General features: G+C 48.0%; 108 protein-coding genes, 1 tRNA gene and 1 other RNA gene (2 of these 110 cut by a window edge). 79 read left to right on the forward strand and 31 right to left on the reverse strand.

Annotation, left to right across the window (positions count from 1 at the left end; translation table 11 throughout):
• The 14 genes from tpiA to LHUE1_RS10180 all read left to right on the forward strand — a co-directional run.
• Positions 1 to 660, forward strand: partial view of a triose-phosphate isomerase gene (gene tpiA, locus LHUE1_RS10115; protein ID WP_010489338.1) — the 3' portion only. The gene continues 96 nt to the left of window position 1, outside the view; only the last 660 of its 756 coding nucleotides appear in the window; its start codon lies beyond the left edge, outside the window; the stop codon is at positions 658 to 660.
• A gap of 48 nt (positions 661 to 708) precedes the next feature.
• Positions 709 to 2,013 (forward strand): phosphopyruvate hydratase, encoded by a 1,305-nt coding sequence (gene eno, locus LHUE1_RS10120; protein WP_049171467.1) that lies wholly within the window; start codon positions 709 to 711, stop codon positions 2,011 to 2,013.
• Positions 2,014 to 2,137: 124 nt separating this feature from the next.
• On the forward strand, positions 2,138 to 3,733 hold the full coding sequence (locus LHUE1_RS10125; RefSeq protein WP_390882698.1) for a ClC family H(+)/Cl(-) exchange transporter: 1,596 nt from the start codon (positions 2,138 to 2,140) through the stop codon (positions 3,731 to 3,733).
• A gap of 105 nt (positions 3,734 to 3,838) precedes the next feature.
• Positions 3,839 to 4,207, forward strand: a complete 369-nt coding sequence (locus LHUE1_RS10130) for a hypothetical protein (RefSeq protein ID WP_049171462.1) — start codon at positions 3,839 to 3,841, stop codon at positions 4,205 to 4,207.
• A gap of 164 nt (positions 4,208 to 4,371) precedes the next feature.
• Positions 4,372 to 4,608 carry a preprotein translocase subunit SecG gene (gene secG, locus LHUE1_RS10135; protein ID WP_010489332.1) on the forward strand — a complete coding sequence of 79 codons (237 nt, stop codon included), beginning with the start codon at positions 4,372 to 4,374 and terminating at the stop codon, positions 4,606 to 4,608.
• Between the two features lie 245 nt (positions 4,609 to 4,853).
• Positions 4,854 to 5,588 carry an alpha/beta hydrolase gene (locus LHUE1_RS10140; RefSeq protein WP_010489330.1) on the forward strand — a complete coding sequence of 245 codons (735 nt, stop codon included), beginning with the start codon at positions 4,854 to 4,856 and terminating at the stop codon, positions 5,586 to 5,588.
• 1 nt (position 5,589) lies between these two features.
• Entirely contained in the window at positions 5,590 to 7,959 is a 2,370-nt protein-coding gene (rnr, locus tag LHUE1_RS10145; RefSeq protein WP_049171460.1) for a ribonuclease R, read from the forward strand.
• Positions 7,960 to 8,113: 154 nt separating this feature from the next.
• Positions 8,114 to 8,587 (forward strand): SsrA-binding protein SmpB, encoded by a 474-nt coding sequence (gene smpB / locus LHUE1_RS10150; protein ID WP_047105815.1) that lies wholly within the window; start codon positions 8,114 to 8,116, stop codon positions 8,585 to 8,587.
• A gap of 401 nt (positions 8,588 to 8,988) precedes the next feature.
• Positions 8,989 to 10,236 carry an IS110 family RNA-guided transposase gene (locus LHUE1_RS10155; RefSeq protein WP_049170424.1) on the forward strand — a complete coding sequence of 416 codons (1,248 nt, stop codon included), beginning with the start codon at positions 8,989 to 8,991 and terminating at the stop codon, positions 10,234 to 10,236.
• A gap of 484 nt (positions 10,237 to 10,720) precedes the next feature.
• Positions 10,721 to 12,466, forward strand: coding sequence for a glycoside hydrolase family 13 protein (locus LHUE1_RS10160; protein WP_049172322.1), 1,746 nt, complete (start codon positions 10,721 to 10,723; stop codon positions 12,464 to 12,466).
• Positions 12,467 to 12,514: 48 nt separating this feature from the next.
• Positions 12,515 to 14,776 carry a glycoside hydrolase family 65 protein gene (locus tag LHUE1_RS10165; protein WP_049172324.1) on the forward strand — a complete coding sequence of 754 codons (2,262 nt, stop codon included), beginning with the start codon at positions 12,515 to 12,517 and terminating at the stop codon, positions 14,774 to 14,776.
• Positions 14,769 to 15,431: a beta-phosphoglucomutase gene (gene pgmB, locus LHUE1_RS10170; RefSeq protein ID WP_049172326.1), complete on the forward strand. Its 663-nt coding sequence runs from the start codon at positions 14,769 to 14,771 to the stop codon at positions 15,429 to 15,431. The genes LHUE1_RS10165 and pgmB overlap by 8 nt, the downstream gene beginning before the upstream one ends.
• Before the next feature lie 195 nt (positions 15,432 to 15,626).
• Positions 15,627 to 15,929: a hypothetical protein gene (locus LHUE1_RS10175; protein WP_049172328.1), complete on the forward strand. Its 303-nt coding sequence runs from the start codon at positions 15,627 to 15,629 to the stop codon at positions 15,927 to 15,929.
• Positions 15,919 to 16,107 carry a helix-turn-helix transcriptional regulator gene (locus LHUE1_RS10180; RefSeq protein WP_049172330.1) on the forward strand — a complete coding sequence of 63 codons (189 nt, stop codon included), beginning with the start codon at positions 15,919 to 15,921 and terminating at the stop codon, positions 16,105 to 16,107. The genes LHUE1_RS10175 and LHUE1_RS10180 overlap by 11 nt, the downstream gene beginning before the upstream one ends.
• 46 nt (positions 16,108 to 16,153) lie before the next feature.
• Here LHUE1_RS10180 and LHUE1_RS10185 read toward each other — a convergent pair whose 3' ends face one another.
• The 5 genes from LHUE1_RS10185 to LHUE1_RS10205 all read right to left on the reverse strand — a co-directional run bounded on the left by LHUE1_RS10185 (position 16,154) and on the right by LHUE1_RS10205 (position 21,726).
• The gene (locus tag LHUE1_RS10185) at positions 16,154 to 17,395 is read right to left on the reverse strand and encodes an MBL fold metallo-hydrolase (RefSeq protein WP_217774585.1); all 1,242 of its coding nucleotides are present in this window, start codon (positions 17,393 to 17,395) and stop codon (positions 16,154 to 16,156) included.
• Between the two features lie 223 nt (positions 17,396 to 17,618).
• Positions 17,619 to 18,935 carry an ABC transporter substrate-binding protein gene (locus tag LHUE1_RS10190; protein ID WP_049172334.1) on the reverse strand — a complete coding sequence of 439 codons (1,317 nt, stop codon included), beginning with the start codon at positions 18,933 to 18,935 and terminating at the stop codon, positions 17,619 to 17,621.
• Positions 18,936 to 18,944: 9 nt separating this feature from the next.
• Positions 18,945 to 19,766, reverse strand: a complete 822-nt coding sequence (locus LHUE1_RS10195) for a carbohydrate ABC transporter permease (protein ID WP_039638850.1) — start codon at positions 19,764 to 19,766, stop codon at positions 18,945 to 18,947.
• A 15-nt stretch (positions 19,767 to 19,781) separates the two neighbouring features.
• Positions 19,782 to 20,675: a carbohydrate ABC transporter permease gene (locus tag LHUE1_RS10200; protein ID WP_049172338.1), complete on the reverse strand. Its 894-nt coding sequence runs from the start codon at positions 20,673 to 20,675 to the stop codon at positions 19,782 to 19,784.
• Positions 20,665 to 21,726 (reverse strand): ABC transporter ATP-binding protein, encoded by a 1,062-nt coding sequence (locus LHUE1_RS10205; protein WP_010489303.1) that lies wholly within the window; start codon positions 21,724 to 21,726, stop codon positions 20,665 to 20,667. Before LHUE1_RS10205 ends, LHUE1_RS10200 begins: the two co-directional genes overlap by 11 nt.
• Positions 21,727 to 22,025: 299 nt before the next feature.
• Here LHUE1_RS10205 and LHUE1_RS10210 point away from each other — a divergent pair, with 299 nt between their 5' ends.
• Positions 22,026 to 22,598, forward strand: coding sequence for a GNAT family N-acetyltransferase (locus LHUE1_RS10210; protein WP_277848323.1), 573 nt, complete (start codon positions 22,026 to 22,028; stop codon positions 22,596 to 22,598).
• A gap of 108 nt (positions 22,599 to 22,706) precedes the next feature.
• Here the strand turns inward: LHUE1_RS10210 and LHUE1_RS10215 are convergent, their stop codons facing one another.
• A complete protein-coding gene (locus tag LHUE1_RS10215) occupies positions 22,707 to 23,213 on the reverse strand; it encodes an LURP-one-related/scramblase family protein (protein WP_010489299.1) in 507 nt (168 codons plus the stop codon).
• 48 nt (positions 23,214 to 23,261) lie between these two features.
• Positions 23,262 to 24,155, reverse strand: a complete 894-nt coding sequence (locus LHUE1_RS10220; protein WP_049172341.1) for a Cof-type HAD-IIB family hydrolase — start codon at positions 24,153 to 24,155, stop codon at positions 23,262 to 23,264.
• Positions 24,156 to 24,273: 118 nt separating this feature from the next.
• On the opposite strand from LHUE1_RS10220, the gene LHUE1_RS10225 reads away from it, so the two are divergent.
• The 5 genes from LHUE1_RS10225 to LHUE1_RS10245 all read left to right on the forward strand — a co-directional run bounded on the left by LHUE1_RS10225 (position 24,274) and on the right by LHUE1_RS10245 (position 28,846).
• A complete protein-coding gene (locus tag LHUE1_RS10225) occupies positions 24,274 to 24,963 on the forward strand; it encodes a uracil-DNA glycosylase (RefSeq protein WP_010489295.1) in 690 nt (229 codons plus the stop codon).
• Positions 24,964 to 25,064: 101 nt separating this feature from the next.
• On the forward strand, positions 25,065 to 26,042 hold the full coding sequence (pta, locus tag LHUE1_RS10230; protein ID WP_010489293.1) for a phosphate acetyltransferase: 978 nt from the start codon (positions 25,065 to 25,067) through the stop codon (positions 26,040 to 26,042).
• Positions 26,039 to 26,503 carry a tRNA (adenosine(37)-N6)-threonylcarbamoyltransferase complex ATPase subunit type 1 TsaE gene (tsaE, locus tag LHUE1_RS10235; RefSeq protein ID WP_047105826.1) on the forward strand — a complete coding sequence of 155 codons (465 nt, stop codon included), beginning with the start codon at positions 26,039 to 26,041 and terminating at the stop codon, positions 26,501 to 26,503. Before pta ends, tsaE begins: the two co-directional genes overlap by 4 nt.
• Before the next feature lie 194 nt (positions 26,504 to 26,697).
• Positions 26,698 to 27,594, forward strand: coding sequence for an ABC transporter ATP-binding protein (locus LHUE1_RS10240; protein ID WP_049172345.1), 897 nt, complete (start codon positions 26,698 to 26,700; stop codon positions 27,592 to 27,594).
• Positions 27,587 to 28,846 (forward strand): ABC transporter permease, encoded by a 1,260-nt coding sequence (locus LHUE1_RS10245; RefSeq protein WP_049172348.1) that lies wholly within the window; start codon positions 27,587 to 27,589, stop codon positions 28,844 to 28,846. Before LHUE1_RS10240 ends, LHUE1_RS10245 begins: the two co-directional genes overlap by 8 nt.
• A gap of 357 nt (positions 28,847 to 29,203) precedes the next feature.
• On the opposite strand, the gene LHUE1_RS10250 is transcribed toward LHUE1_RS10245, so the two are convergent.
• Both LHUE1_RS10250 and LHUE1_RS10255 read right to left on the reverse strand, forming a co-directional pair.
• Positions 29,204 to 29,746 (reverse strand): 3'-5' exonuclease, encoded by a 543-nt coding sequence (locus LHUE1_RS10250; protein WP_049169921.1) that lies wholly within the window; start codon positions 29,744 to 29,746, stop codon positions 29,204 to 29,206.
• Between the two features lie 12 nt (positions 29,747 to 29,758).
• The gene (locus LHUE1_RS10255; RefSeq protein WP_049169924.1) at positions 29,759 to 30,517 is read right to left on the reverse strand and encodes an exodeoxyribonuclease III; all 759 of its coding nucleotides are present in this window, start codon (positions 30,515 to 30,517) and stop codon (positions 29,759 to 29,761) included.
• Positions 30,518 to 30,651: 134 nt separating this feature from the next.
• Between LHUE1_RS10255 and murB the strand changes: the two genes are divergently transcribed.
• From murB to LHUE1_RS14385, 8 genes are all read left to right on the forward strand, one after another.
• Positions 30,652 to 31,554 (forward strand): UDP-N-acetylmuramate dehydrogenase, encoded by a 903-nt coding sequence (murB, locus tag LHUE1_RS10260; RefSeq protein WP_191978407.1) that lies wholly within the window; start codon positions 30,652 to 30,654, stop codon positions 31,552 to 31,554.
• Between the two features lie 33 nt (positions 31,555 to 31,587).
• Entirely contained in the window at positions 31,588 to 33,699 is a 2,112-nt protein-coding gene (locus LHUE1_RS10265; protein ID WP_049169927.1) for a cation:proton antiporter, read from the forward strand.
• Between the two features lie 273 nt (positions 33,700 to 33,972).
• A complete protein-coding gene (locus LHUE1_RS10270; protein WP_010489279.1) occupies positions 33,973 to 34,512 on the forward strand; it encodes a helix-turn-helix domain-containing protein in 540 nt (179 codons plus the stop codon).
• A gap of 13 nt (positions 34,513 to 34,525) precedes the next feature.
• A complete protein-coding gene (locus tag LHUE1_RS10275; protein ID WP_010489277.1) occupies positions 34,526 to 35,614 on the forward strand; it encodes an ABC transporter ATP-binding protein in 1,089 nt (362 codons plus the stop codon).
• 97 nt (positions 35,615 to 35,711) lie between these two features.
• On the forward strand, positions 35,712 to 36,536 hold the full coding sequence (locus LHUE1_RS10280; protein WP_080978109.1) for an ABC transporter permease: 825 nt from the start codon (positions 35,712 to 35,714) through the stop codon (positions 36,534 to 36,536).
• Positions 36,526 to 37,359, forward strand: a complete 834-nt coding sequence (locus LHUE1_RS10285) for an ABC transporter permease (protein ID WP_010489273.1) — start codon at positions 36,526 to 36,528, stop codon at positions 37,357 to 37,359. Before LHUE1_RS10280 ends, LHUE1_RS10285 begins: the two co-directional genes overlap by 11 nt.
• The gene (locus LHUE1_RS10290; protein WP_049169930.1) at positions 37,343 to 38,416 is read left to right on the forward strand and encodes an ABC transporter substrate-binding protein; all 1,074 of its coding nucleotides are present in this window, start codon (positions 37,343 to 37,345) and stop codon (positions 38,414 to 38,416) included. Before LHUE1_RS10285 ends, LHUE1_RS10290 begins: the two co-directional genes overlap by 17 nt.
• A 222-nt stretch (positions 38,417 to 38,638) precedes the next feature.
• Positions 38,639 to 38,830, forward strand: a complete 192-nt coding sequence (locus LHUE1_RS14385) for a hypothetical protein (RefSeq protein ID WP_010489269.1) — start codon at positions 38,639 to 38,641, stop codon at positions 38,828 to 38,830.
• A gap of 160 nt (positions 38,831 to 38,990) precedes the next feature.
• On the opposite strand, the gene LHUE1_RS10295 is transcribed toward LHUE1_RS14385, so the two are convergent.
• The 4 genes from LHUE1_RS10295 to LHUE1_RS10310 all read right to left on the reverse strand — a co-directional run bounded on the left by LHUE1_RS10295 (position 38,991) and on the right by LHUE1_RS10310 (position 44,480).
• Positions 38,991 to 41,804, reverse strand: coding sequence for a cation-translocating P-type ATPase (locus LHUE1_RS10295; RefSeq protein WP_049169932.1), 2,814 nt, complete (start codon positions 41,802 to 41,804; stop codon positions 38,991 to 38,993).
• A gap of 129 nt (positions 41,805 to 41,933) precedes the next feature.
• Positions 41,934 to 42,584 carry a TetR/AcrR family transcriptional regulator gene (locus LHUE1_RS10300; protein WP_152902737.1) on the reverse strand — a complete coding sequence of 217 codons (651 nt, stop codon included), beginning with the start codon at positions 42,582 to 42,584 and terminating at the stop codon, positions 41,934 to 41,936.
• A gap of 26 nt (positions 42,585 to 42,610) precedes the next feature.
• Positions 42,611 to 43,753 carry an ABC transporter permease gene (locus LHUE1_RS10305; RefSeq protein WP_049169933.1) on the reverse strand — a complete coding sequence of 381 codons (1,143 nt, stop codon included), beginning with the start codon at positions 43,751 to 43,753 and terminating at the stop codon, positions 42,611 to 42,613.
• On the reverse strand, positions 43,743 to 44,480 hold the full coding sequence (locus LHUE1_RS10310) for an ABC transporter ATP-binding protein (RefSeq protein WP_049169935.1): 738 nt from the start codon (positions 44,478 to 44,480) through the stop codon (positions 43,743 to 43,745). Before LHUE1_RS10310 ends, LHUE1_RS10305 begins: the two co-directional genes overlap by 11 nt.
• A 196-nt stretch (positions 44,481 to 44,676) precedes the next feature.
• Between LHUE1_RS10310 and cdaA the strand changes: the two genes are divergently transcribed.
• The 4 genes from cdaA to glmS all read left to right on the forward strand — a co-directional run bounded on the left by cdaA (position 44,677) and on the right by glmS (position 50,132).
• Positions 44,677 to 45,534, forward strand: a complete 858-nt coding sequence (gene cdaA, locus LHUE1_RS10315) for a diadenylate cyclase CdaA (protein ID WP_010489262.1) — start codon at positions 44,677 to 44,679, stop codon at positions 45,532 to 45,534.
• Complete coding sequence (locus LHUE1_RS10320; protein WP_025013546.1) at positions 45,531 to 46,634, forward strand: CdaR family protein; 1,104 nt, start codon at positions 45,531 to 45,533, stop codon at positions 46,632 to 46,634. Before cdaA ends, LHUE1_RS10320 begins: the two co-directional genes overlap by 4 nt.
• A gap of 28 nt (positions 46,635 to 46,662) precedes the next feature.
• The gene (gene glmM / locus LHUE1_RS10325; RefSeq protein WP_049169938.1) at positions 46,663 to 48,027 is read left to right on the forward strand and encodes a phosphoglucosamine mutase; all 1,365 of its coding nucleotides are present in this window, start codon (positions 46,663 to 46,665) and stop codon (positions 48,025 to 48,027) included.
• Between the two features lie 293 nt (positions 48,028 to 48,320).
• Entirely contained in the window at positions 48,321 to 50,132 is a 1,812-nt protein-coding gene (gene glmS, locus LHUE1_RS10330) for a glutamine--fructose-6-phosphate transaminase (isomerizing) (protein ID WP_277848324.1), read from the forward strand.
• Positions 50,133 to 50,268: 136 nt separating this feature from the next.
• On the opposite strand, the gene LHUE1_RS10335 is transcribed toward glmS, so the two are convergent.
• Entirely contained in the window at positions 50,269 to 52,074 is a 1,806-nt protein-coding gene (locus tag LHUE1_RS10335) for a M3 family oligoendopeptidase (RefSeq protein WP_277848325.1), read from the reverse strand.
• Between the two features lie 73 nt (positions 52,075 to 52,147).
• Here LHUE1_RS10335 and LHUE1_RS10340 point away from each other — a divergent pair, with 73 nt between their 5' ends.
• The 17 genes from LHUE1_RS10340 (at position 52,148) to LHUE1_RS10415 (ending at position 66,855) form a co-directional block, all read left to right on the forward strand.
• Positions 52,148 to 52,642 carry a VanZ family protein gene (locus LHUE1_RS10340; protein ID WP_049169944.1) on the forward strand — a complete coding sequence of 165 codons (495 nt, stop codon included), beginning with the start codon at positions 52,148 to 52,150 and terminating at the stop codon, positions 52,640 to 52,642.
• 70 nt (positions 52,643 to 52,712) lie between these two features.
• Positions 52,713 to 53,444: a YebC/PmpR family DNA-binding transcriptional regulator gene (locus tag LHUE1_RS10345; RefSeq protein ID WP_049169945.1), complete on the forward strand. Its 732-nt coding sequence runs from the start codon at positions 52,713 to 52,715 to the stop codon at positions 53,442 to 53,444.
• A 127-nt stretch (positions 53,445 to 53,571) separates the two neighbouring features.
• Positions 53,572 to 54,441, forward strand: coding sequence for an ATPase, T2SS/T4P/T4SS family (locus LHUE1_RS10350; RefSeq protein WP_049169946.1), 870 nt, complete (start codon positions 53,572 to 53,574; stop codon positions 54,439 to 54,441).
• Positions 54,438 to 55,394 (forward strand): type II secretion system F family protein, encoded by a 957-nt coding sequence (locus LHUE1_RS10355; RefSeq protein WP_277848326.1) that lies wholly within the window; start codon positions 54,438 to 54,440, stop codon positions 55,392 to 55,394. Before LHUE1_RS10350 ends, LHUE1_RS10355 begins: the two co-directional genes overlap by 4 nt.
• A gap of 2 nt (positions 55,395 to 55,396) precedes the next feature.
• Positions 55,397 to 55,717, forward strand: a complete 321-nt coding sequence (locus tag LHUE1_RS10360) for a type II secretion system protein (protein ID WP_049169949.1) — start codon at positions 55,397 to 55,399, stop codon at positions 55,715 to 55,717.
• Positions 55,718 to 55,737: 20 nt separating this feature from the next.
• Positions 55,738 to 56,139: a type II secretion system protein gene (locus LHUE1_RS10365; RefSeq protein WP_241484811.1), complete on the forward strand. Its 402-nt coding sequence runs from the start codon at positions 55,738 to 55,740 to the stop codon at positions 56,137 to 56,139.
• Positions 56,140 to 56,177: 38 nt separating this feature from the next.
• Entirely contained in the window at positions 56,178 to 56,420 is a 243-nt protein-coding gene (locus tag LHUE1_RS14335) for a hypothetical protein (RefSeq protein ID WP_368659753.1), read from the forward strand.
• Positions 56,380 to 56,850, forward strand: a complete 471-nt coding sequence (locus LHUE1_RS10370) for a ComGF family competence protein (RefSeq protein WP_049169951.1) — start codon at positions 56,380 to 56,382, stop codon at positions 56,848 to 56,850. The genes LHUE1_RS14335 and LHUE1_RS10370 overlap by 41 nt, the downstream gene beginning before the upstream one ends.
• On the forward strand, positions 56,847 to 57,161 hold the full coding sequence (locus LHUE1_RS10375; RefSeq protein ID WP_049169952.1) for a hypothetical protein: 315 nt from the start codon (positions 56,847 to 56,849) through the stop codon (positions 57,159 to 57,161). The genes LHUE1_RS10370 and LHUE1_RS10375 overlap by 4 nt, the downstream gene beginning before the upstream one ends.
• A gap of 105 nt (positions 57,162 to 57,266) precedes the next feature.
• Positions 57,267 to 58,280 (forward strand): class I SAM-dependent methyltransferase, encoded by a 1,014-nt coding sequence (locus LHUE1_RS10380; protein WP_049169954.1) that lies wholly within the window; start codon positions 57,267 to 57,269, stop codon positions 58,278 to 58,280.
• A 219-nt stretch (positions 58,281 to 58,499) separates the two neighbouring features.
• The gene (locus LHUE1_RS10385; protein WP_049169955.1) at positions 58,500 to 58,958 is read left to right on the forward strand and encodes a hypothetical protein; all 459 of its coding nucleotides are present in this window, start codon (positions 58,500 to 58,502) and stop codon (positions 58,956 to 58,958) included.
• Between the two features lie 286 nt (positions 58,959 to 59,244).
• On the forward strand, positions 59,245 to 60,606 hold the full coding sequence (locus LHUE1_RS10390; protein WP_025013835.1) for an amino acid permease: 1,362 nt from the start codon (positions 59,245 to 59,247) through the stop codon (positions 60,604 to 60,606).
• A 291-nt stretch (positions 60,607 to 60,897) separates the two neighbouring features.
• Positions 60,898 to 61,662, forward strand: coding sequence for a 1-acyl-sn-glycerol-3-phosphate acyltransferase (locus LHUE1_RS10395; protein WP_049169957.1), 765 nt, complete (start codon positions 60,898 to 60,900; stop codon positions 61,660 to 61,662).
• Positions 61,659 to 62,498: a glycosyltransferase gene (locus LHUE1_RS10400; RefSeq protein ID WP_080978111.1), complete on the forward strand. Its 840-nt coding sequence runs from the start codon at positions 61,659 to 61,661 to the stop codon at positions 62,496 to 62,498. Before LHUE1_RS10395 ends, LHUE1_RS10400 begins: the two co-directional genes overlap by 4 nt.
• Positions 62,499 to 63,455, forward strand: a complete 957-nt coding sequence (locus LHUE1_RS10405) for a glycosyltransferase family 8 protein (protein WP_217774583.1) — start codon at positions 62,499 to 62,501, stop codon at positions 63,453 to 63,455.
• The gene (locus tag LHUE1_RS10410; protein ID WP_049169962.1) at positions 63,452 to 64,324 is read left to right on the forward strand and encodes a lysophospholipid acyltransferase family protein; all 873 of its coding nucleotides are present in this window, start codon (positions 63,452 to 63,454) and stop codon (positions 64,322 to 64,324) included. Before LHUE1_RS10405 ends, LHUE1_RS10410 begins: the two co-directional genes overlap by 4 nt.
• Positions 64,325 to 64,560: 236 nt before the next feature.
• Complete coding sequence (locus LHUE1_RS10415) at positions 64,561 to 66,855, forward strand: alpha-galactosidase (protein ID WP_049169964.1); 2,295 nt, start codon at positions 64,561 to 64,563, stop codon at positions 66,853 to 66,855.
• Positions 66,856 to 66,975: 120 nt separating this feature from the next.
• On the opposite strand, the gene LHUE1_RS10420 is transcribed toward LHUE1_RS10415, so the two are convergent.
• From LHUE1_RS10420 to ssrA, 3 genes are all read right to left on the reverse strand, one after another.
• Complete coding sequence (locus tag LHUE1_RS10420) at positions 66,976 to 67,101, reverse strand: hypothetical protein (protein ID WP_263853161.1); 126 nt, start codon at positions 67,099 to 67,101, stop codon at positions 66,976 to 66,978.
• 13 nt (positions 67,102 to 67,114) lie between these two features.
• Entirely contained in the window at positions 67,115 to 67,423 is a 309-nt protein-coding gene (locus LHUE1_RS10425; protein WP_049169966.1) for a hypothetical protein, read from the reverse strand.
• 681 nt (positions 67,424 to 68,104) lie between these two features.
• Positions 68,105 to 68,468: a transfer-messenger RNA gene (gene ssrA, locus LHUE1_RS10430) on the reverse strand.
• Between the two features lie 114 nt (positions 68,469 to 68,582).
• Here ssrA and LHUE1_RS10435 point away from each other — a divergent pair.
• The 4 genes from LHUE1_RS10435 (at position 68,583) to LHUE1_RS10450 (ending at position 71,899) form a co-directional block, all read left to right on the forward strand.
• The gene (locus tag LHUE1_RS10435; RefSeq protein WP_025012932.1) at positions 68,583 to 68,978 is read left to right on the forward strand and encodes an SdpI family protein; all 396 of its coding nucleotides are present in this window, start codon (positions 68,583 to 68,585) and stop codon (positions 68,976 to 68,978) included.
• Positions 68,979 to 68,994: 16 nt separating this feature from the next.
• Complete coding sequence (locus tag LHUE1_RS10440; protein ID WP_087911891.1) at positions 68,995 to 69,726, forward strand: response regulator transcription factor; 732 nt, start codon at positions 68,995 to 68,997, stop codon at positions 69,724 to 69,726.
• Entirely contained in the window at positions 69,723 to 71,270 is a 1,548-nt protein-coding gene (locus LHUE1_RS10445) for a sensor histidine kinase (protein WP_277848328.1), read from the forward strand. Before LHUE1_RS10440 ends, LHUE1_RS10445 begins: the two co-directional genes overlap by 4 nt.
• 95 nt (positions 71,271 to 71,365) lie before the next feature.
• Positions 71,366 to 71,899: a GNAT family N-acetyltransferase gene (locus LHUE1_RS10450; protein WP_049169974.1), complete on the forward strand. Its 534-nt coding sequence runs from the start codon at positions 71,366 to 71,368 to the stop codon at positions 71,897 to 71,899.
• Between the two features lie 64 nt (positions 71,900 to 71,963).
• Here LHUE1_RS10450 and LHUE1_RS10455 read toward each other — a convergent pair whose 3' ends face one another.
• On the reverse strand, positions 71,964 to 72,170 hold the full coding sequence (locus tag LHUE1_RS10455) for a hypothetical protein (protein WP_039638878.1): 207 nt from the start codon (positions 72,168 to 72,170) through the stop codon (positions 71,964 to 71,966).
• A 314-nt stretch (positions 72,171 to 72,484) separates the two neighbouring features.
• Here LHUE1_RS10455 and LHUE1_RS10460 point away from each other — a divergent pair, with 314 nt between their 5' ends.
• Positions 72,485 to 72,919 carry an ACT domain-containing protein gene (locus tag LHUE1_RS10460; RefSeq protein WP_025012936.1) on the forward strand — a complete coding sequence of 145 codons (435 nt, stop codon included), beginning with the start codon at positions 72,485 to 72,487 and terminating at the stop codon, positions 72,917 to 72,919.
• Between the two features lie 22 nt (positions 72,920 to 72,941).
• Positions 72,942 to 73,445 carry a hypothetical protein gene (locus LHUE1_RS10465; RefSeq protein ID WP_010489165.1) on the forward strand — a complete coding sequence of 168 codons (504 nt, stop codon included), beginning with the start codon at positions 72,942 to 72,944 and terminating at the stop codon, positions 73,443 to 73,445.
• 148 nt (positions 73,446 to 73,593) lie between these two features.
• Here the strand turns inward: LHUE1_RS10465 and LHUE1_RS10470 are convergent, their stop codons facing one another.
• The 5 genes from LHUE1_RS10470 to LHUE1_RS10490 all read right to left on the reverse strand — a co-directional run bounded on the left by LHUE1_RS10470 (position 73,594) and on the right by LHUE1_RS10490 (position 77,660).
• Positions 73,594 to 73,929 carry a hypothetical protein gene (locus LHUE1_RS10470; protein ID WP_049169976.1) on the reverse strand — a complete coding sequence of 112 codons (336 nt, stop codon included), beginning with the start codon at positions 73,927 to 73,929 and terminating at the stop codon, positions 73,594 to 73,596.
• On the reverse strand, positions 73,907 to 75,214 hold the full coding sequence (locus LHUE1_RS10475) for a Y-family DNA polymerase (RefSeq protein ID WP_049169977.1): 1,308 nt from the start codon (positions 75,212 to 75,214) through the stop codon (positions 73,907 to 73,909). Before LHUE1_RS10475 ends, LHUE1_RS10470 begins: the two co-directional genes overlap by 23 nt.
• A 187-nt stretch (positions 75,215 to 75,401) precedes the next feature.
• Positions 75,402 to 75,572: a hypothetical protein gene (locus LHUE1_RS10480; protein ID WP_049169979.1), complete on the reverse strand. Its 171-nt coding sequence runs from the start codon at positions 75,570 to 75,572 to the stop codon at positions 75,402 to 75,404.
• A gap of 84 nt (positions 75,573 to 75,656) precedes the next feature.
• Positions 75,657 to 76,868, reverse strand: coding sequence for a DUF3619 family protein (locus LHUE1_RS10485; protein ID WP_217774581.1), 1,212 nt, complete (start codon positions 76,866 to 76,868; stop codon positions 75,657 to 75,659).
• 3 nt (positions 76,869 to 76,871) lie between these two features.
• Entirely contained in the window at positions 76,872 to 77,660 is a 789-nt protein-coding gene (locus tag LHUE1_RS10490; protein ID WP_049169982.1) for an SGNH/GDSL hydrolase family protein, read from the reverse strand.
• Positions 77,661 to 77,914: 254 nt separating this feature from the next.
• On the opposite strand from LHUE1_RS10490, the gene pcrA reads away from it, so the two are divergent.
• From pcrA to LHUE1_RS10550, 12 genes are all read left to right on the forward strand, one after another.
• On the forward strand, positions 77,915 to 80,167 hold the full coding sequence (gene pcrA, locus LHUE1_RS10495) for a DNA helicase PcrA (protein WP_049169984.1): 2,253 nt from the start codon (positions 77,915 to 77,917) through the stop codon (positions 80,165 to 80,167).
• A 45-nt stretch (positions 80,168 to 80,212) separates the two neighbouring features.
• Positions 80,213 to 82,237 (forward strand): NAD-dependent DNA ligase LigA, encoded by a 2,025-nt coding sequence (gene ligA, locus LHUE1_RS10500; protein ID WP_277848329.1) that lies wholly within the window; start codon positions 80,213 to 80,215, stop codon positions 82,235 to 82,237.
• A 12-nt stretch (positions 82,238 to 82,249) separates the two neighbouring features.
• Positions 82,250 to 83,401, forward strand: coding sequence for a CamS family sex pheromone protein (locus LHUE1_RS10505; RefSeq protein WP_025012942.1), 1,152 nt, complete (start codon positions 82,250 to 82,252; stop codon positions 83,399 to 83,401).
• A 52-nt stretch (positions 83,402 to 83,453) separates the two neighbouring features.
• Positions 83,454 to 83,750, forward strand: a complete 297-nt coding sequence (gatC, locus tag LHUE1_RS10510) for an Asp-tRNA(Asn)/Glu-tRNA(Gln) amidotransferase subunit GatC (RefSeq protein WP_049169987.1) — start codon at positions 83,454 to 83,456, stop codon at positions 83,748 to 83,750.
• Between the two features lie 3 nt (positions 83,751 to 83,753).
• On the forward strand, positions 83,754 to 85,208 hold the full coding sequence (gene gatA, locus LHUE1_RS10515; protein WP_049169989.1) for an Asp-tRNA(Asn)/Glu-tRNA(Gln) amidotransferase subunit GatA: 1,455 nt from the start codon (positions 83,754 to 83,756) through the stop codon (positions 85,206 to 85,208).
• A gap of 1 nt (position 85,209) precedes the next feature.
• The gene (gene gatB, locus LHUE1_RS10520; protein WP_217774580.1) at positions 85,210 to 86,640 is read left to right on the forward strand and encodes an Asp-tRNA(Asn)/Glu-tRNA(Gln) amidotransferase subunit GatB; all 1,431 of its coding nucleotides are present in this window, start codon (positions 85,210 to 85,212) and stop codon (positions 86,638 to 86,640) included.
• Between the two features lie 218 nt (positions 86,641 to 86,858).
• Positions 86,859 to 87,884 (forward strand): diacylglycerol kinase, encoded by a 1,026-nt coding sequence (locus LHUE1_RS10525; protein ID WP_049169994.1) that lies wholly within the window; start codon positions 86,859 to 86,861, stop codon positions 87,882 to 87,884.
• 1 nt (position 87,885) lies between these two features.
• Positions 87,886 to 89,256: a 23S rRNA (uracil(1939)-C(5))-methyltransferase RlmD gene (rlmD, locus tag LHUE1_RS10530; protein WP_303246129.1), complete on the forward strand. Its 1,371-nt coding sequence runs from the start codon at positions 87,886 to 87,888 to the stop codon at positions 89,254 to 89,256.
• A 451-nt stretch (positions 89,257 to 89,707) separates the two neighbouring features.
• Positions 89,708 to 91,759: a glycoside hydrolase family 3 N-terminal domain-containing protein gene (locus LHUE1_RS10535; RefSeq protein ID WP_065425666.1), complete on the forward strand. Its 2,052-nt coding sequence runs from the start codon at positions 89,708 to 89,710 to the stop codon at positions 91,757 to 91,759.
• A gap of 454 nt (positions 91,760 to 92,213) precedes the next feature.
• A complete protein-coding gene (locus tag LHUE1_RS10540; protein ID WP_213291551.1) occupies positions 92,214 to 93,461 on the forward strand; it encodes an IS110 family RNA-guided transposase in 1,248 nt (415 codons plus the stop codon).
• A gap of 426 nt (positions 93,462 to 93,887) precedes the next feature.
• Positions 93,888 to 95,111 (forward strand): MDR family MFS transporter, encoded by a 1,224-nt coding sequence (locus LHUE1_RS10545; protein WP_241484837.1) that lies wholly within the window; start codon positions 93,888 to 93,890, stop codon positions 95,109 to 95,111.
• A 104-nt stretch (positions 95,112 to 95,215) separates the two neighbouring features.
• A complete protein-coding gene (locus LHUE1_RS10550) occupies positions 95,216 to 96,028 on the forward strand; it encodes a Cof-type HAD-IIB family hydrolase (protein WP_049173005.1) in 813 nt (270 codons plus the stop codon).
• A gap of 71 nt (positions 96,029 to 96,099) precedes the next feature.
• On the opposite strand, the gene LHUE1_RS10555 is transcribed toward LHUE1_RS10550, so the two are convergent.
• Positions 96,100 to 96,975, reverse strand: coding sequence for a PPK2 family polyphosphate kinase (locus tag LHUE1_RS10555; RefSeq protein WP_049173007.1), 876 nt, complete (start codon positions 96,973 to 96,975; stop codon positions 96,100 to 96,102).
• Positions 96,976 to 97,097: 122 nt separating this feature from the next.
• Here LHUE1_RS10555 and LHUE1_RS10560 point away from each other — a divergent pair, with 122 nt between their 5' ends.
• Positions 97,098 to 99,002 carry a M13-type metalloendopeptidase gene (locus LHUE1_RS10560; RefSeq protein WP_049173009.1) on the forward strand — a complete coding sequence of 635 codons (1,905 nt, stop codon included), beginning with the start codon at positions 97,098 to 97,100 and terminating at the stop codon, positions 99,000 to 99,002.
• An 84-nt stretch (positions 99,003 to 99,086) separates the two neighbouring features.
• Here LHUE1_RS10560 and LHUE1_RS10565 read toward each other — a convergent pair whose 3' ends face one another.
• From LHUE1_RS10565 to LHUE1_RS10580, 4 genes are all read right to left on the reverse strand, one after another.
• Positions 99,087 to 99,542, reverse strand: coding sequence for a GNAT family N-acetyltransferase (locus tag LHUE1_RS10565; RefSeq protein ID WP_049173011.1), 456 nt, complete (start codon positions 99,540 to 99,542; stop codon positions 99,087 to 99,089).
• A 119-nt stretch (positions 99,543 to 99,661) separates the two neighbouring features.
• Complete coding sequence (locus LHUE1_RS10570) at positions 99,662 to 100,534, reverse strand: DegV family protein (protein WP_049173012.1); 873 nt, start codon at positions 100,532 to 100,534, stop codon at positions 99,662 to 99,664.
• Positions 100,535 to 100,734: 200 nt separating this feature from the next.
• Positions 100,735 to 101,667, reverse strand: coding sequence for an SPFH domain-containing protein (locus tag LHUE1_RS10575; RefSeq protein ID WP_049173014.1), 933 nt, complete (start codon positions 101,665 to 101,667; stop codon positions 100,735 to 100,737).
• 37 nt (positions 101,668 to 101,704) lie between these two features.
• Positions 101,705 to 101,899, reverse strand: coding sequence for a hypothetical protein (locus LHUE1_RS10580; RefSeq protein ID WP_025012952.1), 195 nt, complete (start codon positions 101,897 to 101,899; stop codon positions 101,705 to 101,707).
• A gap of 347 nt (positions 101,900 to 102,246) precedes the next feature.
• On the opposite strand from LHUE1_RS10580, the gene LHUE1_RS10585 reads away from it, so the two are divergent.
• Both LHUE1_RS10585 and LHUE1_RS10590 read left to right on the forward strand, forming a co-directional pair.
• Complete coding sequence (locus tag LHUE1_RS10585; RefSeq protein ID WP_049173015.1) at positions 102,247 to 102,972, forward strand: GH25 family lysozyme; 726 nt, start codon at positions 102,247 to 102,249, stop codon at positions 102,970 to 102,972.
• A 129-nt stretch (positions 102,973 to 103,101) separates the two neighbouring features.
• Positions 103,102 to 103,458, forward strand: coding sequence for a YxeA family protein (locus tag LHUE1_RS10590; RefSeq protein WP_049173017.1), 357 nt, complete (start codon positions 103,102 to 103,104; stop codon positions 103,456 to 103,458).
• Between the two features lie 103 nt (positions 103,459 to 103,561).
• Here LHUE1_RS10590 and LHUE1_RS10595 read toward each other — a convergent pair whose 3' ends face one another.
• A complete protein-coding gene (locus LHUE1_RS10595) occupies positions 103,562 to 103,918 on the reverse strand; it encodes a DUF4828 domain-containing protein (protein WP_010489127.1) in 357 nt (118 codons plus the stop codon).
• A 208-nt stretch (positions 103,919 to 104,126) separates the two neighbouring features.
• Here LHUE1_RS10595 and LHUE1_RS10600 point away from each other — a divergent pair, with 208 nt between their 5' ends.
• From LHUE1_RS10600 to LHUE1_RS10620, 5 genes are all read left to right on the forward strand, one after another.
• Positions 104,127 to 105,080, forward strand: a complete 954-nt coding sequence (locus LHUE1_RS10600; RefSeq protein ID WP_049173054.1) for a Gfo/Idh/MocA family protein — start codon at positions 104,127 to 104,129, stop codon at positions 105,078 to 105,080.
• Between the two features lie 14 nt (positions 105,081 to 105,094).
• Positions 105,095 to 106,399: a DEAD/DEAH box helicase gene (locus LHUE1_RS10605; protein WP_049173019.1), complete on the forward strand. Its 1,305-nt coding sequence runs from the start codon at positions 105,095 to 105,097 to the stop codon at positions 106,397 to 106,399.
• 37 nt (positions 106,400 to 106,436) lie between these two features.
• Entirely contained in the window at positions 106,437 to 106,766 is a 330-nt protein-coding gene (locus tag LHUE1_RS10610; protein ID WP_049173021.1) for a PTS lactose/cellobiose transporter subunit IIA, read from the forward strand.
• 183 nt (positions 106,767 to 106,949) lie between these two features.
• On the forward strand, positions 106,950 to 107,372 hold the full coding sequence (locus tag LHUE1_RS10615) for a DUF3284 domain-containing protein (protein WP_049173024.1): 423 nt from the start codon (positions 106,950 to 106,952) through the stop codon (positions 107,370 to 107,372).
• 239 nt (positions 107,373 to 107,611) lie between these two features.
• Positions 107,612 to 108,928 (forward strand): Fic family protein, encoded by a 1,317-nt coding sequence (locus tag LHUE1_RS10620; RefSeq protein ID WP_049173026.1) that lies wholly within the window; start codon positions 107,612 to 107,614, stop codon positions 108,926 to 108,928.
• A 148-nt stretch (positions 108,929 to 109,076) separates the two neighbouring features.
• Here LHUE1_RS10620 and LHUE1_RS10625 read toward each other — a convergent pair.
• Positions 109,077 to 109,150, reverse strand: a tRNA-Arg gene (locus LHUE1_RS10625).
• 392 nt (positions 109,151 to 109,542) lie between these two features.
• On the opposite strand from LHUE1_RS10625, the gene LHUE1_RS10630 reads away from it, so the two are divergent.
• Positions 109,543 to 110,265 (forward strand): hypothetical protein, encoded by a 723-nt coding sequence (locus tag LHUE1_RS10630; RefSeq protein WP_049173028.1) that lies wholly within the window; start codon positions 109,543 to 109,545, stop codon positions 110,263 to 110,265.
• A 123-nt stretch (positions 110,266 to 110,388) separates the two neighbouring features.
• Positions 110,389 to 112,176: a DNA helicase RecQ gene (gene recQ / locus LHUE1_RS10635; protein ID WP_049173030.1), complete on the forward strand. Its 1,788-nt coding sequence runs from the start codon at positions 110,389 to 110,391 to the stop codon at positions 112,174 to 112,176.
• A 97-nt stretch (positions 112,177 to 112,273) separates the two neighbouring features.
• On the opposite strand, the gene LHUE1_RS10640 is transcribed toward recQ, so the two are convergent.
• Entirely contained in the window at positions 112,274 to 113,509 is a 1,236-nt protein-coding gene (locus LHUE1_RS10640) for an aminopeptidase (RefSeq protein ID WP_049173032.1), read from the reverse strand.
• 275 nt (positions 113,510 to 113,784) lie between these two features.
• Here LHUE1_RS10640 and LHUE1_RS10645 point away from each other — a divergent pair, with 275 nt between their 5' ends.
• The gene (locus tag LHUE1_RS10645; protein ID WP_010489114.1) at positions 113,785 to 114,393 is read left to right on the forward strand and encodes a TetR/AcrR family transcriptional regulator; all 609 of its coding nucleotides are present in this window, start codon (positions 113,785 to 113,787) and stop codon (positions 114,391 to 114,393) included.
• A 230-nt stretch (positions 114,394 to 114,623) separates the two neighbouring features.
• Positions 114,624 to 115,343: the 5' portion of a DUF2252 domain-containing protein gene (locus LHUE1_RS10650; protein ID WP_049173034.1), read on the forward strand. 657 nt of this gene lie beyond the right edge of the window; 720 of the gene's 1,377 nt are visible here — the first part of the coding sequence; the start codon lies at positions 114,624 to 114,626; its stop codon lies beyond the right edge, outside the window.

Below are 115,343 nucleotides of genomic sequence, written 5' to 3' on the forward strand. Positions count from 1 at the left end.
GCAAGCAAAGTTGAAACGGTTATTGGCGCACCTGCCATTGATCTGACGACTTTGGTTGCCGGAGCAGAAGGCACACCTTTAAAGACAGCGGCAGAAAACTGCTACTTTGAAGATGAAGGTGCTTATACCGGCGAAACCAGCCCGAAAGCATTAAAGGAAATGGGCGTTGATTATGTCATCATCGGCCATAGCGAACGTCGTGGTTACTTCCACGAAACCGACGAAGATATCAATAAGAAAGCTAAGGCTATCTTTAAGAACAATCTTCTGCCGATTATCTGCTGTGGCGAAAGTTTGACCCAGCGTGAAGCCGGTCAAACCGAAGACTGGGTTGCTTCGCAAATCGAAGCTGCTTTGGCTGGCTTAACGGCCGATCAAGTCAAAGTTTCTGTTTTGGCCTACGAACCAATCTGGGCTATCGGAACCGGTAAAACTGCGACCGCCGATCAGGCACAAGAAGTTGTTGCCCACATTCGTGCGACCGTTGAGAAGTTGTATAATAAAGATACGGCAGACGCTGTTCGGATTCTTTACGGCGGCTCCGTTAAACCAGCGAACGTTAAAGAATTGATGGCTAAGCCTGATATCGATGGCGGCTTAGTCGGTGGCGCTTCGATGGATCCTGAAAGTTTCATCGCCTTGGCTAACTACCAAGATTAATCTGGTTTCTAATATTAAACAGCCTTCTGGCAAAAAGGAGAAGAATATATGTCTATCATTACTGATGTATTGGCACGCGAAGTTTTGGATTCACGTGGCAACCCTACTGTTGAAGTTGAATTGTATACCGAAGATGGCGGTTTTGGCCGCGCATTAGTTCCATCAGGTGCTTCAACCGGTGAACACGAAGCCGTTGAGCTGCGTGATGGTGACAAGGATCGTTTTGGCGGCAAGGGTGTTTTGAAGGCCGTTGGTCACGTCAACAATGAAATTGCCAAGGCAGTGATTGGCCTTGACGTTACCGAACAACGCCTGATCGACCAAACCATGATCGATCTTGATGGCACACCAAACAAAGGCAAGCTGGGTGCCAACGCCATCTTGGGTGTTTCCTTGGCTGCTGCCCGTGCTGCTGCTGATGAAGTCGGCCTGCCATTGTATCAATATCTTGGCGGCCCGAACGCTCATGTTCTGCCAACACCGATGATGAACGTTCTTAATGGTGGCGCACATTCAACCAACACCGTTGATTTCCAGGAATTCATGATCATGCCTGTTGGTGCCAAGAGTGTTCGTGAAGCCGTTCGCATGGGTTCAGAAACCTTCCATGCACTGCAGGCTTTGCTGAAGAGCAAAGGCGACATTACCGCTGTTGGTGATGAAGGTGGCTTCGCTCCTAACTTGAAGGACAACGAAGAAGCCTTTGAACTGCTTGTTGAAGCGATCAAGAAGGCTGGCTACAAGCCAGGCGACGACATTGCTTTGGCCTTTGATGTTGCGGCTTCAGAAATGTATGATGCCGACACCAAGACCTACACAACCAAGTGGTCAAACCCTGACAAGAAGTACACCACCGAAGAATGGACCAACATGATCGATGGTTACATCAACAAGTATCCGATCGTTTCTGTTGAAGATCCTATCGACGAAAACGATTGGGAAGGTTGGCAGTCATTCACCAAGAAGATGGGCGACAAAGTCCAAATCGTTGGTGATGACCTGTTTGTTACCAACACCGACTACTTGAAGAAGGGGATTGACATGGGTGTTGCTAACTCAATCCTGATCAAGCTGAACCAAATCGGTACTTTGACCGAAACCTTCGAAGCAATTGAGATGGCTAAAGAAGCCGGCTACACCGCCGTTGTTTCACATCGTTCCGGTGAAACCGAAGACACCACGATTGCTGACTTGGTTGTTGCAACCAACGCCGGTCAAATCAAGACTGGTTCCATGAGCCGGACCGATCGGATTGCCAAGTACAACCAGTTGATGCGCATCGAAGATCAATTAGGTGCACAATCACAATACAAGGGTCGCAAGTCCTTCTACAACGTTAAAGCAATCGACTAATTAATTGTCATTGCTGTCGTTACGAGCACGTCACTTATGATAAGTGGCGTGTTTTTTTCCTAATATTTGAAAAAATGGGATTTTTCTCGTTTCCTCTAAAGGTTTATACTGAATGAATGTTGGCATGGAGGGAAATGTTGTGGCACGAATCATTAAGGAAAAAGAAAAATTCGATATCACCCGCCTGCGGTTTGTCTTGCTGGGATTATTAGTCGGCTTGATGACCGGTACGGTGGTCAGTGCTTTTCGCTACTGTATTGAAGTCGGGTTGCGCGCCAGTCATCAGGTATACGGATACTTACATATGGGGCCGTTTGTCTGGTGGCACTGGGTTTTATTGATTGCCTTTAATCTGGTGCTGGCGGCGCTTGTGGCCCTAATGTTAAAACAAGAACCTTATATTTCCGGGTCAGGCATCCCTCAAGTCGAAGGGCAGCTTGCCGGCGAACTGGAAATGCATTGGTGGGCCATTCTTTGGCGTAAGTTCGTTGGTGGCGTGCTGGCACTTGCTCCCGGTTTGTTTCTGGGTCGTGAAGGGCCTTCGATTCAGTTAGGCGCAGCCGTGGGTCAAGGCTTGGCTGGTGGATTCAAATTGCGCGGAACCGATCGACGGCTCCTAATTGCTTCCGGATCGGCGGCCGGACTCGCAGCTGCCTTCAATGCACCGATTGCCGGGACGCTGTTCGTGCTGGAAGAGGTTTATCATAATTTCTCGCCGCTGGTTTGGCTGACTGCACTGGCCGGTGCCATTGGATCGGATTTCATCTCGCTGTATGTGTTTGGACTGGTTCCCGTGCTACATTTGAGTTATTCGCGAAGTTTGCCGGTCACCAGTTACTGGCATTTGATTCTGCTAGGCATTCTTCTAGGGCTGCTAGGCTATTTATACCAGCGGGTGCTTTTATCCATGCCGCGGTGGTATCAACGCTTGACCCACTTACCACGGGTCGTGCAAGGCGTCGTGCCGTTCATCTTGTTGATTGCGGTCGGTTACTTTACCCCTAATCTGCTTGGCGGCGGCAATAGCTTGATTGTCGGATTTGGCCAGTATGTACCGCCACTTTTGACATTACTTGGTATTTTCGTGATTCGCTTTGTTTTTTCCATGATTTCTTATGGCTCAGGGTTACCAGGGGGGATTTTTCTACCGATTTTATCGTTAGGGGCGATTATCGGGGCCATTTATGGGGTGGTCATGTATCAGTTAGGACTGCTGCCGCATGTCTACATCATGAATCTGATTATCTTCTCGATGGCCGGATATTTTGCTGGAATCGGAAAAGCGCCGTTTACCGCGATTTTATTGGTGACCGAAATGGTGGGCAATCTGACCCATCTCATGCCGCTGGCCGTGTTGTCGTTGACGGCTTATCTTGTGGTTGACCTGCTTGGCGGTGCGCCGATTTATGAAGCCTTGCTTGAACAAATGACATTCCCCAAGACCGTTGAGCAGCTGCACCAGCCTGATCGACTGGAAATCCCGGTTTTTGTGGGCAGTTCGCTCAATGGTAAGTTGGTGCGCGATATGCCATGGCCAAAAGAGTCGTTGCTGATTGGTATTCGCCGGGGTGAGCGGGAAGTGATTCCCCATGGTGATACATTGATTCGAGAAGGCGATACATTGGTATTGCTGACAGATGCGGCTGAGCGTGTGCGGGTGAAAAAGCGAATCGATGCCTTATCTGCTGCCCTAGCAACGGAGCACAAAACGCGAACGTGATGCCATGTCTGTGAGTCGCATCTTTTAGATGGCGCCTAATCGGTATGCATGTATAATGAACTTGTCAAAGTGATGGCTATCGTCAACAGAAGGGACTTGATCACCATGAGAACATTTCGCATCGTGTACGCTGTTGCAAGCATCCTACTTGGTTTATTTTATTCGGTTGGTGGCGAACTAGGATTGCTCACATCTTCCGGTGACGGTTTTGCCAGCTTTATTGTGCCATTCTTACTGGGATTTGTAGCGAACTGGGGCATGGTTGCACTTGTCATTGTTGGCGTTATTATCGATAAGCAGATGCGCTGGTGGTATTTAGGTTATCCGGTACTGATGGGTTTGAACATTGGCTTGAATCAAATGTTGCCGGTTAGCGTGGCAGATCAGGTAAGCTATTTGATGCCTTTCCTGGTGGCCGTGATCGGTGGCTACATGCTGTATCAGACTTTCAGAAAAAAGCCTCATATTGCGTGATCGCTTAACGGCCATGATATTGCGGAGAGTCGCCTACTGGTCTTTGAAATTGGCTAATTTTAGATCAATGATGAAAAAGATGACTGAAATCAGCAAAGATTCGCCTTTGCCTTGCTTTTATGCTAAACTACTAAAGTGAGATTTTTCGCAAGGGAGGCAACAACTTGCAAAGTTTATTGACCACATTACTTGTGATCGATTCGATTTTTATCGTGATCGCAACTTTAATGCAACCAAGCAAACAACAGGATGCGTTAAGCGCATTGTCCGGTGGGGCAACCGATTTATTCGGGAAGACCAAATCCCGCGGTTTTGAAGCTTTCATGGAGAAAGTCACCGTTGTATTGGGTGTCATTTTCTTCGGCCTCGCCATCGCGTTGGTCTATCTGGAAGCCCATTAACCAAAGTCTCCTGGAACATTCAGGGGGCTTTTTTTGCAGAAGCATGATCCAACCTACGTAGAGCTGGCGTTTAAACATACAGATTCTTGTGCGGTGCATCGGCGGTCTGCAACTATGGCTTTTGTATCAAGTTTTTGCTGTGCTTACCAGTCTGACATCAGTTTCGCCAGCTAAACATGCACAGTTTCCAAAAATCGGCATTCATGCGTCGCATATCATTGACAGCCACAAAGGACGATTTCACCATGATTTTTCGCAAACCGCAACCTTTTGAATACGAAGGCACCGACACAGGCGTTGTTTTACTTCATGCGTACACTGGCAGCCCCAATGACATGAATTTTATGGCCCGAGCCTTACAACGTGCCGGTTATGGGGTGTATGTGCCGCTTTTTGCCGGGCATGGAACGATCGAGCCTATGGACATTTTGACGAAGGGCAATCCAGACATCTGGTGGGCAGAAGCCAGTGCTGCCGTTGCCCATATGACCGCAAAGTATACCCGCGTGTTTGTGTTCGGCCTGTCGTTAGGTGGCATTTTTGCGGTAAAAGCTTTAGAGAAGTTACCTGGCATCACGGCTGGCGGCGTTTTTTCATCGCCGATTCTGCCAGGCAAGCATCATTTGATTCCGGGATTTTTAAAATATGCCCAGTATATGAATCGATTGGCCAATAAACCGGATGAAAGTACCCAGATTCTGGCTTACCTACCGGGGCAACTGGCTGCAATTGATCAGTTTGCCACGGGGGTTGCGGCCGATTTGGATCTAGTCAAGCAACCGACTTTCATTGGTCAGGCCGGTGAGGACGAATTAGTGGATGGCCGATTGGCGTATCAGCTACGCGATGCTTTGATCAACGCGGCCCGCGTGGATTTTCACTGGTACGACGGGGCCAAGCACGTGATTACCGTTAATTCAGCTCACCATGCACTAGAACAAGACGTTATTGAATTTATGCAACAAGAAAACGAGGGATAGCATGACCACAGTTGGCCATATTCGTAATGAATTATTAGCAACATTTCGCAGGAATCCGAAGATTGATTATTCGGTTCAGACACTTAGTCGCGCGTTGAAATTAAATGAAGGCGCGGATTTTAAAGTGCTGGTACAGGCACTAAATGGTATGGAAAATGACAATCTGATCCACGCCAATCATGAAGGCCGTTATGCATTGGGTGGCGCGCCTAAAGTTTTGACTGGCGTCTTCCATGGTAATGAAAAAGGTTTTGGTTTCGTTGCCGTTGAAGGCTTGGATGATGATGTTTATGTGCCATCGACCAGCACGGATTTTGCCTTGGATGGCGATACGGTTGAGGTTCGCATTGTTCGCGAAGCGCGGCCAAACGATTCGCGCGGAGCAGAAGGCGAAATTACCAAGGTTGTTCAACGCAGCTTAACGACCCTGGTTGGCGAGTTCAAACCTTTTTCCGATAAAGATCGGGCTAAGTCCGGTTTTATCGGCATGGTTGTCAGCCATGAAAAGAAGCTGAAGAATTATCCGGTTTATGTCAAGGATACCGGAACCATTCCGCAACTTGGCGATATGACAGTGACGGAGATTACTGAATTTCCGACTGAATACCATCCAAAATTAATGTACGGCATGGTGGTGGAAACACTAGGGAATAAGAATGATCCCGGCGTGGACATCATGTCATTGGTCCTGCAAAATCACATTAAAACCGAATTCCCGGATGAAGTGATGGATCAGACCAATGCCATTCCGGATCACGTGACGCCGGAAGAACGCGTTGGCCGCAAAGATATCACCGATCAGGCAGTTGTCACGATTGATGGTGATGACAGTAAAGACTTTGATGATGCGGTGGTCGTTTGGAAACTGCCAAATGGCAACTTCCATCTTGGCGTCCACATTGCCGATGTTTCGCATTATGTCACGGAAGGGTCCGCCTTGGATCAGGAAGCATTTGACCGCGGCACCAGTACGTATTTGGTCGATCGCGTGATTCCAATGTTGCCATTTCGGTTGTCCAATGGTATTTGTTCGTTGAATCCGGGTGTTGATCGTCTGGCGATGTCTTGTGATATGGAAATCGACCACGAAGGCCATGTGGTGAGTCACGAGATCTATCAAAGTGTCATCAAGAGCCATGCCCGCATGACCTACAACAATGTGAACAAAATTGTGACCGACCACGATCCGGAAGTGATGGCCGAGTATCAAGAACTTGTGCCGATGTTTGAAGACATGGTCGAATTACACCAGATTCTGTATAAAATGCGGCATGCCCGCGGCGCGATTGACTTTGAAGAAAATGAAGCCAAGATCATTGTGGATGATATGGGCCACCCGACAGACATTGTGTTGCGCGAACGTGGGGTCTCCGAGCGTATGATCGAGTCCTTCATGCTTGCGGCCAATGAAACCGTGGCAGAACACTACAACAAGCAGCACCTGCCATTCCTTTACCGGGTTCACGAAACGCCGGACGCTGATCGGGTTAAAGAATTCATGGAATTCATTGCCAGCTTCGGCATCACCGTTCCTATGAAAAAAGGTAAGGAAATCACGCCAAAACAGCTTCAGGAAGTTGTGACGGATGTGACTGGAACACCGGAAGAAGCCATGGTCAATGTGAAACTGTTGCGGAGTCTCAAACAGGCGCGGTATTCACCGGATCCGCTTGGACATTTTGGCTTGGCAGCGAAGTATTACTGTCATTTCACGAGTCCAATTCGGCGGTATCCTGACCTCGTTGTGCATCGCCTGATTCGCGACTATGCAACGGAAGGCGTCGGTGATGACGTTCAAGCTTCGTGGAATAAGAAGCTGCCTGACATTGCGACGCAAGCGTCTATGGCCGAACGGCGGAGTATTGACGCTGAACGTGCTGTTGACGACCTGAAGAAAGCCGAATACATGGCGGACAAGGTCGGCGAAGAGTTCGACGCTGTTGTCAGTGGGGTGACAAGCTTCGGTATGTTTGTGGCCTTGCCTAACACAGTCGAAGGCTTGGTTCATATCACACGGATGAGCGACGATTATTATTCCTTTGTCGAAAGTCAGATGGCCTTGGTCGGTGAACGCACCAAGCGAACTTATCGTGTCGGCCAATCTTTGCGGGTCAAACTGGATAACGTCGATATTGATCAGCGGCAGGTGGACTTTTCACTTATCCCGGATGACAAGACGCCGACGAGTGATTTAGGCAAGCTGGTCAAAAAAGATGACCGGCGCGATCGCCGCTCGAACGGCAATCGGCCAAGTTTTGGCAATGGTAACCGAGGCGGCAATCGCAATCAGCATAATAATCAGCGCCCACGTAAACCGGCTGGGGCACCGCATCAAGGGAAGCATTATAATGCTAAGCGTGGCGCTAAGTAGGGCTGGTATGCGATAACGCGCTCCCCGGCGCAGGGATCTGCGTGTAAGGACCTTGGTCGCAATGGCCTAAGTTCGGGCCATTGCGACCAAGGCCGCTTACACTCCGAGCCCTAAGCGCGCCAGCTCGCGCTCACACAAAAGGAAGGGTGGTTTAATGGCTAAGAAACATCGACAAAAACCTGATAACCTGCTCGCCCAGAATAAAAAAGCCGGACATGATTACAACATTCTTGATACCTATGAAGCTGGTATCGCACTGACGGGGACCGAGATTAAGTCTGTGCGGGATGGTAAGATCAATTTGCGGGATGGTTTTGCCCGTATTCGTAATAATGAAGCATGGCTTGAAAATGTGCATATCAGCCCTTACAAGGAAGGCAACTTGTTTAATGTTGATCCGATGCGCAATCGCAAGCTGCTGCTGCACAAGAAAGAGATTCGCAAGCTTGGCCAGTTGACAGCGCGCCAAGGCGTGACGCTTGTGCCCTTGCGGATGTATCTGAAACATGGCTATGCGAAAGTACTGATAGGCGTCGCTGAAGGGAAACACAACTATGACAAACGTGAAACTCTGAAGCGTAAAGATCAAGAACGTGAAGTCCAACGCGCCTTGAAAGCTCGCTATTAATTGAATGCATGCACTAAAAAATAGAGGCTGGTTCATAATTCACAGCCACAATAAAGAAGTGAACATACTCGGCAATGAGTGTGTTCACTCTTTTTATTTTCCTGAGTTATTCAAGATATGAGTGCCAAAGCGGAGCAATCGTAGGCCAGAGGGGGGCTCAGCTGTGAAATAGACTAACTTAGTTGATAGATATTGATCAGGCCAGATCAATATCTATCACTTTTTTTGTTAGAGTGAGCGTGAAGCCAACGCCGTAGATTACAACTTGGCATTTAATGCCGTGGGTGAAATTGGCGGGCTTCATTGATCCTGAGAGTCTGGTCGCAGTCTAATGGGCGCTTTGACGCCGTGTATTGAAAAGTAGATGACCAGGATCCAAAAATTTGAAGGGTGGTAATTACATGCGTATTGCAATTGGTCTGGATGTGAGTTCTAAACAGACTTCTGTTTCGGTTGTGGCGGAACCACAACGAGAAGTCGATTCTTGCACCATTACTAATGATTTACTGGGTTTTGACAAGTTGCTTAAGTTAATCCATCAATACTCAGATCAGGATACTGAACAGATCCCTGAAGTGGTCTTTGAAGCGACCGGTGTCTACTCGCGGCGACTCAAGCATTTTCTGGAGATACATGCAGTTCCCTACATGCAGCTTAATCCGCTTCAAGCCAAGCATGATTTATCAATGATCAAGGGACTTCACGGGAGAAAGACTGATCGCATGGATGCACTCGGCCTCTCACAAAGTCAGTTGATCTTGAATCGTAGTAAATCGTTTGTCGAGGATCCAGTGTACATGGCCTTGAAAGACTTAGATCGCACTTATCAAGAGGCAGTTCAGGATTTAGTGACGAACAAAAATCGCCTACATCGATACCTGCAGTTAACTTTTCCCGAGTTGGAACACGTTACAGGAACGACTGATGGTATTTTCTATTGGCGGCTTGTCCAAACATTCCCACATCCACAGATATTGTTAAAGTCTCGTCAGAACTTCGATGCTTTTGTGGAAACACTGCGGCATCTAACGCCGTACCCGACATCCGAACAACGGGCGAAATCAATTGCGGACAAGCTTGGCAAAGTAGCACTGACGGCCGCTCCAGCCGTCTCGGCAGTACCAGTTGAGTTAGAACAGGTTCAATACATTGCGGGTGAGCTAATCAGGCTCTCAGCACGGCGTAAACATTTGATTAAGGAAATGTGCTCTCTAGCTATTCCGCTACCCGAGCTAAAAATCTTTGAATCCTTACCTGGCATTGGGGTAACCTCCGCCGTAACTTTGTTAGCAGAACTTGGCGATTTAACCCGTTTCAAGAAAAGCAATCAGGTTAATGCTTACGTAGGCATTGATCTTCGTCATTATGAATCAGGTGACTATACGGCAAGCGATCATATCTCAAAGCGCGGTAATCCATACGCTCGTAAGATTCTCTATCGCGTGATCAATTGCATGGTTTCCTCTGCGGCCAGATCCAACAAACCCAACCATATCGTTGATTATTACAAAAAGAAAAAGCAATCTTCTTCGGCGGTCGGAACCAAGAAGATTGCCATTGCATCTGTTTCACGTCTCATCAGGACACTCTACAGTTTAGTTATTAACAATCAGACCTATGTCTATCGCATCGCAACTAAAGGCCGATAGGCAACATCTGATTCAACACTTATTCTAACAACCTCCGTCAAAAAATGAAATACCGAAGGCTTAGTTTAGTGTACTCAAATTTTTAGATCATGGCGTTATCGATACGCCACAAGAAAACCGCAAGAACACTGAAAAACCTAATGAATGAGACTTGACTTCTGGTAGAAAATTGTACTAGCCGGGTGCTCTTCCCGGCGTAGTACAAGGCCGAGCTTTGAGACTCAGCGGGCTTTGCTGAGGCTCAAAGTCGTGCCCACAGCGTTCCAGCCCCCTCTGGCCGGAGATTGCAGAGTTTGGCACGACTCGGGACTCATTGCCTAAGCTTTTTGTGATGATCGGGGACAGCAAAAGGTAAAACAGCATGCGGATTGATTGAGTGTGCTGCGTGAAGGCTGTATGATCGCCGTATAGATATCAAATCGTATGGCTCAAACCAATGCGGTGAATTTTTAACACAGGAGTCAGTTCAAGGAGGGGTTGCGTCATGAATTTGGCGGCTTTAGCGCATCGACCGGAAAGTGAAGATAGCTTTTTATACACGGATAAGACGCTTCATCTGCGTTTTCATACTGCCCGCCAGGATGTCGCAAAGGTGACGGTTCTGTATGGTGATCCGTATTGGCGCATTCCCGATGCCCATGGCGCTGATCAGCTCGTCTATCAGCGCGAAACAATGACGCTTTTAGGCACCGGGCAAGTGTTGGACCATTGGGTCGTGACGCTGGAGGCGCCTTATCGTCGACTGCAATACTTGTTTGAAGTGACTGGCCAAGATGGCACGGTATGGCTGTACGGCGATCGTGGCCTGCGCAAAGATAGCGCGGACGCACGGCATGAGGCTGAAAACTATTTTCGGATGCCTTATTTTCAGGCGATTGACCGCGTCAAAACGCCTGACTGGGTGAAAACGACGGTGTGGTATCAGATTTTTCCGGAGCGGTTTGCCAATGGTGATCCTAATAACGATCCAGATGGTACCAAACCATGGCACCCGACGGATCATCCTGGACGAGAGGATTTTTATGGCGGTGATTTGCAAGGGGTGCTGGATCACCTTGATGATTTACAGGCCCTGGGGATCAATGGATTGTACTTTTGCCCGATTTTTACTGCTACTTCGAATCACAAATATGACACGATCGACTACCTAAACGTGGATCCTGCGTTTGGCGATAAGGCGTTGTTGGCTAAATTGATTCACGCGGCGCATCAACGCGGCATGCGGGTGATGTTGGATGCGGTGTTTAATCACATGGGTTATGGCAGCCTGCAATGGCAAGACGTGTTGCGCAATGGTGAAAAGTCCCGCTTTGCATCATGGTTTCATTTGCATCAAACCCCGGTGACGCCTTTTCATAATCCGCTTAAGGGTGAAGGTCAACCGCAATATGATACGTTCGCCTTTGAAGAAAAAATGCCCAAATTGAACACTGCCAACCCGGAAGTGCAGGACTATTTGTTGATGGTGGCGACGTACTGGATCAAAACGTTTGATATCGACGCTTGGCGCTTGGATGTTGCCAATGAAGTGGATCATCATTTTTGGAAAAAGTTCTATCACGCGGTCACAGCAATCAAACCGGACTTTTATGTGCTGGGTGAGGTGTGGCATCGCAGTCAGGCGTGGTTAAATGGTGACGAATTTTCAGGGACGATGAATTATCCTTTCACGCAACAGATTGAAGATCACTTTTTCAAGCGGCGGCGGACGGCAGCGGAACTGGTTGCCTTGTTGACGGATCAATTGATGTTGTATCGAGATCAAACCAATCAGGTGATGCTGAACATGTTGGATTCGCATGATACGCCGCGGATTCTGACGTTGGCGCATGGGGATGAGGACTTGGCGTTGCAGGCGTTGGCATTCACGTGGATGCAAACCGGCAGCCCCTGCCTTTATTATGGAACCGAAATGAGCATGTCCGGTGGTGCCGATCCGGATAACCGGAAGCCGATGGATTGGGCTAAACTGGGTCAGCCGATTTGGAAAAGGGTAGCCGCACTGGTTCATTTTCGCCGTCAGCATGCAACCACGCTTGGAACCGGTACGACAAGGCTAAGTGTGACTGATACCGGCTTGATTAAAGTGGTTCGGCAGGGAAACGAGATGCTGACAGGCTATTTTAATACCACGGAGCAGCCAGTTGCCGTCAATAGGGAGGCTGTTTTCGCGCAAGGATTTGTGAATGGTCAGTTGGCGCCTAAAGGATTCATGGTTGTCGCGGGTTGATGACAAATTGACAGTTGCACGTTCAATTTGCATAGAGAGGGCAAAAATTTGAAACGATTATTTGAAATTGATCCTTGGCTGGTTGCCACGCATCATTTAGATAAGATTGATCGGCGGTTGCAGGAAAGTATCACGGCCGTTGGTAATGGCTATATGGGCCTCCGGGGTAACTTTGAGGAGGGCTATAGTGGCGATTCACTTCAAGGCACTTACTTAGGCGGTGTCTGGTTTCCGGATAAAACCCGGGTCGGTTGGTGGAAAATCGGCTATCCTGAATATTTTGGCAAGGTGATTAATGCACCGAGTTTTCTGGGGATCGGAATTACGGTCAATGGCGAGCAGGTGGATCTAGCAACGAGTCGGTACCGGGATTTTTATCTTGCGCTGGATTTGCATCAGGGCTTGCTGACACGGCGTTTTGTCTATATTGGCGATGGTGTGGAAGTGCAGTTTGAGTTTGCCCGCTTTCTAAGCCAAACCATTAAAGAAGCGGCATTTGTGAGCGTCAAGGCCACGGTGCTGCGTGGTCATGCCGCGATGACGTTTGATGCATCTTTGGATGGTCAGGTCACCAACGAAGACAGTAATTATGATGAGCGCTTTTGGGTGCCATTGCATGAAGATGCGGCAGCCAAAAGTATTCAGCTGCAAACTAAACCTAATCCTTATGGGGTACCGCAGTTTACTGTTTTGCTCAAGCAACAGTTGCGCGTGAATGATCAGCCAGTGAATGGTCAGGTCGCCACAACAAGCGGTCAATTACATGAGCAGGTGACGGTGCAGTTAGCGGAAGGCCAGAGCTATCAACTGGAAAAAGACGCGATTGTGGTTACCAGCCGTGATGTTGCACCGGCGGCCCAAGCAACGGCGGCGGCTCAGCTGATGAAGCAAGTAACCGCCCAAAGCTTTGCAGCGCATTTGGCCGCGCACACTGCCCGCTGGGACCAGCGCTGGGCTAAAAGTGATGTCGTGATCGAAGGCGATCCAGCCGCCCAACAAGGCATACGGTTTAATATTGCCCAGCTGTTTATGACTTATTACGGCGAAGACAAGCGGCTTAATATCGGGCCAAAGGGATTTACTGGCGAGAAATACGGTGGGGCGACGTATTGGGACACGGAGGCATTTATCGTGCCAATGTATTTGGCTGTGACCCCGTCGGAAGTGACGCGGGCATTGTTGCAATATCGGCATGATCAGTTGCCGGGGGCTTTTCACAATGCTCGGCAACAAGGCTTAGCTGGCGTACTCTATCCAATGGTCACGTTTAACGGCATTGAATGTCATAACGAATGGGAAATTACGTTTGAAGAGATTCACCGCAACGCTGCCATTGCATTTGCCATTTATCAATACACGGCTTATACCGGCGATGAGAGTTATGTGAAGCATGACGGCCTGGAAGTATTGGTGGGGATTGCACGCTTTTGGGCGGATCGAGTTCATTTTAGCCAGCGCACCCAGCAATACATGATCCATGGCGTGACCGGTCCCAACGAGTATGAAAATAACGTGAATAACAACTGGTACACCAATACCATGGCCGTGTGGGAGTTGCAGTATACCCTAGAACGATTGGCAAAAGGCGATGCCGATATTGTGGCTGCACTTGCCGTGACTGATCAGGAAAAGCAGCATTGGCAGGCGATTATCGACCATATGTATTATCCGACCGATGACCAATTGGGTATTTTTGTGCAACAGGATGACTTTCTGGATAAGGATTTGCGGCCTGCCAGCACGATTCCGGCAGATCAGCGGCCGATTAACCAGCATTGGTCATGGGATCGCATTTTGCGCTCACCGTTCATCAAACAGGCCGATGTGTTACAAGGCTTGTATTTCCTGAATGATCGTTTTACCAAGGCGGAAAAAGAACGCAACTTTGACTTTTACGAGCCGCTCACGGTTCACGAAAGTTCGCTGAGTCCTTCCATTCATGCAGTGTTGGCAGCTGAACTCGGCAAAATCGATAAGGCAACTGAACTTTACGCCCGCACTGCTCGCTTGGATCTGGATGATTACAATCACGATACGCAAGACGGCCTGCACATCACGTCCATGAGCGGCAGCTGGCTGGCGATCGTGCAGGGCTTCGCGGGCATGCGCTACGATCATGATCAGTTGCGGTTCCACCCCCAGTTGCCGAAAAATTGGCGCCGATATCAGTTCAAACTCAACTATCGCGGGCGCTTATTAGCCGTTGATGTCGGGCAAAAGGTCACTGTCTCACTACTGGCCGGACCGTCATTGGATATTACTATTGATGGCAAAACGGTGCACTTGGAAGTGGAGGATGGCCATGCTTAAAGGCTTTATTTTTGATTTGGACGGTGTTTTAACCGACACGGCAAAGTACCACTTAGCGGCGTGGCATGAGTTGGCTGAGCGGCTGGGCATTCACTTGCCGCCTGAAGCCGATGCGGCGTTACGCGGCCGCGCGCGCATGGACTCGCTTGAACTGATTTTGCGGTACGGCCATCAGGAACGGAATTATGATGAGGCGCAAAAGGTGGCGTTGGCGGAGGAGAAAAACCTGCGCTACCGGGCATTAGTTGCGTCCATTACGTCCGCGGATATCCTACCGGGGATCCCGTTGTTACTGGAAAAGGCCAAGCAACACCGCTTGAAAATGGCAATTGCTTCGGCATCTAAAAACGCCCCAATGATTTTGCAGCGACTGGGCTTAGCTTCACAGTTCGATGCCATTGTTGACCCGAGCAGCCTTCACCGTGGCAAACCCGACCCGGAAATTTATATCAAAGCCCAGCAGTTGTTGCAGTTGCAAGCCGCTGAGGTCATCAGTTTTGAAGACGCGCCGATCGGCATTGCAGCGATCAAAGCGGCTGGCCAATTTGCGGTGGGCATTGGGGATGCGGACAAGTTAGCCGCGGCCGACTATCGCGTGTCAACGACGGATCAGCTGGATTATGATCGCATTGTGGCGGCGTTTGAACGGCGGTAATGAGCGTAATAAGAGCTTTATTGAAAGGATCGGTCAGTGACTGGTTCTTTTTTAATTTGGCATTAGTGGGTTACTGGTTTAAATGCTGCGGGGATCATTAAATGGTTTATGTTTGAAGTCAAAAACTTTTGACATCTATTTTGAGTGGTATATAATCGTAATGTAAAAAGTATTTGACATTAAGGGGTGGCTTCCTTGAGAAAAATGGATGAAATGGAGCGCAAGTTTGCTGATCGCTCGATTAGAATTGCTTACCTAATGATGTTTTTAATGCTGTGGTCTAGTGGAACCTATGAACTAATTCGAACCGGACAGACGAACTTTGATTTCTTTGTGGTCAATGTTGCTATGGTTGTTCAAATTGCCAGTTATGAATGGTTCAAGCATCATGCTGATCAAACAGATAAAGAACCAGGCCGGGTTTTTTATCTGACAATTGCACTAGTGGCGATCATCCTCACGCTTGGATTGCTCTCTTTGATGTTCCATGGAAAATAAAATCCGCACCCTCCGAACCCGGCAAAATCTGACTCAGCAGGAACTGGCCGATGCTGTTAACGTCACACGCCAAACCATTAACGCTATTGAAAACAATAAGTATGACCCGACACTTTCCTTAGCCTTTGCTTTAGCCAAGCAGCTACAGACGACAGTGGATGAACTGTTCCGGCATTAAAAAAGCAGGTTGCAAAGTGTTTGCTTTGCAGCCTGTTTTTTGCTAACTATTCTTCTTCAGTTAAAGGATCGAAATCGTAATACAAATCTTTTTCTGGCAATAGAACATCGGCATTTGTCTGGGCATCAATCGCGTCAGCCTCGCGTTCGGGATGGAAGCTATGCCACGGCACGACGACACGCGGGTTGACTTCTTTGACTAGTTCAATCAAATCTTCCCGAGCGGCGTGGCCTGAGGCATTCATGAACACTAATGGAATCTGGTGATCAGCCAACCAATCTTTTAACTGAGCGAAACGCGGATCATAGTCGCCCAGCGGTTCACCGTTGCTGTGAACGTACGCGCTGATCGGTAAGTTTGCTAGTGAGGCCAGATTTGCAAAGCTGTTTTGAAGAACGTAGCGTTGCGGTTGCTGGGCAATGTCAGTCAGCTGGATCGTTTGGCCGAGAATGGCATCGGGCTGCGTACCGGTCATAGATGTCAAAATAGCCGCTTCATTAGGCTCCCAAACCATTTGCCGACCATTGACATGAGCCGAAACTTGAAATGCCTCTAAGCGCTCGTAATTGCGATTGTAAGGGTTGATGACCACGAGCTGTGAGCTATCCGCCAATAATTGCTGAAACTTGGTCTGCAGGCTCATTTCCGTCAATGGCACACTGGGATGATCCTGATCTTCAACGGGAATCGGGGTGTCAAACGAAAAACTAGTGCCTTCCAGCATCAAAAGACTCACTTTTTCTTCCTTAAACCGTTTGGCCCATGCGTGAACCCGATCAGCATGCGGGCCGTTGAGCCGGACATCGCCTGAGTGCGCAAAACGGCGCGAACCGTCATCGACCAGCAACGCCATGACACCCGGCTCGTCGTGATCACTGTGAAACCCAGTGACCGTCAGATCGCCAACGGCAAGCGGGGTTTCAAAAGCGAGAGGATGTAGGTTAGCGACCGGTTTTTCGATACCCAACTGAATGAGCAGTCGATAGAGGCGGTAGGACGGTTCCGAAAGATAAATCGGGATATCCTTTTGCAAGTACTGCAAAGCGCCCATGTGGTCAATATGCAGATGGGAGATAAAAATTGCTTCGTCGGAAAAATGATCAGGTTGATTGAAAAAGAGTTCCGGCACATGCGGCAGTTTTCCCTGCTCGAGGGCCGAAGCTACAGTTTCCTGGCTTAAATCAGCCGCAACCCCAAAGTCCATGATGACCCGGCTGGTTTTAGTGGCAAACTCGACAATATTTCCGCCAATGGTATTTAACCCATTTAAAAAGCGAATTGTAGTCACGTGATTTCCTCCAATGTCTCGTCAATATTTTTGAGAACATTAAATCGTACTCCGCGGATGTTTGAAAAGCAAATAAAGAATTTCATTTGAGCAATCATAGCGGCCAGGTATCGCTTGAAACAAATCGACCCCAGAGACGCGGTGCATCTCTGGGGTCGATCATGTCTGGCGCTATTTAAAACAATGCTTAGCTTCAATCATCTACGCGAATGATTGAGCTGCTTTACTTGTTTGTCTTGATAATGGTTTCAGCTTGGCCTTGCAAGGTCTTTAATGCCTGTTCCGGTTTTTCGTGTTTCGTCAGCATAGCATCGACCGCGTTCAGAAGATCGTTACGATATTCCGAGAAGCCGATAAATGCCGTGGACTGGAAACCAAAGCCGAGGGAATCAACGGCAGCCTTACTGGTTTCGTTTTCATTCAGATATTTCTTGAAGTCAGCTGATTGAACCGCGGACTTACGCAGTGGAACATAACCGGTCAGCTGGGCCCACTTGGAAGTTTCCTTTTCAGATAGCAGGAACTTCATGAATGCCCATGCGCCTTTTTGCTGGTCGGTTGAAGCGGACTTGAAGAGGACAATATCGTTACCGGCGAGTTCGGTCGCTTTCTTGCCTTTGTAACTTGGCAGCGGCATGGTGCCCCACTTGAAGTCTTTAGGTGCATTTTGCTTCATGTTCGTGATCCCGGCACTTGAACCGGCATAGAAGAGGGTCTTGCCGGAAGTGAAGTTCTTGTCGCCGTAAATATCTTCACCGGCAGTTTTGGCTTCACCATTGTTGACCATGTCCATGATGAAGTTGGCTGCGGTGATGGTCTTCTTGCTGTCCAAGTTGGCTTTCAATGGCTTGGCTGAAATGAGCGGATTGCCGGCTTGACGGGCTAAGCCTTCAAATTCCATATCGAAACTCTTGTCAAAACCAATCGCGGCAACGCCATCAGCCTTCAGCTTGTCGGCATCTTTCTTGATGTCTTCCCAACTCTTAGGCTTGTCGATGTTGTACTTCTTCATCAGGGCTTCATTATAGAAAAGGATTCGGGTTGATTTGGAGAAAGGTACACTGTAGTACTTGCCTTGATACTTCGAGCTTGACAGGAAGGCTGGATAAATATCCTTCAAGTCGCTGGCACTCATCTTGTTGTCACCCTTCAGCATGTACTGATCGAGTGGGGTGATAAAACCGTTTTTAACGTAATCAGGAACGGTGGTGTAGGTGGTCTGCGCAATGGTTGGCAGGTTGCGTGACTTAGCCGCAGCCATAATCTTTTGCTGCAGGGCCGTGTAGTTACCTTGGGCGGTTCCGACTACCTTGTATTGCTTTTGACTCTTGTTGAAATCGGTAATGATTTGGTTGATGGCTTTTTGGTAAGGGCCGTTCATGCCATGCCAGAAGGTGATGGTGACACGTTTGCCTGAATCGCTCTTAGTTGTGGAACTGGATTTGCTGCTGCTGTTGCTACCACACGCGGTTAAGACAGCAACCAGTGTGATCGTCAGCATTGCAAGTAAGACTCGTTTTACCCAATTTTGCTTTTTCATTTTGATAGATTATCCTTTCAATCCAGCTTTAGAAATCCCAGCAATAATGTACTTCTGCAAGAAGATATACAAAATGACCATTGGAATGATGACGAAAGTAGAAGCCGCCATCAAAAGTTGATATTGTGTGCCGGCATCGGTCGTAAAGGCCTGCAAGCCGACTGGCAGGGTTCGCATCTTATCGGAGTTGGTGACGATCAACGGCCACATGAAGGCGTTCCATGAACCGATGACTTGAAGGACGGTCACCGCCGTGATGGTGGACTTGCTCATTGGTACGAGCACCTGCCATAGATATTTCCAGTCCGAGGCGCCGTCGATTTTGGCAGCGTAATAAATCTGATCCGGGGTGGACTGGAATGTTTGACGTAAGGTGAAAACCGTAAAGAAACTGGCCAACCATGGTAGAATCAACGCGCCGTAGTGGTCGATTTGCCCTAAATGCGACAAGGTCACAAAGTTAGGGATGATCAGCATTTCCCCAGGAATCATCATCGTTCCCAAAAAGATGATGAATAAAATGTTTTTGCCGTAAAACTTCAGCCGTGCGAAGGCAAATGCGGCAAGAATACTGGTGAAAAGCTGGCCGACCGTGGTGACGACCGTGACAATAATACTGTTAATAAAGTACTGACCAAACGGTGCTTCATTCCATGCCTTGACGTAATTGCCCCACTGGAGGGACTTGGGAATCCAGATCGGTGGTACCGCAATGGTTTCTGGTGCTGTTTTCAATGACGTCGAGATCATCCATAGGAAGGGAATCAGCATGGTGATGGCCCCTAAAATAACGATCAGATAGAGTAAAACCTTACTGAGCTTTTTAGCCATTTTTTGCTTCCCCCCTTAATAGTGAACGTGCTTGCGCGAATACCACAACTGCACGAGTGTCACGAGCAAGATGAGGAAGAAAAGCACAACGCCTGATGCCGCGGCGATCGGATACTTATACTCGGTGTAAAACTTCTGGTACAAGTAATACACAATCGTCAAATCGGCCTTACCCGGTCCCGGTGTTCCTTGGAACAAGGCAAAGATTTCATCGAAGACTTTAAAGCTACCGATAATCCCATTGACCGAAACCAGGAAGGTAATCGGCGAAAGCATCGGAATGGTGATGTTCCAGAATCGTTGACGAGCATTCGCACCGTCGATTTCCGCCGCTTCATAGTAGCCATGATCAATGTTGTTCAAGCCAACCAGGAAGAGAATGATGTTAAAACCAAGACTTTTCCAAATACTCATAATGATCAGCGCCAGCAAGGCATAGTGCGGGTCGGTCAGCCAGTTAATCGGATGAACACCAAACCAACTCAAGAAGTAATTGACCAGGCCGTAATTGCCATGAAACATCCAGTTCCAGACCATGGCAATGGCGACGGTACTGGTCACGAACGGCAAGAAGTAGACAGTTCGGAAAAAGCCGGAAATGATCTTGACCTGATTCAGCAGCAACGCAATGATCAGGGATAGAATCACCGTTATCGGCACCACGCCGACCACAAAGACCAACGTATTCCGCACGGCAAGGTGAAAGTCAGGATCATTCCAGAGATAGACGAAATTGTCGAATCCCCAGCCGCTCACCTTATCCGTGTAAAAGTCATACTTGGTGTAAAGGCTCATTAAAAAAGAATTGATGATCGGCCAGATGTTAAAGGTAATGGTAATGACGAGCATCGGCAGCAAATACAACGCTGCCTTTGCTGTCGATTTTAAGCTGGCTTTTTCATTTAGCATGACTTTCACCACCAAAAATCAAGGCGCCAGACTGATCAAAGAGAAAGAATCCTGATTTGGTGAGATAAAAATCCAACTCCGGTTGACTACCGGAAACACCGGCCATTTCGGTCGACAAGAGATGTTCACCGTTGTAAGTAATATTGGCGGTGGCTTCCCGGCCATATTTAGAACTTTGGGTAATCTTGCCATGGAGTTTGGCCAACACATTCTCACCGGCATCGTAAGGGATGAGTGCTTCACTGCGAATGCCGGCGGTTTCGGCTTGCTTCAAAATATCTTCCGGAACGGCTCCTGCAAGATCGGCAGCTAAGGCCTGTGCCGGAATGGTGTTAATGACAGGTTCGCCGATAAACTTAGCTACAAACAGGTTATTAGGCTGATCGTAGAGTGTCTGCGGTGAACTGAACTGCTGAATCGACCCATTGGCCAGAACCATGATATTGTCGGAAATATGCAAGGCTTCATCCTGGTCATGGGTGACGAAGATGGTCGTAACGCCGGTTTCGCGCTGAATTCGGCGAATCTCTTCCCGCATCTCGATTCGCAGCCGCGCATCAAGATTGGAGAGCGGTTCATCCAGCAACAATAGGCTTGGTGATTTGGCCAGCGCCCGCGCAATAGCGACACGCTGCTGTTGGCCGCCAGACAAGGCACCCGGTTTCTTGTCAAGCTGGTCTTCGACATGGACCAACTTGGCAAGATCCTTAGCTTTAGCGTGGCGCTCGGCCTTGCTGACTTTAGCCATTTTCAGCGGAAAGGCGATATTGTCTAACACTGACAAGTGCGGATACAGACTGTAGTTCTGAAATACCATGCCGACTTTACGGGCTAAGGCATCTTTTTTGGTCACATCGGTGTCACCAAAAAAGATTTGCCCAGCAGTAGGGGACAACAACCCTGAAATCAAATTCAACGTTGTGGTTTTACCGCCGCCGGAAGGACCCAGCAGGGAAACCAGCGTGCCGTCGGGAATGGTAAAATTCAGATCCTTCAGGGTATCTGTCTTGCCATCGTAGGACATCGTGACGTCCTTGAAAGTAACTTTCAACCCAGTACGCTCCTTCAAATAGTTTTCTGCTCCTCACCTCCGTTCGTCGGTCCCGCATGGTTTGCCAAACAGGGTCGCGCCAAAAAGAAAATTTGGAACAAGATATTGCGTCGTAGCTATACCACTTGACTACATCTAGTAGGCAGCAACTCAACACAACTCTTCACATATTTTAACCCAGAACGGCGGAAAATTGGACTTATTCGCTTAAAAACATTCGATTAATGATCCGGAAGCGGTAACACGCGAACGTTCGCTTTTTTTGCTATAATAAACAACAAGAAAAAGGAGCGATTTTTGTGATCATACGTCCAAGTAAACCTGCGGATGCCGCTCAGGTGGCACCGCTGATTGATATTGTTTTTACCGAAATGGAAATTCCGCAACTGATGCGCGTGCCGAAGAAGACGCTTTATGCAGTATTGCAACAGGCATTTCTTCTGCCGACTTATCGCTACGGCTATCCCCAGATGCTCGTGGCCGATCAAAATGGCAAAATTGAAGGCATCGCAGTCGGATATCTGCACGAACAGGAGGCACACATTGATGACGCCTTGCAACCGTTATTGCCAAAGCTGGGCTTAACGCCACAATCCTTGCTGTTTACGGATACCGAAACTTACCCGGGAGAATGGTATCTGGACACACTGGCAGTGGCGCCAAGTGCTCAAGGCCATGGCATCGGCACAAAATTGCTGCAAGCCGTTGACCCGGTTGCCCGCTCACGCAAAGCAGATGTTGTTAGTTTGAATGTCGACCAGCAAAATCCGCGCGCCAAGAAACTTTATGAACGCAATGGCTTTGTTAAAAACGGTGAACTCATGATCGGCAGTCACCGTTATGATCATATGGTTCGGCCAGTGGGTGAGTAGCGGCTGAGATTTGCGGCAGAGACACAATGCACTAAACAAATAGACATCAGAGATGCATTTTCTTCTCTCTGATGCCTATTTGTTTGAGAAACTTTTCTAAACCAGACGCTAATCCGGAAAGTCTAGGCCATACTCGTAACGTTTGAGCGGATCGGCCACGCCGACGTGGCGGAAGCGATCGAGGATGGCGGCTAGCAAAATGGCGGCTGGAATGTCACGATTGTTAGGAATGGTTAGCTTGACGATCGCCGGGGCAACTTCTTCAGCACTGAAAATCGTTTTAACGCCGTGGAAGACCTGGTAATGGTTATTTAAGAGATTCCCCATAGCCACCCAGTTGAGTTTTGAAATAAAAATAAATTGATGCCAGACGCCGAACATTTTTTTGACGCTGGCAACATTCCGGTTGGCGATGTACAGATCATATCGCGGGAAAACACTAACCGTTTTCTGCCGGATCGAACCTAACGGGTTGCCACTGAGCGTATTCAAATCGAAACCACCGTTAATGAGACCGTGACGGGCGGTCAGAATGTAGGCAGGCTTACCATTGTCGGTTTTGACCACACTAAGACTGCCGGTACTCAATGCATTGATGTCAAGATATAACGCCATTTGCTAACCTCCCTTGAAGGTTTGCATGATGTGGTTCAGTTGTCAATCCTAGAAACGCGCGTTAGTTGCTTCCGCTTTATTGATCCGAATGGCTTTGCGAATCGCCTCGGCAACGCCATTTTCGCCATTGGTGCCGGTTGTACCCCAGGCTAAGTCGGTGATTTCAGGGATCGCGTTGCCCATGGCGATGCCGTATTTGGCCATTTTGATCATGCTGGCATCATTCAGATTATCACCGATGGCCATGACCTCATCCATTGTGATGCCTTTTTGTTTGGCATAAGCTTCAACCGCATAACCTTTCTGCGCCTTAATATTGTTGACTTCAATATTGTTAACGGAACTGGATGTGACACTTAATTTGCCGGTCGCTTTAAATACTTTAGCCGGAGCCTTTAAAATGTCAGGAGTTTCGCCGGTGTAAGCGATGATTTTCATAATCTTAATCGTCGGATCGTCCAGTAATTTTTGATAGTCATCCACATAATTAATATTCATGATTTCCAACCGGGCAGCCGCCAAAGCAACGGCGAGCTTGTAAGTGGTATCAGGGTTGAGATCGACTAGCAAGTCTGCCACGTTCTGAATGCGCTTAACCCGACTGTCGGAAAAGACGCCTTTGTTAGTTGTGATTTCAAAGTAGATGTCGGCTGCTTGTAAAGTATCGATAACGTACTGGCTTAAATCATCGGCGATAGGGATGGTGACAACCGGTTTGCCGGCCTCGTCAAAAACCATGGCGCCGTTTAACGTGATGAACGCGGGCTTTAGCTGCTGTGCCGCCAATAATGGCTTGGCTTCGGTAACACCGCGCCCGGTGGCAACCATGAACTCGATACCAGCGGCTTGCGCTTCACGAATGGCCTTGGCATTTTCGTCTGAGACTTCCATTTTGTCATTCAAAAGCGTGCCATCCATGTCTGATGCAATAAGTTTGATCATATTACTGTCCCCTCCGGTTTGTCATGGTGCGATTACGTCCTTAATTTTAGCATGAAAAGCGGTTACCCGGTAGCAAACGCGCAGGGATTCTTGTACACTATTTGCGGAGGTGCAGCTTTTGAAAACATTAATACATAATGATTGGCAGACGGTGCTGGAACCGATTTTTGAAAGTCCCGAGTATGCCCGGCTGCATGAGTTCTTAAAGGAAGAATACACGACCAAAACGATTTATCCGGAAATGCATCACATTTTTCAGGCATTTGAATGGACGCCGTTTCATGACGTCAAAGTGGTCATTTTGGGACAGGATCCGTACCATAATCCGCATCAGGCGGTGGGGGCGAGTTTTGCCGTGGCGCCTGGTGTGGCATTGCCGCCGTCGTTGCAAAATATTTATAAAGAATTACAAAGCGATTTAGGCTATCCGCCGGTACATCACGGGTATCTGAAGGCATGGGCCGATCAAGGGGTCTTGTTGCTGAATGCGGTCTTGACCGTGCAGGCAGGCCGGGCTTATTCCCACCAGAATCATGGTTGGGAGGAGCTGACCGATGCAGCAATTGCGGCTTTATCTGCGCGTGGCGGGGTTGTGTTTATTTTGTGGGGCAATGCTGCCAAGAAGAAAGCTGCGTTGATTGATACCAGCAAAAATGCGATCATTGCCTCTGCCCATCCCAGTCCGTTGTCGGCATCTCGCGGCTTTTTCGGCAGCCGACCATTTTCCCGTACCAATGAAGCATTGAAGAAAATGGGCGAAACGCCGATTAATTGGCAACTGCCAGAAACCGTGACTGCGGCGAGTTAATCAAGTCACGTAAAGTGTTTTTCCATTGTCTTCCGCTGGTCACGACCCGATAAAAACGGTATGATGTTAAGGAATAAAGCGCTTTTATGGAGGGATAAGATTTGGATTTATTTGAAAGCTTAAAAGACAAGATTAACGACAAGCATTTGCGCATTGTATTTCCGGAAGGCGAGGATCCGCGTGTTCTAGGAGCCGCGGTACGACTGACCGCCGATGGATTGGTGCAGGCGATTGTACTGGGTAACCCTGAGAAAATTCATAACCTGGCAACCGAAAAAAGCTGGGATTTAAGCAAGTTGACGGTTCGCGATCCTGAGCATGATGATCTTCACGCCAAGATGGTGACCGCGTTCGTTGAGCGGCGTAAAGGCAAAGCAACTCCGGAACAGGCGGAAAAGATTGTTCAGGATGCCAATTATTTTGGCACCATGCTCGTTTACATGAAAGAAGCAGACGGCATGGTTTCCGGTGCGGTGCATTCAACGGCTGATACCGTGCGGCCGGCCTTGCAAATCATCAAGACCCGTCCCGGCGTTCATCTTGTTAGCGGCGCGTTTATCATGCAGCGTGGCCGGGATGAACGGTACTTATTTGCGGACAATGCGATTAATATCGATCCGGATGCCGATCAACTGGCAGAAATTGCGGTTGAATCAGCGAAAACCGCTGCTTTGTTCGACATTGATCCGCCACGCGTTGCCTTGCTGTCATTTTCCACTAAGGGAAGTGCCAAAGGGCCACAAGTGGACAAAGTGGTGGCCGCAACCCAGAAAGCTCACGAGCTGGCACCGGATTTGGCATTGGATGGTGAGTTGCAGTTTGACGCGGCGTTTGTCCCGACCGTTGCTAAGCAAAAGGCGCCGGAGTCCAAAGTTGCCGGTGAAGCCAATGTCTTTATTTTCCCGGAATTGCAATCCGGCAACATTGGCTACAAAATTGCCCAGCGGTTTGGCGGCTTTGAAGCCATCGGCCCGATTCTGCAAGGCTTGAATCAGCCGGTTTCCGACCTCAGTCGTGGCGCTAACGAAGAAGACGTCTACAAGTTGGCCATTATTACAGCGGCCCAGACCTTGCTATGACAAGCTTGAAAAAAGATTTTACCAGCGAAGCCGAACTACAGGCATTCGCCGCTTCGCTAGGTCCGCATTTACAGGCAGGGGATGTCCTTCTCTTAGATGGTGATCTTGGTGCTGGCAAAACCAGCTTTACCAAAGGCTTGGCTAAGGGACTGGGTATTACGGATTATGTCAAAAGCCCGACGTTTACGATTATTCGCGAATATCGTCACGGTCGGCTGCCACTGTATCACATGGATCTTTATCGCTTGGAAGACGGTGGTGCCGAGGACCTCGGACTTGAAGAATACTTTGAAGGCGACGGTGTCTCGGTCGTTGAATGGCCGGATTTTCTAGGCGCAAGCGAACCCGAAGCCGATTTGCTGGTGCACTTTCAAAAAGATGAGCAGTCGGATACAACCCGTCATCTTGAATTTGTTCCCCAGGGTAAGCGTTATGAAACATTACTTCAAAGCTTAAAATAAGTTCGGCGACATCGATTTTTATTTCAATTTCAACTAAAATAGCACTGAGACCGGTGGTGGCTCCAGTGCTATTTTTAGTGTGATAGGTTAATCATTGCCCGTGATAGTTAAAAATTATATTTTGATAAGCAAAGTATACATGCTACACTGTTAGCAATGTGGCGTGTGACATGGATTAAGAAAGTAGGTGTGCCATGTTAGCAGTTAAAGATCTCGTCAAGACTTTTGGCACCATGACGGCGGTTGATGATGTGAGTTTTACCGTCAAGCCTGGCGAAATTATGGGACTGATTGGCCAAAACGGGGCCGGTAAAACAACGACGTTCCGAATGATTTTGAATTTTTTGACCCCAGACGCCGGAACGATTACCTGGAATGACCATCCGTTAACGGCCAAGGATTATGACATCATCGGCTATTTGCCTGAAGAACGCGGTTTATACCCGAAGATGCGCGTGCAGGATCAGATTATTTATTTTGCCCGATTGCGCGGGATGAAGACGGCGGATGTGAAAGCCCGGATTCCCGAATGGCTGGAACGTTTTCAGGTGAAAGGCAAGGCAACCGATAAAATCAAGGACCTGAGCAAAGGTAACCAGCAAAAAGTGCAAGTGATTGCGACCATGATTCATATGCCTAAACTGGTGATCCTCGATGAGCCTTTCTCTGGGCTCGATCCGGTCAATGCAGGCTTGCTAATGGTTGGGATTGAGATGTTAAAAGACAATGGTGCGGCGATTATTTATTCCAGCCACGATATGGCCAATGTCGAAGCCATCTCGGATCATTTGGTGATGTTGAAACAAGGAAAGATGGTCTTAAACGGCGCTGTTGGTGACATCCGCGAAAGCTTTGGCCGGACGAAGCTCTTCATTGAATCCGGTTTAACCCGAGATGATTTGCAAGCCTTTGACGGCGTGACGAACATTCGTCAACATGGTCAGGAATTTGAATTGACGCTGGCAGATCCGGCAGTGGGCCGCCAGATTTTTGAAAAAGCGGTCGCCAATGGGTACATACCGGAATTTCGGCAACAACCACCAACGCTTGATGAGATTTTCCGCTTGAAAGTGGGTGAAACACATGCATAAATTCTGGGTCGTCATGAGTCAGGTTTACAAAAAGAATGCCAAAAGCGGTTCGTGGATCTTTTTGGTCTTATCGCCATTGCTTTTTCTGGCGATTGGATTCGGCATTGCTTTTTACATTGCCAAAACGCAGGCACCCGCCCAAGTGGCAGTCGTCAGCGATGTCAGCGCGGTCAGTCAGGCATTAAGCAAGCAAAACAACGATGATTTGCATTTTAAAGTGTACTCATCGAGTAAAAAGGCTGATGCGGCGCTGAACGATGAGAAAGTTGACGGCATTTTAACCGTCAATGCCAAAGATCAATTCCGTTCGCGCTATGTTTCGCGGGATAACGGCCAAGAGGTTGATAAAACCACTTTGGTTACGGCCCTCAGCGGCTTAAAACTTAGCAGCACCGCAGCAAGTATGCATCTCACGGCAGCGCAAGTCAGTGCACTGACGCAACCGCCAATGGTCAGCACTAAAACGGTGGCCATCGAAAACGGCAAACAGGTGACCAAGTCAAACTCAACGCAATTGATGAATCACGGGGTTGCGGTTGTGGCCATGATTTTGATCCTGATGGTGACCATGGTTTATGGCTCGATTCTTGCTCAGGAAATTGCCACGGAAAAAGGCTCGCGCATCATGGAGATTCTTTTGTCCTCGGTGAGCGCGACCACCCAATTCTTCGGTAAACTGGCCGGAATCTTCGCGTTGTTACTGACACAGCTGGCAATTTATGTGGTTGCCGGGGTGATTAGTTGGCAATTCGTCAAAAATCAGTCGTTTGTGTCCGGTGTTTTGAAACAGTTTGACTTCTCGATTCTGGTGTCTGGCACCACAGCAATGATTGTCGTCTTCTTCATCATCGGCACCTTGACCTACTCAGTACTGGCTGCACTGACCGGTTCGCTGGTTTCCAATCAGGAACAGGTCCAACAGGCGGCCATGCCGATTAGTATGCTGGGGTTGATTGGGTATTTCATTACGATTGCGGCTCAATCAAGCGATTCGGCTTTGGCACAGATTACGAGCTATGTCCCATTCCTGAATGTTTTCGTGATGCCCACCCAGATGTCACTAGGCCGCGCAAGCATGGGTGAGGCGTGGATCAGCGTCGCCATCAGCCTCGTCTTCCTCGTGCTGTTTACCATGTTTACGGTAAAAGTCTACCGGAACAATGTATTGGTTTACTCCGGTTCAGGCTTGTGGCAGTCGATGAAAACGTCCTTTAGCATCTGGAAGTCAGAGCATAGTGTTGCTAAAAAGTGATATAGCAGGATAAAGCTATCTTCTAAATCAGTTTAGTCTGGGTCATAATTCATAGCTATAATAAAAGGGTGAACATACTAGCGATAAGAGTATGTTCACCTTTTGTTTCCCCAAGGTAATTTGTTGGGTTATTTAAGATATGAGTGCCAAAGCGGAGCAATCGTAGGCCAGATGGGGCTCAGTGGTGCAATTGTACTTGCCGGGCGATCTTCCCGGCGTAGTACAAGGCCGAGCTTAGAGACTCTGCCGGTTTTGCAGAGGCTCTAAGTCGTGCCCACCACGTTCCAGCCCCGGCTGGCCGGAGATTGCGGAGTTTGGCATGGCATGAAGACCGATTGCCTAAGCTTTGCTTGGTCATCAACCAGCCTTAGCCAGTTTCATCATAACTTTCGTTCGGGCTTCGCCAAAATGTTCGTTCTCGGCAATGAGAATTCGTGCGCAGGCATAACTATCTGCCAACGCGTTGTGGTGATGTTCCAGCGGAATTTTTAACGCAGCACTGACCGTATCCAACCGATGATTCGGCAGCTTCGGTAAAAATTGCCGTGAAGTCCGAACAGTGTCGATCACCTGATAGCGCGGCGCAGCGATGCCATACCGGTCAAGTGTCAGGCGCAACACCGACACATCAAACGGGGCATTGTGAGCCGTGACGATGCGACCCGGAGTATAAAACATCTGGATATGTGGCCAAACCTGATCAAACGTCGGCTGGTTCTGAACCATATCCGGTGTGATCCCGTGAATGCGAATATTTTGCGGATCAAAGCGCATCTGCGGGTTGATGAGCGTGTAGAAACTATCAACAACCCGATTTTGCTGCACGACCACTAAGGCAAGCGAACAGGCCGAGGCCCGTTTGCGATTGGCGGTTTCAAAATCCATGGCAATAAAGTCCATTGTTTAAGGCTCCTATAGTAAATCTTGCGTGGTGAGTTCAACCGGACAGTGGTCACTGCCCATGATATCGGTAAGAATTTTGGCATCTTTGACATATGGCTGAAAGTTTGAACTGGCGACAAAGTAGTCAATGCGCCACCCGGCATTATTGGCGCGCGCGTGGAACCGATAACTCCACCAAGAATAAGTGACCGTGTCGGGATAGAGATGGCGGAAAGTGTCGATAAAGCCGCTCTTAAGCTGCTTGGTAAAATCAGCACGTTCCTCATCGGTGAACCCAGCGTTGTGGTGATTGGTCTTATCATTCTTAAGGTCGATCGGTTCATGGGCAACGTTTAAGTCCCCGCAGTAAACAAGGGGCTTTTTGGCTGCCAACTGGTTAGTATAGTCGCGAAAATCCTTATCCCACTGTTGACGATAATCGAGTCGCTTGAGCTCGCCGCCAGAGTTGGGAGTGTAAACCGTCATCAAGTAAAACTTGGGATATTCAAGCGTAATGATGCGGCCTTCCTTATCATGCTCGGGAATGCCCATCCCATAAGTCACATTGAGCGGTTTGTGTTTCGTAAAAATCGCGGTACCTGAATAACCTTTGCGTTCCGCGTAATTAAAATACTGATAGTAACCAGGAAGGTCAAGCGTCACTTGGCCTTCCTGCATTTTGGTTTCTTGAAGACAAAACCAATCAGCATCCAGTTCATTAAAAATGGTCATAAAGTCTTTTTTTAAGACGGCCCGCAAGCCATTCACGTTCCATGAAATTAATTTCAAAACGTTCACTCCTATCGCTACATTGCTCTTTTATTCTACTAGACTTTTCTAACAAACGCACGGAGAGGTCAGTGTTCACAAGCGTCAAATTCTGCTAAAATATATAAGTAGTCATTTTGAAAGGACCTGATGTTGTGGTAGATGCACCACGGATGCTTGAAGGGATCACCATCATGCATGATGAACCGTTAAGCCATTATACGTTTACAAAAACCGGTGGGCCAGCCGATTTACTGGCTTTTCCTAAAAACGTTGCCGAGGTCCGGACTCTGGTTGAATCGGTGCGGGAACAGCATTTGCCTTTAACGGTCATTGGAAACGCAAGTAATTTAATTGTGCGCGATGGCGGTATCCGTGGACTGGTCTTGATTTTGACGGCCATGAACGAGATTACGGTGACAGATAACACCGTAACGGCTCAGGCTGGCGCACGCCTCATTGACACGACCGAAGCTGCGTATCGCGCCGGATTGACCGGTCTTGAGTTCGCGGCCGGGATTCCAGGTAGTGTCGGCGGCGCACTTTTCATGAATGCTGGGGCATACGGCGGTGAAGTCTGCAATGTCATCAGCAGCGCCCATGTGTTGACGCGCGCAGGTGAATTCAAAACCTATAACCATCGCGAATTGAAGTTCTGGTATCGCCATAGTATTGTTCAGGATACCGGCGATGTTGTCTTAAGCGTTACTTTTTCCCTGAAACCCGGCGATAAACCGGCAATTCGCGCCAAAATGGACGAACTGAATGCAAGACGGGCGGCTAAACAGCCATTGGAATATCCGTCTTGCGGTTCAGTCTTTAAGCGGCCGCCGCATCATTTTGTTGGTCCGATGATTCAAAAGGCCGGACTGCAAGGCCACATTATTGGTGGTGCGCAGGTTTCAATGAAGCATGCGGGCTTTATCATCAACTTAGGCGACGCAACTGCCACTGACTATCTGGATATGATCCACCTGATTCAGAAAACGGTTAAAGCCAAATTTGGTGTCGATTTGGAAACTGAAGTCCGCATCATTGGCGAACCCTTGCAGTCATAGCCTACATTCAAAATAAAAGAAAGGGGCCCCACAATGCATTTAGTCGAAGCCGTCTTGTTTTTGATGGCGCTGGTCATCGTGTCAAACGTGCTCAGCCACTACATTGTCGCTGTCCCGGTATCTTTGATTCAAGTCGCGCTGGGACTCGGCGCGGCTTTGTTTTTTCATTTAACGATAAACTTAGCGACTGACTGGTTCATGCTCTTGTTCATTGCGCCGCTATTGTATTACGATGGTCGCCATTTCCCGCGGCGAGAGTTGTGGGAATTGCGCGGCCCGATCATCGGCAATGCGATTTTTCTGGTTTTTGCCACAATGCTGGTTGGCGGGTATTTGATTCATTTTCTGATTCCGCCGTTGCCATTACCGGCGAGTTTTGCCTTAGCGGCGATTCTTAGTCCGACTGATCCGATTGCGGTTCAGAGCCTGGCCAAGCGGACTCATCTGCCGAGTGGGGTCTTACACTTGGTCAGCGGTGAAAGCCTGATCAATGATGCCAGTGGCTTGATCGGCTTCAAATATGGCATTGCCGCAACGCTGACCGGGACATTTGCTTTTGGACACGCGGTTCAGGATTTCTTCTATGTGGCGTTAGTTGGCGCAATGGCTGGGCTTGTTTTAATTGGGATCATCAACCTGAGTCGTAACTGGTTATTGCAACAAGGGATCAATGATGTGATTCTGCATACGATTTTGCAGGTGTTAACGCCATTTTTTATTTATTTGATTGTTGACGAATTCATGCACGCTTCCGGCGTAATTGCTGTGGTTGTGGCGGGGTTACTGAGCAATACGCAGCACAATCGGTATGTGGCGGCGTTACCGGAGTTAAGAATCGTCTCGGAGCGAACTTGGGATTTAATTGTGTACACGCTTAACGGGATTATTTTCCTGATCCTGGGCATTGAGCTTCCGGTGGCGATGCGCGATACGATTGCTGATCATGAAGTCAGCACGTTACAGGCACTCGGCTTTGTCGTGTTGGTCTATCTAGGCATTCTGATTCTACGAACCTTATGGATTTATGGCTACATGTTGCTGACAGTGCGGTCAAAAGGCAACCAGCCTTCATGGCGCGCAGCCTTGTTGAGTGGCATTTCAGGAGTTCGCGGTGCCATCACCTTGGTCGGGGTGTTTGCTGTACCGGCTGCACTGGCCAATGGCGATCCGTTCCCTGAGCGCAGCCTGATGTTATTTATTGCGGCAGGCGTTGTGGTGCTGAGTCTGATTGTTGCGATCATAGCCTTGCCGATCGTAACCCGATCTGTCGCACCTTTGCAAACGCGTGGTTCCACCATCGCGGCGACCGATGATGAGACTGAAGCTGATGAGGATCACGCCAATGATGTGCGGATTATTTCGTTGAGTCAGGCACAGATGTTTGTGTACCAAATGGCCGTGCGCCGCGTTGAATCAGAGCGCCGGGAAAATAATCAAAAAGCGGCATTGGATCTCATCGCGGAATATCAAAATCTGATTCGGCGACTGGAACTGGCTGAAGACACCGGTGCCGCGATTCCGCCGCTGGTCCAAGATGAACTTGACCTGCGCAAAGTCGGGGTTCAAGGCGAATTATATGCGTTGGATGATTTGTGGCGCGAAAATAAAATCATGTCAAAAAGTTACGCCAAAGCGCGCAAGCAATTAAAGCACCGAATGGATGATTTGGACTCGATGGCTAAACGCTCAGGACGGCCGACGCTGCGCATGCTTTTTGACCGTTCCGCGTTGCGACTATCACACTTCTGGTACACCGTGGCCAGTGAGCAAAACCGCTCGCATCGCTTCTTTAACGAGAAATTGTTCATTGAAAAAGAAACGGCAAAAGGCGGGTTGAAGTACTTGTCGAAATTTCTCCGGCAAAAAGAAAACAAGGCCCACCATTACAATCGCCAGGTGATTTATTCATTGATTGTCCAGTACCGCAATCGCATCGCCTCGGTCAAGGCGTTGAATACGCATAAATCCACCCAGTACGAACATGAGCTAAGTCGATTGCGTGCCATTGCGTTTGCTGCAGAACGAACAGCTATCCATGATTTGATGGAAAAAGGCTACATCACCATGACGATGGCCCAGCGGCTGAATCAAAATGTCAACTTTACCGAAAATGCGGCGACTCTGACGTCTTTAGAAGAAGTTTGATTCTAGAAGACTGACAAGATTGGTGTGATTCTTGGTTAAGAAACGAATGGCGACATCATGTTTTCTCAAAGGAAAATGTGATGCTGCCATTTTTTTGTGCTGCTAACGATTTGTGGCGGTATTTATTAAATTTTCAGACACGTAGTCTTGCATGAAAAAATATTTCTGCCCATCTCAGTTATAAAAGCTTGCGTTGGTGCATGACATTTGTATAATAGGCAGAGTCAGTAAACTTGAAGTTTAGTTTAACGAAACCTAAAAAGGCGGTGTGCCATGGATATTGGCAGTAAAATTCGTGATCTGCGCATTCGAAAAAACCTGACGCAGGAAGAACTTGGCGAACGGACAGATTTATCGAAAGGGTATATTTCGCAGGTTGAACATGACCAGAGTTCACCGTCACTCGAGACCTTCTTTGATATTCTGAGCGTTTTAGGCGAGTCTCCGGCAGACTTTTTCCGGGAAGAGCCGGTTGATTCGCTGGTTTACCACGAAGAAGATCAGGTCACTTATCTTGATGAAGATAAAGGCTATCAACTGAAATGGCTGGTGCCGGAAAGTAATGAAAATGAGATGGAGCCGGTGATGATCGATTTTGCGCCGGATGGCATTTTCAAAACGTTTGAACCATCCCCGGCCGAGACTTTTGTTTACGTTGTCAGCGGTAAAGTAAAACTGCTGCTGGGCGATCAGGCTTATGTTGCCAAAAAAGGCGAAACCATTTATTTTCATGCGACGAAACAACATCAACTTGTCAACGCAGCAACGGGTCGCAGCAAGTGCCTGCTGGTTGCGACAGCATCTTATCTATAAGGAGTTGGGGTCATTGAGCAACATTATTGTGGAACTGAAGCATGTCGGCAAGCGTTATGGCGACACGCAAGTATTAAAAGATGTCAATATCGAAATCGAACAAGGAAAATTCTATACGCTGCTTGGCCCGTCCGGCTCCGGTAAAACAACGATTCTGCGCGCCATTGCGGGATTTTTGGATGTCTCGGAAGGTGAAGTTCTTTTTGATGGCAAAAAAATAAACGATGTCCCGGCAAATCAACGCAAAGTGAATACCGTTTTTCAGGATTATGCATTGTTTCCGCACCTTAACGTTTTTGACAATGTTGCGTTCGGATTGCGGTTGCATCGCATGAGCAAAGAAACGATTCAGACTAAAGTGACGGATGCGCTTAAAATGGTTCGGCTGCAAGGTTATGCCGACCGGGAGATTTCTGAGCTATCGGGTGGCCAACAGCAACGCGTCGCCATTGCCCGGGCGATTGTCCTTGAGCCGCAAGTGTTGCTTTTGGACGAACCATTGTCAGCACTTGATGCCAAGCTGCGTAAGGATATGCAGTACGAACTGCGCGAATTGCAGGAACGGCTGGGGATCACCTTCTTATTTGTGACCCATGATCAAGAAGAAGCGCTGGCACTGTCGGATGAAATTTTTGTCATGAATGATGGCCAGGTCCAGCAAAGTGGCACGCCGGTCGATATTTACGATGAACCGGTCAATCACTTTGTTGCGGACTTTATTGGCGAAAGTAATATCATCCCAGGCCATATGATTAAGGACTTCCTGGTTGAATTCAATGGTAAGCAGTTTGAATGCGCCGACGCCGGCATGCGGCCAAATGAACCGGTTGAAGTTGTCCTGCGTCCAGAAGATTTGGACATCACGGCAGCCGATGCCGGTAAAGTGAATGTCGAAGTTGATACCCAACTGTTTCGCGGCGATTATTACGAAATTGTCGCGTACGATCAACTGAAAAACGAATGGTTGATTCACTCGACAAATCCGGCAAAAGACGGGGAAACAGTCGGATTAACCTTTGATCCTGAAGATATTCACGTCATGCGGTTGAACGAATCCGAAGAAGAATTCGACGCACGGCTGGAAACCTATGAAGGCGACTGATCCGTGGTAGGGGGATCGGTGTTCTGTCGGCGTTTGTAGTCTGGAAAAACCAACACTTGGCAGGCACCATTAGATTTTGAATCTGAGGAGGGTCATCGTGAAAAAATCCACCACGAATGTTGCATTTTACACGCCTTATGTGATGTGGCTTGCACTGTTTGTCATCGCGCCAATGGTGTTGATCGTCTATCAAAGCTTTTTTGATATCAGCGGCCATTTTACCTTGGCGAATTACCAAACTTATTTTCAATCCGGCACTTATATTATGATGACGATTAATTCGGTTTGGTATGCTTTTTTGATCACCTTTGCCACGTTGCTGATCAGTTATCCGACTGCTTATCTGCTGCATTATGCCAAGCATAAGCAATTGTGGCTATTGCTGATCATTTTACCGACGTGGATCAACTTGTTGCTAAAAGCATATGCGTTCATCGGCATCTTCAGCCAGGACGGCGGGGTTAACAGTTTCTTAGGAATGTTTGGGATTGCGCCGCAACAATTTCTCTTTACTGATTTCAGCTTTATTTTCGTTGCTGCCTACATCGAGATTCCGTTCATGATTCTGCCGATCTTCAATGCGATTGAAGAACTACCGGAAAACCTGGTGAATGCTTCGCAAGATCTAGGGGCAAAAGGCTGGCAGACCTTTACTAAAGTGATTTGGCCGTTGACGATTTCAGGGGTCAAGTCAGGGGTCCAGGCAGTTTTCATTCCCAGTTTAAGCCTGTTCATGTTAACCCGGTTAATTGGCGGGAATCGGGTCATCACCCTTGGTACCGCCATTGAAGAGCATTTTTTGACGACAATGAACTGGGGCATGGGCTCAACGATCGGCGTTGTTTTGATTGTCGCCATGTTTATCATCATGTTCCTGACCGGTGAGCGAAAGAAGAAGGGGGTGCGCCGGCATGAAGCGTAAGTTTAAATGGTCCAACCTTTATCTGATTTTCGTGTTCATCTGTCTGTACGTGCCGATTTTTTATCTTGTGATCTATTCATTTTCGACTGGGGATCGGATGAGCAACTTCTCCGGCTTCACCTGGAAACATTACGCTGAGTTATTTGCGGATACGCGGATGATTCAGATTGTTTTGGATACGTTGCTGGTGGCGTTGCTGTCGAGTTTAATTGCGACGATTATCGGTGCATTGGGCGCGCTGGCCATTGATCGAACCAGCCGTCCCGTGATGAAAAATACGGTCTTGTCACTCAACAACATTCTGATGGTAAGTCCGGATGTTATTATCGGTGCCAGTTTCCTGATTTTTTACACGGCGCTAAAGGTTCCGCTGGGATTCTGGTCAGTGCTGATGAGCCATATCGCCTTTTCTATCCCGATTGTGGTGCTGATGATCCTGCCGCGTCTGCAGGAAATGAGTCACTCCTTGCTGGACGCCGCTCGTGACTTGGGTGCTTCCAACTATCAGGTGCTGACACGCGTGATCGTGCCGTACATCACGCCTGGTATTTTCTCGGGATTCTTTATGGCCTTTACGTACTCGCTGGATGATTTTGCCGTGACCTTCTTCGTCACCGGCAATGGTTTTGAAACGTTGGCTGTCGAGATTTACGCTCGCGCCCGCCAAGGTATCAGCTTGGAAATCAATGCGTTATCCGGGGTCATGTTCGTCTTTGCCTTACTGCTGGTTGTCGGTTACTACTTCCTCCAACGGGCGGGTCAAAGCCGGCGGGCCAAGCACAAGCGAGAAAGCGAGGCGTTGATCAATGAAACGACTCATTAGTATTGCGGTCGCCATCCTGGCCGTCTGCCTGGGATTAGCCGTTTGGAGTCAGGACCTGCAAAAATCCCAAGGCAATACCGGCGACAACACGCTGAATCTTTTCAACTGGGGCGATTATATCGATCCTGCATTAATCAGTAAATTTGAAAAGCAAACCGGCTATCACGTGAATCAGGAAACATTCGATTCCAATGAGGCCATGTTTACCAAAATCCAGCAAGGCGGCACCAGCTACGATTTGACCGTCCCATCGGATTATATGATTGAGAAAATGAAAAAGGCTAATCTGCTATTGCCGCTTGATAAAAGTAAACTGAACGGGATGCAGAATATGGATCCGCGCTTGATTAACAAAGAATTCGATCCGGGCAATAAGTACAGCATTCCCTATTTCTGGGGGACACTGGGGATCATCTATAATGACAAGTTCGTCAAAGCCAGTGAAGTTCAACACTGGAATCAATTATGGAATCCTAAGTTCAAAGATTCGATCATGCTCATCGACTCAGCGCGTGATGTTTTCGCGCCGGCTTTGATCTCAATGGGCCAGTCAGTTAACGAAACCAATCCGCAGACGCTGGCAGTGGCCAAAGCCAAACTCGATCAATTGTCGCCCAACGTCAAGGCAGTTGTCGCCGATGAAATCAAAATGTATATGGCTGAAAACGAAGCTAAAATCGCTGTCGACTGGTCAGGTGAAGCCAGTGAAATGCTGGCCAACAATAAACACCTGCACTATGTCGTTCCGCGAGAAGGCAGCAATCTCTGGTTCGACAACCTGGTCATTCCCAAAACCGCCAAACATTTCAAAGCCATTTACGCCTTTCTAAACTTCATGATGGAGCCCAAAAACGCCGCTCAAAATGCTGAATATGTCGGCTATGCGACGCCAAACGCCGCAGCCAAAAAACTGCTACCAAAAAGGGTCCAAAATGATCGGCAATTCTATCCTGATGACGAGACCATGAAGCACCTTGAGATTTACTCAGACCTTCCGCCGGCGAAAGTTGGGCTCTACAATGATTTATTCTTAGAATTTAAGATGTACCGCCGGTGAGAAACCACATCTAAAACCATCCGCATCAGTTGGGGGAAAGTCCCTGATTGATGCGGATTTTTTGTTTTGAATTTGTGATGGTTTTTATAGTATCAAACAAGCCGCAACCATTAAGCCTCCAAAATGGTGTCAAGTCATCTTAACCAGACAGATTGAAAGAAAGCATACAGTAGTCCCAGGCAGCTCAATCAGGTATGATAGGTTGTATATGAGGTGACCCAAATGAGAAAACATAGTCGGCACAACGAAGGTTTGTGGCTCGATATCATTTGTTGTCTGAGTCTGTGGTTGGCAGTGGTTTGTCTGCTATTAGCAGCTTTGGCAATTAAAGTGAACCGACCTTATATCATCATCATGCTGGCCTTTGGACTTTGCGCACTAGGTGAGACGGTCACGGTTTTTAAAAAGTGGTGATACTGCAGCTGGTCTGTTCCGTTAATCCGGTTGGTGAGGCAATGAGAACACATAGAGTCATTAAAGGCTTACAAACAATGACCAACTAGAAAAGGTCCAAAAGGCATATGTAACACATGTCTTCTGGACCTTTTTTAATTGATTTACAACACACGGGTCGTTAACGAGTAGCGCTTGACGCACGCGCGGTAGCCGTGACTTTTTCACGCGATAAACGCCGGCGATTAAGCCATTTGCGGCCTTCTTCGATTAGGAAGAGGGGAATTGGAATGATTGCCAGGAAAAGCCAGTCGGTCAGTGCTAGCGGTCCGGTGTGGAAGAGATTCTGTAAGAATGGCGTGTAGCTAAGCAATGCTAACAAAAAGATTTCAAAGCCAATACCGAACCAGACCAAATGATTAGTGAACAAACCGACTTTGAAGACCGAAGCATTTTCGGTGCGGCAGTTCATGGCGGCGGCAATCTGGCAGAAGATGATCGCGGCAAGGGTCATGGTCGTGGCCATGACGTAGGTTGAGCCGCTGGTTGCCAGGCCGCGTAACGGCCAGCCGTTTAGATGGTTGACGAAGAAGTAAGCGCCGCTGGAAATGATGGATGCAATTAAGCCATACCAGGCAAACGCCTTCCATAAAACAGTGCGGTTCATAAGGTGAGCATCACGTGCGCGTGGCGGTTTATCCATAATGCCAGGCTCGGCTTTTTCCGATCCTAATCCCAGTGCCGGCATCATGTCTGTTCCGAGGTCGACTGTCAGGATTTGCATGACAGTCAACGGTAACGGGATGGCACCGCGCGAGAAGAGGAAGAGCGCAGATGGTACCGCTTCTGGCAGGTTGGAGTTCAAAATGTAAACCAAGAACTTTTGAATGTTGCTGTAAACGGTACGACCTTCTTCGATGGCGGCAACAATAGAGGCAAAGTTGTCGTCGGTAAGAATCATGTCGGCAGCATCTTTGGCCACATCCGTTCCGGTGACGCCCATGGCAACGCCAATGTCTGCTTTTTTCAACGCAGGCGCATCGTTCACGCCGTCACCGGTGGATGCAACGATTTCGCCCATCGTTTGCAGAGTGGAAACGATCTTATATTTTTGTTCAGGCGCCACTCGGGCAAAAATAATTTCGCCTGCCAGTGCCTGCTTGAGCTCGTCTTGGCTCATGGCATCGAGTTCACTGCCGGTGACGACACGCGCTTTGTCGGACGTCAAACCAATTTTAACGGCAATAGACTTCGCAGTTAACGAGGAGTCACCGGTCACCATGATGATTTTGATGCTGGCCCGATGGCATTTCTCGATGGCATCGTAAATTTCCGGACGCGGTGGATCGGACATGATGGCCAAGCCGACAAAGGTAAGCTTGGTTTCGGCCGTCTCAATCGTGAGGTTGTCGAGCTGACTTTGTTTATCGGCTTCTTGAGGAACTTCACGATAAGCAGTCGCAATTGAGCGAAGGCCTAGAGAAGCATACTTGCGGTTGGCAGCATCGATCGCGTCCTTGTCTGCTGCGGTTAAAGGCCGGACTTTGCCGTTTTCCTGAATGGTATCGCAGTGCGGCAGTAAATCGCTGAGAGAGCCTTTGGTACAGATGGACAGCGTGTGATCATCGTGCTGGTGGATGGTGGTCATCCGTTTACGATCGGAGTCGAAGGGGAGCTCTTTAAGCCGCGGGTATTTTTTGGTATAAGCATTCACGTCAATTCCGGATTTTTGCGCCAGGATTACAAGTGAAGCTTCCGTTGGCGTCCCCAGAATCTTCGGTCGCGCTTGGCCTTTTGCCGGTTCGACTTCGGTGTCGTTGTTGAATGCAACCAGACGAATGAGCAGATCCAAGTCAGGATCGCTGCCGTATTGAACTGGTTTGCCGTCTAACTCAATATGGCCATTATTGACATAGCCTTGGCCACTCACGGTATAAGTATGTGACCGGGTCCAAATATGATCGACTGTCATCTGGTTTTGGGTCAGCGTACCGGTTTTATCCGAGCAGATCACCGTTGTTTCACCCAACGTTTCAACACTGTTCAAGTCTTTGAGTAAGGCGTGTTTCTTGGCCATGCGCTGCACGCCTTGGGCTAGCGAAAGCGTCACCGTTGGCAGTAGGCCCTCGGGGATGAACGCGACAATCATGCCTAACGCGAAAATAAAGCTTTGAGCGACTGGATAATGAACGAAGAAGATGGCAGCCACAAAGAAAAGAACGCCTAAGCTGATGGCAATGAGCGAAATCTGTTTTGTGAGACGATTAAGCTCTAACTGCAGCGGGCTTAGGCTGCGTTTTTGTTGTTGAGTCAACGCGGCGATTCGCCCGAACTCGGTTTTCATGCCAGTCGCAAAAGCAATGGCAGTTGCGGTCCCGGCGCCAACCGTGGTGCCGGCATAGACAAGATTGGATTCAGCGAATTCGCCTTGGCCAGCATTATAGTCAACCTTTTTGGATTCGGGGACGGATTCACCGGTGAGGGCACTTTGATCGACTTGGACGGAAGTGGCCTTAATCAGGCGGGCATCAACCGGTACGGCATTGCCGGCTTGCAGGTTGAAGACGTCGCCTGGCACGATTTGGGTAGCGTTGACTTGTTGCAGTTTGCCATCCCGGTAGACTTGCGTATAAGTCGGCAACATTTTCATGAGTGAGTCCGTTGCCTTTTGGGCTTCATGTTCCTGCCAGTAACTGAAAATACCATTAATAACATTGACCAGCCAGATGGCAATACCTAGCTCAAGGGTGCCGGATAGGATTGCAACAAACCCGCTCACCCAGAGTAGAATCGCCATGACACTGGTAAAGTTCTTAAGAAAGACTAGTAACTGGGATTTTTGCTTTTCACGGGTAATCGTGTTTTCACCATATTTGGCAAGACGCGCAGCCGCTTCTTTTTGACTTAATCCAGTTGACGTTGTGTGCAAGTCGTTCAGTAAATCCGCAACCGATTCAGTTGCAAACTTGCGCCGCGTCTCCTTTTCACTTTTCATGACTCAAGCACGGCTCCTTTTTTAAAACGTTTAAATACATTCTAACGTTCTGTGGGTTGTAAAACACCCAAAACTATTGAATTTGGGTGATTAAAATTTAGCGATTTATAGCTGGTATATCTGGTTTTATCAGGCATGTAACCCGCGTTCCAGAAATGCGACGGCCTCGGAAACCGCAGTCTCAAGGTCAAAATCAGATTGCATCTCCAAGATAACTGGCAGCAGGTAACTTAAAATGGTACCGAAAAGATAGCGAAGGATGCGAGTCAGCGGCCAGTTAACAAGTGCACCTTCCTGCTGATAGAAGGCGAGCAGTTGGACGGCCTTGTCTATGAATTGCTTTTGAAACTTTTCCGCCAGTGCCTGGCTTAGCGCCGCATCTTGCAAAAGAGTGGCGGCCAGTATCCGAAGTTGCGCCTGATTCTCAATGGCAAAGGCCATGCGATTATGCACGATGAAGGTTAGAAACGTATGCAGATCAGGTAGTTGTTGCTCGCCGATTTCATGAATGAACTCAGTGAATGCGTTCGGGATAACTTGTTGGATCATGGGCGCGAGTAACGCTTGGCGGATGCCTTCTTTGGTTTTGAACTGCTTATAAACCGTTCCTTCGCTAACGCCTGCCAGGTGGGCGATATCTTTTGTGCTGGTACGATCGAATCCTTTTTCCGAAAAAAGGCTCAGACTCGCTTTCAAAACTGCTTGTTGCTTGGCTGACAACTGGCTTTCAGCAAGCGATGAGGAGAATAGATCCGTCAGATTATGCGGCTGCACGATCATTCACTTCCTTCTTTAGTCAGATTTGTTTAAACCTGTCGATAATGCCGCATGGTGACAAGATTCAGGCTTAAAAATAGTAAGAAGAAGCCTAGGAGGGCAATGACGTCCGGATACAACACACTTAATGACTGGCCTTTTGCAATAATGCCGGTTAACGCATCGGCACCGTAATAAAGCGGCATTAAGCGGGCAATCGGTTGCAACCAGCCAAGCATTTGATTCACAGGAATCAGCCCGGTAAAGAAAATTTGCGGGACGACAACCAATGGGATGAACTGTAACATTTGAAATTCCGTATTGGCAAACGTTGAAATCAGTAAACCAAGCGAAAGCGCCGTGATTGCCAGTAATAAGTTGATTAGAAAAATTGCGGCAATGCTTCCGAGAATTTGGATTTTAAAGACGAACAAAGCATAGCCGACAATCAAGATTGTTTGAATCACAGCAAAAATACCATAGCCCAATAAATAGCCACTAATAATTTCTCCTCGCCGCACAGGAGTTGCCAGTAATCGGTCAAGCGTTCCGGTTGTGCGTTCACGTAATAGCGCGATGCCGGAAATCAAGAAAACAAAGAAGAAAACGATGAAGCCAATCAGAATCGGCAGTAAGGTGTCAAAGTAAGTCGAATTAGCCGATCCGTAACGATAATGAGTTGCGATTCGGTAGTGAGTAGCAGTTGACGCCGGTTGGGACCCTGCTACCTGTGCAGTTCCACGCGTGGAATGTTGTAACGCTGATGCCAGTTTTTGTAAAGCGGTTGCTTGATTTTTAATCGTAGTAGCAGCTGCCTGCATTTTAAGCTTGATGGTTGCCGCCTGTAAGCCCTGTTTCAAGAGGGCACTTTTCCCTTGATCGGCATTGGCGAGTAATAGTGTCAGTTTGTCGCCTTTCTGAGTCAGGATGCCAGCATAATCGTGATCTTTGATAAGCATGGTCAGATCTTCATTGCCGACATGGTGGAGCCGGATTCGATCCGTATCCAAGGCCTGAACCACAGATGTATCTACACCGTGTATCCCTAAGTCGGCTTTTGTATTTGTGTTGGATTGGAAAAGGAAAAAGATTAACGTCATGATAAACAATGGCGCAATGAACATCAGTGCCAGTGTCCGTTTATCGCGAATCATTTCTTTGAAAATACGACTGATCAATGCATTAACGCGCATCTTGCTGCCTCCCTGCGGCCAAAAAGACCGCTTCGATCGAATCTGTGTGATAGGTTGCTTTGAGTTGGTCAGGGGTGCCTTGGGCGATGGCTTTTCCGTTGCGGATCATCATGAGCAGATCGGCTTCTTCAGCATCGGCCATGACATGGGTCGTTAAAATAATCGTGACGCCTTGATCGCTAGCTAATCTGTGTAATTCCTGCCAGATTTTGCGCCGTAATTCAGGATCAATGCCAATGGTCGGTTCGTCCAGAATCAGAAGCGGCGGTTTGCTAATTAACGCGATGGCAAGCGATAAACGCCGCTTCATGCCGCCAGAATAAGTTTTGACGCTTTGATCAAGCGCTGATTGCAAGTTAACGACATGCGCAGCGTAGCGTAATTGTTCAGCCATTTGCGTCTGCTTGACGCCTTGCATTTTGGCAAAAAAAGTGAGATTTTCTGCGCCGGTCAGGCTTTCGTAAAGGGCGTCAGTCTGAGCCATGAATCCGATCCGCGCTAGCAGCAAGCGATTGGGGACAGGCCGGTTAAAAACCAGTACCTGACCGGATCGGGGACGTATCATACCCATAATAGTTCGGATCAAGGTCGTTTTGCCCGCACCGCTTGGGCCGATTAAAGCCAGGATCTGACCAGGGTTTAAGGTGAGATCAATGTCACTAAGGACGATTTTTTGACCGTAACCTTGCTGCAGGGCGATCACTTGGACAACGGGTTCTCTTGACATATTTTAGCCGCTTTCTTTTTAAATGTAGTGAGTACTCACTCACTTGCTATTATCACGACTTTTGCCAAAAAAGCAAGCTTATTTTTTTGCGATCAACGCCGCAGCACCGCTTCATTCGGTTCAGCGCCCGCCGTTTAGGCATCTCGTGGTATAATTATTCAGAAGTTTGATTTCAAACCACAATGGAGGAACGCGGATGCGCACCTATCTCGCAAATTTATTAACTTGGTCCACTCTTATCAATCTGGTTGACATCCTCGTCGTCTGGTACGTCATTTATCGGTTGATCATGCTGGTTCGCGGCACCAAAGCCGTGCAGCTGCTTAAAGGTGTTTTTGTCATTGCGGCCATCAAGATCATTTCCTGGTTTTTGCAACTCAAAACGGTTGGCTACCTGACAGATTTGGTCATTACCTGGAGTGTGCCGGCGCTGGTCATTATTTTTCAACCGGAAATTCGCCGCGGCCTAGAGCATCTTGGACGTGGATCGTTGATTTTCCGCTCAAACAATAACCAACATGAAGCCGAAACGCGTATGGTCAAAGAGCTGGATAAGGCGATTCAGTACATGAGCAAACGCCGCATCGGTGCTCTGATTACCATTCAAAAAAATACCGGCCTTGAGGATTACATCGAGACTGGTATTCCACTGGATGCGGATATTAGTGGCGAGTTGTTGATCAACATTTTTATTCCTAACACGCCGTTGCATGACGGGGCGGTCATCATTCGCAACAATCGAATTGCGGTGGCCGCGGCTTATTTGCCGTTGTCGGACAGTAACCTGATTCCCAAGGAACTGGGTACCCGTCATCGGGCAGCTGTCGGGATCAGTGAAGTGACCGATGCCTTGACGATTGTTGTGTCTGAGGAAACCGGTGAAGTCACGATTACGAACAATAATAATTTGATTCGTAACCTGACGCGTGAGGATTACATGAAGTTCTTGACGGCTCAGTTAGTACCAAAAGAAGAGGCACCCAATCCAAATCCGGTTGTCAGTTTCTTTTCGCGGCTTTTTAGTCAACGCAAAAAGAAGGAGGGCAAGCAATGAATCGCTTATGGGATAAGCCATGGGTTAATCGGTTGTTAGCCTTGCTTCTCGCGATCGGGTTGTTCGCTTATGTCAACGTTGAGAGTATCAACAATACGCGGCAGAATGCCAACGATGATACAACCTTGGTAGCGAACAAGACTCAGACCGTGAAAGTACCGTTGCAGGTTAACGCCAATACTGACAAGTATTTCATCACTGGGTACCCATCAAAAGTATCGGTTGCACTGACAGGAACGGCTTCTTTAGTGACCATGACCGCCAATACCCAGAATTTTCGGGTGGTTGCTGATTTAACCAATTTAGGGGTTGGCAAGCATCGCGTTCATTTGAAGGCGGAAGGTTTGAACAAAGATTTGAGCTACTCGATTTCGCCTAAATCAGTGACTGTCGACATCCAGGTGCGGGACAATAAGACCATGCCGATTCAGGTTCGCTATAATAAGGCCAGCATCGCTTCCGGTTATGCAGCAGGTGATCCTAAGCTTTCGGCGCGAACCGTTGAAGTGACGGGTGCACGCTCCGTGATTGACTCGATTGCCCAGGTCGTTGCCAATGTTTCGTTGGCGCACAATACCCGCAAGACCGTTGACCAGGAAGTGCTATTGCAAGCGTTGGATGATAATGGCAATACTATGAATGTGGTGCTATCACCGCAAACCGTGCATGTCACGTTACCGATTTCCCAACCCAGTAAAAAAGTAAATATTGAGTTGAAGCAAACCGGCAATGCGGCAAGCGGGCATACGTACGCCTTGTCGTCAGACACAAAACAGGTTACCGTATATGGAGACCAGCAAAGTCTGGATAAGTTGAGTAAATTGACCGTTCCTGTTGATATCAGTGGCATCACTTCGACAACAACGCGGACGTTCAACGTAACAGATCTCAACGACAGTATTTCTGCGGCTGATCCAAAAACCATTAAGGTGACGGTGAGTGTTGGCAACACAGGGACTGGTAATGGTGGTGGTAATGACGATGATGATGTGGGCACTAACGCTAACGCTGGCACGTCAACCGCTTCATCGAATTCATCCAGTGCCAGTAGTTCTCAATCAAGTTCATCAAGCGAAAGCACATCAGCAAGTGAAAAATAACCACTGGAAGAAATGAGGAAAAATTAAGATGACAAAGTATTTTGGTACCGATGGTGTTCGTGGCATTGCTAATAAGGAATTGAGCCCAGAAATGGCGTTTCGACTCGGTCGCACAGGCGGCTATGTGCTGACTCAGCACAAAGAGGATGCCAGTCATCGGCCATTGGTTCTGGTTGCGCGCGATACCCGGATTTCCGGTCAGATGTTAGCAGATGCTTTGATTGCCGGATTACTGTCGGTTGGCATTGAAGTGCTGGATCTTGGCGTTATCACAACACCGGCAGTTGCTTACCTAATTAAAATTCAAGGGGCCGATGCCGGGATTCAGATTTCGGCTTCACATAATCCGGTTGCCGACAATGGTATCAAGTTCTTTGGCGCAGACGGTTACAAGCTTTCTGACGAAACGGAAGAAGAAATTGAAGCTTTGTTAGATGCACCGGAAGATAACCTGCCGCGTCCGGCTGCAGAGGGACTGGGAACCGTTGACGATTATCCTGAAGGTGCGCTCAAGTATACGCAATTTTTGGAGCAGACACTCTCGGATGACTTAAGTGGCATTCATGTTTGTTTAGACGGTGCTAATGGTGCTACCAGTGGTTTGGTTAGCCGGATTTTTGCCGATCTTGACACGGACTTCGATACGATGGCAACCAGCCCGGACGGCTTAAATATCAACGCTGACGTAGGTTCAACGCATCCGCAAGCGTTGGCCAAGTTTGTCGTTGAAAAAGGTGCCGATGTCGGCCTGGCCTTTGACGGCGACGGTGATCGCTGCATTGCTGTTGATGAAGAAGGCAACATTGTCGATGGCGATAAGATCATGTTCATTCTAGGCAGCTATATGAAATCACAAGGCCGGTTGAAACAAGATACGGTTGTCACCACGGTGATGAGCAACCTCGGTTTGTATAAGGCATTGGAAGCCAATGGCATGAAGTCTGTTCAGACCGCGGTTGGCGACCGGCATGTGGTGGAGGCCATGCGTAAAGATGGCTATAACATCGGTGGCGAACAATCCGGCCATATCATTTTGTTTGATTATCACAATACCGGAGATGGCATGTTGACGGGTATCCACTTGCTAAATGTCATGAAGAAGACGGGCAAGAAACTGTCCGAGCTGGCAGCCCCGGTTCAGGATTATCCTCAGAAACTGGTTAACGTCAAAGTTGCCGACAAGGATAATTGGCAAGCCTATCCGGAAATTCAAGAAGCTATCGATACGGTTGAAAAAGAAATGGCTGGCGATGGCCGTGTGCTCGTGCGCCCTTCAGGTACGGAACCATTGCTTCGGGTCATGGCTGAAGCCAAAACCGAAGACCTAGTATCGCGTTATGTCGATCAGATTGTCGCAGTCGTTAAGCGCGAGATGGGCAGTCAAAAAGATTAAGATTCATATAAATTACATGAGAGTTTAACCAAAAAAGCTACTGAGGAAAAATCTCGGCGGCTTTTTTGTTGCAGTGTTTATGGTAAATCTGAAGCAATCAAACCTTGAATTTTCAAGGTTGATCGCGTTTTCGGGATATAGATATAGACCAATGATCTTACGAAAAGTATACCATTGAAAATTTAGTATTGACATACTGCCGCTTAAAACATATAGTTAGCTTTGTTTTTAGCGATACCAATAAAAAAATCTGTCTAAACCAATTTGTAGACATTAGGAAAAGGATGTTGACTATGTGTGGAATCGTTGGTGTTATCGGTAAGAAAAATGCAACCCAAATCTTGCTTAAAGGGCTCGAGAAGCTGGAATATCGGGGGTATGATTCAGCTGGCATTTATGTAAACGATCAAGCCGGTCATGACCATCTGATCAAGCGGGTTGGCCATATTTCTAATTTGGAAAAAGCAGTGACACCGGATGTTCAGGGCGTCATGGGGATTGGTCATACACGCTGGGCAACAAACGGTGGGCCGACCGAAGCCAATGCACATCCGCAGGTTTCTAATGACGAACGCTTCTATCTGGTGCATAACGGGGTTGTGACCAACGCCAATGACCTGAAGCAGCAATACCTTCAAGACATCGAACTGCATAGTGACACAGATACTGAAGTTGTGGTACAGCTGATTGCCTTGTTTGCCCGTCAAGGCCTGTCTGCCAAAGAGGCGTTGCGCAAGATATTGAAGTTAATTCAAGGCTCATACGCTTTTTCCATGGTTGATCGCCTGGATCCAACCGTGCTGTATGTGGCTAAGAACAAGAGCCCGCTTTTGATCGGTCGGGGCAAGGGCTTCAACGTTGTGGCTTCCGATGCGTTGGCTATGCTGAGCGAAACCGACCAATTTGTTGAACTCAAGGATCAGGAAATTGTGACGCTGACGGCTGATACCATTCACATCGAAACACTTGATGGCAAAGTCGAAGAACGTAAGCCATTTACGGTTAAAGTTGATGACGGTGAGGTTTCCAAAGGCACGTACCCATTCTTCATGCTCAAGGAAATTGACGAGCAGCCAATTGTAATGCGCCGTTTGGTTGAAAAATATACCGATGATCAACATCATGTGGTGATTCCAGAAGACCTGATGAAGGCTTTACAGCAAGCCGATCGTCTATATATTGTTGCAGCCGGCACCAGTTATCATGCCGGGTTAGTCGGTGCCCCGTTGTTTGAACAGCTGGCAGGCATCCCGGCTGAAGTACACGTTGCTTCGGAGTTTGCTTATCATCAGCCGTTATTGTCCAAGCATCCGCTGTTTATTTTCCTAACCCAAAGCGGCGAGACAGCTGATATTCGTCAGGTGTTGGTTGAAGTTAAGAAGCAAGGTTATCAGACACTCACCATTACCAATGTCGGTAGTTCAACCCTTGCCCGTGAAGCAACATTTACCTTGTTGCTGCATGGTGGTCCGGAAATTGCGGTGGCTTCGACCAAAGCCTACACCGCCCAAATTGCCGTTGAAGCATTGGTTGCCAAGGCCGTTGGGGAAGCTAAGGGTCTGCAAGCAGCTAAGGACTTTGACGTCATTCACCAACTGGGTTTGGCAGCAACGGGTCAGCAAGCCTTGATTGATCAAAAAGATCGCATCCACGAACTGGCGACGGATATGTTCAAAACCACACGCAACGCCTTTTATATCGGACGCGGCGGCGACTATTACGCCAGCCTGGAAGCGGCGTTGAAGCTCAAGGAAATCAGCTACGTGCAGGCAGAAGGTTTTGCTGCTGGTGAGTTGAAACATGGCACCATTGCGTTGATCGAAAAGGATACGCCGGTTGTCGCCATCATTTCCGATCCGGTGACAGCTGCCCGCACACGCAGTAATGCCGATGAAGTTCAGGCCCGTGGTGCTAAAGTCTTGCACATTGCGATGGCTGGTCAGGCACAAAAGGGTGACCAGATTATTGTGGACGACATCGATCCACTGCTGGCACCACTGGTTACCATCATTCCGGCGCAATTGCTGGCATACTTCACAAGTGCCGATCGCGGCTATGACGTTGATCGTCCGCGTAACTTGGCAAAGTCTGTTACGGTCGAATAAGACGCGTATTGATGGAAAAGTAAATGTTAATCTTAAAACGGTGATATTGCCCACTAAAAAGCCTGTTTGCTGGCATTTTAGCAAACAGACTTTTTGTCTCATCAGAATCTTTACGTTAAGAAGAAATGGGCAGCAATTATTTTAAGTAATCCTCGCTCAACTGCATAAACTGTTGCGCATCCTTGGCGGCTAGGTCGATGCCTTGCTGCCAAAATGCCGGTTGCGTCAGATCCACACCGAGATGCTTTTTGGCCAGTTCCTCTGTCGACATGTTGGCCGTGTCCCGCAGCAGTGCGATGTAATCATCTTCAAAGTTTGCGGTTTGTTGCGCCTTGGCGTAAATACCGCTAGAGAACAGGTAGCCAAACGTATACGGGAAGTTATAAAACGGCGGATTGTCAAAATAGAAGTGTAGTTTGTCCGCCCAGTACATTGGGTCAAATGAACTCAACCCGCCAGCATAGGCTTTTTGCTGGGCCTCGGTCATCAGTTCCTTTAGGCGCGGCACGCTGACAATGCCGTGTTCCCGTTCTTGATAGAAGCTGTCTTCAAACAGGAAGCGGGCGTGGATGTTCAACAGCATGGCTATTGGATTGGTCATTTTGGCATCAAGTAGGTTAAGCTTTTCTGCGGGATCGGTGGCGGCTTTGACAGTCGCATCGGCCACGATTAATTCAGCAAACGTCGAAGCAGTTTCGGCAACGTTCATGGCATAATCTTGACGCAGAACCGGCATGTCTTTCAAAATATCACTGTGGAAGGCGTGGCCTAGTTCGTGGGCGATGGTTGAAACGCCAGATGCCGAGCCGTCAAAAGTCATGAAAATTCGGCTTTCTTTAACATCCGGCACACTGGTCATATAGCCACCGGCGCGTTTGCCTGGCCGATCTTCGGCTTCAATCCAGCCGTTTTCGAAGGCGTGTTTGGCGAAAGCGGCCATTTTTGGTGAGAACTTGGCAAAATTGCTGACAATGAATTCGGCAGCTTCGTCAAAGGTGTATGTTTTTGGCTTAAAATCGCCAACGATAACCGGCGCCCACTGATCATACCAAGTCATGGTTGGCTGGCCGGTTAGTTGGGCCTTGCGGGTGAGGTAGGCGGCAAATGGTGCCTTATTCGCGCTGATGGTGTGCCACATTTGATCTAATGTGGCCCGTTGCATGCGGTTATATTGAAGCGGTTTGTAAAGATAATCCGGATAATGATGCAAGCGGTAATCAGTTAACCGGAATCCGGCAATGTGATTGAGCGTTTCGGCAAACAAACTGGCGTGATCGTTCCAGACATGTTCCCAAACGTTGAAAACGTCCCGTCGCACTTTAGGATCAGGTGCACCTTCAAACTTGTTCTGCGTCTGGCCGGCACTCAGTTCGGTTGTTTTCCCGTTTTCAACAACTGGAAACTTAAGACTGCCGCTTAAAGTGGTGTAATGGTCACTCCAACCGGTGTATCCATCAACTGCCAGGTCATTGATCATGGTTTCGGTTTGGTCATCAAGCAGGTCCTTGGCTTGGTCGCGCATTTCAGCGAGCCCGAAGCGACTTTCCGCTAAAGTACCGGTTGCCGTCAGTTGATCGAACGCGGCTTGTGGCATGGCGGCTAATTTTTTGGTGAGTGGATTATTGATATTTTGAAAGCGTGTCTCGAGCGTGGTGAGCCGACCTTGTAATGGGCCGGTTTTTAAATTGGCCGTATCGGCGCTGGCAATCATTTCAACAAAGCTGCCAGTGGTGCCTAGGCCTTTGCTAATATCTTCAAACAGTTGCCAAAAAGTTTTGAAATCGGTAAACTCAGGAGCGTCATCGCTAGGCGACCAAGCAGCCACTTGGGTTTCCAGTTGCGGCAGTTCGTCTGCTACCTGTTGGATTCGGGCGGCGAGTTGTGGTGAGTCGATGCCACCGGGGAAGATTGAATCGAGATTCCAGTTAATCGGGTAAGACATATCAGCACTTCCTTTCGAAATACGTTCATTATACAGTAGATGAGAAAATTATGAGTGAAAGTAGGTCAAGTTTGTGCATTCTTTTAAACGCCATTGGGGACTTTGGTTAACCGCAGCACTTTTATTTATTTTATTTGTGAGCTCAAGTATGACTTATAAAGAGCAGACAACCGTGCCACTCATGGAACGGTTGTTGCAAAGCGAACCATTTAAACCATTTCTGAGCACGATTCATTTTGATTATGCCGGTGAAACGCAATCGGTAGCAAAGGTAGGCTACTTTAAATTTGTCGAGTTCTTTATTCGCAAAGGCGCGCACGTCACGATCTTTTTCCTTTTGGGGCTAGGCTTAACCCAAGGAACATTTATGTATCAAAAGAATCGGTGGCTTCACTGGCCACTGGTAACGTTGAGCTGTACCGGGATTGCCGCGTTTGATGAATTCCACCAGATGTTGACAGGCGGCCGGACGCCGTTGTTTCAGGATGTGATGCTGGATACGGTGGCAGCAGCCATTGCCGTGACCGTGATGTGGGGATGGCTGTGGTGGCGGCGGAAGCGACGTTGAATAACGGTTCATTCTTTGCTATAATTTTAACGATTCGTATGCATCTATACTTATGAAAAGAGGGTTTATCATGTCAGGACATTCCAAATGGCATAACATCCAAGGCCGTAAGAACGCTCAGGATGCTAAGCGTGGTAAGATTTTCCAGAAATTATCACGTGAATTATACATGGCAGCAAAGCAAGGTGGTCCTGACCCCAGTGGTAACCCATCCCTCCGTTTGGTCATGGACAAAGCCAAAGCTGCCAACATGCCTAAAGACAACATCAAACGGGCGTTAGATAAAGCGAGCGATCGCGATGCAGCTAATTATGATGAAGTGACTTATGAAGGCTATGGTCCGGGTGGCGTTGCGATTCTGGTCGAAGCTTTAACCGATAACCGTAATCGGACTTCCAGTTCCGTGCGGGTTGCAATTACCCGTCACGGCGGCAATATGGCGGCAGCTGGTGCGGTTTCCTATATGTTCGATCGCAAGGGCTATCTGGTTATTTCCCGCGAAGATTTTGACGTTGACGAAGACCAGATGCTGGAAGATGCGCTTGAAGCCGGTGCCGAAGATATGCAGACGTCGGATGAAGCCTTTGAAATTTATACCGACCCTAAAGAATTCGCGCAGGTTCGTGATGCGTTAGAAGAAAAGGGTTATAAATTCGTGCAAAATGAATTAACCATGGTGCCGCAAAACCTGACACCGATTCCTAAGGACAAAGTTGAACAGTTCCAGGCGATGATTGACCAACTGGAAGACGATGACGATGTTCAGGAAGTCTACACAGCCGGCGACTGGCCAGACGACTAAATGATTTATTAGAACATGTTTGAAAAGGCAATGCAGATGCGTTGTCTTTTTTATTTTGCCCAAAAAGCGGCAGCAAAGGGAGTTCCCCCGTGAATTGCGAACTCTTTTAGTGTAGGGGGGGAAAGGCATGCAATCAGTGAATGAATTGTTGACGAGTGCGTTAGCAAAAGGCGCCAGTGATATCTATTATTTGCCGAGTGCACAGGGGTATCTTGTTCGACTTCGACTACCTACAGGACTGATGACCCTGGCAAAACGGGAGGCGCGTTTAGGGCAACAGGAGATTAATTATCTGAAGTTCATGGCGGGGATGAACGTGGCAGAACATCGGCGCGTTCAATTGGGTGCGTTCTATCAAGAAGCGCCGTCTGTCTTTCTGCGACTGAGTTCGGTAGCGGACTATCGCGGCCGTGAATCGTTGGTCGTGCGGTTAATCAGCGGCATTCCAGATGCGGACGGCGCCCGACAACTCTTGGATCGGTTGATGAGCATTTTGTTGCAGCGACGCGGGATGTTGACGCTGGCCGGGCCAACCGGATCAGGTAAAACAACGCTACTTTATCAATTAGCTACGCGGTTGGCGGAGTCGCGAATGGTGTTGTCGATAGAAGATCCCGTTGAAATCAATCAACCTCAATTTCTTCAGCTTCAGGTGAATCCGGAAGCAGAGATGAGCTACCCGCAGTTGCTAAAGGCGGCCTTGCGGCATCGACCCGATGTCTTATTGATCGGAGAAATTCGTGATCGGCAAACCGCACAAAGTGCCTGTGAAGCAGCCATTAGCGGTCATATTGTGTTGGCAACGGTTCATGCACGCTCGGCTGGGGACACGCCATTGCGTTTGACGAGTTTCGGCCTATCTGAAGAATTGGTTGCTGCCGCGTTGACTGCCAGTGCGGCAATTACGTTGCGCTATCGTCCGGTGATTCACCCGGTGGCAGAACTGGTTGTTTTTGAACGCTCGTCGCAAAGCCAAGCACAAGAGGTGGTTTCATGAAGGTGCCGTTAATTGCCCAAGAGCGTTTTTGTCGCCAGAGTGCTGCGTTAATCACAGCTGGGTTTAGTTTGCCAGATGTTTTTGCTTACCTGCGCGTCAGTTCGCCAAAATACCGGATTGTTTGGGAACGGATTGAAGCGGAACTGGCTAACGGAATTGCCTTTTCAGAAGCGGTCGCGCACCAAGAGCTGGCACCGATACTTTTTCAACAGTTACAGTTGGCACAGATTCACGGTGATTTGGCTAAGGCGCTAACAGTAGCAGGCGACTATCTTGGCTTACGCGTGCGCAATCGGCAGAAAATGACCCAACTGCTTGTTTATCCGTGTCTGTTATTGGCCATGTTGATGGTCTTACAGGTTGTGGTGGTGTTTGGCGTGCTACCGGCCTTGTCTTTGCCGAGATCGGAATTGGTATTGGTTCAGTTAGGTGGTCTCGCTGTTCTGATCGGGCTTTGCGTGCTGATTTATTTGGTTTGGCGCCGTTTAACCCCGCTTAAGCGTCTCTTGGTTCTACAAAAAGTGCCGGGAATGCGGCAGGTTCTGCGGATGTATTATCAGTTTCAATTTACTTCCGGAGCGGCTCAATTTTTGTTGGCAGGAGCTGATATTTCTGATTTTTGTCGGCATTTAGCGACGCTAGAAGGGCCACTGGGGAATTTAGGCAGTCGGATTCAGGCGAAAGTTCAACGTGGACAGGAATTGACTGAGGCGCTCCAGGAACCTTTTGTCCCAGATGAAGTCGCGCGTTTATTAACGATGGGACAGTCACGACATCTGGTGGCGGAAGGCCTCAAGCTATTCGGAGAGCAACTATTTTTTAATTTGCAGCGCCAATTGGAGAAATTAGTTAATTTGATCCAACCGCTTTTGTTTTTGTTAATCGGCGGCGAGATTTTACTGGTTTATTTGCAGATCTTATTACCACTCTATCAATCCTTAGGAGGTGTTTGAACATGCGACGGAAAAAGTTACGGGCATTCACGCTCATCGAAGTCGTAGCAGCTTTAGGTGTGATTATTTTGTTAACGTTGGCACTGGTCTTGACGATTCAAGGACAGATGAAACGCGTTGATACGCAAAATCTGAAAGCCACGGTTGCGACCGTCAATACGCAGTTGGAAATGACTTACAACGAGCCTGATCAAGGGGGCGTTGATTTTAGCTCTGCTGATCAATTGGTCAAAAAAGACGTGATTTCGCAAAGTCAGGCCGATGCGCTTAAAAAAGGCGGCTATAAACTAACATCCGGTTCGCCGCCAAAATTCGCTAAATGAAACGGTTAAGTGGATTTACCATGATCGAGATCGTTGCGGTGATGTTTATTTTGACGGCATTAGCTTTGGTAGCGGTGCCGGTTGGACGAGGGGTCCTGACGCATCGGCAGGAGCGAGAGTTTATGGAGACGCTCATCGAAGAGTGGGAAATGTTGAAGATGAAGGCAAGGAGCGATCACAAAAACGGCGATATGTACGTAAAAGGTTCAAAAAGACAGGTGGAGTTTGCAACGATTGACGGTAAATTTCGAGTATTAAAATTTCCTTCTTCTTTGACATATGACGGTTCGTCAACAATTTCTTGTAACCCAAGGGGGAAAATCACTCAAGCTGGTTCGCTAAATTTTAAATACGCTGAAAAACGATTTTGGAGAGTGAGTTTTCAACTAGGATGGGGGCGAGGCGTATTCGTCAAAAACTGAGCGGTGTTTTGCTAGTTGAACACTTGGCTGCTTTGGGGGTGGTTTTAATTGCAGCAAGCTGGCTAACGCTTTTAATTCGAACATATCAGCGGGTTGTGATTCCAGCCCGCCAGGAAACGACGGCTTATTATGCAGCACGAATTGCGTTGGTTCGATTACCATCACCAGGTGGAAGAACCGAGGTCAAAGTAGGGCCTGATGTGTGGCAGGTGGAGTTGCGCGAGAAGGGGGTCCGCGTTCATGACAACAAGAAAGGGAAGACTTTCTCATTTACCCCTTGAAGCTTTTAGTTTGGTCGAGGTTGTCATCGGACTGGGATTGATGATGGTAGTTCTGTTGCTTTGGCGACCGCTTTTAACTGGGATTCAACGTTTTACCCAACAAGACCAATATTTAATTCAAGCTTTACAAGCAGAGCAAGATTTACAAGCAGATGTGTACGCTCATAAAATGAAACAACTCGAGCTGAAGGATAATCGCGTGCGCCTGCAAGGACAGGATGGTGCCGAAACCAAGATATATGCATATGAGTTTTATGCCAAACGTGGTAAAGAAGGCATTATTCGATCTAGGACGAATGATGATGGGCACGTACCTTTATTTATGCAAGTTAAGTCAGCAAAGTTTCAAGCTGCTCCACAGGGCTTCTTGTATACCTTACGATTAAAGTCAGCTCAACCATTTGAAGGTGGGGTGTTTTTGGAGCCATGAAGCTACGTGGAAGTGTGTTTGTCAACACGTTGATTTTATTTGCTGTTTTTCTAACCCTGACTGTTGGCTTGTTCGAACAGTTCAAACTATGGCAGCAGCGGTATCAAGTAATCGCAAAAGTCGAAAAAGCTCAATTTGAAGCGGCGTATTCTCGTTGGAGGCAACAAGGCGAAGTCACGAGTCAGGCGGCGGAAGAAGCACTGGCCACTCAAACTGTGCCATGGAGTGACACCACCGAACCAAATACATCAACAAACGAAGCGTCACAACCTTCAGAAATCAAGGCTTCCAAGGCAGAGATGCTTGAATAAGCTTTTATCAATCAGTACACTAAAAGACAAGGCGGCGTCTAAGAGTCTTGGAAGATTTCGTATAGGTACACGTCTTGGCTGACAGAGTAATGAGGAGGCACTGGTTTGGCAAACGAACATCTTGAAAAGCTTTACCATGTTTTAGATGACAGCACGACAATCTTGAATCAGCAGTTGAAAACATCCTTTATTGCGGCGATTACCGAGGCCGGAGAGGATCTTGACTCAGGTGAGGTGATGCAGGAAGATGGTTTGCCTAATGATGAGGCAAAAAAGAAGCTAACTGCGCTGTTTGATCAAATTAAGCTGGCTACCTACGAGCCGGAAGAAATTCGTCAGGCGTTACAGTTGGTTTTGGTGAAGGCCATCAAAGTCGATGGGATTGAGCCGAACAAGCAAATAACGCCGGATGCGATGGCTAGTCTGGCAACGTTTATGGTCACTATCTTTATTCAACAACATCCCGATCAACTGCGGGTTGCTGATTTGGCTGTTGGCACCGGAAATTTGTTGTTTGCGGTCATGAATCAGCTTCACAAGGCTTGGAATGTCGAAGTCAAAGGCTTTGGCGTTGATAATGATGAGGCGTTGCTGGCAGTAGCAGGAATGAGTAGCAGTCTTCAACACTTAGACGTTGATTTATTTCATCAAGATGCTTTGGACAATCTTTTGTTTAAAGATGCTGACGTGGTGGTTTCAGATTTGCCAGTGGGCTATTACCCGGTTGATGAACGCGCTAAAAAGTTTGCGACTGTCACCAAGAAAGGCCATTCTTATGCGCACCACTTGTTAATTGAACAAAGCATGAACGTCCTGAAGCCGGGCGGATTAGGCATGTTTTATGTGCCTAGTCAGGTGTTTCGCTCTAAAGAGGCAGAAGGCTTAACCAAATGGCTGGCAAAGGCCATGTATTTTCAGGGCTTGTTAAACTTGCCGGATGACTTTTTTGCTGATAAGAATGCGGAAAAGAGCCTGTTGATTTTGCAAAAGCCAAGTCCAGACGTCAAACGTGCTAAGCAGGTCTTGCTTGGGCAATTTCCGGACCTCAATGATCGTGACGCATTTGCGGCCTTCATTGCTAAGGTCAAAGATTGGGCGGCAGCCAATATTGTGTTGTAAATAACGTTGCATTAGAAGCGCTAGCGTCAGCGGTTTTTGCTTCAGTGGAGCACATCCACACAGAAACACCGTCATATTTCATTAAACTAAACAGGCACTGGAGACGTGTTGCTAAGTCTCCAGTGCCTGTTTGGTTTTCTTTGCTGCCCGCATAAACGCACTCCCTGCTTTTTAGCGCGCAATCGGTTAGAATAAGTTATCACCAACAGGAGGATGTTTATGTCGTTATTAAGTATTGCGTATGTTTTAATTGCTATTGTTTCGGTCGGCGTCACCATTTTTGATATTGTACATGTGCGGATCCGCGCAACGCCAAAAGTCTGGCGAATTATTCTTTATCTGGCGATTGCCGCTTTTAGCCTGGTCCTAACGCTGCAGCAAAGTCGCCATTTTGACGATTTGGTCAGTGGCGGGTTTATTGTGGTTATGTTTCTTTGTTTTGCAAGCTGGCAAAAAGGCTTGGCGGATCCTGCTATTATTGGCGGTTTGGGCAGTATTCGAATGTACCAAAATCTGAGTGGACTCGTTTTGCAGGCGCAAGGCACCGGGACACTTTTATTAGCGCAGATGGGGCAGGTGACTGTCTTAAGATTACACTTCCGCCAAGCGCCGCAAACCCTTCAAAGCTTCCTGGCAGATAAAATGGCGCCCGAGCAAATCAAGATTGTCGATCACTGATTGGTTTGGGGTTTTCTGAAAATGGTGTATAATTTTTCTAATACGGACATTCGTTAAACGATATGTACCATTCCTGATAATGACACGATATTGCTGTGATGAACTGGTTGAAAGCACCTGTCAGTATTTGTTGTCGTGTACTATGGCATAACAGCGGTCATATTGTCATATTCGAATTTAACATCCAAACTTTTAAATTTGTCGAATCGAAAACATTTGGCTAAGAAGTCGGGCTTTTACTGTCTTCTTAGTTTACCCGGGTCATTTATATTTAAGGAGGAAGCGCATGCAAGCCGAAAAAGATGATCAACCTGAACTCGCGCGGAATTTGAAAAGTCGCCATGTTCAACTGATTGCGATTGGGGGCACCATTGGAACTGGTTTGTTTCTGGGTTCCGGTCAATCTATTCACTCGGCCGGTCCTTCGATTTTGTTTGCTTATTTAATAACTGGTGGCATTTGTTTCTTGTTGATGCGGGCATTGGGCGAGTTATTGATGTCTGATGTGGATTCGCACACATTTATTGACTTTATTACCAAGTATTTGGGTAAAGATGCCGGCTGGGTCACAGGCTGGACTTACTGGATTTGCTGGGTCGCGCTGGCAATGGCCGAAGTGACTGCCATCGGCTTATACATTAAGTTTTGGTTGCCTGACGTTCCGCAGTGGTTGCCGGGCTTAATTGCATTAGCTGTCTTGCTGTTACTGAATTTGGTTAGCGTCGGGCTTTTCGGTGAAGCGGAGTTTTGGTTTGCGTTGATCAAAATTGTCGCGATTATTGGGCTGATTGTCCTGGGCATTTTCATGATGATTGTTCGTTTCAAAACGCCGCTCGGCCATGCGAGTCTGGCCAATCTTGTCAATGATGGGGGCCTTTTCCCCAAAGGATTTGGTGGCTTTTTAATGTCACTGCAAATGGTTGTGTTTAGTTTTGTCGGAATCGAAATGGTCGGGTTGACGGCAAGTGAGACAAAGGATCCGCATAAAGTGATTCCCGAGGCCATTAACGAAATTCCGATGCGGATTCTGTTGTTTTATGTAGGCGCGCTATTTGTCATCATGTGTATTTATCCGTGGCGGCATGTTTCGCCGGTTAACAGTCCCTTTGTTGAAGTTTTCAATAACGTGGGTATTCCATTTGCCGCTGATATCATCAATTTTGTTGTGTTAACTGCTGCAGCTTCGGCATGTAATTCGTCTATTTTCAGTACTGGTCGGCTACTTTTCTCATTGACGGTCACCGGTAAAAGTCAATCAGCGCAGTGGGCGGCCAAATTGTCACGGCGGCAGGTGCCGGCTCGTGCGATTTTGATCTCGACGGCCGTGATTGCCGTGGCGGTCGTTTTGAATCTTTTCCTTCCAGGCGCGGTTTTCACGTTGGTTTCAAGTATGGCCACGATCAGCTTTCTGTTTGTCTGGGCCATGATCATGTTGGCGCACTTGCGATATAAAAAGTTATATCCACATAAGGAAGGCTTTCGGATGCCGTTCTATCCAGTTTCGGATTACCTTGTTTTAGGGTTTCTCCTCCTGACCGCTATTATCATGCTGTTCGATCGGGCAATGCTTTCGGCACTGATTTTTGCGGTTGTTTGGATTGCCACGCTCTTTATATTACGGCGGTTACGGCGAGCTGCAAAAGCGTAAAAAATCGGGTTGTTGAACATTGACGATAATTTGAGCGATCACTTAACTTCTCTTTGACGCTTGCCGGATAAAGCCTTTTTAATGATGTGTATAGATTGAGTGACCACTTGCCATTTTTAAATTTAGGATTGACTAACTTTGCTGACGCGTTATGCTGTTAGTGGGTCGCAAATTGTTTTGGTGGCGTTATTTTTGTTATTAATGGTGATGGTACCGTTCTTGGCTTGAGAGCGGAGTGGTTTACGTTCGGGCGCCATAACACGTTCACTCACGGGGAGAGAGGAGATCTTGATGGCTAAAGTTTTGACTTATCGGCGGTTGACCGATGACGTTGTTGCAGCGCCTAATCAAAATTCCGCCATTCCTGCTGATTATCGGTGGCAGCCTACGCGTGGGTTTCGACTGAAAGCGGATCTTGTTTATGGCGGATCATGGCTGTTTGCCCAAGGCTACTGTCGCATAAAGCTGCATGTCCGCAATCGGCAGGCTTTTCGTCAGGCAGCCGGTCGCGGTTATTTTGTCTATGGGAATCATACCCAGCCGTTTGGGGATGTTTTCACACCAATGCGGGTAAACCAGTCACGTCGAGTATTTACACTGGCGTCTGCTGCTAATTTGAGCGTTCCGGTTCTTGGCCGTCTGGTACCTTATGGCGGGGGTGTCCTGGTTCCGCGGCGTTTACATCAGTTGCGAGATTTCAATGCCGAAATTCGCCAGCTTATTCAGGCTAAGCATGTTGTCATGATTTATCCTGAAGCCCATGTCTGGCCGTATTATACCGGCATCCGCCCGTTTGAGACCGGTGCGTTTCATTATCCTGTTGAACTCGATGCGCCGGTTTTTGTGACCACTATGACGTATCAAAAACGCCATTGGCGGCGCAAACCGCGGCGGATTTTGTATGTCGACGGTCCATTTTGGCCTGATCGTCAACTCCCAATCAAGTTGCGGCAACAAAAGTTAGCCCAGCAGGTAAAAAAAGTCATGACGAACCGTGCCACTTTAAGCAATACCGAGTATATTCGATACCAACAGGAAGGGAGGGCGCGGCCGTGACCACCAATATTTTGTTTTGCGGTGACGCGAGCATGACAGACGGCGTTTTGATTGCCACATTGTCGCTAATGAGGCAGACGCGCCACCCGTTACATATTTTTATTTTGACGGCGACGTTAACTGTCAAGGGCCATCATTACCAACCGTTCGCTGCTGAGACAGCTGAGCGGATGGCGAAGCTGATGCAGGCACAGAATCCGGAACATCAACTGACGCGGATTGACATCACGGAGCAGTTCTTGGCTAATCCACCGCTTGCTAACATGGGCACGATGTTCACGCCTTACTGTATGCTTCGGCTGTATGCCGATTTAGTGCCGGAGTTGCCCGATCGCGTGTTGTACCTGGATACGGATGTGGTTTGCCGCCGCCCGTTTGATGCCTTCTACAATCAATCCATGACAGGCGTTGATATTGCCGGTGTCTTAGATCATTATGGCAAATGGTGGTTTCATCATCGGCTTGCCTGGTTCGATTATCTTAATTCCGGCGTGCTGTTGATGAATCTTGCCCATATTCGGGAAGATGGTTTGTTGGTTCGGTGTCGGCGGCTGGTTCGGCATCGCTGGCTGTTCATGCCGGATCAAAGTGCTTTGAACATAAAGGCTAAATTCAAACGAATCTTGCCGCAAAAATATAACGAACAACATCAGCTTAAACCGGATACCGTCTTTCAACATTTCACGACTTTTTTCCGTTTCTGGCCATATTTTCGGATTGTGACCGTCAAGCCTTGGCAGATTCAGGCGGTGCATCAGCAGTTAGGCTTACATGAATATGATGATTTGTTAAAAGATTATCGGCATCTAGCCCCTAAATTGAAAGAAGTGTCTTAAATGACCAATACGACCACGGTTCCAATTTTCTTTTCGGTAGATGATGGGTACGTCCCATGTCTGGCCGTTGCGCTAACCTCGATTCGGGCCAATAAAAATCCCCAAGTTGATTTTGAGATCAATATTCTTAACAGCGGCTTATTGGCGGAGAACCAAAAGCGACTGGCGGCATTGGCAGCACCGCACTTTAAGATCCGGTTCATTGCGATGGATGCGGTGACAAAACAAATTAGTGGCGATACAAATAAGTTACGCGGTGATTATGTGACGCTGACAATTTATTTTCGGCTGTTTATTGCCGACATGTTTCCCCAATATGATAAAGCCATCTATATCGATGCGGATACGGTAGCAGATGGGGATTTAACCACCTTGTTTGCAACGAACATGGGCGATCATTTATTTGCTGGCGTGGCTGATCCGGTGATGATGACTTATCCGGAGACGATTGAATACATCCAACGTGATTTTGGCGTTCAACCAGGCGAGTATATTAATTCGGGTGTGTTATTGATGAATCTGGCTCAGTTGCGGAAGGAACACTTTTCAAGTCGGTTCCTGCATTTGTTGAAAACGTACCATTTCACGATGATTGCGGCTGATCAGGATTACATTAATGTCATTGCGCAACATCGGATCAAGTACTTACCGAAAATCTGGAACATGCAAACCGGCGTGCCGACCGCTGCAGAACCCGGTGGCAAGCTGATTCACTATAATCTTTTTGGTAAGCCGTGGCACTATCAAAATGCCAAGCTAGGCGACCGATTCTGGCATTACGCGCCGGCTTCGGGGTTTGAAAACGATTTGAAGCAGCAGTTAGCGGCGTTTACGCCAGCTGATCAACAAGCCGATCGCGACAGTATGGCCGGCATGTTGAAGACCGCAGTCCAGGCATGTCATACAAATAACACCATCTTGAATGCCGTCAAACATGGTGAACAGGTGGCGCTATGAAATCGGGAAAGTTTGTCGGACCGGATCGGGCGGCGGTGATTGAGAACATTCGCCGAGCGGTTACTGCCAAAACGTTCAACGTCAAAGTCGAGCAGCATGATCCGACTTTTTCCGAAGCTGAGGAAACGGCGATCATCAACCGCTACCTGCATCAGCGACAGGCCTGGTCGTTTCGGCTCAAAACATTGATTTGCCGCCTCATGGTGAATGCTTACGCGCTGCGGGTGACAAAGGACGTCGACGTTGTTGGCATTGACAAGATTCGATCCATTAAAAGCGGCGGAGTCATTACCAGCAACCACTTCAGTCCTTTTGAAAATATGGCGGTACGTAAAGCGGTCCGTTTGGCAGGTCGTCATCGGATGTATATCGTGAGTCAGGATACGAACTTGGCCATGAAGGGGTTGTTGGGATTTGTCATGAACTACGATGACACGATTCCGTTATCCGGGCGACCCAGTTTTCTGAACGGCCCGTTTATGCAAATGCTGACGGCGGCGTTTAACGGGCATCATTGGGTTCTGATTTATCCAGAACAGGAGATGTGGTTTAATTACCGCAAGCCGCGGCCACCAAAGCGCGGCGCTTATTTTTACGCGGCATCTGGCAATGTGCCGATCATTTCCTGTTTCACGGAAATTCGCGATCTGCCGGCCAGAGAGAATCAACAACTGCGGGAAGTTCGCTACATTCTCCACGTCCTTGATCCCATTTATCCCGATCCCAAATTATCGGTTCGCGACAACAGTTTTCAAATGATGCAACGCGATTACCAGCAAAAGTGTCGTGCCTATGAAGCTGCTTATCATCGGAAATTGACGTATGCCTTTTCATCACAAGACATTGCAGGCTGGGATCCGCAAAAATAAGAAGAAGCCGGGAGCCGTTTTCAAAATTATGAAAACAGTTTCCGGCTTTTGTGTATGGATGCGAACTGACTTCATTTCTGCGATTGGGGAACATTTTGCCATTTAAGCGAAAAGTATTCGCAGGCAAGTGCCTGGTGCTCATTGAGAAAATTCATAATTGCTTTTTCAGAAAACAACATCTGCGCAAATTCTATGCTATAACGAAGGTAATGAACAAAATCAAAGGGGGATCTCAATTGATCGACGTTATTCACGATCATGCCTTTCATTTGTATAATCAGAAAATCAGTTATCTATGTTCGCTGTTGCCAAATGGGCAGCTTGGGCACCTTTATTTTGGACCGCGACTTTCACTAACCAACACAGACTTGGATTATTTGTCACAAGGTTCCAGTCCGTATGCTTGGATGGCTAATTTTTCTAGTGACCAGCCTTTTGCTTTAGGCGATGCCCAGCAGGAATATCCGGTTTATGGTACCGGTGATTTTAGGCAAGGTAGTTTAAGTGTGACGCAGGACGATGCACCGGTGTATCCGAATTTTGTGTTCAAAGACTATCATATCAGTCACACGAAAATGCGTGATCTTCATCATCCGACCAGTTTTGGTAACCCGGCTTTGACGGATGTTTTGACGATTCATCTGGAAGACGAAACGGCACAATTGTTACTGACGTTGCAATATACCATTTTTTCCGACAGTGCGACGGTGGTTCGAGCTGCGACTTTGACCAACCAAGGCTCTGAACCGGTGATGATTCAGCGGATGTTGAGTGGGGTCTTGAATCTGCCGCAGGGTCGATTTGATGTTGTGCACTTATCTGGTAATTGGGCAAAAGAGCGACATATTCAAACTCAGCCACTGACGCAAGGTACGTTTTCGGTCGAGTCGTTGCGCGGGGCCTCCAGTCATGAACAGAATCCCTTTGTGGCCTTACATGCTGTCAATCGTTCGTTTACCAGTGGTGACACTTATGGCGCCAACTTGATTTATTCCAGCAATTTCTTGGATAGCATCGAGGTCAACGAATGGGATCAGACGCGGCTACTAATCGGTATTCATCCGGCATCCTTTAGTTGGCGTTTGGATCCGAAGACCAGTTTTACCACGCCTGAAGCAGTTTTCAGCTTCAGTTCCGGCGGGCTTGCCGGGCTGGCACAGGTCAATCAGCGGTTTGTAGCGCGGCATATTATTGATCCGCAATGGCGCCAAAAAACGCGTCCGGTGGTATTAAACAGCTGGGAAGCAACTTATTTTGACTTAAATGAACAAAAGCTGTTGCGCTTAGCCAAACTCGGGCGCCAAGTCGGGGTGGACTGTTTTGTCCTTGATGACGGCTGGTTTGGGACGCGTGATAACGATCTGAGCTCGCTTGGGGATTGGTTTACCAACAAGCACAAGTTTCCGGACGGGCTTGGCCACTTTGCCCAGGAGATTCATAACCTCGGGTTGCAATTCGGTCTGTGGTTTGAACCGGAAATGGTGTCACCGCGGTCGCAGTTCTTCCAGAAGCATCCGAATTGGGTAGTCCGGCCAAAACGCGGACGCTTCTCGATCACCCGCAATCAGTATGTGCTCGACTTCAGCAATCCGGCGGTCGTGAACAATATTTTCGATCAGATGCAAAAAGTCATCATCGAAACGCATCTGGATTACGTTAAGTGGGATTTGAACCGGAGTATCACCGAGGCATATTCACCTTATTTGGCTAAAATCGGTCATCCGCAGGGCGAGTTTTTCCACCGCTATGTTCAAGGTGTCTATACACTGTATCAGAAACTGTTGACGGCATTTCCGCAGTTATTGATTGAAGGTTGTGCTGGTGGCGGCGGACGGTTTGACTTGGGCATTCTCTTTTATAGCCCGCAAATCTGGACCAGTGACGATTCCGATGCTATTGAACGGCTGGCCATTCAGTCAGGAACAGCGCTTGCCTATCCATTAAGTTGCATGAGCAATCATGTTACGGCCGTGCCGAATGAACAGGTCGGACGGACAACGCCATTGGCAACTCGTTTTCGCGTTGCAGCGTTTGGCATTTTAGGCTATGAACTCGACTTAACCAAGCTGTCACCAAAAGAATTGGCAACAATCAAGGACCAGATTTCTTACTATCATGATCTGCAGCCGCTTGTTCTAAATGGCGACTTCAGCTTATTGTTGCCGCGTCAATCCAATGGTCAGAATCAGGTGGCATGGTTGCTAAGTGATCACGCCCGCAAGCGACTGGTCTTAGGCTTCTTTCGCGTCCTTGCCGATGCCGACAGTCGGACAGTGCAATATATGAAAATACCGTTAGCCCAGCCGAATCGACGTTACTGGGTGAATGGTCACACCGGACCGATTTCCGGCGACGTGCTTCAGCGAGTTGGCGTCCGCTTACCGATTCAGTTTAATGGTGCCAACCGCGAGCAAGCCCAACTCATTGGTGACTACCAGTCTGCCTTGTTGACGTTTGACGGGGTCACCGATATAAAGGCTATTAATCGCCGGCGTGAAGAAGAAGGCAAGGAAAAAGTCAGTCACGCCTGAATAATTTTGGCCTATGAAGGCAGTTGAACATTAAAAAACGCCTGCTGTCGTGACGTGTTCTCTAAGAATTTAGGGGACAAGCCGCAACGGCAGGTGTTTTGTTTTTCTTTTCCGTTTGATTTACGATTGGCGACGCTTGGTCAACAGCAGGATGCCGGAGACAAGGCTCATGCCACTGGCAACAACGCCGAGACTGCCGGCGATGATCGTGACAATCGCAATCGGTCGATGCTCGATCTTCTTCATGGATCCTTCCTTTCTAGTGCTGGGTAGGGTCGTAGCTAATGACAATGCAGGAATCCTGATTAGGGTTTTCAATCCGTTCGTCATTTGATTCATTGTTAAGCAAATCCGGTTCGTCGCTGTGACGGAATCGGGCTTGAAAAATAGTTTCGTCGTTAATTCGTTTGATGTAACGTGCAGCGGCACCTGGACTCACGAGCTGAATGGACGTTGCCTGACCGTTGTTAACGGCATCATTCAGTTCAGCAATTGTACCGGCAAGCTCGTCATGCGAAAAACCGGCGGATTCGAGAATGCTGATTAAGGTCGTAACTTCGTGATTCATGGTTGTTCCCTCCTGAGCGTTCGCCAGCCCGGTTTCTGCGACTACGAACGCGTTAATGTGGACGAGTTATAACTCTTTTGAATTGGCTTTATTATTTTACCAAAACACGGCTAATCTGAGGTGATTTTTAGCTCGAGGATGCTGTCAGACCGGACACTTTAGAAACACGATAACGTGTGACGTCGTTTTGTTTTAGATACGCATCTAGTCGACTCATCCGATCGCTCCCACTAAATAGTTGATTGCCCAAACTACTGCTGCGATTGTCAGCGTGATCAGCCACACGCGCCGGTATTTTCTCGTTTCAAATGACATACTATTACCTCCATGTTAGAATAAACGTACAAGAAGTAAGGGCCTCGGCCTTTACCCTGTTACTTTTACCACTTTAGAAGCCATTTGATGAATGCGGCGATGCCGGTCGCGATTAGAATGATGTTAGCAGCCGTTCCTGACTGATAGCGTCTTTCTTCATCACTTGGCTTTTTTCTGTAACAATTTTGTTGTTAACAGTTTTTGTTATCCTTCAAAACATTGTGCTATTAAAGGTGTTTCAAGACTGCAAAACAGACACCAGACGGACACATTTTTTAAAACAACTCCAAACACCCAAAAACAAAAAGCCCCAAAACGCTGATTTAACAGCATTTCGGGACTAACGGAAAGTATCGGAAAGCTTAATAATGGAGGTGAGGAGAATCGAACTCCTGTCCATCACCCCTGCTACATGCAGCTCTACACCCATAGCTGATTAATTTAAAATTCGCCGCGATGTCGCGCCAGTCAGCGAGGCTAACACAAGGCGGCTAACCTACTAGTCTCTTGTTGATGCCTCAGGTGGCAGCATCAACCGTAGCTCAATGATTTGAGACCCAGACCCGACCCTTGAGCGAAGTCGGAAGGATCACGCTAGCTGGTTATTAAGCAGCTAAAGCGTAAGAATTTTCGTTCTTTGCAGTTATATTAACTGTTCCGTTGATGACGGAGCCGAGCCTCCGAGGTGCACCGCATGCGCGAAAAGCAATGTCGAGACCATTACACCCCCGACAAGGTGCAAATGATATCTTACCACGGTATAATTAAACTTGTCAAAATGTTTGCACTTGGTACTATACTGACGCAAACTTAGGTTTTAAGCTAATTTTATGGAGGCATGTCTATGATCTTACTTGTTGCTGGATGCATGCAATTACTAATGGGCATCCTTCTGGTACTTTTTCGACCGCGACATCAAACCAATTTCTGGGGCTACACATCCTATCTCGCCAGTGTCAATGCCGATAGTTTTCGTCTAGCGCAACGGTGGTTTTGCCAGGCATTGATTGTTACCGGGGCTCTCGAAGGCGCTGCCGGTTGGATCATTCACCGGCTTTCGTGGGATAATTTTTTCATCATTTGGCTTTTTGTGGCTGTACTGTTATTCTTACCGGGATTCGTTTATACCGAAAGCCGGCTAAGACAGTATCTTGAAGCCCATCACCAGCTTCCTTACGATTATGTCGCACCGGATGACGTTCCGAAACCTAAACGCCGTAAAGGTTTTAAAGATTTGTGAAATGAGGGGTTTATCAGTGAAACTATTAATGATTGAAGACAATACAAGCGTGGCAGAAATGATGGCCATGTTTTTTCAAAAAGAAAAGTGGGAAGTCGTGAACGCTTATGATGGCGAAGAAGGGCTTGCTAAGTTTAAAGAAGCACCCGATAGTTTTGACATCATCACCCTGGATCTGAATCTTCCTAAAATGGACGGGATGCAGGTGGCCAAGGAAATCCGCCAGATCAGTGAAACCGTCCCGTTGATTATGTTGACGGCCCGCGATACTGAAAGTGACCAGGTGCTGGGACTTGAACTTGGGGCGGATGACTATGTAACCAAACCATTTTCGCCGATTACGCTGATTGCGCGCATTAAAGCATTGCATCGCCGTGCTGAAGTTGGTGCTGAAGTCGGTGCGGAGCAGGCCGCGCCCGAGGAAAAGAAGGATGGCTTTGACGTTGAAACCGATCATTTCAAGCTCAGTACCAAGACGCGTGAAGCTTATTTGAATGGCAAACAAATCGAGGGTCTGACACCCAAAGAGTTCGATTTGTTGCATACGTTATCCAAGAGCCCCAAGCAGGTCTTTTCCCGCGAACAATTGCTTCAGCTGGTGTGGGATTATGAATACTATGGTGACGAACGCACAGTCGATGCGCATATTAAAAAGCTGCGTCAAAAGATCGAAAAGGTCGGTCCGCAAATCATTCAAACCGTTTGGGGCGTCGGGTACAAGTTTGATGATTCGGGGCTTGATCAATGAAAATGCTCTATCAACAGTTAATCGGCTTTTTTGCAGTTATCATGGTGACCTTGGTAATTGTGTCGATTCTGTTCATTCGTTCGACAACCAATACAGTTTGGGAAAATGGGTTTAAGCAGCTTGAACAGTACACTGACGTTTTAAAAAACAACGCTGTCGATGAAAATACTTACGTGATCAATGCACGCTTTATCCAAAATGCCGAGGAGATTCTTAGCGATCAACACGTGCATTTTGTTATTTATGATGCGAACAACGTGGCTAAGTATCCGGTTTCACAAAAAAGCCCGATGGCAGCGATTAAATCGAGTTACTGGAAAAAGTTAAAACAAGGTTCAGCCGTTGCCGTACCGGAGCTGATGACCAATCCTGTGAGCGGCCGATCCCAAAATATGACAATCTATTACCAGCCGGTTTTCCTGAGTGAAAAACTACTATTTGTCATTGCGGCATTTGCACCGGTCGAGCAAATTCAAAGCTCGATTAACAAGACCGAGCACAACTTACTCATCGCTTTCGTCTTATCGACTTTGGCGGCCTTTATTATCAGTTACTTCATTGTGTCGTATCAGGTTCGCCGCATTAATCAACTGCGCCAGGCGACGCATCAGGTGGCGGAAGGCAACTACGATGTGACCGTTAAAATGAAAAGCCGCAGCCATGATGAAGTGGCAGAACTAGCGGATGATTTTCGTGACATGGTGACGTCTTTGAAAGCCAGCCAGCAGGAAATTCAGCGGCAAGAAGATCGGCGCCGGCAGTTTATGGCGGATGCAGCTCACGAAATGCGGACACCGCTGACGACGATTAACGGCTTGCTGGAAGGCTTGGCTTACGATGCAATTCCCGAAGAAAGCAAGGGGAAGAGCATTGAACTCATGCGTAACGAGACCAATCGTTTAATTCGCTTGGTCAACGAGAACCTTGATTATGAAAAGATTCGCACGAATCAGATTCTTTTGAGCAAACATACCTTCAACGCCCGCAAGGATCTTGATAATATTGCCGAACAACTGGCACAAAAAGCCGAAGAAGCTGGCGACAAGATTACGATTGAAGCACCGGAAAAGCTGCCAACTTATGCCGACCACGACCGGTTTGTTCAGATCATGTTCAACATTGTCCAAAATGCGGTTCAGTTTACGCAAAATGGACAAATTACGATTAATGGGAAATTAGGCTACCACCAAACCGAGTTTAGGGTGAGTGATACCGGCATCGGTATGTCCAAAGATCAGATGAAGAACATCTGGGAGCGATATTATAAAGCTGATCCTTCGCGGAAAAATACGAAATACGGCGAATCCGGTCTAGGTATGGCCATTGTCCATCAACTGATGGGCCTGCATGGCGGCACCATTGATGTTGACTCTGAATTAGGATCAGGTACCACGTTTACTTTGATCTTCCCTGATGAAGAGACGGCACCTAAGCAAAAGAAGCAAATCGGTTCAAAGCCATCAGGCGATTCAGCTGCGACCAAGCCAGACTCGACAGCCAACACCACCAGTGGCTCAGATCAGCAGACTAAGCCAAATAAATAACGCATCCTCAAAAATGGCAGTGACATCGAAACAGCACGTCACCGAAACGTTAAAACGTGTATAATAAAAATTATTATAACAAAAGGGAGACAATTATGACCATTCGACGAATACAGCAAAACGACTTTGCCGAGGTAGACGCCTTATTGCAAACCGCATTTAGCGGCAGCAAGCGCGGCTATCACGGAGAAGCAGCGTTAGTCGCTGAGTTACGACGCACCGCTGATTATGATGCAGCGCTGGAAGTGGTGGCGACCATCGACGGTCATTTAGTCGGTTACGGATTGATGACTGCAGTCACCATTACGCCTGATGCCCATATGCAAGGTGTGGCCTTGGCCCCCTTGGCCGTAGCACCTGATTATCAAGGCAGTGGGTTAGGGATGGCGATTGTTTCGGAGCTCGATATGCGGGCCACAGATCTACGTCGCGATTTTGTCAGCGTCATCGGCGATCGGCAGTTCTTCGGCCGCATCGGCTTTCGCAAGGCCGCAAACTATCGACTCGAGCCACCGTTTCCGATCGTGGCCGAAGACCATCTCATTAAGGAGCTGGTCCCCGGCGTTTTGGCTAGCGTGCGCGGAAAAGTCAATTACGCCCATCCTTTTTTAGCTGAAACATTGGAGTAACATCAGGTGTTAACAGTGATGAGCTGCGGTTAAAACCGCAGCTCATTTTGTCTGGCAAGAGGTGTTACTTTTTCTTGTGACTTTTGGACGTGTCGGTGACGTGGTGCGCCATATGTAATGCACCGATACAAAGTCCACCACTGATGAGCCCGCTGCCCATTAACGCGTCATCACTCAGGTGCGGCCAGTATTCGACAAACGCTATAAACGCGATGATGATTGCCACTGTCAGTAATTGCCAAGATAAATGATACGGTTGCCGCATCTTCATTCAGAAGCCCCCTCATGCTTTTCCCTTCAAAGACACCATCAGCCTACTGCAAAATAGCAGACGTTTAAAGGTTCATTGATGAAATAGGTGCAGCTATCGAGCTATAACGGAGATTACCTAAAGTGGAATTGACAGCGCTTGGCGAAGTGTTATAAGTAAAGAGAGCTTATTTTCCTGAAAACATGTCAAATCTTTTACAATTTGACGATTGCTTTTCAGAAGTGGCAATGACTGTTACAATATGAACATATTCGAACGGATGTCTGTCGGTGAGAAGCGCATACTGGCAGTCGGTTCATTTTGGGGGGATTCGCGTGAAGCAGTTTTATATTGTTGACAGTTCGATTCTTCCGGACGTGGTCGGCAAAGTGATTGCCGCGCGGGCATTGCTCCAAAATGGCGAAGTTAAACAGGTGAGCGAAGCGGTTAAACGAGTTGGCATTTCCCGCGGCACTTATTACAAATACAAGGACTATGTGTTTTTACCAGATCATGAAATGGCATCGCGTAAGGCGGTCATTTCATTGATGCTTCATCACGATCGCGGCATTTTGTCGGAAGTTTTGACTGTGATGTCACAAGCTCAAGCCAGCATCGTGACCATTAACCAGAATATTCCGATCCACAACTGGGCAAGTGTCGTTATATCATTTGATATTTCGGCGCTTCAAGGAACCCTTGATGATCTCGCTACTAAACTTGGCGGCATTCGCGGTGTCAGTGATGTGCACCTGATTTCCATTGAATAAACAGCATGTTTTTGGAGGCTTTATGAAAATAGCAATTAAATTGTTGCTCTGGGTTTTAGTCGCTGGCGTTGCTTTATTTCCAGCGTTGTTACTGATTTTGTTTGTGATCGGCCTAAGCGTCGTGATTTCCGGCGCCATGGCAGTTAGTGCTGTTGGTTTTGTTTTGGGTATCATTTTTGTCGCGCTAGTGGGCTTGAGCATTATGATTCCAAGTGTTTTACTCATTATTCGCTTCATGACTTTTCGGACGGTTAATGCGCGTTTCCGGCATGGCAATCAACGCGTTGTCTTGCCAGTGAGCGTCCGGTTAACGGGTCGTTCCATTTACCACGCAATTTATGAGAACTTTAAGGCCGGACGGCGCCAAGGTAAACATTTGGTGCAGGCGTGGAGTTTTGGGTTTGAAACCTACTTCCATGAAGATCTCCAGGCTTATCTAGCGGATCAGATTCTTGCTCAGCATGGCCCCGAGATGGCTGAGGCCTTTGTGCTTGATGAACGCCACTCTTATACGATTGCCTATTAATTTGATCAATCGTCTGATGGGGGCATCGATCAATTAGTGCTAATCATGATGAAAAGTCAGTCTTGTTGTCTGAGGCTGGCTTTTTTATTGGAGTCAATATTCAGCTTTTAGCTATATTAGGCACGCAATCGGACTACCGAGCAGGGCATCATTCATCAAGACGGGCACGGCGTTGAATAACTCGGTTGGTTTGCGGCCAGCGCATGTCTTCAAAACCGACAAATTCAATGGTTAATTGCGTTTGTTTGCGTAACAAACCAAGGAAAGCCTCTAACTGGGCAAGATCATAGCCGTGCAGACTGTGCAACGGGATCGAGCGCTGCCGTTGATCCTTGGGTTGAATGTTAAAAAAGAAGTTGAACGCTGGCGTGTAGGTCTGATTCACCAGTGAGATCCAATACCGTGTGTTTCGTTTGCGCTTAAATAGTGGCGTTAACCGTTCCATGATGATTTTAAGGTCTTTAGTCATAGCTATTGCCGCCATTGTGTCCTCCTACCAGTGATGCACGTTGAATGGCTGTACCACCATGCATCGCGCTTTTGGCGTACACCAACGCCTTGAAACCAAAGCGACTGCGAATCGTATCGAGTGTTCGTTCCAGATCGGTGGCCTTGATTTGGCGATCAACTGGTTCAAAAAAGTTAAGCTGTTCGCCGGTGTCAGGTGCCAGACGGGATGTGAAGACGGCAACGTTACGGATGACTTCACCATGCCAGTTCTTTCGAAAAATCTCGCGCAACGCTGCAACAATGTCGGTGTTGCGATTGGTTGGCAGAATCCGCTTTGCTTGCGTAAAGCCGGACCGACCGTCTTGCTGGCTTTCTGCATATGAAAATCCGATACCCAGTGAAAGCTCACCGGCACGTTTATGATGATGGCGTAAGCGGGCTGCGACCTGTTCACCGATTTCTTTGATGACAATTTCGATTTCGAATTGATTGCTATAGTCGCGCGGAAGCACTTGGGAATTACCGATACTTGGCTGGCGGGTCACGATGCGCTTGCTGATTTTGGTGCGATCAACGCCCCAAGCGGTTGCAAACAGCTGAGTGCCGATAATACCCATTTCCTGTTTTAAGGCATAAGGATTCGCATGGGCGAGTTCGTACATGTTCGTAATGCCCATGCGCGCTAGATGCGCTGCCGTGCGGTGACCGATACTCCAGACATCGGTCATCTCGTTAATTTTCCAGATGGTGTTCGGAACCGTCGCATACTTAATTTCGCCAAGTAAATCAGGACTGTGCTTGGCATAAACATCAAGGGCAATTTTGGCTTGAACCGGGTTTTCACCGATCCCGACCGTGGTCCGCAGACCTAGCTGCTGTTGAACAGTCGATTGAATGAGCTTGGCAACTGCCTCTGGTGTTTTTCCAAACAGTCGCCAAGTATGGGTCATATCAAGGATGGATTCATCGATTGAGTAGGCCCATAAATCTTCATCGGCGACAAATTGACGGAAAATGTCGTTAATAGCCAGATTTTTCTGAATGTAGAGGTTCATGCGCGGCGGAACGACAATTAGATGCGGCTCATTGGGCAAATCGCGCTGGCGGCTGACATTATTTTTGAGACCGTACATTTTTTTGGCCATAGGCGAAGTCGCTAAAATGAGTCCGCCGTTGGTGTTCTCCTGTTCAGACATCACAACTAGGATGGTTTTGAGCGGATCAAGTCCACGCTCAATGCTTTCGACTGAGGCGTAAAAGGACTTATTGTCAATCAAAAAAATGACCCGATGCGGTTCGTGTGGATAATCATAGGCCATGAAGATCACCTCTGCCTATCATTATACGAACACATGTTTGCTTAGGCAAGCTATTTATTTTGGGGGGATGCTATAACGCGCTCCCCGACTTCTAAGCGCGCCGGCTCACGCTCAGCACCACATAAAAACCCCTGCTGTGCATATGCACAAACAGGGGCATCAATGAAGCCTATCAAAATGCAAACATCTAGCGCATGCAACCGCCCATGTGCCAGGACGAAATGCTGCGCATCATGCTGCCGTGGGCAATTCCCATGCCACCGCCATTGTTGAAGACTTCCAAGATAAACAAGGCGGCAAAGATGGCGGCAATGACGATTAACGTGACCACTAATGGCCGCCACTTATCTGATGTCATACGATCCGCCTCCTAACGAATTAAATTCGGATACTACCATTAGTATAACACCATGGCATCAATGACAAAGGGGATACGGACAAATCAGTCATCGCGTTCCCATTTAATTTTGAGATTGGTTTCGATCAAGTCGTCATCATCAAGGACGAAGGGTTCAACCGTGCTGCCGCCATCAGACTTGGTGAACTTGATATTGAAGACATTGCCGTCACGATAAACGACTTCCCACTTACCGTTACTTGGCGTGCCGTTATTGGTTGCCGTATAAGTGCCATCACTATTAAAAGTGAACGTTGCCTGGTCGCCTGATTCCCAGCGGCCCACAATGCCACTGGTGGAATGATTGTCGTTGCGTTTTGACGGGTCGGAAGGATACTGGCGTGTTGTTTTCGTGACGCCATTGTCATCATAATCGTCATCGCTATCATCGTCGTGGGTATTGCTATCCGGATGTGAATTTTGCGATGATGCGGAACTGGAAGATGTGGCGCTGGAAGAGGAAGCCGTTGCTGCATCTAAAGTTAAATCCGATGCTTGACCTTTTAGCGGGATCACCACTTCCCGTGTGAAATCTTTGGTTGTGCCGTCATGCGTGCCGCTGAGTTTAAGCGTGTAGACGCCCGGCAGTTGACCGGTGATGATATATTGCCCGTCATGCGCTTTGGCTTGCGCTGGCGTGCCGTTCAAAGTGAGTGTGGCATTTTTAAGGTTGGTTTTGACGACGGCATCGGCTGTCCCTAATTTGACTTTATATTTTGGAAAAATAAGCAGCTCATGGCCTGCCTTGACAATCTGAACTGTGCCGCTGGTCGACTTAGCCATAATCATGCTATGCAGAAGACTGCGATCGCTGCGGTTTTTGATGAGTTGCGCAAGGGGCTTCAAATCGTCCTCGTGCAACGCCGTCCCATCGCTGGCTACCGCGACTTCCGCCATATCATCGGCATCTCCACTGGTCATTTCTTCGGCCAGCTCGGTTACTTGCCGATCCTGACTGTAATAAGTCGCACCAGCAAAATAAGCGATTCCCAGTATTAAGATCACGGCAATCCCGGTTATGAGCAGCCAACGCCGTGGTGACCGTGGTGGGCGGCGACGTTCGGCAGTAGCCGTTGTGGAAGAAGCGGTGGACGAAGGAGTGGCAGGTGACGATTGTGAATTGGCTGCTTCTTTTTGATTTGTGCTTTGCGCCTGTTGTCGCGCAGCACGCAAATCAAAGCCGCAGTTTGGACAAAAGTCATCATCAGGGCCAATCGGTTGACCGCAGTTGGGACAAAATTTTAAAGATGCTTGCATGGATCATTCCTCCAAAGTTTTGATGAGTAGGGCAGCGATTTGATCATGCCCCTTTTGATTAGGATGAAACGTGTCGCGCGGGCCATTAGCCGCAAAGTCGGGAATGGCGGTGCCAGCCGGGCCGGTTACATCATCATGGCCTTGCCAGATCGTCGCTAAGTCAGCCACTGGCACGTGGTAAGAGCGACCGATCTCTTTGACAACAGCGTCAAATTTTAAATCCGCGGCGGCATACGGCCCGTTGTTCGGCGACCAGGTTGTCATGAGGATCAGTTGGGCGGTGGTCTTTTCCTGAAGCGTCGTCACAATGGTTGTGAGGGCTTGGCGGTAAGCAGCAAGGGCAGATGGTGTTGCACCACCCACAGCGTCATTGGTGCCAAACTCGATCGTCACTACGTCCGGCTGCTGCGCCACTAAGCTTGACAACGCCGGGACGCCGAGATTGGTGGCAGTTTTACCGACTTCAGCAATGCCTGCCTCAGTAACGGTTTTGCCGGTTAATTGCCCCAACTGCTGAGCAAAAAGCGAAGTGAAGCGACTGGCTTTTTTATCTGCAAAAAGCCCGACAGAAAGGCTGTCGCCAAAAGGTGCATAAACCAATGTATCTTTTGAGCGATCCTTCAATTTAGCTAACGGCGTCTGTGGTACCGATGATGCCTTCTGTGAAGCACTTACTTGGCGCGAACTTGCGGATGTCGATGCGCGACTGGATTTAGCTGCATGCCGTTGAACACCGCAACCGGCAGCCAACAGTAATAATAAAAGTCCCAACCCCACCCAAACTTTTTTCATAGAACCACCTTTTTTGAGTCACTGTTTCTCTGACTGCTTTCTTTAAGTGTATCAGAGTGACCTGTCAACGCAATGAATATGCAATAACAACGAATGACGGAAATTTCGGGACAAGCGAGAATCTAAAGTAAGCATTAAATACCGCCTGTTTTGGCTGATATCGTATCTTGCCGGCACTCACGCTTAGGCCCAAAGTTTGGTACAATAGGTCAAGGAATTTTTCACTTGGTTTTTCTGAAAGGACGATTCGTTAAATGGTAATGGATGCCGCATTAAAGGGTATGAACGATAAGCAGACTGAGGCGGTACTGGCCACCGAAGGACCGGTTTTAATTATGGCAGGTGCCGGCTCCGGCAAGACCCGGGTGTTAACGCACCGGATTGCTTATTTGGTAGAAGAAAAAAACGTTAATCCATGGAACATCCTTGCCATCACCTTCACGAATAAAGCAGCTCGTGAGATGCGTGAACGGGTAGGGAAGCTCGTTGATCCTGAAATTGCTCGGGATATCTGGGTCTCGACCTTCCATGCACTTTGCGTCCGAATTTTACGGCGAGATATCGACAAACTTGGCTATAATCGCGCCTTTACAATTGCCGATCCAGCTGAACAGCTGACGTTGGTTAAACACATTCTGGCGGATTTCAATTTGGATCCCAAACGCTACGACCCCAAGTCAATCCTGGGGGCCATTTCGAATGCCAAAAATGATTTAATCGATCCGCAGACTTATGCAGATGAACAGGCTAATAGTCCCTTTACCAAAATTGTCGCGGAAGTTTATGCGGAGTATCAAAAACGGCTCCGTAGCGATCAGGCGTTGGATTTTGACGATCTGATCATGCAAACCATCGTGTTATTTGAAAAGGACAAAGAGACACTGGCGTTTTATCAACGTAAGTTCCGTTATATTCACGTTGATGAGTATCAGGACACAAACGAGGCCCAGTATCGCCTCGTGCACATGTTGGCGGAAGGTTATCACAATCTTTGTGTAGTCGGGGATGCGGATCAGAGCATTTATGGCTGGCGCGGTGCCAACATGCAGAACATTCTGGATTTCAAAAAGGATTTCCCTAAGGCTCGCGTGATTTTGCTTGAGCAGAATTATCGCTCCACGAAGACCATTTTAAGTGCGGCCAATGACGTGATTAAGAACAACCTGAATCGTCAGGTGAAGACGTTGTGGACCGAAAATAGCAAAGGTGACAAAATCACGTATTATCGCGCCCAAAGTGAAACTGACGAAGCAATTTTTGTCATCCGACGCATCGAAGAAGAAATGGCCGAACATCATCGCCACTATGGTGATTTTGCGATTTTGTATCGAACGAACGCACAGTCACGGGCGATTGAAGAGGCGTTCGTCAAGTCCAATATTCCTTACAAAATGGTGGGCGGTCACAAGTTCTACGATCGTAAGGAAATTCGGGATGCGCTTGCGTATTTTCGTTTAGTCGTCAATCCTGAAGACGATATGAGTTTCACACGGATTGTGAACGAACCAAAGCGTGGCATTGGTAATACCAGTGTCGAAAAGCTGGAAGCATTTGCCAGCCAGCATGGGTGGTCGTTGTTGGAAGCAGCAGGCAATGCCGAACTCAGTCCCATTTCTGGCAAAGCGCGCGGTAATCTGGCGAAGTTTGGCAAAATGATTCAGGAACTCGGCACCCGCCGCAAAGATTTGAATGTTACGGACATGATGCAGGCTATTCTGGATGAAAGTGGCTATCTGGATGCGTTGCGGGCAGCACACACGCTGGAAGCCGATACTCGGATTGAAAACCTTGAAGAACTGCTATCGGTGACGCAAGGATTTGACGAACGCTATCAGCCGGAAAATGAGGACAGCGATATTTTCGTCGACTTTCTGGCTGAGTTGGCGCTGCTGTCGGATCAGGACGAAGTAGAAGAAGATGCCCAGGAAGTTACCTTAATGACGTTGCATGCGGCTAAAGGACTGGAATTTCCGGTTGTCTTTTTGGTTGGCATGGAAGAAGGACTCTTCCCGCTGAGTCGGGCGGCTATGGACGAAGGCGAGCTTGAGGAAGAGCGGCGTCTCGCGTACGTCGGCATCACGCGCGCCAAGCAAAAGCTATATCTGTCCAATGCCTATGCCCGAATGCTATACGGCCAGCGACAAAATAATCCGGCTAGTCGTTTTATTGAAGAAATCGATCCGGACTTGCTTGAAGTCGTTGGTGGCAATCAGCCGAAAAGCGATATTCCGTTTATTAACCGGACCGATCGGGCATTTAGTTCGCCGTATAGCCGCCATGCCGAGACCGCCGCAACGCCGGTGACGGTTAAACCAGTACCGACAACCGGCGCTGGCAAGACCAGTTGGGAAGCTGGCGACAAGGTGACGCATCGTAAGTGGGGAACGGGTACCGTCGTCAAGGTAACCGGAACGGGTGATGATCAGGAATTGGACATTGCCTTTAAAGCGATGGGGATCAAGCGGTTGCTAGCCGCGTTTGCCCCGATCAAGAAAATTGAATCTTGATGATGGGTTCGTGAGGATGAAGTATGGTGTTCAAGGAGGCTCGCCGTGTTAACAAAACCAGCTGCTCAATTTACGCTTGAAGAAGCCGAGGCGGAAGTCGCCAAGCTGCGCAAGCAATTAAATCAATGGCGTCTGGAGTATTACACCAAAGACGCACCGACCGTAACGGATAACGTTTATGATGATCATTATCGTGACTTGCAGGCGTTAGAAGCGGCATTTCCTAAATTGGTCACCCCTGATTCGCCGACGCAACAGGTTGGCGATGTGATCAACTCGGACTTTGCCAAAGTTCAGCATCCGATCCCTATGTTGTCGATGGGCGATGTCTTTTCATTTGAAGAACTTAGCGAATGGGATGCGCGCATGCAGGCTAATGTTGGGCATCCGGTTAATTACAATGTGGAGTTAAAAATTGACGGACTTGCCTTATCGCTTATTTATGAAGATGGCAAATTGGTCCAAGGCTCGACGCGCGGCGATGGTAACATTGGCGAAGACGTCACCAAGAATGTGTTGACCATTGATTCGGTACCGAAAACCTTGAAGAAGCCGTTGTCACTCGAAGTGCGCGGTGAATGCTATATGCCTAAAGCGGCGTTTGCTAAATTGAATGCCCGACAGGAAACTGAAGGCAATCCGCCATTCGCCAATCCGCGTAATGCGGCCGCGGGCTCCTTGCGTCAGCTGAATCCGCGCGTCACGGCCGGTCGGGAACTGGACACGTTTATTTACACGTTGATTGATCCTGATCGGTTTAACGTGAAAACGCAACATGAAGCGATTGCGTTCATGCATGATTTGGGCTTTACCACCAATCCCAGTTCAGAAGTTGCCAGTGATATGCAGGCGATTGATGCGTACATTACTAAGTACACAAGTGATCGCGATGCGTTGCCGTATGGAATTGATGGGATCGTTTTAAAAGTCAATGATTTGGCGCTGCAAGCCCAGTTAGGTAACACGGTTAAAGTGCCGCGGTGGGAAATTGCCTATAAGTTTCCGCCTGAAGAAGCCGAGACAGTGATCCATGAAATTGTCTGGACAGTGGGGCGAACCGGGGTTGTCACGCCGACCGCGGTGATGGATCCGGTTCAGCTGGCGGGGACGACGGTTTCGCGGGCAACCCTGCACAATGCGGACATGATTCATGATAAAGATATCCGAATTGGCGATACGGTCATGCTGCATAAAGCAGGCGACATTATCCCGGAAGTTTCGCGGGTGCTGGTTGCCAAGCGCCCGGCGAATACGCCACCGACACCGATTCCGGAAAAATGTCCGTCGTGCGGTCAGAGACTAGTGCACCTCGATGATGAGGTGGCGTTGCGGTGCATTAATCCGATGTGTCCGGCACAAATGCAGGAGCAGCTGACGCATTTTGCTTCGCGTAACGCCATGAACATTGACGGGTTGGGTCCTAAAATCATTGCGCAGCTGCAGGCCAAACACCTGGTGCGGGATGTCGCCGATCTCTACCGCCTGACTGCAACCGATCTGGCTCAGCTGGACAAATTCAAAGAAAAATCAATTAATAATTTATTAAGTGCGATTCATAACAGTCGGCAAAATTCCGTGGAACGCCTAATCTTTGGATTGGGGATTCGTCACGTTGGCGGGAAAGCCGCGCGAATTCTTGCGGAACATTTTGGCGACTTGGATCACCTGATGGCTGCCAGTCAGGAAGACATTGCGGAGATTCCTAATATTGGGCCGACTATTGCCGAAGCCGTTGTGACCTATTTCAAGACTGATACGGTACGAAAGCTGATCGATCAATTGCGTTCTGCAGGGGTCAACCTACGTTATACCGGTCCGACGCAGTCCGCGGTAAAAGATAGCTTTGTTTCCGGGAAAACCGTGGTCATCACAGGTAAATTTGCCGAGTTTTCCCGCCCGGATCTGACGAAACAGCTTGAAAAATTAGGCGCCAAAGTTACCGGATCGGTTTCAAAGAAAACGGATTTGGTGATTGTCGGTGAAGCAGCTGGCAGTAAGCTGACGAAAGCCCAGAAATTAAATGTTCCGACGATGGATGAAACAGAATTGTTGGCGAACTTGAAGAATTGAGGAACTTCATCAATGAAGAAATTTTTGACGTTAACCTTACTGACCGGTGCGATTATGCTGTTAGCAGCGTGTGGCAAGTTGAATCTAGACAGTAATAGCAGCAGTACAGGCGGCACTAAAACAGGAAGCTACCAGACAACGGGGACAGTTGATAACAGTATGTATCAAGGGGTTATCAAGAACGGCCGTTATCAGACGAGCAGTGCACGTGGTTTGACGCTGCAGCAAAATGACCAAGGCGACAACACCTTCAATATCAAGAGTATGGAAAGTGGCTTGCAGACGTTAGCCAAGAACCAGTTCCCGACTGATAAGTATTCTTTTGAAGAAGGGCAGCTCTTGAGCACCGCCACTGCCAGAAGCTGGCTGAAACGTGAATCAAAATCCAATGCTGAAGGCCTAAATCCGCCTGATAATGGGAAAAAAGATCCTGATACCCGTAACCCGATTTATTTGCAACAAATTCTTGAACAGGATTTCATGCTGCAAGATGGCAATAGCATGAAGTTAGGCGGGATTGCGATTGCGTTAGGCATGAACAAGGTCGACTATTATACCAAGACGGAATATGGCGCCCAATATCAGACAGAAATCTCCGATGAAACCATCAAAAAGCAAGGCGAAGCGATTGCGGCAAAAGTCGTCGCCCGTTTACGCAAAATGGAAAAAGTGCCGGATGATATTCCAATTGTGGTCGGCATTTATAAAAATGCGGAACAGGATAGTCTGGTCGGTGGTGTTTATGTCGAACATGCCACCAGTAAAAACGGCACCGATATCGGTTCATGGAAGAAACTGAATCAGCAAAATGAGGTTTTGCCGGTAGTCGGCGATCACAAGGCGATTAACAGTACCGTTTCAAATGATTTTTCCAGTTTTACGAATCAGGTAAAAGGGTTCTTCCCGACATTGGCTGGGATTACCGCTCAGGCACATTATGAAGATGGCAACCTAGCTGGCCTGAATATCACCGTTAATACCCAGTTCTATGGGTTGACCGAAATTCAGAGCTTTACCCAGTATATTTCAACTGCTGCCAGCAAATACCTTCCTTCAGGCGTTCCGATTGAAATTACCATTCAAAGTACGCAAGGCATCCAGGCGTTTGTTTCGCGCAGTTCCGGTGACAAAGGCTTTTATACTCATGTATTTGGGAGTTATTGAGGCAATCTTATGGTAAACTACGAATGAAAAAGAAAATGAAAGCGGGGATTGCATGATTTCTAAAGACAGTGTTGCGCATGTGGCCGGTCTGGCTAAGCTGCAATTTTCTGAAGCTGATTTGGAGAAGTACACCGATCAGCTTGCGGAGATTCTGGATATGGTCGAACAGTTGGAGCAGGTTTCGACCAAAGATGTACCGGTCACCACGCAAAGTATTCATCTGGAGAACGTAATGCGTCCGGATGTTGCCAAGCCAGCGGAACCGGTTGCCGAATTGCTCAAGAATGTTCCGACCAAGAAGGGTACCTTGATCCAAGTGCCGGCGATTATTGATAAGGAGGACGATTAACGCGTGGATTACTTTAAGACCAGTCTCGATCAGCTTCATGAACAGTTGCGTACTGGTAAGTTAACCAGTCAGCAATTAGTTGACGAGACATTAGCCGGCATTGACAAAATCGACCCGGATGTTGCGGCTTTTCTTGCCATCAATGCAGACGGAGCCAAAAAGCAGGCAGCTGCTGTGGATGCTGCCGGGATTGATGCAGGCCAACCGTTATCCGGGGTCCCGATTGCCATCAAAGACAACATCGTGACCAAGGGTGTGGTGACAACTGCAGCCTCCAAGATTCTGGCTAACTTTAATCCGATTTATAATGCAACCGTTGTCGAGAAACTCGCAGCAGCAGGTGCGATCAATGTTGGAAAAACCAATCTGGACGAGTTTGCGATGGGCTCTTCAACCGAAAACTCGGCTTTTAAGACAACCAAAAATGCGTGGGATTATACGCGCGTTCCAGGTGGTTCTTCAGGCGGTTCTGCGGCTGCTGTTGCTGCTGGTGAAGTGGTCGCTGCTTTGGGTAGTGATACCGGTGGTTCGATTCGTCAACCGGCCGCTTTTAACGGGATTGTCGGGTTCAAGCCGACATACGGCCGGGTTTCCCGGTGGGGGCTTATTGCCTTCAGCTCAAGCCTTGATCAAATTGGGACGCTGACTCGTAACGTTAAAGACGCGGCGCAGGTTCTGAATGTGATTGCCGGCCACGACGAACGGGATAGTACGACCGCTGACACGCCGGTTCCTGACTATACCGAAAAGATTGGCCAGGCGATCAAAGGTATGAAGATTGCACTGCCTAAGGAATACTTAGGTAAAGGGGTCGATCCGGCAGTTGCTGACAAGATCAAAGCGGCGGCCAAACAGCTTGAAGACTTGGGCGCCACGGTGACGGAAGTTTCACTGCCGCACACCCAATACGCTGTCCCAGCTTATTACATCATCGCCAGTTCTGAAGCTAGTTCGAACTTGCAGCGATTTGACGGGATTCGTTATGGGTTCCGCGCCAAGGACGTCCACAATATCGAAGACGTTTATGTTCGTTCCCGTTCCGAAGGCTTTGGACCAGAAGTTAAACGGCGGATTATGCTGGGCACCTTTAGTCTGTCTGCAGGCTTTTACGATGCCTACTTCAAAAAAGCCGGTCAGGTACGAACCTTGATCACACGCGACTTTGAAAAAGTCTTCAACGATTATGATTTAATCATTGGGCCAACGACGCCAACGGTTGCCTTTAAGATTGGCGAAAAAGTTACCGATCCGGTCACGATGTACATGAATGATATTTTGACAATCCCGGTTAATTTAGCCGGGTTACCGGCGGCCTCCGTACCGGCAGGCTTTGTTGATGGGATGCCGGTTGGGTTGCAACTCATTGGCAAGCCTTTTGCCGAAAGCACGATCTTCCAAGTTGCCGCAGCTTTTGAAGCGCAAAACGACTACTTAGCACAGATCCCGGGAGGCAAATAAGATGAATTTTGAAACGACAATCGGGCTTGAAGTCCACGTTGAATTAAAAACTAAGTCAAAAATGTTCTCGCCAGCACCGGTGACTTATGGTCAGGAACCTAATACCGAAACCAATGTCATTGATTGGGGCTTCCCAGGCGTCTTGCCGAGTATTAACCGCGGCGCTTACCAACTTGGCATTATGGTCGCCTTAGCATTGCACGCGGATGTGACCCGCGAGACTCATTTTGATCGAAAGAACTATTTTTATCCGGATAACCCAAAAGCATATCAGATTACCCAAAGTGAGAAACCGCTTGGGACAAACGGTTGGGTTGAGATTGAGGTCAACGGCAAGAAGAAAAAAGTCGGCATTGCGGAACTGCACGTTGAAGAAGATGCCGGTAAAAACCAGCACGAAGATGACGGCTATTCCTATGTTGACTTGAACCGGCAAGGCACACCACTGGTCGAAATCGTCTCTAAGCCGGATATCACCAGTCCGGAAGAAGCGTATGCCTATCTTGAAACGCTTCGCCAGATTGTGCAGTTTACCGGTGCATCCGATGTTAAAATGGAAGAAGGCTCCATGCGTGTCGACACCAACCTTTCCATTCGGCCAATCGGGCAAAAACATCTTGGCACTAAAACCGAAATCAAGAACCTGAACTCCTTTGTTCATGTTCGCGATGGGCTGGCATTTGAAGAAAAGCGCCAGCAGTCGGTGTTGCTTAGTGGTGGTGAAGTGCGTCAGGAAACCCGGCGTTGGGATCCGGATGCAAAAGAGACCATTTTGATGCGGGTCAAAGAAGGCGCCGATGATTATCGGTACTTTCCGGAACCGGATTTACCACCTGTCACGGTATCACAACAGTGGATTGACGAGGTTCAGGCATCGTTGCCGCAACCACCGGCAGAACGACGTGAGCATTACATCCAAGACTGGGGCATTCCAGCATATGATGCCGGCGTTTTGACTCAGACCAAGGAAATGTCAGACTTCTTTGAAGCCACCGTGGCGCAAGGCGCTGATGCCAAGCAGGCGTCCAACTGGCTGATGGGCGAAGTTTCTGGCTACTTGAACGCCAAGCACATGGAATTAGGCCAAGTTGCGCTGACTCCGGAGCATTTGGCAGGGATGATCAAGTTAATCGGTGACGGTACGATTTCCAGCAAGATGGCTAAGAAAGTCTTCAAAGAAATTATCCAACATGATACCGATCCTGATCATTGGGTTCGCGAAAAAGGCTTGATTCAACTGTCTGATCCGGCTAAACTAACCCCGATTATCACAGCAGTGTTAGATGATAACCAGCAAAGTATTGATGACTTTAAAGCTGGTAAGGACCGGGCAATTGGCTTTCTTGTGGGTCAGATCATGAAACAAACGCATGGTCAGGCCAATCCTAAAGTCGTCAACCAAATTCTGATGGCAGAGATCAAGAAGCGCTAATTCGTTTCCGTACTTGTGAACCATTAGCAAGTAAGCATACAATTGGTAAAGATTGACGGCGGTCCGGAGTGAATCACGGGGCCGCCGTTTTTCCGGTTTAGGCTAAGCTAAAATTTTCTGTCGCTATCAGATTTGGACATGCACCAACCGAATAAAGAGAACCCACAAGTTCGCAGCATTGCGCGTTAACTTGTGCACTGAAGGAGAGTCAATAAGCCATGAGAAAACGAGCGCGTTTGATTTACAACCCTACCTCCGGCAACGAAGGGCTAAAGCGTTTCGTTCCTGACATTTTAGATATCATGGAGCAAGCAGGTTATGAAAGCTCGACGTTCCAGACAACGCCGAAGCCTTTTTCTGCTCGCGAAGAAGCAAAACGCGCCACGGAAGCCGGTTTTGAACTAATTGTCGCGGCTGGTGGCGATGGCACCATCAATGAAGTTGTCAATGGCATCGCCCCGGCCAAGAAGCGACCGAAGATGGCGATCATTCCCGCTGGCACCACCAATGACTATGCGCGGGCACTGCGGATTTCCCGGGATAATCCGGTTGAAGCGGCACGGGTGATTTTAAAAGGGCAGACGCTGGCGATGGACATTGGTCAGGCAAACCATCACTACTTCATGAACATCGCGGCAGGCGGCTTATTAAGTGAGCTTACCTACTCAGTGCCGTCTGAAGTTAAATCGATTTTTGGCTACTTTGCTTACGTGATCAAAGGAGCGGAAATGCTGCCGGCTGTTCGGACGATGCCGATGAAGCTGGAGTATGATGGCGGCGTTTACGAAGGCCCGGCTAGCATGTTCTTTCTTGGTTTGACCAATTCGGTTGGCGGCTTTGAACAGATTGTGCCTGACGCTGCTTTGGGTGACGGTAAATTTTCCCTGATTATCGTCAAAACGGCGAATATGGCGAATTTACTGAAGCTGATGGCGTTGGTGTTTAACGGCGGGCGGCATGTCGACGACCCGAACATTGTTTATACCAAGACCAGAAAACTGAAAGTCAAAACCGGTGGTAATGAGACGCTTAAAATCAACTTAGATGGTGAATATGGCGGCGATGCACCGATGACATTTGTTAATTTGAAGCAACATATTGCGATGTATGCTAATCTGGATGAAATCCCGACCAAGAATCTTGGGACGGATGCGCAGAAGCAAAAGGATTACATGGCAGAAGTCGAATCGATCTCGCATCGTGATATTGATGGTGATGGTCAAATCGGCTCACAAGATGAATAGGATGACTAATTTGGCCCAACCAGCTGTTACCAAGAATCAGGATCTGGAAGTTACCATTCAGGATCTCACTTATGAAGGCATGGGCGTCGCAAAAGTCGCTGGCTTTCCACTGTTTATCGAGGATGCTTTGCCTGGCGAAAAAATGCAGGTGCACGTGCTGAAAGTTCAAAAACAATACGGCTTTGCCAAGGTGGTCAAACGTTTAACCGATTCGCCTGATCGAGTCGCGGGCGCAGACGGTGCTTATATTCGCACAGGGATTGCGCCGCTGTCGATTTTGGCTTATCCGGCGCAACTGAAGTTCAAACAGCGCCAAATCGAAGAACTTTATAAAAAAGCCCACTTAGCGATTGATGTTTTGCCCACCATTGGCATGAAGCATCCGCTCGGTTATCGCAACAAAGCGCAGGTGCCGGTCCGCATGGCCAACGATGAATTGCAAACCGGTTTTTATAAAAAACACAGCCATGATCTGGTGCCAATTGAAGATTTTCTGATTCAGGATCCTAAAATTGACCACGCCATTGTGGTTGTTCGGGATCTTTTACGAAAATACAAGGTGCCAGCATATGATGAGCGGACCAACCGCGGCGTTATTCGGAACATCATGGTTCGCCGCGGTCACGCCACGCACCAGATGATGATCGTCTTGGTATCGCGCACATGGCAGGTGCCACACCTGAAAGATATTGTCGAAGAAATTACGTTGGCGTTGCCGGAAGTCACAAGCGTTGTGGTGAATTTAAACGATAAACGGAATAATGTCATCCTTGGCCGCAAGTCAAAAACGATTTATGGTCAGGATTATCTTTTGGATAAACTATTAGGCAGCGAATTTCAGATTTCGCCGGTTAGTTTTTACCAAGTGAATCCGGTTCAAACCGAAGTCCTTTATACCCAAGCAATTGAAGCGGCGGGATTGACTGGCAAAGAAACCGTCATTGATGCTTATTCCGGTATCGGCACCATTTCGCTCACCATGGCGCGTCATGCCAAACACGTTTATGGCGTTGAAGTGGTTGAATCAGCGGTGCGCGATGCTCAGGCAAATGCCGCGCGAAACCATATTAAAAATGTGACGTTTGAAGTTGGCAAGGCCGAAGATGTGATTCAGAAATGGAAAGACGCTGACTTGCCGGTAGACGTCCTGATGGTTGACCCGCCGCGTAAAGGTTTGGACAAGAGCTTCATTGATGCGGTGGGTTACATGAAGCCGCCGAAGATCGTTTACGTTTCTTGCAATCCCGCAACATTAGCACGCGACTTGCAATTGTTGGCAGAATTCGGCTACACCGCCAAGCAGACACAACCGGTGGACATGTTTCCCCAGACGCAGCATATTGAAAGTATTACGGCTTTGACGCTCGATTAATTTTGGACGTAAGGTTTTTTATAAAGTATTTAACGCATAAGTATTCAGAAAAGCCAATCTTAGTGACGAAAATCGTCAATCTGAGATTGGCTTTTTTAATAGTGATTGCCTTATCTTATCATTAAAAATTAAATGGTTCTAAATCAATTATTGCTTGACACCATCAGCAATGGCGCATACGCTTACACTGTCGTTAATGGCTGGGACTTGCAAATTAAATGGGAGGGGATAACAAAATATTAATAACGTTTCAACTTTCGGTATAGGAATAGAAACGACTAGGAATTGCTAGTTTCCGAAAAGAATGAGCCTGTGCTTAATGATTCTCTAGACAACCGGATTTAGTGCACTGTCAAGTCTACCAGTTATTAGCGCTTGGCAGTCATCTCACCTGATAAAGAATATGATGTTAAGTATTTGTTGGGAGATTTGTGGAAGGAGAAGGACTTTCATGAAGAAGTTTGGCAAACGGGTGGCGTCCATACTTGGATGTGGCGTCTTACTTTTAGGATCAATTGGTCTATCTTCAAGTGCTTCAGTCGCTCATGCTGCTGGTGACCAACCGATTAGCGACGCGGAACTGAACCAGTACATTTCCAAGATGTCGCTTGATGAGAAAATCGGGCAGATGTTTGTTTCACGGACACCGCAAGACACAGCACAGGCACGTGCCGATGTGGCAAAGTATCATCTTGGCGGCTTAATCGTTTACGGTGCTGATTTCACGAGCGTGGAAGGATCAACACCGGAGGCGGCACAAACAGCCTTTAAGAACAAACTGCAGAGCTTTCAGGATAGTGCTAAGTTACCGTTACTGATTGGCGTGGACCAGGAAGGCGGCAGTGTTTCCCGATTGAGTCAGAACCCGTTGATTGCAAATGGGCGCGCTTTTCCGTCACCGCAAGCTTTATTCGCTGAAGGCGGCATGGCAAAAGTGACCCAGGAAGCGCAGCAGGTTGGTACGATACTTAAGAATTTAGGCATTAACTGGAATTATGCACCGGTCGCTGACAGCACGGCCGATACCGATAGTTTCATTTATCCACGCACGATCGGTCAGGATTATACGGCAACAGCAGATTATATTTCACAGGTTGTTCCTGCATGGCAAAATACCGGCATTGCAGCGACCGTTAAGCATTTTCCGGGTTATGGTTCGGCAGTTGACACCCATACTGATTTTGCTGTTGTGACGAAATCGGAAGAAGCATTTGAAAAAGAGGATCTTCTGCCCTTTAAAGCAGGCATTGATGCTGGCGTTGATTCAATTATGATTGCCCATATTGTGATGCAATCCGTTGATCCGGTTTATCCGGCATCACTTTCCAAGAGCGTTGTTACTGACCTTCTGCGTGATAAACTCGGTTACAAAGGGTTGATCATTACGGATGCGTTGGGGATGGGCGCGATTACTAAATTTGCGGCCAGCCATAACAACGTTCCGGTTGACGTTCTGGCGGTAGCAGCCGGCAATGACTGCATTATGAACGATGATTATGCGACGGCCATTCCGCAGATTCACCAAGCCGTCACCAGTGGTCAGCTCTCGGAACAGGCGATCGATCAGCATGTTTTCCGGATCTTGTCATTGAAGCGCAAGTTGGGACTTTTAACTGCCGTACAACTCGAAACCAAACAGGTGCGGGTCGACAACGTGGCTTATGACCAAGCGAAAAAGACCGCAACTGTGTCGGGCACCGTTGTGGATAGTAACTGGCAAACCGGCGAGCCGCTGACGGTTAAAGACGATCAGGGACATGTCGTTGCCACGGCTGATGTTGGAGCGGGCGGTAAATTCAACTTCACGATTCCGTTAACAGCAAAGGCGCAGCAACTGACCCTGACGACCGGATTGCCGGGGATTGAAGATGCTCAGGTGACAATTGAACCGCTACAAGCCGCGAAAGTCGATAAAACCGCGCTTCAGTCACTTGTGAACCTGGGCGCCGCCTATGCCGCCAATGATTACACCAGCGATTCGTGGGGCAAATACCAAGTTGCGTTGACTGCGGCCAATCAGGTTTTGACGGACCAGGAGGCGACCCAAGCTGCGGTTGATCATGCAGCGCAAACATTGCAGAAAGCCATTACCGAGCTTGTTAAAGCTAATGTCAAAATCAATAAAGATGCTTTACAGCAATTGGTTGACCAAGTCCTGGCATACGATGCTAAGCGATACACCACCAGTTCCTGGACAAAACTGGAAGCGGCATTAGCTGCGGCCAAACAGGTTCTTGCTGATAAAAATGCAACACAACCTGTCATTGATCATGCGGTCCAAGTGCTAAAAACGGCCGCAACCGGATTGGAAACACAAGTTAGTGGTGCCGGGCAGCAAAAGACAGTGGCCTTTACCGATAAAAAGTCGCCTAACAAAGTTCGCGGAGACAATAACGTGATGCCACGTGCAGGCGAAAAAGTGGTTAACGGACTTGTGATACTCGGTGTCGTGCTCATTTTGACCACGGCGGGTATGATTTGGTGGCGTAAAGCACGCGACTAAAATGATCAGATAGTACGATTGCTTCTGGCAAGTTGTTTGGAAGATATGTTAACAAACAAGAGGCTGGTTCATAAAGCCTTGTCACAATAAAAAAGGTGAACATACTCTGCAATGATGAGAGTATATTCACCTTTTATTTCCCTGAGGTAGTATGATGGCGTTATTTAAGATATGAGTGCCAAGGCGGAGCAATCGTAGGCCAGATGGGGCTCAGTGGTGAAATAGACTAACTTAGTTGATAGATATTGATCAGGCCAGATCAATATCTATCACTTTTTTTGTTAGAGTGAGCGTGAAGCCAACGCCGTAGATTACAACTTGGCATTTAATGCCGTGGGTGAAATTGGCGGGCTTCATTGATCCTGAGAGTCTGGTCGCAGTCTAATGGGCGCTTTGACGCCGTGTATTGAAAAGTAGATGACCAGGATCCAAAAATTTGAAGGGTGGTAATTACATGCGTATTGCAATTGGTCTGGATGTGAGTTCTAAACAGACTTCTGTTTCGGTTGTGGCGGAACCACAACGAGAAGTCGATTCTTGCACCATTACTAATGATTTACTGGGTTTTGACAAGTTGCTTAAGTTAATCCATCAATACTCAGATCAGGATACTGAACAGATCCCTGAAGTGGTCTTTGAAGCGACCGGTGTCTACTCGCGGCGACTCAAGCATTTTCTGGAGATACATGCAGTTCCCTACATGCAGCTTAATCCGCTTCAAGCCAAGCATGATTTATCAATGATCAAGGGACTTCACGGGAGAAAGACTGATCGCATGGATGCACTCGGCCTCTCACAAAGTCAGTTGATCTTGAATCGTAGTAAATCGTTTGTCGAGGATCCAGTGTACATGGCCTTGAAAGACTTAGATCGCACTTATCAAGAGGCAGTTCAGGATTTAGTGACGAACAAAAATCGCCTATATCGATACCTGCAGTTAACTTTTCCCGAGTTGGAACACGTTACAGGAACGACTGATGGTATTTTCTATTGGCGGCTTGTCCAAACATTCCCACATCCACAGATATTGTTAAAGTCTCGTCAGAACTTCGATGCTTTTGTGGAAACACTGCGGCATCTAACGCCGTACCCGACATCCGAACAACGGGCGAAATCAATTGCGGACAAGCTTGGCAAAGTAGCACTGACGGCCGCTCCAGCCGTCTCGGCAGTACCAGTTGAGTTAGAACAGGTTCAATACATTGCGGGTGAGCTAATCAGGCTCTCAGCACGGCGTAAACATTTGATTAAGGAAATGTGCTCTCTAGCTATTCCGCTACCCGAGCTAAAAATCTTTGAATCCTTACCTGGCATTGGGGTAACCTCCGCCGTAACTTTGTTAGCAGAACTTGGCGATTTAACCCGTTTCAAGAAAAGCAATCAGGTTAATGCTTACGTAGGCATTGATCTTCGTCATTATGAATCAGGTGACTATACGGCAAGCGATCATATCTCAAAGCGCGGTAATCCATACGCTCGTAAGATTCTCTATCGCGTGATCAATTGCATGGTTTCCTCTGCGGCCAGATCCAACAAACCCAACCATATCGTTGATTATTACAAAAAGAAAAAGCAATCTTCTTCGGCGGTCGGAACCAAGAAGATTGCCATTGCATCTGTTTCACGTCTCATCAGGACACTCTACAGTTTAGTTATTAACAATCAGACCTATGTCTATCGCATCGCAACTAAAGGCCGATAGGCAACATCTGATTCAACACTTATTCTAACAACCTCCGTCAAAAAATGAAATACCGAAGGCTTAGTTTAGTGTACTCAAATTTTTAGATCATGGCGTTATCGATACGCCACAAGAAAACCGCAAGAACACTGAAAAACCTAATGAATGAGACTTGACTTCTGGTAGAAAATTGTACTAGCCGGGCGATCTTCCCGGCGTAGTACAAGGCCGAGCTTAGAGACTCTGCCGGTTTTGCAGAGGCTCTAAGTCGTGCCCACCCCTCTAGCTTCGCGGTCGCCAGCCCTCATCTGGCCGGAGATTGCGGAGTTTGGCACGGCCGGGAACTTATTGTCTAAGATTTTTGGGCAAACCATGATAACCCCCTAAATATTTGCTCATTCGTGTTGCCATTTTCCGCTCGTTTCCATTATCATCAGTAGCAGTGACATGAAATGGGGGAGTATTGTGCAACATAAGACCTTGGCCATGAAGTGGTTGTTTTTGGGATCACTGATTACCAATACGGGTATTAGCCTGATTTGGCCGTTAACAACGATTTACATGCATGAATATTTGGGTGAGTCGCTGACTGTGGCTGGCATCGTTTTGTTTTTGAACTCGATGTTTATGGTTGTGGGCAATAGTCTCGGCGGCTGGTTATTTGATCATTGGCAACCTTATGGCACCATTTTGGCCGGGATCGGCTTGAATCTTGGCGCAACCGCTTTGCTGATATTCTTTCACGGGTGGCCGGCCTATCCATTGCTGTTAGTCATCTCCGGTTTAGGCAGCGGGGTGACAGCCACAGCCATCAATTCTTATGCGACGCGCATTCGGGACAAGCGCCCGAGTGTTGTGTTTAACGTACTCTATTTTACGTCAAATCTTGGCCTTGTCATCGGCACCCTGATTGTCGGCTTTGTTTTACCTTATGGCATTGCCATGGTCTTTGCGTTGGCGGCCGGTTTATTTGCCATCTTTTTGGTAGTCGCACTGTGGCACTATCGCATTGAAAAGGTGACCATCACGGCGTCTGCCAAGCAAGTGACCCAAGAAGGCCGGAATCCGGCGCGACCACGTCTGGTGATGTTAATGGTGACGTTATTTGTAACATGGTTGATGTACGAACAGTGGCAGAGTAACATTTCTGCCTTTATGCTAAGTGAAGGGCTCACGATTAAGGATTACAGTTTCTTATGGACCATCAACGCGTTATTGATTGTGTTGTTCCAACCGATTTTGACAGCATTTGATCGATGGTTGTTGAAACACATTCGGTTACGCTTGGTCGTTGGCTTTATCTTGTTTGCCGGATCGTTTTTGATTTTATTGAACGGATCCGGTGCCTATCTGACGTTCATTATTGCGATGATCGTTTTGACGGTAGGAGAAGTTCTGGCTTTGCCGGCGGTTTCGACTTATGTGACGTTGTTTACGCCGCTTGTGCAACAAGGCCGTTATCAAGGGCTGATTCAAGGATTTGCCTCCGCGGGCCGGGCTTTGGGACCGTTGTTGGGCGCGATGATTATTGAAGGAACCAGCAGTTATCGCCTGCTCTTCGTCAGTGCGACGGGGTTGATTCTTTTGGCAGCATTAGGCTTTGCCCTCACGGTTCGGGAGAGCATTCCTGCGCTGAATGATCCGTTACATCCAGCGGCGCATAGCAGATAGTGCTTGACAAGGTCAGTTGCCGCTTGAAGTGATGAGGGTGCGATGTTTCCGGTTGCCTTTTTGAAAATGTCCGATTCATCCTGATCGGGAAGGGAGATTTTTTCTTGCGCTATCGTTTGATTTTGAGTGATATTGATGGCACGTTGCTGAATTCGCAACATCAACTGACGGCGGGGGTTAAGCAGGCAATTCAGGCTTATGTTGCTGCAGGTGGGATTTTCGTCTTGGCGTCGGCACGCCCTCCGTTGGCGATGACTGCGCTGGCCCGCCAAATGGGATTGGCAGTGCCGCTGGTCAGTCTGAACGGTGCTTTGATTGGCCGGCCAGAAGGTGAGCAATTTCGGATATTAGCGGCAACCTCATGGCCGGAAGGAGTTGGCCCCCGCGTCTATCACGCCTTATCGACGCTTCCTTTAAGCTTGAATGTATTCAGTGGCACGCACTGGTATGTTGCTGCTTTTGACAAATGGACCGATCAGGAAGCCGCAATCACTGATATAATGCCAACAACCGCACCGATACGGGACATGTTGCGTGATAACTTGTCGGTGCAGAAAATGCTATGCATGGGCGATCCGTCTATGGTGGATCGTGCCGAGAAAATCATTTTGGCACATCCGGAATGGCAGCTGGTTGCCAGCCGGTCGAAGGCAACTTATCTGGAAATTGTGCGGCAAGGGGTTTCGAAAAAATCGGCGTTGCAAACCCTGAGCTCATTGTATAACGTTCCGATACAGGAGACGATGGCACTGGGCGATGGTGAAAATGATCTACCCATGTTGCAGGCCGCTGGACTAGGCGTAACCTTAGCCAATGCCTTGCCACAAGTGTCAGCTGTCATTAAAACAGTTGTACCTGATAATGATCACGATGGCGCCGCCGTTGCGATTCAACGGTACGCCATGGGTGAAACATAATAAAAACCCCTCAACTTCGGAAGTCATGAAGTTGAAGGGCTTTATTTAAAACAGTTTCAAATAAAATGAATCTAATCTCTTAAATCAGCCACGGCCTGAACCAGCCCCTGCTTTTGCGCTTCCGAGATGACCGGATACTTGAGTGGCAAGGCGGTCACTTCGCGATTGATAATCTGCGAAACCGCCAAGCGTGAGTACCATTTGTCATCAGACGGAATAATGTACCATGGATTTTTCTTGGTGGCAGTGTGTTGAATGGCTTCTTGGTAAGCCTTTTGATAGTCATCCCAATAGCGCCGTTCGCGAATATCAGCCAGTGAGAACTTCCAGTTTTTCTCCGGAATTTCGATGCGTTTGAGGAAGCGGTCTTTTTGCTCGGCTTTGGAAATGTGTAGGAAAAACTTTAAAAGTAGGATGCCGTTGCGACGGGCGTACGATTCAAGTGCCTTAATGTCATTGAATCGTTCTGTCCACAATTCATCGTGCACATCAGAAACTGAATCGATGCCGGGGAGATTTTCTTTCAGTAGTAGTTCTGGGTGAACTCGATCGACGAGCACCTCTTCATATTGCGATCGATTGAAAACCGTTAACTCGCCGCCAGCCGGGAAGGCGTTATGAATGCGCCACAAAAAGTCATGGCTTAATTCCAATTCAGTAGGCACCTTGAACGACACAACCGTTGTTCCTTGGGGATTAATTCCGGACATCACGTGCTCAATCATGCTGTCTTTCCCGGCTGCATCCATCCCTTGAAAAATAATGAGAACGCTGTATTGCTTCTGCGCGGCTAGATGTTCTTGCACCTTCGACAGTGTCTTGATGTTATGCTCGATATCTTCCTTGATTTTGTCCTTTTTGTTCTTAAATTCATCTGGTGGTGCCGTGGCGAATGCCTTAATGTCAAACGTGCCAGTTCCGTCGAAACGGTATTTTTCTAATGTCATTTAATCACCCTCACTATTTGCTTATTTTCAACATAGTGGTTCCAAGCGTGATGTGCAAGTGATTGACGCTCCTTGTGTTTAAACCTATGCTAAACTTACGATCAAGAAACGAGGGGATTTCAATGGCTTTACCACGGATTCAGGATGATTTGTACATGGCGATTAACGGCGCGTGGCAAGAGAAAACGCAGATTCCACCAGATAAGAGCGTTGTTAGTGCGGATAGTGATTTATCGGACGAAATTCGCACGAAGCTGGTGGCCGATTTAAGAAAGATGGCATTGACAGGAAGTGACACCGTGTCACCGTTACGGTATGCCGCCCGGTTATTCGCAAAGGCTGATGACAAAGCCAAGCGGCAGCAGTTGGGGATTGATCCTGTGCGCACGCGCGTCCAGACACTGGTAAAGCTTAAAACCTTAGATCAGTTTCGGGCAGCGATGCCGACGCTGATAGCTGCGCAATACGTGTTGCCGGTGACGTCGTATGTCGATGCCGATATGCATGATGCTGAGCACAATATTTTAAATCTGAGTGGTCCGGATACAATTTTGCCTGATGCTGCGATGTATCGTAATGGTGATGCGGAAAACGCCGCTGATCTAGCAGCCTGGTCGAAAATGGCGACGGCCATGTTGGCAGCTGCAGGTTTCAGTGAAAGTGACCAAAAAGATTATGTTGAAGCGGCTAAGCGGTTTGACCGACGCTTGGCAGCGGATGTGCCGGATAATGTTGATTTGGCCGTGGATAGTACCTTTGACAATCCGATGACGTGGCAAGCATTTGAGGAAGCTGCCGGATTTTTGGGCATCCCCCAAGCTTTTGCGGATTTAATGCCGCAAACGCCGACCAAGGTTAATGCCGTGGTCCCGAATTACGTGCCGAACCTACCAACACTTATCACGGCCGACAATTATCCCGAGTGGCATGCGTGGATGGTGATCAACGAATTGCTGTCTTGCGCGACATACCTAAGTGATGATCTACGGCAGCTCGCCGGACAATACGACCGTTTCTTGGCGGGGCAGCCGGAGCCGTCATCATGGACCAAGCATGCTTTTGGCATTGCCAACGAATATTTTGACGATGTGATTGGCCAATATTACGGTCAAACTTATTTTGGGGCAGATGCAAAGGCGGATATCACCGCGATAGTCGAGCAGATTCTTGCGCAGTACCGCGTTCAGCTCGAGAACAATACCTGGTTGAGTTCGATGACCAAGCAAAAAGCGATCCGCAAGTTGGCAACCATGAAGGTGAAGATGGGATACCCTGATCAGCTCTTTTCGCTGTATGACCACTTGACGGTAGATGCCGATGACGATTTACTGACAGCCATTCTTAAATTGAGCAGCCAAACGCAGCAATTTTGGTTTAAGCAAGTAGGCCAGCCGGTAGATCGCAATGAGTGGAACATGCCGGGCCACTTGGTGAATGCCAGTTATGACCCATTGAAAAATGACATCACATTTCCGGCCGGGATTTTGCAGCCACCTTATTACGCGCTTAATTGGACAAAGGCACAGAATCTTGGCGGTACTGGCGTGACCATTGGCCATGAGATTTCACATTCATTTGATAATAATGGGGCGCTGTATGATGAACACGGGAATCTGCACAACTGGTGGACCACGGCCGATAAAAAGGCCTTCGATCAGCTGGTTGAAGCGATGGTGGCACAATTTGATGGCCGGGCGTATGAAGGTGTTAAGGTTAATGGCAAGCTGACAGTGAGTGAAAACATGGCGGATAACGCAGGGATGGATGTCGCGTTGGCTTTGCTTGGCGAACATCCTGACGCCAAGGATCTGCAGGCATTTTTCACGACCTATGCCCGTTCATGGGCTACCAAAATGCGGCCAGAGCGAGTTAAAACGCTGTTACGTCAGGATGTCCACGCACCGGCCGCGTTACGCGTGAATGTGCCAGTCCAGAACTTTCCGGCATGGTACCAGGCTTTTCAGGTACAACCGCAAGATGGGATGTATCGGCAGCCACGGAAGCGATTGACCATTTGGCATCGGTAGTGTGCAAGTGAAAGTGTTTTAAATGAAATAGATTAAATTCAAAAAAACTGGCTCCCATCACTGATGACAAGAGCCAGTTTTTTTCTATGCGTCATGAATCACATGATGATAATGCAGCCACCCGGTTTCCCGTTCGCCAATCTGGTCGTACAAATGCTGGGCGCCTAGATTACTGGTGCGGGTCTGCCAGTTGGCACTTGCAAAGCCCTCATCGGCTGCCAGCTCAAATGCTGCGGCCATGAGTTGCCGCGCCAGTCCGCGGCGCCGAAACTTGGGTGCAACATAGACGTCGTTGATGATGAGCACCGGTTTTAACGTTCGCGTATCAAAGCTGCGATATAAAATGGCAAAACCAGCCAACTGCTCATTGTGTTCTGCGACTAACAAATAACCAAGCCCAGGGTCGTTACGCAAACGTTCGAGATGTGCGGCCATTGCTGGTGAATCGATCGTTAGCGGTACTGGGCTGTCGTGATAATAGCCTTGGATAAGCGGTAATAGATGCGGGATATCTTTTGGCATTGCGCGTCGTGTCGCCATAACAGGGCATCCTCCTCGTTTAAAAATTATCAGATTTCTTATTGATGAAATTGCTAAAGAGGTATTGTGGCATTTTTTTCTTAAACACAAGCATATGTGACGGTTGCGGTTACCGATAATTACTGCCGATCTTCCGTTGCCATCGAGAAAACCGCGACACAGCCGAATCCAGTGTGGCTGGCAATTGTCGGCCCGATGTTGCCGATTTGCAGTGGGGTTTGCGGCGAGGCTTCATGAAGCCGATCTTTAATAAAGTTAGCTGCCTCCCGATCACCGGAAGTGGAAATGATGACGCGGTGTTGCGGATTTTCCTGAACGGCTTTTAAGGTTTCGTTGGCCAAGTCGATGAGTGAACGTTTGCGGGCGCGAACTTTTCGAACGACGCGTAGCTTTCCTTCAGTGTCAACATCCATCACCGGCTTGATATTCAACATAGTGCCCAGCGCCGCTGACGTTCGGGAAACCCGGCCGCCATGGTAAAGAAAATCAAGCTTGTCAACGGTGAACCACATCCGATAGTCAAGTCGGTGGTCGTTTAGCCATTTTGCTAATTCATCGATCGGCATGCCGGCATCGCGTTTATCAATGGCATCAAGGACAAACTGGCCTTCACCGGCACACGCGGCCAAAGTGTCAACCAAGTAAATCTGGGCGTCCGGATACTTTTCCAGCAACATAGCGCGAGCTTGGGTGGCCGAGTTGAAAGTTCCGCTCAGGCCGCTGGAAAAGCCAATGTAGAGAATGGGCGTTTTCGCCTTGACGTAAGGCGTGAAAAAGTCAACAAATTGGCCGACGTTAACCTGCGTCGTGGTCGGCATGACATTCTGCTTGAGCTGCTGATAAAAGGCGTTGATATCATAATGATCCTCACCAAGATCGTCTTCGTATTCCACACCATCAATCGTAAAGTGCATCGAAACGAAATCGACGTGATGATCATGCAATGTCTGATAAGGAAGATCACAACAAGAATCGGTTAAGAGTTGATACATGGACTCACCTCAAAATACCCGACAAATAACGGGTTTATTTAAATCAATACTACGCTGTTTGACCTGGTTCCGAAAGTGAAGGGGCTGTTACCAACATAACGTAGGTCAAAGTGGTTAAAAATTCGGGGTGCTCTGATGGCGTTAAATTTACCCAGAACTAAAAAGTCGAAGGGCAACTTGTGCGATTCGACTTAAAAGACTTAATTTTCTTTCGTATCTTTCGCATCAGACGTTTGGTTAAACAACTTGCCTAACGCCGGCAAAGTGCCTAATGAATCAATAGCCGTGCTTGGCAAAACAACCGTGTTGGCCGTGCCTTTAGCCAAAGCTTCGATGGCTTCAACATTTTTATACTTCAAATATAAGTCGCCATTGTCGATCAACCCGGCATTGATTGAGTTGATTTGATCCTTAACGGCAGCCGCGATTAACCGTTGACTTTCCGCGTGGCCCTGCGCTTGGAGAATCTGGGTTTGCTTATTGGCTTCAGCTTCCAAAATGGCTGCCTGTTTTTCACCTTCAGCTTTGGCAATCGCTGCTTGCTTGTGGCCTTCTGCTTCCATGATGTTGGCTTCCTTTTCCCGTGAAGCCCGGAGTAGTTTGTTCATGGAATCCTGAATCGTGGCATCTACCTGAATGGAATCAATGTTGACCCGGTCGACATTCAAGCCATAGCCGGCAGTTGTTTCGGCAATTTGCTGGAACAAGGTTTGGTTAATGGTCTCGGTGCCATTCAAAACATCGTTCAGATCCATATTACCGATAATCCCACGCAAATTAGCCCGGGTATCCTGAACCATTGAAAGGACGGAATCTTTGTTTTGATAAACATAGGCGTTGACGTCGGTAATGTGATACTTAAGCGTTTCAGAAATCCGCACGACAACGTTATCTTTTGTGATGACTTCCTGCTCGTCAACTTTTAACGGAATCTGCTTCATGTTGACAATTTCGGTGATGCGATAGATAAACGGCGGTACCACATGAAAACCAGGCTGCAGCGTTGCCACATACTTACCAAGTCGCTCGACGATGCCAACTTCACCAGTATGGATAATGGCAACGCTGGTGAAAAGCACAGCGATGACAATGACTAAAACAATCACTGCGATTGAAATAAGAACAACATTCATATACAAGACCCCCCATGAGTCAAAACTGCTCTAAGGCTTAATATTTTAAGCGATGTTCCGGTTTAACGACGCCGAGGAACAAAGGTGAAACCGCATTCACAACAACCAAATCGCCAGCCGCAGCATCATCATTGACGCGATAATGATAATGAATCCCATACAGCGTTATCTCGCCTTGTCGCGCCGAGGTTGGCAAAATAAAGGTGGTTCCTAAAAGCCGATCATCAAGCATTGGCGTCGCTCCTTTCCAAATGTATCCAGATTAATAATGGTGGCTGACCATAACCATTATCATCACAAGCTAATTCTAAAGCACGGTTAGTGGAAAGACAATCAGGACGGCTCAGCGACAGTAAGCTTTATGGTGAGGATTGTTGCGGTATTGATAAAGCGCTGAATCGGGGTTTTAGCATGCGCCGTAAAATGCCGGATTACCGTAGTAAAAATTGCATTTTGTATGTTCATGGGCAAGAATTTTCTAACCCTATTATCCGAAAAACGTTTGACTTTGTTACAATAGGATCAATCAACGCGACCGTTTGCCTTTAAAAAGGGATGCGGCGATAAGGGAGGATTTTTTTGCGGAGTCGGCGAGTCATTTATGCAGATACTTATCGCCATCGGTGGCACCGGTGGTTATTCGTCGCCGGTGGCATACTGGTTGTCTTATTGCTGGTAGGATGGTGGTTGCAGCGCAATCCGCGACCGGATCCATCAACATACCCCATTTTGGGCGTGCGGTTGGACCAGACAGACGGTGTTCAGGATTTTGATCGTTTACGCGCCAGTAAAGTCAGCTTTGTTTATCTCAAAGCGACGGAAGGCAGCAGCTATTTTGATGACAATTTCAATACGAATTTTAACCAGGCGGCCGGCAGTCGGTTAAGCATTGGTGTCTATCACGTTTTCAGTTTTGAAACCACGCCACAAGCACAGGCGCTTCAATTCGAGCGAAAAGTCGGATCAAATATTGGCGATCTTCCCATCGGCATTTATTTAAGTTATTACAGGGAGCAAAAGCCAAGTGCTGCATGGCTGACTCAGCATTTGAATGCGTTTATAACGACCATTCAACAGCAATATCATCGGCCGGTACTATTGATGGGGAGCCCTGATATTTTGGCAAAAGTTAAAACGGTTGTGCCTCAAGCACCACGGTGGTTCGTGAGCGACAAACAGCCGGCGCAAAAGGGCAACTTTTGGCAATATACTGCAGGTGCCCGTATCCCCAACGGACCGCAAGCAACTTATCGCGCTGCCGTATTTATGGGAAAGCGAAGCAGCTTTTTGCGACTGGCGCAATAGGCGCTCAATTGCGCAATCATCCTGACCATTCGCAAAACACGCTGATCTAACAAAACTGTTCGTTAAATGTTCGCCGAAACTATCCTCGATTGTGGCATATTGGGCCATACTAATAGCGAGGTGAACAGGATGAAAAAAGTACTGATCGGCCTGGTCGTGCTGGTTGTACTCGTTTTTGGCGGTTTAAAGATTTTTGAAATCACCAATTATGGCGGCACCACGTACTACACAAAAATTACCAACACTGGTCAGCGGGTCACCAATCGTGATAATGAAGGTAACAAGCACACGATTTATGCTTACGATCTGCCTGGCTTTGATGAGCGAGGCGGCTTACAACAGTTGAAGTTTAATGCGAATCGAGATCGTCCGTTAAGAAAAAATGCGTTTCTGAAAGTCACCTATAATGATAAAAAAGGCGTCACCAGTTGGGAAAGCATCTCACGTTCACAGGTTCCCAAAGCAGCTTTGGCCAAGCTTGAGTAGGCCATCATAAAAAGACAGCAAAAAGTGCCGGTCCGCAATGGATCGGCACTTTTTTGGCTATTAGCGTAAGTCGGCTTCTGCACTGATGAATAGCTGATGCTTGTCACGCACTTGGAATAATAATGGCATAGGTGGCGTCTTCGGCTTCGTCATAAATGGTCTGTGGGCCATTGTCGTCTGCTGTGATGACCAGTTTGTACCCATAATGATCAAGAAATGTCAGCTCGTTAATGGTAATCCCAACCACTTGCCCTGGCAGGATTTTATTGTCGATTGCGATCTGCAGCTGCGGCGAGATCGCTAGCGAGTGGGTCTTGTTGGTCTGTTCATCAAGAAAAGCAAAGCTTCCCGTGAAGTTCTTTGCCAATGCCATTGCCGGATTCGGTGCTTTGCCCTTATCCTTGTGATGATGACCGCGGTGCGCGAGTGCATATTTCAACCCGCGTAAAAAACTCGCCATGTTTTCGACCTCCCATTTTTATCTATGTTTAGTCTACCATGAGATTTTTATTTAGTGGTTACAGTGGTGCTGTTTTTCTGTTACTGGGCTGTTACAATAATCATGAACGGTTCTAATGGCCTTTAATTTAGGCCATGGTGGAATCAAAAAAGAACGTGCACAGTTGCGGATGAATGCAGCTGTGATCATGTTTGAAGGAGGACTTGCCATGTTGAAACTCGGCGTGATCGGAACAGGATGGATCACCAAGCAATTCGTGGCTGCAGCAAAGGCCACCAATGCCTTTGAGCTGACGGCAGTTTATTCGCGACACGAAGAAAGTGCTCAGTCATTCATCGACCAGACGGCACCTGCAACGGCGTATACGAAGATGGACGATTTTCTGGGCAGCGATGTGGACGTGGTGTATATTGCCAGTCCTAATAGTCTGCACGCCTCGCAAGCGTTGGCGGCACTGGATGCCGATAAGCACGTGATTGTTGAAAAGCCATTGGTCGCAACAGCCATGGAATTTGAGAAACTAGATGAAGCGTTGCGCAAAAAGCCACAATTGTATCTTTTTGAAGCTGCGCGCCACGTCTATGAGCATAACTTCCAGGTTGTCAACGACTTCACCCACCGCCAGCAAATCGATGGCGCGACCCTCACGTATATGAAGTATTCGTCCAAATATGATGCTTTTTTGGCTGGCAAATTACCGAATGTTTTCAACCCCGAGTTCGCAGGCGGTGCCTTAATGGATCTGGGCATTTATCTGGTTTACGATGCCGTTGCGTGGTTCGGGGTTCCTGACAATGCCGTTTACCTGCCGCATTTTCTTAAAAGCGGCGTTGATGGCGATGGTGTAGCGCGGTTGGATTATGGTGACTTTTCTGTTACATTAATCACCGGCAAAACGACCAACAGTTCGCTGCCATCGGAGATTTATTCCGGCAGGCAGACCCTGACGATGGATAATGCAGCGGAACTTGAGACGATTAAACTTGACGATCAGGTTTTAAGCACCGAAAAGCTGGACAACCCAATGGAAGCGGAGGCTGCTTACTTTGCCAAGGCAATTACCGGTCAGGATCGGAATGCCTTTGATAAAGCTTGGCAACTCGCCAAGGAAGTACACCAAGTCATGTCGATTCTGCGGACTTCCGCTAATCTGGACTTTTAGTGAGGACGATCATTTTGACAATTGCAACCCCGTTTCAAAAACGGTGGCAGGCTGATGGCTTTACTGAACAAACGCCGATTCAGGCCGCTGTTTATCAGCCGCTAAAAACCGATGAAGATGTGATTGGTTTGGCACCAACCGGATCGGGCAAAACGCTGGCATTTGGCTTACCGTTATTAGAAAAAATCGTGCCGGGTGATGGCCTTCAGCTACTTATTTTGGCACCTTCACAAGAGTTGGCTATCCAGACGCGCAACGTGTTAACGCCTTACGCGCAAGATATCCATGTCAACGTTCAAGGCATTATCGGTTCGGCGAACGTGAAGCGGCAGTTGACGCGGCTTAAAGAAAAACCGGAAGTGATTGTGGCAACCGCTGGGCGTTTGTTGGAATTAATTCAATCACGTAAGTTAAAACTGGCTGGTTTGCAAACGCTGGTCGTTGACGAAGCCGATGAAATGTTGCGGGATCCCGGCTTTGCGCAGGTTCGAGAAATCACTGCGGCAGCTCCGGCCGAAACGCAGCTGGCATTTTTCTCCGCCACACCAAGCCCTTATTTCAAGGAAATGTCTAAGTGGTTTGGCAAAACGCCTAAATTGATTGATGTCCGTGCCATCGACAAGACGCAAGGAACGGTTCGGCACCTTTTCTTGCAAACCGATCGCGCGCATCAAATCGATTGGTTGCGCACGCTGGCCCACACCGATGGCTTCAAGGCACTGGTTTTCTTCAATCAAAATGCTTCGTTAGAACGGGCTGCCGGCATTTTGCGCCATCAAGCCGTACGCTTTGCCGTATTATCGCGGGAAGGCCGCCAAACCAGCCGACAAAAGGCCTTAACCGATTTTCGGCATGGTCGCGTGACTTTGTTGTTAGTGACCGATATGGCAGGCCGTGGGTTGGATATTCCCAAGCTACCGGCCGTGGTGAACTTTGATCCGCCAAAGCGAGCCGAAGTGTATATTCATCGCGCCGGACGCACCGGCCGCATGGGCGAGTCAGGAATGGTCGTGACCTTGGGGGATGATCATGATCGCCGTGACTTGGCCAAGCTGGTACCGCAATATGGGATTCACCGGGCGTATATGGTCGATGGCAAGTTAGTCGACACGCCACCAACACCATCGGCAGACACGCCAAAAGACAGCGCCACCGTTGATTCAGCAGCTCAAGTACCTAAGCAAAAACCAGCACGAAAAATGCCTAAGAAAGAGCAGTCAGCTAAAGCAGTTGATCCGGGCGAGAAGCCGCATCGCAAGCATAAAAAAAATCGCGTGCGGGATCGGCGGAATAAAGGTAAGCATAAGAAACAGCCATGAGACGAAATCAGCGGTATGATAAGGACGGAGGGCAGTCATGGAAAGTATGAAGGCGGAACAAATGGCTGCTATGATGACGCTGATGAGTGCAGCCGGTGATGCGCAAAAAGCGACGATGGCAGCGATTGATGCAGCCAAAGCCGATCAAATCGAACGCAGCCGCAAACTTTTGAAACACGCGGATGCGAAGCTGAAGCAAGCTCATCAAGCTCAGACCCAAATGCTGACGTACGAGGCACGAGGTCAAAAAGTTGACGTCACCTTATTAATGGTGCACAGTCAGGATCATCTTATGAGTGCCATGACAATCCGTCGCCTTGCCGATGAGATTATTGATCTTTACCAGCAAGTCCATGCCCAAAAGTAAAACGGGTGGCTGTGGCAGGTATCAGCATAACCATCGTCATCATAACGCGCTTGCCGGCGCAGGGGTCTGCGTGTAAGGACCTTGGTCGCAATGGCCTAAGCCCGGGCCATCACGCCCAAGGCCACTTACACTCCGACCCCTAAGCGCGCCGGCTCACGCTCACAAGCAAGAGAGGTAATCCCCATGAAAATTGAAAAGACATTACAGACACCGGCAGCATTTTTATATAGTAAAATCGTAGCGCCGGTCCAAGCCGATATTATCGCAGCAGGCCATCAGCCAGTTGATATGGCTAAGCTTGGTGGTTTTACCTACCGCAAGCAGTTTCCTGATGGTGAATGGGCACAGGTGAAAGTCACCCAAAATGTGATCAATCGCGAATTTGCGATGCTGACAATGACGCGTTTCTCACGGTTCAAAGTCCGTTATTTGATCACACCGTTGAGTGCCGCGGCTAGTCGCGTTCAGGTGAGTGAAACCGTTCAGCCGATTAACTGGGTTGCACAACTCAAACAGATGGTTACGGAACTTCTGGTTGGCCATAAACGCCGCCGCAACGTTGGGCGAATGCTCGACTCGATTGAACGGTCGTATCGAACTGCTTAACAAGTAAGCTACGCGTTGAACCATTGTTACTAGCAATGAAAGTTAATGACAACAAAAGTCTTCTGCTCGCTGGTGCAAGTGGAAGACTTTTTCTATTCTCTATTTTTCGGATATATTACATGCTGGCTTATATTTCCGAGTTCCTATTTTTAAAAATACTTGATTTTTTAAAATTAAGGTCGATAATTAAGGAACAATCAGCAATGTTTATGGAATTTAAAGAATGAAGGTGGCGACGCATGAGCTATTTACCATTAAGCAAATTTAAGTACAACAATAATGGCACGGGCAGAAAGAGCCCTCAGGAAATTGATGCTGAATATCGACTCAGACTTTCAGGGCCGTCAACGGTTACAACTACGCTCTTTCCTGTACTTGAAAACCCGGCTCTGTTGGATCTCGCGGCCGCAGAAAATAAAGCGATTTCTGTCGCGAAATACCCTATATTTTTTGTCGAGACACATGATATCAATCTCCTTGTGAGTCGTATTCAGAGTCATTCGGCGACGATTGTCAATTTAGCCAATCATCAGCAATTTCCTCCTGTTGCGATTAGAAGTTATTTAAAGAAGCTTTTGAGTAACGAGATTATTTTTACGAACGAAATCGAAGGCGTTCAGACAAATCCTAAGGAAATTGGAACCATCATTGGTAATTTACAGCAGAAGCCTGGTAGAGTCGAGAAACGGTTGGAGTCTACCATTCGGAAGTATCATGATTCGGCCACTGGTAGAATGAGGCAGATTAACGGGTTGAAGGATTACCGTGACATTTATGATGAGTTGCTAAAAGGAGAAATACCAGACGCAAAGTTGCCCGATGGTAAATTATTTAGGAATAAATTTGCATTTATTGGTACAGATGCTCACGCTGTTCATATACCGCCTGTTACCGAAAACGAAATTGAAGTGGCCTTGGAACAATTAATCATATTTATGAACAGTGATGATTTGCTTACCCTTGAGAAAGCGGTTATCACGCACTTCATGTTCGAGAATACGCATCCATTTTTGGATGGAAATGGCCGTACCGGACGATATTTGCTGTCATCGTATCTTTCAAGTAAGCTCGATCCATTTACGGGTTTATCTGTTTCAACCGCTATCCACAACAATCTTTCGACCTATTATCGGCTCTTTCAAGAAGCTGATAATATTGAAAACAGGGCAGAGCTAACATTCTTTCTAAAAGGGATGTTAAAGATTATCGAAAGTGGTCAAACAGACGTTATAAATGAGCTGGAGTCGTCTAAGGAACAGCTGCAATCAACTAGCAAAAAGTTGTATGCGAAGTTCACTGATCTGGATGACGTGATGAAGGAGGTCCTGTACGTTCTTCTTCAATCGTATTTATTTACCGAAAGCATCACTTATGGTATACAAGATCGTGATATTGTTGAAGTTCTTAAGCGAACCCCTAACTCGATTCCGAGGACACGGACTAAACGTGCTATTGATATGCTGGAAAGTAAGAAAATGATTACAAGCGTTTCAAAAAATCCACTTCAGCACGTCATAAGCAAAGAAGTGTTAGCCGAAATACTGCCATCAAAATGATTGCAGACTAACAAAGGTACTGAACCGTTTGAGATTTATTACTATTTTTATTGGTTTTTTACCGTGTAAGCAAAAGGCCTTCCCGAAAAACACAGACGGAAGGCTTTTTGTGGATTTTATGTTAGTTGATTTTGGTATGCTATAATGATGCGGCAGGAGAGAATCGAACTCTCAACCTACGGCTTAGGAGGCCGGCGCTCTATCCGATTGAGCTACTACCGCGGAACATTCACAAGTTTAAACTAAACCTGCGTTTAGGGCAAATTAATCAGAGAGCGTGAACTGGCGCGGTTAGAAGTCGGAGTGTAAGCGGCCTCAGGCGTGATGGGCCCGGTCTTGGCCATTGCGCCTGAGGTCCTTACACGTAGACTTCTGCGCCAGTGAGCGCGTTTTCGCGGCAGTATCGGTACGGGGCGGGTTTTGACCGTTACGCCCAAGGCCCTTACACGCAGATTTCGGGGCTGACAAACGGTTTATGGAAGCGAAATGAATGGCAAAAAAGGCGCCAAGCAGCCTGTCATTCTTATGCTGTCAATGATCAGTGAATAACCTCGTCTCCTTCAGCAACACGTTAACTGATCCAAAATCCACCCATACCAAAGGAGGATGCCCACATGCAAGCTTTCATGAATGTTTATGTCCCCGGATGGTTGATCTTCATTGGTGGCATCCTGCTCATTAGCGTGGTTAATGGTGCGACGGTTCAAGCCATGGTAAACCATGCCGGCCGATCGAACACGCAAATATGGTACATGAAGCCGGGCATTTTTGTTCATGAGTTGTTGCATGCCGCTATTGCGCGAGTATTTGGCTTGCAGGTGACGAATTTTTCGTTGCGAGCCGATCCGTTGCAAGGCAGCGCTGCACATGTCAGTTTGCGTTATGATCGGCATGATCCGCTTGCCCAGCTGGGGCTGTTTTTATCCAGCAGCGCACCGGTTTGGGGCATCAGCATTGTCTTGTTGGTCCTTGGTCGGTGGGCGTTTTTCCCGGCAGGCAATCAGGTGTGGCAAGTACTTGCGGCTTCATCGAGCCTCAGTGAAAAATGGGTCATGATGCGCGGCATGGTGGCGATTAACTGGCAGTGGTTGGCTATTTTTCTAGTCGTGACCCTGATTTTGACGCCGGGTGTCGCTTTATCGCATCGCGACCTGCAGAATATGTGGCAAAGTGCGCCGGTGGCGTTTTTAGGCACCATGGTCATTTTCTATCTCTTCCTCACGTTCTGGCCAGCCGGCTTTTCGTGGTGGACTTTGTTGAATTTGAATTTATTGTTACTGGATTTAATGGTGTTAGGCTTTAGTCTGGTTATTTGGTTTGTAGTCAATTTGCTTTAAATACGGCAATTTGTGGTAGTAAGATGGCGTCACATTTCGAAGTTAATACTTTTGAAAAGGGCATCTGCCATAGTTATCAAAATCTATAATTGAGGCAAGCAAAAACCGGTTAGGGGGAGAAGTATGGTTGTCACGCAACCAACAACGATTTTAAAAGAAAAATTCGGTTACGATCATTTTCGAACCGGCCAAAAACAGGCAATTGATCGCGTGATGGCGGGAGAAAGTACCTTAGTCGTGATGCCGACCGGTGGTGGTAAGTCGTTGTGCTACCAGGTGCCGGCTATGTTACTGCCGGGATTGACATTGGTGGTGTCGCCTTTGATTGCCTTGATGAAGGATCAGGTTGACGCGTTAAATGACAACGATATTCCAGCAACGTTTATCAACAGCACGCTTGATTTTCAGACAATTAACGAGCGACTGAATCAGGCAAAATCGGGGCAGATTAAGTTGTTGTATGTGGCTCCGGAACGATTTGACAACGACTGGTTTGTGCAGCAACTTGCCGCGACGCATGTGGCGCTTTTTGCGATTGATGAAGCCCATTGTATTTCACAGTGGGGCCATGATTTCCGGCCAAGTTATCTGAATCTAGCCCAGGTCGCTGCCCAGTTGCCTGAACATCCGCCTGTGATTGCCTTGACTGCAACCGCTACGCCGCGGGTCAGTCAGGATATTTGTCAACGGCTGATGATTCCGGATGATGGGGTCATTAATACCGGATTTGAACGCGATAACCTTAGCTTTAAAGTGGTTCGTGATCAGGACGAAGATCGTTATCTGCTGGATTATCTTAAACTCAACGTCGATCAATCCGGCATTATTTACGCGAGCACTCGCAAAGAGGTAGATCGCCTCTATACGTTCTTAGAACATAAAAAGTTACCAGTGGCAAAGTATCACGCCGGTATGACTGAAAAGCAACGGGCAGCCAATCAAGAAGATTTTCTGTTTGATCGCAAGCCGATTATGATTGCAACGAATGCATTTGGCATGGGCATCGATAAAAGCAACGTTCGTTTTGTCATTCATGCCCAAATTCCCAAGGATTTGGAGTCTTATTATCAGGAAGCCGGGCGTGCCGGACGGGATGGCTTGCCAAGTGAAGCCATTTTGTTATTCAAGCCGCAAGATTTACAGGTACAACGGTTCTTCATTGACCAATCCGAAGGTGACGAGGCGCACAAACAGCGGCAATACGACAAACTAAAAACAATGGAACGTTATGCCAATACCGACCAGTGTCTACAACAGTTCATTCTGGATTATTTTGGGCAAACAGGAACTAAGCCATGCGGCCGCTGCTCTAATTGTCTTGATGATCGCGAATCGGTTGACGTGACCATCGATGCCCAGAAGGTGTTGTCATGTGTCGTACGGCTCCATGAACGGTTTGGCAAAGGCGTTGTTGCCCAAGTACTTGCAGGGGCGCACAATCAGCGTGTCTTGTCGTTTCACTTGGATCAGCTGTCTACATACGGCTTGATGCAAAATCGCCGTCAGCGTGATATCACAACGTTTATCGACTTTTTGACGGCTGGTGGGTATCTTGAGACCCGCGGCGGCCAGTATCCGACACTTGGGCTTACCGCCAAAGGAGCCGAGGTTTTACGCGGCCGGGCAACTGTTTTCCAGAAAACCGCGCAGAAAGCGAAGCAAACACTGGAAGTCGATGACACAGTCTTCCAGGAATTACGCAGTACTCGGCGTCAGTTGGCAGAACAACAGCATTTGCCGCCTTACATGATCTTTTCGGACAAAACGCTAAAGGCGATCGGCAGCGCGATGCCGCAAACGATGGACGAGTTTTTGGCTGTCAAAGGGGTCGGCCAAGCCAAACTCGACAAATACGGTCAAATCTTTTTGGATGTCTTGAAGGCGATCCAACCGGAAAAAGCGCAAAGCTAAGTCGACCGGCACATCAATCAAAAACCGAACCAAGGCATTTTTGCAGTTGTTGCAAAATGCTTTGATTCGGTTTTTTACGCTGTTATGGTGTAGAACACTACGCCCAGTCACCGTTGCGGAAAATGGGAACTACAGTGCCGTCGGGTTTAATACCATCAATGTCCATGCTGGCGGAGCCCATCATGAAGTCAACATGGGTAGGACTTTGATTTAAGCCGGTTGTCCTTCGTTGTTCGGCGTTCATTGCCACGCCGTCTTTGACTGAAAATGGGTAGGCTTGGCCGAGTGCCATGTGGTCTGACGCGTTTTCGTCATAAAGGGTATTGAAGAAAATGAGCCCGGATTGGGAGATGGGGGATGGATCCGGAACCAGCGATACTTCGCCTAGTGAACGGGCGCCAGGCGTTTTGAGCAGGTTTTGCAAGACATCATTCCCACGATCGGCATGGGCCTTCACGACTTGTCCGTTTTTAAACGTAAATTGCATGCCTTCCAGGATCTGGCCGCTGTAGCTAAGGGGCTTGGTCGAAACAACCGTGCCGTCGATTCGCCGGAAATCCGGAGCCGTGAAGACTTCTTCCGTTGGCATGTTGGCCATGAATTCTTCGCCACGCGGATTGAAGGCGCCACCGCCCTTCCAAATGTGATTCTTCGGCAATCCAACGACCAAATCCGTCCCCGGCGCCATGTAATGCAGTTGATCAAATTGCTCAGCGGTCAGCCATTTCGCCTTTGCGCTCAATTTCTGATCGTGCGCTTTCCAAGCGGCTTCTGGATCAGGCTGGTCAATGCGGGTAGTTTTGAAAATCGCTTCCCACAACCGGTCAGTTGCTTCTTGCGGCGTTTTGGCGTCAGGGAAGACTTTCTGCGCCCATGCCGGACTAGCGGCACCGATAATCGTCCAGCTAATGCTCATTGAGCTGATGGCGTTCATCAGGCGTTGGTAGGCTTTCGTGAAAGCTTTCTGATATTTGGCAATTCTTGTCGGATCAATGGCGGCCAAATTGTCCGGATCACTCGAGATGACGGTGATCCGTTTTGCTTGGTGATCGACCCAGTAATCAAATTGGCCTTTAACAAAAGGCGGAATATTAAAAAGGCGGTCCTCGGCCATATGTGCCATGTCCAGACGTTTGAGTGTATCGTCAGACCACTGAACCTGAACTTCCGCCGCACCACGTTGATAAGCGGCGGCAACAATCAGGCGGGCAAGCTGGGCCTGATCCACGGCAATCTGCAGGTAGACGGTATCGCCGGGTTTGACGGCAACACCGATGTCTACCGCCAGATCGGCATATTGTTTAAGCTTTTCGTTAAAGTTGGCTAATGGCATAATGGGGTTCCTCCAAGTAGTTTGGCAACAGTTTACCATAGTCAAACCGCTGACTGGCGTAAGATGCCTCGAATTAGCATCAAAAAATGTCAAAATAAATTAAGAAAAACTGAAATTTCTTTATGAATTCGGTTCCTTTCTGCTTTCATCTCTGGTAAAATAACAGCAAGGCACGGGGCATATCTTTTGGAGTGGAGATGTTGCCCCAAGTGTCTAAAATTTAGTTGTGTGCAAGTTAGTTTTAAATAACTTTTAAAGAAAGTAAGGGGAACAATATGGCACGAAAGAAAACTATCACGCATGATCAGATTCTCAACGCAGCATATGACCTGGTTGTGGAACAAGGCTTTAAGAGTTTTACCGCACGGAATATTGCGAAGAAAATGAATTGCTCGACCCAGCCGATTTATTTAGAATTCAAGAATATGGCTGAATTAAAGCAAGCGGTCATGGATCGTATCAAAGAACTGTTGGCATTGAAGATGGCTAAGCATTATACGAATGATCCGGTTGTTGACTTGGGGTTAGCTTATATTTACTTTGCATTAGAGAATCGTCCGCTTTACCGCGCGGTTTTTGTTGAAGATCATTTTGGGGTTGACGAGATGCGCGAATATGCGATGAGCACGGCCATGCGCGTCTTTGATGCTTATGAACCTGCTAAGAACTTAAGCGAAGCGCAATTGCGTAACACGATTTGCGGGGTATGGATTGTCGCAACAGGGATTGCTAATTTAATGGCACCTGGCTTCATCGATATCACCCGCGATCAGATGGTCGACATTTTAACCGCCGTAACGCAAGACTTTATTGTCAATGGCCGGTTTTCAGACGACCCGCGAATCTCATGGTTTGAAAAAGCTCAAATCGCACAAGGCTATTAAACGATAAACTGGGGAACATCGTTTTGCCGTGCGCCTTGTTGTCGATAAAACTAATGTGAATAAAACCTGCTTGCCAATTGACCGGTGTAAGGTCGCGTGCAAGCAGGTTTTTTGTTGCTCCAGCGCTCACAGTACTGGAAAACCGCTCAACAATGCGCTATTTTTGACTTACCAAGTGTTATCCTAACAAAATGAAACGGACAGCACCTAAAACCAAGAAGGAGTCAGTTATGGGAAGTTCATCCGACCTTAAAGAATTATTACGCGAGCGAGTCGCAGCTAAGTATACGATTGATGATTTGAAGGAGACGGGGAAAAAGATTCGAGAGACCGCCCCGATTGAGAGCCTCGCTGCCGTTAGTAAAATTGATCGTGATCCGGTTCAGTTTATTAATAGTGTGGAACAGAATTTGACGGAATCGCTATTGCCAATGCGTCACCAGCGAATGGGTGCATCGCAGGCGGCCTTTTTCCGTGGCACTGCCGAACTGATGGCGTATGATTTGCGCCAAGGTGAGAAATCGGGGATCAATCTGTTAATCGATGGCGATGCGCACTTACAAAACTTCGGCTTTTACGCCTCGCCGGAACGAAATTTACTTTTCGACCTCAATGACTTTGACGAAGCTCAGATTAATAGCTTCGAATTTGATATCAAACGTCTACTAACCAGTGTTTATCTGCTTGGTGATCAGCAGGGGTTTGCGGCAGATAAGTTAGATGAGCTGGTGCAAACCGATGCCAGCATTTATCGCAAAACCTTACGGGATCTCTTCAAGCTTGGTGCTTTGGATCGCTTCTATCAATCCACTGAGGTCAATCATCTTATGCAGGAAATTCCCGGCGCAGAAGACTCGCAATTGTTGGCGAAATTCGTTAAGAAAGCGACAAAACGCAATAATGATTCTGTCGTTAAAAAATATACCCTGACAACTGATGATGGCCACATG

Origin of the sequence: Lacticaseibacillus huelsenbergensis, assembly GCF_029726355.1 — a bacterium.
Lineage (GTDB): Bacteria > Bacillota > Bacilli > Lactobacillales > Lactobacillaceae > Lacticaseibacillus > Lacticaseibacillus casei.

Excerpts from the sequence above, each read along its gene's own strand:
- LHUE1_RS10355 (WP_277848326.1), top strand. The coding sequence starts at position 54,438 with ATGAAGGTGCCGTTAATTGCCCAAGAGCGTTTTTGTCGCCAGAGTGCT.
- LHUE1_RS10505 (WP_025012942.1), top strand. The coding sequence starts at position 82,250 with ATGAAGAAATTTTTGACGTTAACCTTACTGACCGGTGCGATTATGCTG.
- recQ (WP_049173030.1), top strand. The coding sequence starts at position 110,389 with ATGGTTGTCACGCAACCAACAACGATTTTAAAAGAAAAATTCGGTTAC.
- LHUE1_RS10190 (WP_049172334.1), bottom strand. The coding sequence starts at position 18,935 with ATGAAAAAGCAAAATTGGGTAAAACGAGTCTTACTTGCAATGCTGACG.
- LHUE1_RS10560 (WP_049173009.1), top strand. The coding sequence starts at position 97,098 with ATGGCTTTACCACGGATTCAGGATGATTTGTACATGGCGATTAACGGC.
- LHUE1_RS10310 (WP_049169935.1), bottom strand. The coding sequence starts at position 44,480 with ATGTCAAGAGAACCCGTTGTCCAAGTGATCGCCCTGCAGCAAGGTTAC.
- LHUE1_RS10435 (WP_025012932.1), top strand. The coding sequence starts at position 68,583 with ATGATCTTACTTGTTGCTGGATGCATGCAATTACTAATGGGCATCCTT.
- tsaE (WP_047105826.1), top strand. The coding sequence starts at position 26,039 with ATGACAAGCTTGAAAAAAGATTTTACCAGCGAAGCCGAACTACAGGCA.
- LHUE1_RS10265 (WP_049169927.1), top strand. The coding sequence starts at position 31,588 with ATGCATTTAGTCGAAGCCGTCTTGTTTTTGATGGCGCTGGTCATCGTG.
- gatB (WP_217774580.1), top strand. The coding sequence starts at position 85,210 with ATGAATTTTGAAACGACAATCGGGCTTGAAGTCCACGTTGAATTAAAA.
- LHUE1_RS10595 (WP_010489127.1), bottom strand. The coding sequence starts at position 103,918 with ATGGCGAGTTTTTTACGCGGGTTGAAATATGCACTCGCGCACCGCGGT.
- LHUE1_RS10395 (WP_049169957.1), top strand. The coding sequence starts at position 60,898 with ATGGCTAAAGTTTTGACTTATCGGCGGTTGACCGATGACGTTGTTGCA.
- LHUE1_RS10455 (WP_039638878.1), bottom strand. The coding sequence starts at position 72,170 with ATGAAGATGCGGCAACCGTATCATTTATCTTGGCAATTACTGACAGTG.
- LHUE1_RS10480 (WP_049169979.1), bottom strand. The coding sequence starts at position 75,572 with ATGACATCAGATAAGTGGCGGCCATTAGTGGTCACGTTAATCGTCATT.
- LHUE1_RS10270 (WP_010489279.1), top strand. The coding sequence starts at position 33,973 with ATGGATATTGGCAGTAAAATTCGTGATCTGCGCATTCGAAAAAACCTG.
- LHUE1_RS10450 (WP_049169974.1), top strand. The coding sequence starts at position 71,366 with ATGACCATTCGACGAATACAGCAAAACGACTTTGCCGAGGTAGACGCC.
- LHUE1_RS10575 (WP_049173014.1), bottom strand. The coding sequence starts at position 101,667 with ATGAATGTTGTTCTTATTTCAATCGCAGTGATTGTTTTAGTCATTGTC.
- LHUE1_RS10300 (WP_152902737.1), bottom strand. The coding sequence starts at position 42,584 with ATGATCGTGCAGCCGCATAATCTGACGGATCTATTCTCCTCATCGCTT.
- LHUE1_RS10565 (WP_049173011.1), bottom strand. The coding sequence starts at position 99,542 with ATGGCGACACGACGCGCAATGCCAAAAGATATCCCGCATCTATTACCG.
- LHUE1_RS10140 (WP_010489330.1), top strand. The coding sequence starts at position 4,854 with ATGATTTTTCGCAAACCGCAACCTTTTGAATACGAAGGCACCGACACA.
- LHUE1_RS10200 (WP_049172338.1), bottom strand. The coding sequence starts at position 20,675 with ATGCTAAATGAAAAAGCCAGCTTAAAATCGACAGCAAAGGCAGCGTTG.
- LHUE1_RS10240 (WP_049172345.1), top strand. The coding sequence starts at position 26,698 with ATGTTAGCAGTTAAAGATCTCGTCAAGACTTTTGGCACCATGACGGCG.
- LHUE1_RS10125 (WP_390882698.1), top strand. The coding sequence starts at position 2,138 with ATGGAGGGAAATGTTGTGGCACGAATCATTAAGGAAAAAGAAAAATTC.
- rlmD (WP_303246129.1), top strand. The coding sequence starts at position 87,886 with ATGACTAATTTGGCCCAACCAGCTGTTACCAAGAATCAGGATCTGGAA.
- glmM (WP_049169938.1), top strand. The coding sequence starts at position 46,663 with ATGACAAAGTATTTTGGTACCGATGGTGTTCGTGGCATTGCTAATAAG.
- LHUE1_RS10555 (WP_049173007.1), bottom strand. The coding sequence starts at position 96,975 with ATGACATTAGAAAAATACCGTTTCGACGGAACTGGCACGTTTGACATT.
- LHUE1_RS14385 (WP_010489269.1), top strand. The coding sequence starts at position 38,639 with ATGAGAAAACATAGTCGGCACAACGAAGGTTTGTGGCTCGATATCATT.
- LHUE1_RS10470 (WP_049169976.1), bottom strand. The coding sequence starts at position 73,929 with ATGGCGGCAATAGCTATGACTAAAGACCTTAAAATCATCATGGAACGG.
- LHUE1_RS10245 (WP_049172348.1), top strand. The coding sequence starts at position 27,587 with ATGCATAAATTCTGGGTCGTCATGAGTCAGGTTTACAAAAAGAATGCC.
- LHUE1_RS10365 (WP_241484811.1), top strand. The coding sequence starts at position 55,738 with ATGATCGAGATCGTTGCGGTGATGTTTATTTTGACGGCATTAGCTTTG.
- LHUE1_RS10570 (WP_049173012.1), bottom strand. The coding sequence starts at position 100,534 with ATGTATCAACTCTTAACCGATTCTTGTTGTGATCTTCCTTATCAGACA.
- LHUE1_RS10590 (WP_049173017.1), top strand. The coding sequence starts at position 103,102 with ATGAAAAAAGTACTGATCGGCCTGGTCGTGCTGGTTGTACTCGTTTTT.
- LHUE1_RS10525 (WP_049169994.1), top strand. The coding sequence starts at position 86,859 with ATGAGAAAACGAGCGCGTTTGATTTACAACCCTACCTCCGGCAACGAA.
- LHUE1_RS10155 (WP_049170424.1), top strand. The coding sequence starts at position 8,989 with ATGCGTATTGCAATTGGTCTGGATGTGAGTTCTAAACAGACTTCTGTT.
- LHUE1_RS10250 (WP_049169921.1), bottom strand. The coding sequence starts at position 29,746 with ATGGACTTTATTGCCATGGATTTTGAAACCGCCAATCGCAAACGGGCC.
- LHUE1_RS10640 (WP_049173032.1), bottom strand. The coding sequence starts at position 113,509 with ATGCCATTAGCCAACTTTAACGAAAAGCTTAAACAATATGCCGATCTG.
- pgmB (WP_049172326.1), top strand. The coding sequence starts at position 14,769 with ATGCTTAAAGGCTTTATTTTTGATTTGGACGGTGTTTTAACCGACACG.
- LHUE1_RS10320 (WP_025013546.1), top strand. The coding sequence starts at position 45,531 with ATGAATCGCTTATGGGATAAGCCATGGGTTAATCGGTTGTTAGCCTTG.
- eno (WP_049171467.1), top strand. The coding sequence starts at position 709 with ATGTCTATCATTACTGATGTATTGGCACGCGAAGTTTTGGATTCACGT.
- LHUE1_RS10545 (WP_241484837.1), top strand. The coding sequence starts at position 93,888 with ATGAAATGGGGGAGTATTGTGCAACATAAGACCTTGGCCATGAAGTGG.
- LHUE1_RS10630 (WP_049173028.1), top strand. The coding sequence starts at position 109,543 with ATGCAAGCTTTCATGAATGTTTATGTCCCCGGATGGTTGATCTTCATT.
- LHUE1_RS10410 (WP_049169962.1), top strand. The coding sequence starts at position 63,452 with ATGAAATCGGGAAAGTTTGTCGGACCGGATCGGGCGGCGGTGATTGAG.
- LHUE1_RS10425 (WP_049169966.1), bottom strand. The coding sequence starts at position 67,423 with ATGAATCACGAAGTTACGACCTTAATCAGCATTCTCGAATCCGCCGGT.
- LHUE1_RS10195 (WP_039638850.1), bottom strand. The coding sequence starts at position 19,766 with ATGGCTAAAAAGCTCAGTAAGGTTTTACTCTATCTGATCGTTATTTTA.
- LHUE1_RS10360 (WP_049169949.1), top strand. The coding sequence starts at position 55,397 with ATGCGACGGAAAAAGTTACGGGCATTCACGCTCATCGAAGTCGTAGCA.
- glmS (WP_277848324.1), top strand. The coding sequence starts at position 48,321 with ATGTGTGGAATCGTTGGTGTTATCGGTAAGAAAAATGCAACCCAAATC.
- LHUE1_RS10180 (WP_049172330.1), top strand. The coding sequence starts at position 15,919 with ATGGAAAATAAAATCCGCACCCTCCGAACCCGGCAAAATCTGACTCAG.
- LHUE1_RS10580 (WP_025012952.1), bottom strand. The coding sequence starts at position 101,899 with ATGCTTGATGATCGGCTTTTAGGAACCACCTTTATTTTGCCAACCTCG.
- LHUE1_RS10610 (WP_049173021.1), top strand. The coding sequence starts at position 106,437 with ATGGAAAGTATGAAGGCGGAACAAATGGCTGCTATGATGACGCTGATG.
- LHUE1_RS10375 (WP_049169952.1), top strand. The coding sequence starts at position 56,847 with ATGAAGCTACGTGGAAGTGTGTTTGTCAACACGTTGATTTTATTTGCT.
- LHUE1_RS10305 (WP_049169933.1), bottom strand. The coding sequence starts at position 43,753 with ATGCGCGTTAATGCATTGATCAGTCGTATTTTCAAAGAAATGATTCGC.
- LHUE1_RS10345 (WP_049169945.1), top strand. The coding sequence starts at position 52,713 with ATGTCAGGACATTCCAAATGGCATAACATCCAAGGCCGTAAGAACGCT.
- LHUE1_RS10385 (WP_049169955.1), top strand. The coding sequence starts at position 58,500 with ATGTCGTTATTAAGTATTGCGTATGTTTTAATTGCTATTGTTTCGGTC.
- LHUE1_RS10600 (WP_049173054.1), top strand. The coding sequence starts at position 104,127 with ATGTTGAAACTCGGCGTGATCGGAACAGGATGGATCACCAAGCAATTC.
- LHUE1_RS10220 (WP_049172341.1), bottom strand. The coding sequence starts at position 24,155 with ATGATCAAACTTATTGCATCAGACATGGATGGCACGCTTTTGAATGAC.
- LHUE1_RS10465 (WP_010489165.1), top strand. The coding sequence starts at position 72,942 with ATGAAAATAGCAATTAAATTGTTGCTCTGGGTTTTAGTCGCTGGCGTT.
- LHUE1_RS10420 (WP_263853161.1), bottom strand. The coding sequence starts at position 67,101 with ATGAAGAAGATCGAGCATCGACCGATTGCGATTGTCACGATCATCGCC.
- pcrA (WP_049169984.1), top strand. The coding sequence starts at position 77,915 with ATGGTAATGGATGCCGCATTAAAGGGTATGAACGATAAGCAGACTGAG.
- LHUE1_RS10295 (WP_049169932.1), bottom strand. The coding sequence starts at position 41,804 with ATGAAAAGTGAAAAGGAGACGCGGCGCAAGTTTGCAACTGAATCGGTT.
- LHUE1_RS10370 (WP_049169951.1), top strand. The coding sequence starts at position 56,380 with ATGACAACAAGAAAGGGAAGACTTTCTCATTTACCCCTTGAAGCTTTT.
- LHUE1_RS10160 (WP_049172322.1), top strand. The coding sequence starts at position 10,721 with ATGAATTTGGCGGCTTTAGCGCATCGACCGGAAAGTGAAGATAGCTTT.
- LHUE1_RS10620 (WP_049173026.1), top strand. The coding sequence starts at position 107,612 with ATGAGCTATTTACCATTAAGCAAATTTAAGTACAACAATAATGGCACG.
- rnr (WP_049171460.1), top strand. The coding sequence starts at position 5,590 with ATGACCACAGTTGGCCATATTCGTAATGAATTATTAGCAACATTTCGC.
- LHUE1_RS10475 (WP_049169977.1), bottom strand. The coding sequence starts at position 75,214 with ATGGCCTATGATTATCCACACGAACCGCATCGGGTCATTTTTTTGATT.
- LHUE1_RS10535 (WP_065425666.1), top strand. The coding sequence starts at position 89,708 with ATGAAGAAGTTTGGCAAACGGGTGGCGTCCATACTTGGATGTGGCGTC.
- cdaA (WP_010489262.1), top strand. The coding sequence starts at position 44,677 with ATGCGCACCTATCTCGCAAATTTATTAACTTGGTCCACTCTTATCAAT.
- smpB (WP_047105815.1), top strand. The coding sequence starts at position 8,114 with ATGGCTAAGAAACATCGACAAAAACCTGATAACCTGCTCGCCCAGAAT.
- LHUE1_RS10290 (WP_049169930.1), top strand. The coding sequence starts at position 37,343 with ATGAAACGACTCATTAGTATTGCGGTCGCCATCCTGGCCGTCTGCCTG.
- LHUE1_RS10215 (WP_010489299.1), bottom strand. The coding sequence starts at position 23,213 with ATGGCGTTATATCTTGACATCAATGCATTGAGTACCGGCAGTCTTAGT.
- LHUE1_RS10390 (WP_025013835.1), top strand. The coding sequence starts at position 59,245 with ATGCAAGCCGAAAAAGATGATCAACCTGAACTCGCGCGGAATTTGAAA.
- LHUE1_RS10335 (WP_277848325.1), bottom strand. The coding sequence starts at position 52,074 with ATGTCTTACCCGATTAACTGGAATCTCGATTCAATCTTCCCCGGTGGC.
- LHUE1_RS10485 (WP_217774581.1), bottom strand. The coding sequence starts at position 76,868 with ATGCAAGCATCTTTAAAATTTTGTCCCAACTGCGGTCAACCGATTGGC.
- LHUE1_RS10350 (WP_049169946.1), top strand. The coding sequence starts at position 53,572 with ATGCAATCAGTGAATGAATTGTTGACGAGTGCGTTAGCAAAAGGCGCC.
- LHUE1_RS10285 (WP_010489273.1), top strand. The coding sequence starts at position 36,526 with ATGAAGCGTAAGTTTAAATGGTCCAACCTTTATCTGATTTTCGTGTTC.
- LHUE1_RS10405 (WP_217774583.1), top strand. The coding sequence starts at position 62,499 with ATGACCAATACGACCACGGTTCCAATTTTCTTTTCGGTAGATGATGGG.
- LHUE1_RS10540 (WP_213291551.1), top strand. The coding sequence starts at position 92,214 with ATGCGTATTGCAATTGGTCTGGATGTGAGTTCTAAACAGACTTCTGTT.
- LHUE1_RS10490 (WP_049169982.1), bottom strand. The coding sequence starts at position 77,660 with ATGAAAAAAGTTTGGGTGGGGTTGGGACTTTTATTATTACTGTTGGCT.
- LHUE1_RS10645 (WP_010489114.1), top strand. The coding sequence starts at position 113,785 with ATGGCACGAAAGAAAACTATCACGCATGATCAGATTCTCAACGCAGCA.
- LHUE1_RS10130 (WP_049171462.1), top strand. The coding sequence starts at position 3,839 with ATGAGAACATTTCGCATCGTGTACGCTGTTGCAAGCATCCTACTTGGT.
- gatC (WP_049169987.1), top strand. The coding sequence starts at position 83,454 with ATGATTTCTAAAGACAGTGTTGCGCATGTGGCCGGTCTGGCTAAGCTG.
- LHUE1_RS10445 (WP_277848328.1), top strand. The coding sequence starts at position 69,723 with ATGAAAATGCTCTATCAACAGTTAATCGGCTTTTTTGCAGTTATCATG.
- LHUE1_RS10615 (WP_049173024.1), top strand. The coding sequence starts at position 106,950 with ATGAAAATTGAAAAGACATTACAGACACCGGCAGCATTTTTATATAGT.